Source organism: Kitasatospora sp. NPDC005751 (genome assembly GCF_040630835.1).
Classification (GTDB): Bacteria; Actinomycetota; Actinomycetes; order Streptomycetales; family Streptomycetaceae; genus Kitasatospora.
In genome coordinates, this window is sequence record NZ_JBEXYC010000016.1 from 57,003 (window position 1) to 144,357 (window position 87,355).

Genomic DNA, 87,355 nt, shown 5'->3' on the forward strand with positions numbered 1-87,355 from the left:
CCTTCACCACCGGCGCGAACGTCAAGAACGTCACGCTGTTCGTGCACGGCTGGTACGGCCAGAGCGCCTACCTCGCGGACGACATCACGCTGAGCGGCCCCGGCGGCACCTCCACGCCGAGCCCGACCGCGACGCCCACCGCCACGCCGACCGCCACCGCGTCGCCCACGGCCACCGCGACGCCGACCGCGACCGCCACCCCGACGGCGACCGCCACCCCGACCGCCACGCCGACGCCCACGGCGACCGCGACCACCACCGCCCCGCCGGTCACCGGCCTGCCGAAGCACGTGGTCACCGGCTACTGGCACAACTTCGACAACGGCGCGACCGTCCAGAAGCTGAGCGACGTCCAGAGCGCCTACGACATCATCGCGGTCTCCTTCGCCGACGCCGTGCCGACCAGGGGCGGGGCGATCAGCTTCACCCTCGACCCGGGGCTCGCCAAGGCCCTCGGCGGCTACACCGACGCGCAGTTCCGCGCCGACCTGAAGGCCAAGCAGGCGGCCGGCAAGAAGGTCGTCCTCTCGATCGGCGGCCAGAACGGCGCGATCAGCGTGGGTGACGCCGCCGCGGCGGCCGCGTTCACCGACAGCGCCTACGCGATCATCAAGGACTACGGCTTCGACGGCATCGACGTCGACCTGGAGAACGGCGTCAACCCGACCTACCTCGGGAACGCGCTGCACAGCCTGCAGGCCAAGGTCGGCTCGAACTTCATCCTGACGATGGCCCCGGAGACCATCGGGATGTACAGCACCGCCGGTGCCTACTTCCAGCTGGCGCTGAACACCAAGGACATCCTGACCGTCGTCAACACCCAGTTCTACAACTCGGGCGGCATGAACGGCTGCGACGGCAAGGTCTACAACCAGGGCACCATCGACTTCATCACCGCGCAGGTCTGCACCCAGATCCAGGGCGGCCTGCGGCCCGACCAGGTCGGCATCGGCGTCCCGGCCTCCAGCAAGGCGGCCGGCGGCGGCTACGTCTCGCCGACCGTGGTGAACAACGCGCTGGACTGCCTGGCCACCGGCAAGAACTGCGGCAGCTTCGTCCCGCCGGCCAAGTGGCCCACCATCCGCGGCGCGATGACCTGGTCCACCAACTGGGACGCCAACAACGGGAACGCCTTCTCCAACGCGGTCGGCCCGTTCGTCCACCAGATGCCGTAACTCCCCCCGGCGCGCCGCTCCTTGAGGGTGGGGCTCGCGCGCCGACGGCGGGGCCCGTCGTACCGGACCGGTACGGCGGGCCCCGCTCGTCCCCCCTCCTCCTACTGCAGCAGGACCGCCGCCAGGGTGCCGAGCAGCAGGAACGGGCCCATCGGCAGCTCCAGCCCGCGCACCGGCCGCCGCCGCGCCAGGGCCGCCACCGCCCGGACCACCGCCCAGAGCCCGGCCAGCACCGAGGCCGCGAAGAGCCCGGTGAACGCGGCCGACCAGCCGTACCGGCCGAGCAGCGCGCCCAGGCCGAGCGCCAGCACGGTGTCCCCCGGGCCCATCAGACCGATCCAGCCGGGCAGTTCGAACAGCGCGGCGGCGGCGAGCGCCACCAGCAGACAGCGCAGCAGCACACCCGGACTGCCGGCCGCCAGCTCCACCACCACCAGCAGCGCGGCCAGGCCGGCCGCCAGCGCCCAGCTCAGCGGGTACGGCAGCCGCCGCACCCGGGCGTCGGTGAAGCCGAGCACCACGCCCGGGCCGGCCGCCCAGAGCAGCAGCACCGCGTCGGCCGGGTGCGCCGCCGCCACCGCGGCCGCCGCCACCGCGACGGTCACCGCCTCCACCTGCCAGGCCCCCGGCCCCAGCCGCTCCCGACAGCCCGGGCAGCGCCCGCCGGGCGGCAGACCGCGCAACCGCCGCTCGCACGCCGGGCACCGGGTGCGCCACGGCCCGCCCTCCGGCACGGCGTAACGCACCACCAGACCCCGCAGCGCGGGCGCCACCAGCAGGCCGCCCAGCACCGCCCCGAGCACGGCCGCGATCACGGCGCCCCCCTCTCGTCCACCGTCGGTCACTGTCCCCGGGCACCGGTACGGTTCCCCGGGAACCGCCCGGCACTCGCCGGCGTCCGACCTCGCGGCGCCACATCCGCATCCCGGCGCCGCACCGACCACATCATCCACGGGGAACCACTGTGACCAACACTCAGAAGGCGCTGCGCGCCGCCGTCCCGCTCGCCGCGCTGGCGCTGCTGCTGACCGCCTGCGGGCCGGAGAACGAGGACCCGGCCGCGGGCGCGGCGGGCGCCGCGGGCGCGAGCGCCGCCGCCACCACCGCGCCGGGCGCCACCGGGGCCCCGTCGGCCACCGGCGGCTCCGCCGGCACCGGCGGTACGGCCGGCACGGCGGGCGCCGGCGGCAACACGCCGAACGCCGTCCCGTCCGCCGCCACCAGCGGGAACCCGATCGGCGGCGCCGGCGGCGGCGCCGGCAGCGGGAAGATCGGCTACGACAACCCGCTGGCGACCACCGCCACCGGCAGCTACCTGGGCAAGACCAAGGCCGACGTCACCCCGGTCTCGGTGGTCAAGGGCACCGCGGCCGAGGTCGCGCCGTACAACTTCAAGCCGGCCGAGCTCGACGGCAAGACGCCGTACTACGTGACCGTCTCGTTCACCAACCGCACCGGTGGCCCGCTCACCGACGAGTACTTCATGATGCGGTTCAAGGTGAAGTCGGACACCGCCGCCACCGGCGGGGTGCTGCCCGCGCCGACCGTCCTGAAGTCGATCCCGCAGTGCGACTCCGGCAAGAAGCCCGGCACCCTGGCGGACGGCCAGACCCAGCAGCAGTGTGCGGTCTATCTCGTTCCGACCAACACCCCGCCGAAGTTCCTCGTCTTCGGCAGCGTTCTGGACACCGAGCCCCTGATCTGGAAGGCCGGCTGACAGCTCCGCCTGCCGTTCGAAGGGGGCCCTTGAGGGCGGTCCGGCGCGTGTCCCCGCACACGCGCCGGACCGGCCCGGGATACCCCTAAAGTAGGCAGGCATGCAGGTCATCCAGTCCAGCAAGCTCGCCAACGTCTGCTACGACATCCGCGGCCCGGTGCTCGACGAGGCGATGCGGCTGGAGGAGCAGGGCCACCGCATCCTGAAGCTCAACACCGGCAACCCCGCCGTGTTCGGCTTCGACGCGCCCCCGGAGATCCTCCAGGACATCCTGCGCAACCTCTCCTCCGCGCACGGGTACGGCGACTCCAAGGGCCTGCTCGCCGCCCGCCGGGCCGTGGTGATGCACTACGAGGAGCGCGGGCTGCACGGCCTCACCGTCGAGGACGTCTTCCTCGGCAACGGCGTCTCCGAGCTGATCCAGCTGGCGATGACCGCCCTGCTCGACGACGGCGACGAGGTGCTCGTCCCGGCGCCGGACTACCCGCTCTGGACGGCCTCCGTCTCGCTGGCCGGCGGCACCGCCGTGCACTACCGCTGCGACGAGCAGTCCGAGTGGTACCCGGACCTCGCCGACATCGAGGCCAAGGTCACCGACCGGACCAGGGCGATCGTGGTGATCAACCCGAACAACCCGACCGGCGCGGTCTACCCGCGCGAGGTCCTGGAGGGCCTGGTCGAGATCGCCCGCCGGCACAAGCTGGTGGTCTACGCGGACGAGATCTACGACAAGATCCTCTACGACGACGCCGAGCACGTCCCGCTGGCCACGCTGGCCCCCGACCTGTTCTGCGTCACCTTCAACGGGCTCTCCAAGGCGTACCGGGTGGCGGGCTTCCGCTCCGGCTGGATGGTGCTCTCCGGCGACCGGCAACGCGCCCGCAGCTACATCGAGGGCCTGACCGTGCTCGCCTCGATGCGCCTGTGCGCCAACATGCCGGCCCAGCACGCGGTGGCCGCGGCGCTCGGCGGCCGACAGTCGATCAAGGACCTGGTGCTGCCCGGCGGCCGGCTGCTGGAGTCCCGGGACGCCGCGTACCGGCTGCTCAACGAGATCCCGGGGGTCAGCTGCGTCAAGCCGAAGGGCGCGCTCTACGCGTTCCCCCGGCTGGACCCGAAGGTCTACAAGATCAAGGACGACGCCCAGATGGTGCTGGACCTGCTGCGCGCCGAACGCATCCTGCTGGTCCAGGGGACCGGCTTCAACTGGCCCGAGCCGGACCACTTCCGCCTGGTCACGCTGCCCCGGGCGGAGGAGATCACCGACGCCGTCACCCGGATCGGCGACTTCCTCGGCGGCTACACCCAGCCGTAGCGGGCCCGGACGGTCAGGCCGTCGCGGTCAGGTCCGGTCCGGCTGGCCGTCGCGGTCCGTCTGGCCGTCGCGGTCCGGTCCGGTCCGGTCCGGTCCGGTCCGGTCCGGAAAAGCTACGGCCGGAGTCCCGGTCCGGACGATCTCCTTGGTCGGGGAAAGATCGTCCGCGGGACTCCGGCCGTCCTGTCGCTCGGTGGGTGCGCGATTCGTGCCACGCACCCACCACTACTCGCCGGGCTGAGGCTCAGGCTCAGCCGAGGCGGGCGACCAGGTCTCGGTACTCGTCCCACAGCTCGGTGGGCGTGTGGGAGCCGAAGAGCTCCAGGTGGGCCGGGACGAGCGCGGCCTCCTGACGCCAGATGTCGGCGTCCACGGTGAACAGCAGCTCCCGGTCGGCCTCGGAGAGGTCCAGGCCGTCCAGGTCGAAGCCCTCGACGGTCGGCAGCACGCCGATCGGGGTCTCGACGCCCTCGCCGGTGCCCTGCAGGCGCTCGACGATCCACTTCAGCACGCGGCTGTTCTCGCCGTAGCCGGGCCAGACGAACGAGCCCTCGCTGTTCTTGCGGAACCAGTTCACGTAGTAGATCTTCGGCAGCTTGGCGGCGTCCGCCTGGGCGCCGACCTTCAGCCAGTGGGCGAAGTAGTCGCCCATGTTGTAGCCGCAGAACGGCAGCATCGCGAACGGGTCGCGGCGCAGCTCGCCGACGGTGCCCTCGGCGGCGGCGGTCTTCTCGGAGGCGATGTTCGCGCCCAGGAAGACGCCGTGCTGCCAGTCGAAGGACTCCGTCACCAGCGGGACGGCGGTGGCGCGGCGGCCGCCGAACAGGATCGCCGAGATCGGCACGCCCGCCGGGTCCTCCCACTCGGGGGCGATGGTCGGGCACTGCGCGGCCGGGACGGCGAACCGGGCGTTGGGGTGGGCGGCCGGGGTGCCGGACTCCGGCGTCCAGTCGTTGCCGCGCCAGTCGGTGAGGTGCGCCGGGGGCTCCTCGGTCAGGCCCTCCCACCAGACGTCGCCGTCGTCGGTCAGCGCGACGTTGGTGTAGACGGTGTTGCCCCAGAGGGTCTCGATGGCGTTGGCGTTGGTGTCGACGCCGGTGCCGGGCGCGACGCCGAAGAAGCCGGCCTCGGGGTTGATGGCGTAGAGCCGGCCGTCGGCGCCGAAGCGCATCCAGGCGATGTCGTCGCCGATCGTCTCGACCTTCCAGCCCGGGATGGTGGGCTGGAGCATGGCGAGGTTGGTCTTGCCGCAGGCGGAGGGGAAGGCCGCCGCGACGTACGTGGCCTCGCCGGTCGGCGGGGTGAGCTTGAGGACGAGCATGTGCTCGGCCAGCCAGCCCTCGTCACGCGCCATCGTGGAGGCGATCCGCAGCGCGTAGCACTTCTTGCCGAGCAGGGCGTTGCCGCCGTAGCCGGAGCCGAAGGACCAGATCTCGCGGGTCTCCGGGAAGTGCGAGATGTACTTGGTGCTGTTGCACGGCCAGGCGACGTCCGCCTCGCCCTCGGCGAGCGGCGCGCCGACGGTGTGCACGGCCTTGACGAACTCGCCGTCCTCGCCCAGCTGGTCGATCACGGCCTGGCCCATGCGGGTCATCACGCGCATCGACACGGCGACGTAGGCGGAGTCGGTGATCTCGACGCCGTACGCGGCCAGCGGGGAGCCGACCGGGCCCATCGAGAAGGGCACGACGTACATCGTGCGCCCCTTCATCGAGCCGCGGAAGAGACCGTTCTCGCCCTGGAAGACCTCCCGCATCTCGGCGGGGGCCTTCCAGTTGTTGGTCGGACCGGCGTCCTTCTCCTGCTCGGAGCAGATGTAGGTGCGGTCCTCGACGCGCGCCACGTCCGTGGGGTCCGAGGCGGCGTAGTAGGAGTTGGGGCGCTTCTTCTCGTCGAGCTTCCTGAAGGTGCCCTGAGCGACCAGCAGGTCCGCGAGGCGCTGGTACTCCTCCTCGGACCCGTCACACCACTCGATGCGGGCCGGCTGGGTGAGCTCGGCGATCTCGCTCACCCAGGCCAGCAGGCGCTTGTGACGGGTGGGCGCGGATGCGCTGAGAGCGAGGTTCTCGTACGACACGATCGCTCCGTTTCACGCCATCTCGGCACGGAGACGGCGTAGCGGGGGTTTGAGGGTGCTTGCAGCGTAGCTCCGGCCTCAAGCCCCGAACACGGCGCAACGGTGAAATTGACTCATCTTTTACTACATTCAGTCTGGTTACTTGTTGGTAATCCGGCTCCTTCGGCCGACCCGAGCCCGACCCGACCGACCCCCGAACACTCCAAAACGTCCAAGTAGTGATGAGGACCACTTCCTACGCGTCAGTAACCTACGGAGCCGTAGGTAGCAGGTAGCATGCTGCCCATGACTGCTGAGCTCCTGGAGAGCACGGAGCGCGTGGAGATCAAGCCGAGTTGGCGCGGCTGGCTGCACGCCGGGATGTTCCCCGCCACGGTGGCCGCCGGGATCGTGCTGATCTGCCTGGCCGACTCCACGCCCGCCAAGATCGCCTGCGCGATCTACTCGGTCAGCGCCTGGCTGCTGTTCGGGGTCAGCGCGGTCTACCACCGCTTCACCTGGGGGCCGCGCGGCGACGCCGTGCTGCGCCGCCTCGACCACGCGAACATCTTCTTGATCATCGCGGCCACCTACACCCCGTTCACCATCCTGCTGCTGGACGGCGCCGCGCAGCAGGTGCTGCTCTGGGCGGTCTGGGGCGGTGCGCTGGCGGGGATAGCGTTCCGGGTGTTCTGGGTGGGCGCGCCGCGCTGGCTGTACACGCCGGTGTACATCGCGCTGGGCTGGGCCGCCGCCTTCTTCCTGCCGGACTTCCTGCGCACCGGCGGGGTCGCGGTGCTGGTGCTGATGATCGTCGGCGGGGTGCTCTACAGCGTCGGCGGCGTGGTGTACGGGCTCAAGCGGCCCAACCCCTCACCGCGCTGGTTCGGCTTCCACGAGGTGTTCCACGCCTTCACCCTCGGAGCCTTCATCGTGCAGTACGTCGGGGTCTCACTGGTGGCGTACAGCGCGACCCGCTGAACCCGGCGCCCCACGACGGGCGGTCGGCCGGTCCAGTGACCGGGCGGCCGCCCGTTCCGCTGTCCACTCCGGACCCGGCCGGCCCGGCCGGCGGTCCCCGCGCTCGTGCGCCGCGCCGTCGTGCCCCGGGCGCTCGTACGCCGGGCGCTCGTACGCCGGGCGCTCGCCCGCCGGACGCTCCCGTGCGGCGCGCTCGCGGGCCGCGCGGTCGTGACCCGGAAGCTCGGCGGCCGAGTGGTCGTGGCCCGCGAGCCCGGGGGCCCGACGTTCCGGCGCCGGGAACCCGCGCACCGGGTACTCGCGGCCGGGGTACTCGGGGATCAGCTGCTCACGCACCCCGTACGGACGGGAGCCGGCCTGCCGCGCGTCCAGCGCCTCACGCGCCCGGCGGCAGCGCTCGCAGTGCGCCGGGTCCGGCCGGCCGCGCCCCGGGCGGTGCCGGCGCGCCGGACGGCGCTCACGCGGCCCGGCCTGCTGGTGCAGCTGCTGCCAGCGCCGGCCGACGTACACCATGAGCAGCAGCACCTCGACCCCGGCGACCCCCAGCACCAGGACGGCACCGTTGATCAGGTAGGCCGCGACCACGGCCAGCGCGGACCCCACCACCACCGCCGCACCCCAGATCTGGGCGCTCGACTCCCTGCCGGCCATTCGACTCCCCTTCCTGCGCCGGGCACGTGGTCGGCTCCTGCCGCCCCACCCCTTCTCGCTCTCGGCACGCTTCGGCCAGCACTGACCGATTGCCACATCCTATCTACCGTCAGTCACCCGAAGCCGCCCCGGGGCGGCGAACGCCAGATCAACGTTGCGTCAATTCCTTGTGCGGGAAGCACACTTCCAGGACACGTCACGCTGGGTCACGACTACTCGCGGTGGCGCGCTACATTGACGGCCACCCTCTTTTGGAAGTTACTGTCATTTGACAGTCACTTCCCCGAAGGCTCCGGAGGCCGCCGTGACCCCTCCCGCCGTACCCGCCCCGCCCGCTCCGCCCGGCCCCGATCCGCGGCGCTGGCTGGCGCTGGTCGCCGTCGCGCTGAGCGTCCTGGTCATCAGCTTCGACATGACGATCCTCAACGTGGCCCTGCCGACCCTGGCCTCCCAGCTGCGGGCCACCACCGGCCAGCAGCAGTGGATCGTCGACTCCTACACGGTGGTCTTCGCCGCCGCGATGCTCCCGGCCGGCCTGCTCGGGGACCGCTTCGGCCGCCGCCGCACCCTCACCACCGGCCTCGCACTGTTCGGCCTCGCCTCCGCGGTCGGCATGCTCGCCGACAGCCCCGGCACCCTGGTCGCCGCCCGTGCGGCGATGGGTCTGGCCGGCGCCCTGGTGATGCCGATGTCCCTGGCGGTGATCCCCGGTCTGTTCCCGGCCGGCGAGCAGCGCCGCGCCACCGCGATCCTCTCCGCCGCGCTCGCCGCCGGCACCCCGCTCGGCCCGCTGATCGGCGGCTTCCTGCTGCAGCACTTCTGGTGGGGCGCGATCTTCGTGATCAACGTCCCGCTGACGGTGATCGGCATCGTCGCCTGCGTCCTGCTGCTGCCGGAGACCCGCAACCCCGCCGCGCCCCGGATCGACGTGCTCGCCACCGTCCTCGGCGCGGGCGGTCTGGCCGCACTGACCTACGGCATCATCGAGGGCCCCGAACGCGGCTGGGCCGACCCGCTGGTGATCGGCATGATCGGCGGCTCGCTGGTCGCCCTCACCGTCCTGGTGCTGCGCAGCCGCCACCAGCACGCCCCGATGCTCGACCTCACCCTGCTCGCGGACCCGACCTTCCGCTGGGCCGCGGGGGCCGCGACGCTGGTCTCCCTGGTGCTCTTCGGCGCCTTCTTCGTCCTGCCGCTGTACTTCCAGAGCGTGCTGGGCGCGGACGCCTTCGGCACCGGTCTGCGGCTGATGCCGATGATGGTCGGGCTGATGGTGGCCGCCAAGCTCAGCGAGGGGCTGGTCGCCCGGATCGGCCCCCGGTCGGTGATCGCCCTCGGGCTCACCTCGCTGGCCGCCGCCCTGCTGCTCGGCAGCCGCACCTCCGTCTTGGACGGCTACGGCCTGGCGGCCGTCTGGCTCACCCTGCTCGGCCTGGGCATGGGCCTCTCGCTGATCACCGCCCAGGCCTCCGCCCTGCTCACCCTGCCGCCGGCCCGGGCCGGGGTCGGCTCCGGCCTGATGCAGACGCTGCGCCAGGTCGGCGGCGCGATCGGGGTCGCCGTCTTCGGCAGCATGCTGGCCGACTCCTACCGCGGTGCGCTGGACACCGCCGCGCTCCCGGCCGAGGCCGCGCACCGGGCCGGGCAGTCGGTGGTCGCGGCCGACGCGGTGGCCGCCGCCTCCGGGGACGGCGCCCTGACCGTCTCCGCCCACGCCGCCTACGTGCACGGGATGACGCTCGTCCTGCTCGTCTCCGGGATGATCGCCCTGCTCTCGGCGGTGCTGGTCGCCCTGCGGATGCCGACCGCCGAACCGCGCCCGGGCACCGGCGCCGGTCCCGCCCCGGAGACCACCGCCGTCCCCGCCGCCGATCACGGATAATCGAAGGTATGAGCGCAACGCGGCCGACCACGGCGCCCCCGGCAGACCCGGCCCACTCGGTCCGGGCGATGCTGGAGGCGCCGCTGTCGCTGCGCGAACGGAAGAAGCTGAGGACCCGCCGGACGATCCGCCGCGAGGCGTACCGGCTGATGGCCGCGCAGGGCTACGAGAACACCACCGTGGAGCAGATCGCGGCCGCGGCCGAGGTCTCGCAGTCCACCTTCTTCCGGTACTTCGCCACCAAGGAGGACCTCGTCCTCACCGACGAGTACGACCCGGCGATCGTCAGCGCGCTGCTCGCCCGCCCCGCTGACGAACCGTTTCTCCGCTCCTGCCGCGAAGCCATCGTCGGCCTGATCCGCGAACTGATCCAGGACGAACGCGACGAGCTGCTCACCCGCCTGCGGCTGATCCACGACGTCCCCGCGCTGCGCGCCAGGATGCGCGAGAACGCCAACGACCCGCAGCGCCTCTACCTCGCCGTCCTGACCCGGCGCCGGGGCGTCGAGGAACCGACCTTCGAGATGCGGGTCACCGCGGCCGCCCTGGGGGCGGCGACCGGCGAGACCGTCCTGCGGTGGGCCGAGAGCAACGGCGAGCTGGACATCGCCGACCTGGTCGACCACACCTTCGCCGTGCTGGAGCGCGGCTTCACCGACCTCTAGGGCCGCACCGGCGAAGCCGCGACGGGGCCCGGCCGCCGAGCCGGACCCCGCCGCTCACCCGGTGGACGCGCTCTCCGGCGGACTCGTCGTCCGGTGGACCCGCTATCCGGCGGACCCGCCATCCGGTGGACCCGCTAGCCGCGCCGGGCGCCCGCCCGTCGCCGCAGGGCGAGGCCCGCGCCCACCAGCACGGTGGCCCCCAGGGCCGCCGCCGCCGTGACGGCCGGCAGCGTGCCGCCGTCCGCCGCGGCCGCCCCCTGCCCGCTGGCGTCCGGCTGGTAGCCGCCGCCCTTGCCGGCCCGGTCGTACGCCGAGCCGGGCAGTTTGTCCCCGTACCGCTGGTGGACCAGCCGCTGGTAGGCCGCCAGGCTCACCCCGGACCCGCCCACCGAACGCCGCGCCTCGTCGTCCAGCGGCAGCACCCGGCCGTCCCGCAGCACGTACCAGGCGTTGAGCTGCGGTTCGCGGAACGCCGTCCCGCCACCGCCGGCCGCCGCCCGCGCCGCGTAGTCGGTCTCGTCGCCGCCCGAGGCGATGTTGACCACCCGCCAGCCGTCGCCCTGTTTGGCCGTCCAGACCGAGGCCACCTGGCCGTCCGCCGAGACGGCCTTGCTGGCGGTGTACTCGGCCGTCGCGACCGGTGCGCCCGGGGCGCCGGCCACGAAGCCGGCGTCCAGGGTGTAGACCGGCACGGTGTCGCCCGAGAGGCTCGGCGCGGCCGCGCTCGCCGCCCGCGCCTCCTCGGCCGCGCCGATGGTGAGCTGCTGGGTCGGCGGGACGCCCTTGCGGGCGAAGAAGTGGCCCAACCGGTCCAGGACGGCCGGGTCCTGGACCGCGCCCCGGGCCTGCGCGAGGTCGGCGGCGGTGACCGGGGCGGGGGTGCCCGCGGGGCCGTCCGCGGCGGTGTCCGCCTGGGCGGCCGGGGTGACGGCCAGGCCGAGGCCGGCGGCGAGCAGGACGGCGACGGCCGCGTTACGGATGCTGGTCATGGCCGCCCTCACGCGCCGATCCGGTACAGGGAATGGGTCCAGGAGAACGTGCCGTTGGACACGTAGTAGGTGAAGTCCGCCCAGTTGTAGCGGGTGTTGGAGGGCCACGGGTCGCCCCAGTACACCCAGTTGCTGCCGGTGTCGTAGCCGTAGACCACGTGCATGTGGCCACCGCCGGAGCTCCACTGGATCCGGGTCTCGATCGGCCGGTTGGCGTTCACCTCGGTCTGCACCGTGCTGTAGCGCAGGTACCCGGTGACGTACGAGCCGGGGTTGATGCCGATTCGGCTGAGACCGTTCTGCACGTCGCCCAGCGTGGCCTGGCTGTTGGGGCAGCTGGAGTTGGACGAGCGGCCGAACGCCGCGTTGCAGAACTGGTTCTGGCTGTAGTCGTACCCGAACCAGGTGGCGATGGTGTTGCCGCTCGCCGCCCAGCACCAGTTGGTCTGCTGTTGCTGCTGCATGGTGATGTTGAGCTTCTTGAACGTGCCGGCCAGATCGGCCGTACTGCCCGGCGCCGCGGCCGGACGAACCTGGGCGGACGCACCGGTGGGGGCCGGCGCGGCCGAGGCGGGGCTGGTCGCCGCGACGCTGAGCGCCGGGCCGAGCACGCCCAGCGCGAGCGCCGCGACGGCGCGGCGCGGACGTATCCGTGGAACTGGCATGGGGGAGTTTCTCCTTGCACGACAGAGGAGTGGGGGTTCCGTCTGGGTGCGGTCCGGATCGCGCCACCGAGCATCGCCCCGTTGACAGAAGCAGGTCAACGGCCTTCACAGCACGCGGAACGCGGTGTGAACGGCCCGGCCCAGGTGTGAACGCCGCCCCGGAAACGCCCGCGCGGCAGGCCCGGACCGGTGACAAACGGCCTTCCACATGTGAATATTCACGACCAGCCGGTGTCCGCCCTGCCCGCCCACCGAGGAGGCCGCCATGCAGCGGAGCGACCAGGCCGACCTCGCCACCGCGCTGCGCACCGGCCCGTTCCACGTGGCCCTGCGCACCGCCATCGCCGCCCGGGGCCTCGCCCTGCACCGGATCCGCCGGCACCTCGCCCTGCGCGGCATCGACATCGGGGTCACCAGCCTCAGCTACTGGCAGCAGGGCCGCCGCCGGCCCGACCGGCCCGAATCGCTGCGCGCGGTCCGGGCCCTGGAGGAGGTGCTGGAACTCCCCGAGCACTCCCTCACCCGGCTGCTCGGCCCCCGCCGGGCCACCCCCGCCGAGCAGGCCGGCCCGCCCGTGCGCCCCTACCGGGACCTCATCTCCCCGGCCGCCGCCGTCGACGACCTGCTCGCCGAGCTCTCCGGCCCGCGCGACACCGGGCTGCACACCATCACCCACATCGAGCGGATCCGGATCGGCGCCGACCGCCAACTGCTGCGCCGGGACTCCCAGCACGCGCTGCGCGCCCACCGCGAAGGCATCGACCGCTACCTGGCCATCTACCAGGGGGACCCGGGCTGCGACATCGCCCGGGTCGGCGTGCGCGCCGAGGAGAACTGCCGCCCCGGCCGGATCCGCCGCGACCAGGCCCATCACCTGCTGGTCGCCGAGCTCCTCCTCGACCGCCGCCTCCGGGCCGGCGACACCCACCTGCTGGGCTACGGCTTCGACGCCAGCCCGTCACCCACGCCCGGCTGCGAGTACGTCCGAGGCTTCAACTCCGGCGCCGGCCAGTACGTCCTTCAGGTCACCTTCCACCCCGCCGCCCTGCCCGTCCGCTGCCACCGCTTCGCCCTCCGCTCCCCCGGCGAGAAGCCTTACGAGACGGAGGAGTTGACCCTCGACGGCCACCACTGCGTGCACCTGGTGGCGACGGCTCTCCAGCCCTGCCTGCTCGGCGTCCGGTGGGACTGGGAGTAGCCCGCCCCCGCGCCGTGGACGGGCCGCCCGCCGGTCACGCCCGGACGCCGAACCGTCGGACAGGGACGCCCGTCGCTCAACCCCGGAAGCCGACCGTCAGGCAGTCCTCCACCGGGCGGTAGCCGAGCTGCCGGTAGATCGAGTTGCTGGTCGGGTCGGCCAGATCGGTGAACAGCAGCACCTCGGCCGCCCCCTGCGCGAGCGCGTGCGCCGAGGCCGCCGCGGTGACGCCGCTCGCGTAGCCGCGGCCGCGCCGCTCGGGCGGGGTGTAGACCGGCCCGATCCGCGACATGCCGGCGATCACCGGGCTGTTCCCGGCCATCGCGACCGGGGCGCCGCCGTCCTCCCAGACGTGGAGCAGCCCGGCGGCGATCCGGTCGTCCACCGTGTCCCGGGCGTTGGGGAGTTCGATGGCGGCCTCGGCCCCGAAGGCCCCGTACCAGTCGACCAGCAGCTCGCGGTCGGCCGGAGCGCAGACCCGGGGGCGGCCGGCCGGCGGGCGCGGCGGGCCGGTCAGCCCGTCGAGCCGGTAGAGCCGCTGACGGGAGCGCGCGCACGCGGTGGCGCCGGTCGCGGCCTGCCAGGCGGCGGCGAACGCGTGGACCGCCGACTCGCCACCGGAGACCGCCGTGACGTCGGTGAAGTCCGGCCCCGCCGCGGCCAGTTCGACGGCGAGCTCGGCCGCCGCCCGGTCTGGCATCACACCGAGGCGCGGCTCGAACGGCGGGGTCCGCAGGAACGCGCCCTCGACCGGGCCGCGCGGCTCACGGCTCCACCACCCGAAGACCGGCGTCTGCGGGCCGAAGGCGTGCGGCCCGCGCCCGACCAGCCGGTCGCTCACGGTGAGCAGGACGGTGTTCTCGGCCGGGCGGGCGCGGAGGAAGCCGCCCGCCCGCGCGAGGAAGTCGTCCAGGGACGTGGTCAGGGTCCAGGTCATGGGCGATTCTCGCCCGGCCGCCCGGCCGGGCACAACTGGATTCAGCTCGCCGGGTCGTCCAACTCCACCAGGAAGCCCAGTCGTTCGGCCAGCACCGCCGGGTCGGTGGTCGGTGCGTCGCAGGCGAAGTGCCGGCAGATGTACGCGGCGGGTGCGCCGCCCACCAGCGGCCGGTCCGCCAGCAGCGGCACCTCGTCGGCGTCCGGCGCGCCGACCGCGACCACCGCGCCGGGCGCGGTGCCCAGCAGCGCCGCCCGGTGCAGCGCGGCCGTCGCCGGATCCCCGGCCGATCCGACCACGGCCACCTCGCGCGGGCCGTCCACCAGCGCCTCGGCCACCGCCAGGCCCCAGCCGATGAACCGGGGCGCCCGGCCGGCCAGTGCCCCGACGATGCCGAGCGCCCGCTCGGCGGCCGTGCGGTGGCGCGCCGACCCGGTGTAGGCGGCGTAGGTCAGCAGCGCGCCGGCCGCGGCCGTCCAGCCGGACGGGGTGGCGTTGTCCGTCGGGTCCTGGGGCCGCCGGATCAGCTCCTCGGCGTCGTCGGCGGTGTCGTACAGCGCGCCGGACGCCTCGTCGGCGAAGTGCTTGAGCACGGTGTCCAGCAGCCCGCCGGCCAGCTCCAGCCACTCGGCCTCGCCGGTGACGGCGTACAGCGCGAGGAAGCCCTCGGCGGTGTCCGCGTAGTCCTCCAGGACGCCCGCGTGAGCACCGGCCCGGCCGTCCCGGGAGGTGCGCAGCAGCCGGCCGTCCGGCGTGAGGTGGACCGCCAGCAGCAGGTCGGCGGCGCGTTCGGCGGCCTCGACCAGGTCGGGCCGCTCCAGCAGCGCGCCGGTCTCGGCGAGCGCGGCGACGGCCAGCCCGTTCCAGGCGGCGACCACCTTGTCGTCCCGGGCGGGCGCCGGCCGCTCGGCCCGCGCCGCGAAGAGCCTCGCCCGGATCCGCTCGGCCGCCTCGGCGTCCGGCGGGTCGGCCGGCAGCTGCAGCACCGAGGAGCCGTGCTCGAACGTCCCCGTCGCGGTCACCTCGTAGAGCTCCGCCGCGAGGGCCGCGTCCGCCTCCCCCAGCACCTCGGCGAGCTGCCCCGGCGTCCAGGCGTAGTACGCGCCCTCGACCGAGGCGCCGCTCCCGTCCAGGCTGTCGGCGTCCAGCGCCGAGGCGAACGCCCCTTCGGGGGTGCGCAGTTCACGCAGCAGGAAGTCGGCCGTGGAGAGCGCCACCCGGCGGGCGAGCGGGGAGCCGGTGGCCCGCCACAGGTGCAGGTACGCGCGGAGCAGCAGCGCGTTGTCGTACAGCATCTTCTCGAAGTGCGGGACGACCCAGTCGGCGTCCACCGTGTACCGGGCGAAGCCGCCGCCGAGCTGGTCGTGGATGCCGCCGCGGGCCATCGCCGCGGCGGTCCGGACGGCCATCTCCAGCGCGGCCGCCGAGCCGGTCCGGGCGTGGTGGCGCAGCAGGAACTCGATCACCATGGCCGGCGGGAACTTGGGCGCCCCGCCGAAGCCGCCGCGCCGGGCGTCGAAGTCCCGGCCGAGCGCGACCAGCGCCTCGTGCAGCTCGGCCTCCCCCGGCGGCCGGTGGACCCCGCTGCCGACCCCGTACACCGAGGCCCGCTCGGCCAGGTCGGCCCGGATCCGGGCGGCGACCTCGCCGACCTCCTCGCGCCGGTCCCGCCAGGCCGCGTCGACGCCCTCCAGGACCTGCCGGAAGGACGGCATCCCGTGCCGGGGCTCCGGCGGGAAGTACGTCCCGAAGTAGAACGGGTCCTTGTCGGGCGTGAGGAAGACCGTCATCGGCCAGCCGCCCTGCCCGGTGGCCGCCTGCACCGCCTCCATGTAGACCGCGTCGACGTCCGGCCGCTCCTCGCGGTCGACCTTCACCGCGACGAACCGCTCGTTGGCGTACGCGGCCAGCGCCTCGTCCTCGAAGGATTCGTGGGCCATCACGTGGCACCAGTGGCAGGCCGCGTACCCGACCGACAGCAGCACCGGCACGCCGCGCCGCTCCGCCTCCGCGAACGCCTCGGGGCCCCAGGGCCACCAGTCGACCGGGTTGTCGGCGTGCTGCAGCAGATAGGGCGAGGTCGCACCGGCGAGACGGTTCGGCATGCCCCCATCCTCGCGCATCCGCGCGCGGACGGGGGCGGAGCCTCACTCCTTCGGAGCCTCCGGCTCCTCGACGAAGTCGACCCGGGCCTGAGCGACCTCGACCTGCGAGGTAGGCCCGCTGGGCTCGCCCATCCGGACAAGCTTGCCCAGCTGCACCCCAAACGCGGTCTTCCTGATCGCTTACTCGGGGGCCTCGGACGGCTAGTGCAAGCACGACCCGTCCGGTTTCGCCTCGCTCACAAAGGAGCCCTCACCGCCCGGCAGTACTGTCGGGCGCAAGCGTGCTCGATACGGGCGGTCGAATCATCCGCGCGGAGGAAGAGCACGAACTCACAGCCCCCGACCATTCCGTTCTCCCTCGCCAGCACCCTCAGACTGGAGAGCTGGGCCGCACTCGTCGCCCTCTTGAGTACGATCGGCGTCGGGTGACCAGCTATGGAGAACGTCCTGGCCATGGGAGCTTGCCGCATTCCGAGCTGCCACGTAAGCCAGCTGCTGACGACGACGCCACTGCCGCGGAGGATGTCCTTGTCCACCGTGAGCCGAATCCCGAAGACGTTGCCGGCGGGATCGGCGGCCATTGTCGCCGGCCGCGCCGGCTCGCTCTCCTCGATAGGGGCTGCCCCGCGCGCGACAAGGTCGATCAGCCCGCCTTCCGTCATGCCTACCCTATCGTCCAGCAGACACTGCTGGAGACGCCAGCGCGTCACGGGGTACCGCTCGCCGACCTTCACGAAAAGGGCTTCCTTTGGCAAAGGCCCCAGTTCAGTCAGTGTGGCAACGAATGCCTCGACGGCGTTCGGGTAGGAAGTATCGTTCAAATGAGGCCATTCAGCGAGCGCCCACTTCCCCTCCAGTCGGAGCTGCACGAACCTCTCGTCCCGCCTGAGCGCCTCGGTGACGGCGGGCTTCCGCCTGATCCCAGTCGGTTCGAGCAAGTCCTCAGCCCGACAGGGCTCGCCATTCGCCAACAGGTAGAGGTAGGCCGCGTCCCTGCCGCGGGCGCGACGACGCAGCCAGGATCCCTCAACGCCAGGCACAAGAGGGCTCTTCGGGTGTCCAAGCAGGTCCAGCAAGGGAACATTGGGCGGCATGCCGGCCGACGCGAAAGTCACCGCTACGTCCTCCCCACGCAGCGGCGCCTCCTGCACGCCAACTCGCAGCAGAACCTCCAGGGCGCTCGGGTCGCGCGTCCACCAGCCATGCAGACGACCAGCCCAAGTCAACGGAGGCTCAGCTCCAACGGCTTGGGCAAGAAGCCCCGCACCGACGTGTTCCCGTACGCCCAGCACTGCGGCCACCTCGGACCCGCTTACCGCCGGACTCACGGTGAGCGCCATCAGGTCATCGCGCCAGCGGTCGACGAAGCCGTCGGCGTAGCCGCAGAGTTGGTCCTGCGCCTTCAGGAGCAACTGACGAACCCTTTCGCGGCTCATCTCATGCTGCTGCCCGATACTCAAGAGCGTTTCTCCACTCACACGGTCCTCAACCATGCGACGCGACCGGGAAGGGAGAGCATGCCACGCGGCGCTAAGCCAATCGTCGTTATCCCTCGTCAGCGCATAGCTCTCTTCAGCCATCGGTGACATGCGCGCTGATCAGGCCGAGCCGCTTCGCGATCCGCTCGTTGGTCGTCTTCTGCTCCGGGGTGATCTTCCGAACGAAGGAGTCCACCGTGCAGATGACCCAGGGCAGCGCATCACCATCGGCCTGCGCCGCGATAGCCGCCCACGCGAGGTGCTTGAAGTCGCGCATCGGGGCCCAGGCGAAACACCGCTCCGTCTCCTCGTCGTCCTCGCGGCGAATCGTGACGCAAAGCGGCTTAATGGCGAGGGTCGCGAGATCGACCATCCAGCCGGGACCGAGAGCCCGGACGACGAGCTCGCTGACCGGGGTGGAGGGCTTGGCCACGAGCGGGGCCCACTTACCAACCCCGTAGGTGGCCCGGACGTATTCCTTCATGGGCCTATCCTTGAGCCACGGCCGGATCTTCTCCGGCTTCCCGATAAACGGCAGAAGCCTTCCTCCGACCGCCGGGTCGGACGTCCACGCCACATAGTGACGGGTACGTTCGGCGTCCGGCAAGTAGATCCAGTTGAGATCGGCCATCCGCTTGTAGAGAAGGCGCACGACATCCTCTTCAAGGTCTGCGGGGATCGCGTACTTGGTCATTCGATTCCAGTCGTCAGAGGGAACTGAAGGCGGACCTCGTCCGCCTTGGTCTCAAGGTCAGCCGCGTCCTGGATCCAGTGGTCCATCAGGGACCCAACGGTCTCGTCGCTGAACTGGATACGAGAGGCGTGCGGCATTCGTACGCGCAGGTGCTCGCTCTCCTGGGCCTCCTGTGCCTCCAGCGATCGCCGGAGCTCCAGGGTCGCCGCCACCCTGCGGATATCGGTCACGAAGTCGAGAACCCTCAGGGCGTCCTTGCCGGGACTAAGTCGAAGCCCACGCCCGAGCTGCTGAACGAAGATCCGCCGGCTGTGCGTGACCCGCAGGAACGCGATGAGGTTGACGTCCGGAACATCGACACCCTCGTTGAAGACGTCGACACACGTGATCACTGGTACCCGCCCTAGCCGGAACTCGTTGAGCAGGATCTGGCGTCGCTGCCGCGGAAGCGCGCTGTGGAGGAAGGACGCGTTGGACCACGCCGAGTCGGACGCAGCGAACAACCGGGCCATGTGTTCGGCGTGTTCGATGGTCTGGCAGAAGACGATGGCCCTCGGCTCAACCGTGGTTCGCCACGCCTCGCGGAAGTGCTCGATGATCTCCTCGTCGCGCTGCGGAAGGAACAAGGACTTGTTGAGGTCCTTGATCGACTGGCCGTGCACGCTAGCGTCCCTGACCACGTTCCAGTCGACGTTGTCGACGTACAGCCGGTAGTCGACAGCGGACAGGTAGCCGGCGGCCATGCCTTCCGCGATACCCATCTTGAAACTCGGATACCCGAAGCGAGAGGTGATGTCAAACTTGTCGCCGCGCCAGGGCGTCGCCGTCACGCCGAACTGCTCGGCATCCCCACACAGATTGAGCAATTCCGCAAACCTGCCGGTCTCGGCCACATGGTGGGTCTCGTCGATCATGATCAGGTCGGGTCGGTAGCCCACACGTGCGGCGCCCAGAACGGATTCGACAGTTCCGACGACTACTCCGTCCAGGGTTTCCGGTCGACTTTCCCCTGTGAGCAGGCGTGTGGGAACGGACTTAGGGATGTGACGCCACATCGCCTTCTCAAGCTGCGCGACGAGTTCCTTCATGTGCGCGACTACGAGAATCCTGGCGTTCGGACTGACCCTGAGGTGGCGGCTGATAATCTCCCCGCCCACCACCGTCTTGCCGAGACCCGTCGCGAGGACGAGCAGGGCGGTGCCGTTCGCGTCAAGGTCTCGGATCACCGCGTCCGCCGCCTCAGCCTGATAGGGGCGCAGCGCGTACTTCGCGGGAACCGTCTCGGGCATCTGGTCTCCGATGGATCCCAAAGTCGCGCCGTGCCAGAGGCTGATCGGCACGCCGACACCGTTGAGCGCTACGCGGCGCGCCGCTGCTACGGCGTTGATGTCGGTGTTGGTCACCAGGACGGCCTTGTCGGCGCGGTAGCGCGCATGAGCCCGCTCCAAGTCATCCACGCCGCTGCGGTCGACCTTCCCACCCGCCTTCCACTTGCATTGAAAGACCCACTGCTCTCGCCCACGTACGGCCAGAAGGTCTGCGCCATGGTCGCCTGCTCCATCAATGACACGCACGTCGTTGAAGCCAAGGTGCCAGAGGGCCCGCTCTACGGCGTGGGTGAGACCTGCGGGCCCTCCCTTCAGCAGCTCCTCCGCCGTGAGAAAGACGGCGCTCACTTCTCCTCCGCGAGATCGTCAGCCAGCAGGCGGATGCTCAGCCTCGTGCGCAGCAGCTGATTCGGGAAACTGGCCCCCGCGAAGGTCGCCTGAGTGGCTACGTCGGAGAGGTAGCCGACCGTGCGAGCCAGGCTGAGTCGCCGCGCGGAAGCGGAGGCGACGCCCTCGTAGACTCCCTGGAAGACACGATTGTCCATGAACGCTGACGGCAGTGACTCGACGAGACGGACGAGGAACAGCGCGGGCACGTGGAGCAGGAACTCGCCGCTCGTACCGAGGTCAGCCGTACGAGTCACCTTGCCATTGGCGATCATGGCGTGCTCTGTCGCGGTGAGTTCGTCCGGCGAAAGGTAGTGATACGCCTTCTCGGCCTCGCCCGTGCGGTCCAGCTCCGACGCCATCCGGTGGCGGATCTCGGCCAGGAGTTCCTGCGCCTCGGCGCTGATCATCTGCGCGTCCAGAGCGGTGGCGGGCAGCGACTCCGCCCGGATCGCGGCGATCAGTTCGGAATGGCTCCACTCCGTCTCCGCCCGCACCTTGAGCAGCACCGCGATCTCCGCGAGCAGCAGGTCCGCAGGGTCCGCACCGAACTTCTGGAAGATCGGGTGGCCGAGGTCGAGGAACGCTACGAGGCTGTTGCCGGCGCGCTGGTCGAGCAGGACCGGCGTGGGATGCAGGTTCTCGCCCGTCAAGCTTCCCACCGTCAACTGACGCGTCTCGACCTCGACGAATCCGATACGAGGGTGGCCGAAAGAGCGGCTCAGCGTCGGGTAGGTGGTCGAGTTCTCCATGTAGCGCGTGACGCGTTCCTGTCTGGTCTCCGGACGCTGCTCCAAGGCCGAAGCGGCGGAAGTGGACGGGCCTCCCTCCTTCGGCGACGGCGCCCCAGCGCCGAACTTCGATTCGTCCGCACCGTCCACTGGAGCGCTGGGCTCGCCGGTGTCCGCCCCGCTGAAGCCGAGCGCTTCCATCACCGCCGCCTCGTCAGGCCTCCCTGGGGTAGCGGCAGCGGCCTTGGTGTTCTTGCCCCTGCTCTTGGCCGCCTCGTGGTCCTCGACCGCCTGCCACCAGCGCTCGTCGCTCTCGTAATCGGGGTTGCCCCGATGAAACTCCTGCCCCCACCGACGGGTGTCGTCGTGGATCGGCTTACGTCCGTCACCCGGGACCAGATACCGAAGGCCAGCGTCATTACGACGGAATCCCTTGAAGAGAAGTGCGAGCGGGCTGGTGTTCTCCTCATACTCGAGGTTCGCCGCGCGCTGGGGCAGCAGGGGCGCGACTCCCCTCACGATCTCGACTGCCGAGCGCCAGCTACGGTCGCCGTACTCGAACGCGTCCTTCTGATAGGTGACCGGGACGTGGTCGAGGTGGATCTCCCCGATGATGCGGCCGCCCTGGTGAGCGAGGTCCACCGGATACTCCGGCTCCTCGTTGCCCACCGCGCCATCCGGGTTGCGCCATGTGAAGAGCTGCTTGTCCCAGCGGAGGATCTTGCGACCGTTGCGCAGGAAGTCGATCCCGTAGTCATGCTTGTGCATGTACCGCTGGATGCCGAGCCACCCGTGCACCCGGCGCTCGCGGATGGTGAGCCGATCGCTCCCGCAGTCCTCACACGTGTCCCGATCAGTGAGCTGCCACTGCCCGCAGTCGCCGCAGGCGAGACCGTTCTCCAGCTTCTGATCGATCTTGATATAGGCAGGGATCCGCTCTTTGTTGTTGTAGAGGACCGAGCGGTCGTCGCCCCAACGGCAATGCCGCACGGGCTTCACCTGGAAGCCACCGACCCACAGCTCGAACGGACGGTTCAGGAACATCCAGGAGTAGACCTGTCCCAAGATGTTGCGCAGGGCCGAGCCGTTCTTGTTCAGCCACCGAGCGCGCGTGGGGTGCAGGCGGCTGATAACGATACGGGTGCCGTGCTCGTTGGGGTCGGTCTTCGGCTCTGTGATGTCCTCCGCCTCGAAGTCGTCTCCGATACGGTCCAGGTCAATCTCCACGCCGATCCACTCGGTGTCGCCCTGCCGCGTGGTCAAGACGCGCGTGCACTTCCCGAGCCGGGCCGTTGAGACGTTGAACCCCATGCCGAAGAGGCCGAGCTTGTCGTGCATGTCGTTGCCCGACCAGCCGGCCCGCACGGCCCGCTCAAGGCGGTCATACGTCATGCCGCGCCCTGTGTCGGTGATCACGAGCTGACCCTGAGCCGAGTCGGGGAGTTCGACGCTGACGCGATACCCGCCCGCCCAGGGAGCTCCGGACCGATGGATCTCCGTGAAGTCGTCAAAGGCGTTGTCGATCAGCTCCGCAATGCACTGCCACTCGTCGAACTCGATCTCACCCAGCATGCGCAGCACTCTCGCGGAAGGAGTGATCTTCATGGCTTACGGACCCCCTGTCATCGTGTCGCGTAGGCACACCGAAGAGAGCCCTACCGCGGGCGACGTTTCGGCGCGCGGCTCACGGAGAGCCGTACGCGTGAGGAAGAGAGTAGCGGGCATCACCGACATCGTGCGCCAAGTTGCTCGCCACTGAGCTCACTTGACTGGGCAAAGGGCACGACTTGCGGCGCGATCAACGATCTCCGGGGTCAAGGGATGTCGTCATCGTCCTGAAGAGCAACGCCGCGAACAGCCGCGGCGACCCGACCCGCCGCTCGCACAGGATCTTCGTGCTCCCAGATTCTGATGGTTCGCCATCCGGCATCCGCCAGAAACTGATCGGTCTGGGCGTCCCTTGCGCGGTTCCCGTCGATCTTTGCCTGCCAGAAGTCGCTGTTCGTGTACGCGGGACGACAGTGCTCAGGGCAGCCATGCCAGAAACAACCGTCAATGAAGACTGCGACCCGAGCCCGACTGAAGACCAGGTCGGCGGTCCGCCGCATGCCGGGAAGTGGCCGGGCGGACACCCGGTAGCGCAAGCCCTCTCGGTGCACTAGGGAGCGGATCCGCAGTTCCGGCACCGTGTCTCGGCCCCGGTTCCCGCGCATCACCGATCGTGTGGCGGATGACGACGCCCACGACCCTTCGGGGACAGGGCGCTTCCCGGCCATGTCCCGATCCTTGGCGATCTTCCATGCCTGCTCAAGATTCGCCGCTCGCGTCGGGTGCTCGACCTCGCCGACATAGAGAGCCGGCGACCGGCCACACTCCGACCAGCGGAGATAGGCCCGGATGCGGCGGGTGCTGGGCAACACCTTCAACGTGATCGAGCCCAGCGCGTACCCCCCGTCCTTGCGCTTGACGTAGCGCTCCTCGCGACCACCTGCGGCGCGATCCTGCTCCGCGATGATCGCCTTTCTGGTCCGTCCCTGACGGCCTCGCCATGCCCTCTCGGGCGGAGGCTTGTCCTTCCAGCCCTCTCGCTGGGCGGCGGTGGCGTGGTTCACGAGCGCTGCTCCGCGTCGTCGAGGGCCTTCGCGACGGCGCTGGTGAAGACCTCACCCAATTTCACTGGAACCGCGTTGCCCAGCTGCCGCATGCGCTCACCGCGAGGGCCAGCCATGCTCCACCGATCGCCGAATGTCATGACCCTGGCAGCCTCGCGCACGGTCATGTACCGGTACTCGGGACGCATCAGGCCGGTGTTCTCGTCGCGCACCTGTTTGTCGAGTTGCATGACCGACTCGCCGCCGGGCACACCGTGCACTCCGGCTTTGACGGTCTTGGCCGGTCGGTCGAGTTCGTTGGGCGTGTGCCCGTCGTAGATCCTGGCTCCGGGCCATCCGACGTGGTCAGGGAAGTCACCTTGCTCCGTCGTCTTGTCCAGCATGAGAGTGTTGATCTCCGGGAGGCCCAAGATCGCGTCTCGAAGGGTGAGCCAAGGCTGGAGCTCGTCGTCTCCGCTCTCGAGGGTCAACTGCTCGTTCTTGTATCGCGACGTCACCAGGTCGATGACCCGCTTCGGAATTCTGGCGCCCGCCTCCTCGTGGCGGTTCCAGTAGGTGCCCTCGAGAATCGACCGCGCGAGGGCCACGTGGGAGTGAGTGCGCGCGACAGCCCGCTTGACCAGCTCGGGGTCCACATCCAGATCAGCGCGGAACGCCAAGAGGATCACACGGTTGCGGATCTGTGGGACCCCATAGTTCGCCGCGTTGACATCGTGCTGAGTCACCTCGTAGGTCTCAGCGGGGTTTGTGTCCCTCGCCATGAGCCGCTCCCTCAATACACGATCATGCTCCTGCCACGTGGCGCCCTCCCGGCGCTTCACGAACGGTAGGGCTAGCTCGCGCTTGATGTACTGGAAGTACGGGTTGAAGGACGGTCGGGTAAGGCCTCGTACGTTCTCGCAGATCACAGCCTTGGGACGGATCTCTCGGACCGCCCGAAACATCTCGGGGAACATGTTGCGCTCGTCCTCATCGCCCCTGGCGACACCACCAAGGCTGAAGGGCTGGCACGGAGGGCCTCCCGACAGGAGGTCCACTCCACGCTCCTGCAGGAACCTCATGTCCAGCTTTCGGACGTCTCCTGTGACCAGGGGTGGGTAGTGCGGCCTCTCCCCGGGTCCGGCGATCCAGGCCCCCTCAGCCCGTTGCTTGTCGATCACGTCCAGCCACTTAGCCAACACCTCTGAGTCGACACCCTCGGGAAAGGCTTCGAAGCGGTTGGCTTCCAGCGTCTGGCACGCCCTCTTCGCGAACTCGTTCAGCAGCAGGTGCCGGAACCCGGTGTTCGTGCTGGCCTGAACCAGACCGCCTCCGCCCGCGAAGAGCTCTACCGACGTCCGTTCCATTATCCACTCCTAGCAGTTCAGCGCAGCTAAAACCATACCGCGGAGTAGCGACAGTGCTTATCCATCCCCAGAAGAAGCGCCTGTGATGTCGTGATTCCACACCGCTACCACCGACAACGATCGCGAGTAGGGCCACGTGCGCCACCGGCGACATCGGGGGTCCCGCGAGAGCCGCCGTTCCCCGCCGGTGCCCCACCCTCAGCACCACATAGGCGTCTAGGGGCCAACTAGGGCCTGTGTGATGTTGTGATCAATCTTCGGGTTCTGCCCCACTTCGGGGCAGAATCCGGTAGGACTATTGGATGTGACGCGCAGGCAACTCACTGACGAGCAACGGAACTTGACCGAGCCCTATCTGCCAGTCGGCAGGTTCGGGCCGTAACCCGAGCGGCTCCGCGACCAGTTCGAGGGGGTGATCTGGCGGTTCCGTTCCAGCGCCCAGTGGCGGGAGATGCCTGACGAGTTCGGCCCCTGGTCGACGGTCTTCGGCCGGTTCCGGGTCTGGCGGGACGCCGGCGTGTTCAGCGGCCTACTCGAAGGCCTGATCGCCGAGGCCGCCCGCGAAGGGAGGACGGACCTGTCGCTGGTCAGCGTCGACTCCACGACCGTCCACCACGACGCGGCCGGGGTGCTCGTCGACGAGGAGATCATGCAGGCTCTGGAGGAAGCCGCGCGCGAGCAGGACAAGGCCCGACAAAAAGGGGCGAGCCGCCGGAACAGAACGGACAGGACGAGCGCAAGCGAGTCCGACGGCGACGCAAGCTCCGCCTGACCCAGGCCCTCCTCGGCCGGTCACGGGGCGGGTTGACCAGCAAGGTCCATCTCGCTGCCGGCCGCCGGTGCCGTCCGCTGGCGCTCGTCCTGACCGCGGGGCAGGCCGGCGACAGCCCGCAGTTCGTCCCCGTCCTCGCCAAAGTGCGCGTACGCCTGCCCCTCGGGCGGCCCCGTACCCGGCCTGGCGCGGTCGCCGCGGATAAGGCCTACTCGTCCCGCGCCAACCGCGCCTACCTGCGAAACGCCGCATCAAGGCTGTCATCCCGGAGAAGAAGGACCAAGTCACTAACCGCAAGAAGAAGGGCAGCAGGGGCGGTCGACCCGTCGACCATGACACCGAGCTCTACAAAGAGCGGAACACAGTCGAGCGCCTGATCAACAAACTCAAGGCCTGGCGAGGCATCGCCACCCGCTTCGACAAGACGCCCGAGAGCTACCTCGCAGGCCTTCACCTCCGCGCCTCGATGATCTGGATAGACGACCTCGTGCGCCCACCCAACTGATCACAACATCACTCAGGTCCTAGCGGTGGATCTGGCCGAGCGCTGAGCGCCAGCGCGAGGCGGGTGCGAACGCCCGTCAGCTCGGAGCAGTCCGTGCGATCCACCGCTCCAGCTGCGGCCGCTTGAGCATGAGCGGGTCGAGCTGGCAGACGCCGAACAGGACGACGGGCAAGGACGCTTCCGTCACAGTCCGATCGAGCCTCAGTCGGGCGAGCGTGGTCGCCACCGCTCTCGCCCGGCGAATCACCTCGGGCTCGGCCTGGGAGCGCCAGCGCGCTGACTCCCGAACGAGCCGCTCGCGCTCGCCCTGCAACCCGCCTTGTCCGGCCAGCAGTCCAGCTGCAGGAGGCCCGCAACGCCCGAAACCGAACACTCTGCTAGGGAAGGTCGGCATGGTCGGAAGCGACCACCTGGCGCAGCGGAAAGACTGATCTGGCGCGTCTGAAGTGAATACTCTCCGGCTGCGAGTGGGAACCAGGCAGCCGTGTGAATCCCCTGACCGCAGAGTGGCTTCGGGAGGCAGCTGGGCCACACGGGCACAAGTACGCGATCGACGCTCCTCGTTGCCGCGCTCGCGCTCCGTGCTCCGGCCCCCCACCGGGACGACTGGTCGAAGCTCTGCGGGAAGCGCGTGATCGTCAGAGAGGTGCAAGCATCGCCGACTACTCGGTTTGTGAGTTCACTGGCACCAGTGGCAGGCCGCGTACCCGACCGACAGCAGCACCGGCACGCCGCGCCGCTCCGCCTCCGCGAACGCCTCGGGGCCCCAGGGCCACCAGTCGACCGGGTTGTCGGCGTGCTGCAGCAGATAGGGCGAGGTCGCACCGGCGAGACGATTCACGCCGCCACCCTACTCATGGCAGGCGACGGGACAGCTGTCGAAACGGCGGCCCGGTGCGCCCGAGTGCCGGCGGTGCGGTCCGGCGGTGGTCGAGCGTCCTGGTCGCGAAGGCCCGGGACGCGGGGGCTGCCCGGGGACGGCTGCTCGGCGTCCGGCCGCTGCCGCAGCTGATCCGACGCGCACCCGTCGGGTGTTCGCCCCGTCGATCCGGGGCGGGAGGCGGCGTTGAACCGGCGCGCCGCCCCGGGCCGTTGAGTCGAGGCGGACGGCGGGGGCGATGCGGTGACAGGAGGCAATGGCGTGACGGGCGACCACACGGTCATCGAACGGGTGCGGCGGCTGGAACGGGAGGCGGACTGGGACCTCGCCCCGGTGTACGGGCCCGTCTCGCCGCCACAGGAGCCCGAGCGGCGCCGGCCGCTGGGCGCCACGGGCACGGTGGCCGTGCTCCCGGAGGCCGCTCCCCTCGCCGCCCCGCCCCAGCCGGCGGCACAGCCCGCCGTGCCGGGGGTCGGCGCGCCCGTCGCCCGGCGGGGCCTGCGCGGGATCGGCCTCGGCGCCGGGCTCGGCCTGGGCCGGGTCGATCGGGAACGGCTGGAGGCCGTCGTCCGCACCCCGCTGCACCGCTCCTACCGGATCGCGGTCGTCGGCCTCAAGGGCGGTGTGGGCAAGACCTCCGTGACGCTGGCGCTCGGCTCCGTGCTCGCCGAGACGCGGTCCGACAAGGTGATCGCCGTCGACGCCAATCCGGATACCGGCACCCTGAGCGGGCGGGTTCACCGGGAGACCACGGCCACCGTCCAGGACCTGCTGGTCGCCGCTCCCTCGATCACCGGCTACATGGACATCCGCCGCTTCACCTCGCTGACCCCCAGCGGTCTGGAGGTGCTGGGCAACGACCCGGACCCGGCGGTCGCCACCGCCTTCGGCGGCGAGGACTACCAGCGGCTGGTCGACCTGCTCGCCCGCCAGTACCCGATCGTCCTCAGTGACTGCGGCACCGGCCTGCTGCACGGCGCCACGCGCGCCGTGCTCGACCTCGCCGACCAGTTGGTCATCGCCGCCACCGCCAGCCTCGACGGCGCGAGCGGCGCCGACGCCACCCTGGAGTGGCTGCACGCGAACGGTTACGGGCCGCTGGCGCGGCGCAGCGTGACCGTGGTCTCCGGTGTCCGCGGCACGGGCCGGGTGGTGAAGGCGGAGCACCTGGTGGCGCATTTCGAGAGCCTCTGCCGGGCCGCCGTCGTCCTGCCCTTCGACGAGCACCTGGCCCTCGGCGGGACGTTCGAGCCCGCGAAGCTCCGCCACCGGACCCGCCGCGCCCACCTCGAACTCGCCGCCGCGGTCGCCGAGGGGATGAGCCACCCGGGCGCCGCCCTTCCCGCCGGCTAGGGCCTGGGAGGGCCCGTCAGGCCTGCCAGCGCCCGGGGCGCCAGGCGCGGCGGCGGCCGGCCGCGCAGACCAGTGCGGTGCCGGTGACCAGGGCGACGCCGGCGAGGACGGCGCCCGCCGTCACCACCGCCTGGTGCCCGGCGGTGTCCGGCGACGGCGGCCGGAGTGCGGCGACGGTCGGGGCCGGGCGGGGCGACGGCGGGACGGCGGCCGGCGCCGGGGCGCCGACGGCGGCCGCCGGGTCGACCGTGCCGTAGCCCACGCGGGGGTCCGGCAGGGCGGTGCCCGGGTGGTAGGCGGTGGACGTCAGACGGTCCTTCAGCCCGGCCGGCCCGAGGTCGGGCCGGTAGCCGAGGACCAGGGCGGCGGTGCCGGCCACCACGGCGGCGGCGAAGCTGGGCCCCGAGCCGGTGAAGTAGCCCTTGCCGCCGGGCCCGACGCTCATCATGGCGCCCCCCGGGGCCACCAGGTCGATCCGCCCGGCCCCGCCGCCCGGGGCACCGGAACCGCCGGAAGTGCCGGAGGTGCCGGAGGTGCCCGAGCCGACCCCGCCCGACCCGCCGGAGTCCGTACCGCCGCCGTTCGGGGCGCCGTTCGGGGCCAGGTCGGACACCGTCAGGACCTCCGCGGGGGCCGGGGCGGACCCGGACCCGGACCCGCTGCCCTGGTCGGGCCCGGCCGGGGCGACCACCAGCGCCCCCTTGCCGCCTGCGTAGCGGACCGCGCCGGCGAGGTCCTCGTCGCCCGCCGCGACGGGCAGGGCCAGCGCGATCACCCGGGCGCCCCCGTCGGCCGCGTCGCGGATGCCCTTGGCCAGCAGGGCGGCGGTGGTGTTCCCGGCGTCATCGGTCACGGCCACGGCCAGGACGCGCGCCTCGGGGGCGATGCCCGCGAAGCCGACGCCGTCGCGCCGGCCGGCCGCGATCAGTCCGGCGAGGAACGTGCCGTGGCCGACGCAGTCGCGGGTGGAGGCGCCCTCGCCGTACTCGCGCGGCCCCGGCACCAGGCGCCCGCCCAGGACGCCGGAGGCCGGGTCCACTCCGGAGCCGACGACGGCGACGGTCACCCCGGCGCCGCGGCCGAGCTGCCAGGCGGTCTCGGGACGCAGGAAGGCCTGCGCCCACGGCATCCGGTCGGTGTCCTTGTCGGAGGGCTTCACGCAGCCGTCCGCGCGGCCCGCGCTCCGGCTCTGCCCGATCACGGGCAGCGACCCCGGCTCGGCGCCGCCGGAGGAGGGCTGTCCCGTACGGGCCGTACCCGCCGCGGCGGGAGTGCCGGGGACCGGGGCGCCGGGGACCGGGGCACCGGGTGCGGCGCCGGCCGGGCCGGCCTGCGCCAGCAGGATGCCGAGGCACAGCACAGCGCACACCGCCGGACCGGCCCCCGTCCGCCGCACCCCCGCAGCCGGTCGGATCCGCGCGGCGCGGCGCGTACGGGAGCGAGCGCCGGTCATACAGCCCTCGCCCGCGCCGGCACGGGGATGTCCTGCGGCAGCAGCAGGCTCAGCTCCGAGACGTCGCCGATGTCGAGCCGGGCCAGGCGCCCGGCCTGCCGGGTCACCATCGCCTCCAGCGTCTGCCGGGCGAAGCGGCCGTTGCCGAAGTTGCGGTCGCGCGGGACGGTTTCGCACAGCTGCGCCAGGGCGGCGAGGGTCTCGGGCGCGCAGACGTAGCCGGCCTGCTCGGCCTGCAGCCGGACGATGGTGACGAGTTCGTCCGCGCTGTAGTGGTCGAAGGCGATCTGCTGGGAGAAGCGGGAGGCCAGGCCGGGGTTGGAGGCGAGGAAGCCCTCCATCTCCTCCTGGTAGCCGGCGACGATCACCACGACCTCGTCGCGGTGGTCCTCCATCAGCTTCATCAGGGTGTCCACCGCCTCCTGGCCGAAGTCCCCGCCGGCCCCGTTGCGGGGCGTCAGGGTGTAGGCCTCGTCGATGAACAGCACGCCGCCGCGCGCGCGTTCGAAGGCGTCGCGGGTGAGCTGGGCGGTGTGGCCGATGTAGCGGCCGACCAGGTCGGCGCGGGCGGTCTCGATCAGCTGACCGCCGGGCAGCACGCCGAGTTCGGCGAGGAGCTCGCCGTACAGGCGGGCGACGGTGGTCTTGCCGGTACCGGGCGGCCCGGCGAAGACCAGGTGGTGGCTGATCTTCGCGGTGGGCAGGCCGGCCTCCTCCCGGCGGCGCACCTGGGTGATGAGGTTGACCAGGTTCTCGACCTGCTCCTTGGCGGCGGCCAGGCCGACCATCGAGCGCAGCTGTTCCAGCAGTTCGGTGCCCCTGCCGCCGTCGGCGCCCGCCGCGCCGGCCTCCGCCCGGGCCGCGGCGGCGGCCTCCGCGCCGAGGTCCTCGGGCAGCAGCAGCGGCAGGTCCGCGTCGGTGACTTCGGCGAGCTCGGCCAGCCGGGACGCCTGGCGGTCCACCATCTCCTCGAACACCTTGCGGGCGGCGCGGCCGTTGCCGAAGTCGGCGCCCTTGGGCATCCGCGTGAAGTGCGTCCCGAGCGCGTCCACGGTGACGGCGTCGAGTTCGTAGCCGTGCGCGGTGGCGGACCGCTCGACGATGGTGACCAGTTCCTCGGGCGAGTAGTTGCGGAAGTCCACGGTGCGGCTGAAACGGGAAGCCAGGCCCGGGTTGGAGGCGAGGAAGTCGCGCATCTCGTCCGAGTACCCGGCGACGATCACCACCACGTCGTCGCGGTGGTCCTCCATCAGCTTGACCAGGGTGTCGATCGCCTCCCGGCCGAAGTCCGGTCCGGTGCCGCCGGAACCGGCGGACAGCGTGTACGCCTCGTCGACGAACAGCACGCCGCCGAGCGCGGACTGGAAGACCTCGGTGGTCTTGATCGCCGTGCCGCCGATGATCGAGGCGACCAGGTCGGCGCGGGCCACCTCGACCAGGTGGCCGCTGGGCAGCACGCCGAGCTCGGCGAGGATGGCGCCGTAGAGACGGGCGACGGTGGTCTTGCCGGTACCGGGCGGCCCGGCGAAGACCAGGTGGCGGCCCATCGGCAGAGCCGGCATGCCGGCCTGTTCCCGGCGCCGGGCCAGCTTGTTGAGGTTGACCAGGGTGGCCACCTGGTCCTTGACGCCCTCCAGACCGACCAGCGCCTGCAGCGCGGCCTGCGGTCCCTCCGGCTCGGGCGGCGGCGGGGCGGCGGCCGAGTGCCGCGCCGGGTCGGTGGCGTCGTCGCGGTCCCCGGCGCCGGTGCCGTCCTGCGCGCCGGCCGGCCGGACCGCCGCGGGGCCGTCCTCGGCGCCGGCGCTCGCGCTGCCGTGGCTGTCGGCGCGGCCGTTGTCCCGGCTGGTGAGGTCCTGTACCGCCAGCCGGCTGCCGGCCCTGGTCTGGCGCAGCCCCGAGCCGCGGTTGCCGGCGACGGTGCACCCGGTGACCCGGACCGGTTCCTCGGAGTCCACCCGCAGGCCGTCGCCGGCGTTGTCGGTCAGTTCGCAGCCGTTCAGCGCGGCCCGGCTGCCCGCCGCCGTCAGCACGCCGTGGCCGCGGTTGCCGTGCACCCGGGCGCGGACCATGGTGAGTTCGCCGCCGTCCTCGACCAGCACGCCGTCGCCGGTCCATTCGGCGATGTCGCAGTCGCGCAGGGAGGCGACGCCGCCGGGGCCGACCTCGACCCCGGCCACCGCGGCGGCCCGGCCGGGGCCGGCTGCCGGGGCGCCGCCGCGCACCGTGGAGCCGCCGACCTGGGTGTTGCCGCCGTCGGCGACCCGCAGTGCGGCCCGCCCGGTGGCGGACAGCACGCACGACTCCAGCCGTCCGCGTCCTTCCCGGAACACCTCGACGCCGTGGCCGCGCACCTCCGCGATGTCCAGGCGGCGCAGCAGCGGGTTGGCGCCGTCGCGGACGCTCACCCCGGCCCCGGCCGCGCCGCGCACCTCCAGCCGGTCGAACTCGGCGGCGCTCTCGCCGGTCAGCTCCACTCCCGCCCCGGCGCTGTCGGCGACCGCGGTGCGGGTCAGGGCGGGGCTGGAGGACTCGTCCACCAGGATCCCGGCTAGCTCCGAGGCGGCCACCTCGCACTCCTCGAAGCGGCCGCGGGAGCGGCCGGTGACGTGGATGCCGTGGCCCTTGGTGCGCACCGTGCGGCAGCGCCGCAGCAGCGGGTCGGTGCCGCCGGCCAGCACCACGCCGTGGCCGCGGGTCGAGCTGACGGTGCAGTCCTCCAGCACCACCTGGGCGGCGGAGCTGACGTAGACGCCGATCGAGGTGTCCAGGACGGTGGTGCGCAGCACCCGGGTGGAGCTGTTCTCCTCCAGGGCTATGCCGGGCTTGTCGGTGGCGGAGATCTCGCAGTCCTCGATCGAGCCGCGGCCCTCGCCGTTGACGCACACGCCGTTGCCGCGGGCGTCGCGCATGACGCAGCCGCGGACGACGGGGTTGGCGCGTTCGCCGATCACCACGGCGGAGCTGCCGAGGTGTTCGATCACGCAGTCCTCGATGACGCTGGTGCCGGTCGAGGTCTCGACGATGCCGGCCCCGGCGGGGTTGACGACGCGGCAGCCGCGCATCGCCAGCGAGCCCTGCTGGCGGGCCAGCACGGCCGTCCAGGAGTTGCCCGCCACCTCGCAGTCCTGGAGGGCGGCCTGGCCGCGCGGGACGTCGACGGTGGGCAGTTCCTCGTCCTGGCCCTGGAGGACCAGGCCGGTGAGCTGGACGGCCTCGGCGACCACCTGCACCACCGCGCCGCGCCGGGGTGAGATGCGCACGCTGCCGCGGGCCTCCTCGGCGGTGATGGTCACCATCTTGGTGATCACCAGGTTCTCCTCGTAACGGCCCGGGCGGACGCTGATGACCGCTCCGCTGCGGGCCGCCTCCAGGGCGGCGCCGATCGTGCGGTAACCGCCGCCGCTCGGCTCCGCGCAGACCGTCAGCACATGGCGGCTCATCGGGCGTTCTCCTCCGTCGTTCGTGGGGCGGTGACGCTGGTCGGGCGGTGGTGCGGGCGGTGGTGCGGGCGGCGGTCGCTGGGCTGCCGGTGGTGCGGGCCGCGGGTCAGCCGGTGCAGTTGGCCCTGACGGCGGAGGCGGCGTGGTGGGCGTAGGTCTGGGTGCCGCCCTTCCAGTCGTTGCCGCGGCTGTGGAGCACCACGGCGATCCTTCCGCCGCTGAGCGGGAAGGTGCCCGCGGAGACCCACTGGCCCCGGTGGGCGACCTGGTTCACCTCGAAGGACCTGTCCTGCACGGTGTAGTAGGTCGGGGCGCCGCCGACCGCCTTGATGTCCCCGTCGGGCACGAAGACCGACAGGTTGCAGGTGCCGGTGGTGACCGGGCCGGTGGTGAAGGTCCACACCACCGAGTTGCTCTTGTCGTCGTTCGCGTCGCCGGACATCGGCACCGAGCTGAAGCCGCCGCCGCAGCCGTCGCCGGTGTAGCCGCCGGAGTTGCGACGCCAGCCTTCCTGGCCCTTGTCGTACCAGCCGTTCAGCTGCATGGAGGTGGACCCGCCGCAGCCGGGGCCCGCGACAGCGTAGTAGGTCGGCGGCGGGGGCGGGGGCGGCGGGGCCGCCTGCTGGGTGGGCTTGGCCGGGGGCACGGCGGGCTGCTCGGCGGCGGGCGGCTGGGGCTGCGGCGTGCCGGCGGCCTGTCCGGTGGTCTGGGCGGTGCTCTGCCCGGCGCCCTGGGCGGGTGCGGGGGCGCTCGCCGCGGTGCCGGTGGCGGGACGACCGGTGGGCCGTGCGCTCGGGCCCGGGTCGGGTGCCTGGACGGCGTCGGGCAGGGCGGCGGCCCCGGCGGCGGCGGGGACCACGCCGTCCCCGGGTGCCGGGCCGTCGGCCGGCGGGCCGGGCTGCGGGGGCTGGTCGCCGGGCGGGTTACCGGGCGGGTTTCCGGGCGCGTCGGGGCCCGGCACGTAGCCGTCGCCGCCGCCGTCCGGCTGGGAGTACCCGGCGGGCGGCGGGCCGTCGGCGCCGGGGGTGTGGGGGCCGTCCCCGCCGAACCCGGAGAGGGCCAGCGGCACCCCGACCAGCACGAGGCCGGCGATCACCGCGGCGGCCACCATCGACTTGGGGAGGCGGCGTTGGCCGCCCTCCTCCTCGGCCGCTCCCGCCGGTGCGGGCACGGCGCTCACCCCGGCGCGGGACTGCCCGGGCGCCGCGGCGCCGCTCTCCCCGACCGGGGGCATCGCCCCGGCGGCGCCCACAGCGGCGGGCGCCCGCCGCGCGGGCCCGGCCGCGGCCTCCGCCGGCTGCCCGGCCTCCTCGGCCGGCTCGGGCACCGCCCATGCCACGGCGGGCAGTTGGACGCCCCCGCCCGACGGCTGACTCTCACGTCCGTTGCGCACCTTGCCCACCCGGGCCTCCCTGGCTCTCGACAACGACACCCGACAGGGACGGCCCGTCCCGGCCTCATCGGCCGCCCGACACAGCCGTCCCTTAGGAACTCACGGACGGCGGGGCACGCGGGGTTCAGTCGGTGTCCAGGCGCCAGGCCGGCTCGGCCGGCTGCGGCGGGTGGAGGACGAAGTCGGCCGCCCGCTCCAGGGTCGCCGCGTCCGGCCGGGGCCGTGCGTCGCCCCGCTCGCGCAGGTGAGCCAGCAGCCCGGGTTCGGGAGCGATGTCGTACTCCTCCAGGTAGTAGGTGACGGTGTCGGTCCAGATCCACTCGCCGTCGGTGCGGTAGTTCAGCGGGACGGCGCCCTGCCGGGAGGTGTCGAAGATGTCGTCCATGAGCATCGGCGTCATCAACACCTCCGCGCCGGCCCGCAGGTACCCGGCCAGCGCGGCCCGTTCCGTCGCGTCCTCGACCACCGCGCGGTCCGAGAACCCCGGCCCGGTCACCGGGTCGACCATGTCGAACACCGCCGCCAGCCGGAACTCCCCGACGTCCTCGTGCTCCTGCTGCTGATCCATGTCCTGCTCCCTCGCTTGTCGGCCCCGCCCCCCCGGGTGCCCCCACCCGGGGCAACGGCGCCCGGAGCGGGCGGTGTTCACCGGGTGGGGCGCGGAGCCGGTCAGCTGCTGCCCTTGATGGCCGGCCGCGGGTTGCGCTTGAACCAGAGCGGGAGGGCGGCTCGCAGTTCGGGGGTGAGCTTCCACGCCAGGAAGCCGCTCTTCATGTGCTTGTCGAGTTGCGTGACGAAGTCGTCCTCCGGACCGGTGTAGTCCTCGACGAACTTCATCACCCTCTCCGCCGATTTCGGCCTGACCGCTCCGTCGATCACGTTCAGGGCCTCGGCCTCCGCCGCCCGCCGTGCCGCGGCCGCCTCCTCGACCGCCCTGTCCGCGAGCCTCTGGTTCCAGGCGGACTCGCCGTCCTTCGAAGGGAAGTACTTGAAGGCGATGTCCTTCCCCTTGGGCAGGTACGCACTGGTGGAGTTGAGCCTGGACGTCTGCTTCCAGCCGTACTCGATGGTGCCCGGCACCTCCTTGCCACCCCTCGTGTACGTGCGCTCCTGGTCCGAGGACGTCGACTTCTGCTTGGCGGCGATCGTGTACCCCACGTAGGTGCTGACCTTCGGGAACGCCTCCCGGAAGTCCTTGACGACCTCCTTGCAGCTCGCGCACGTGCCTCGGGAGGAGAGCACGGTGAGCACACCCTCGGGCTGGGGAGGCAGTTGGGCACCGGGCCGCAGGGCGGCCTTCTCCGGCGGCTTGCCGGAAGACGGCACCGGCGCGAAGCCCCAGTCCTTCATCTGCTGGTAGGCCTTCGCCAGCCCCTTCACCTCGGCGTCGTAGCGCTGCGTCCTCAGGCCGTTCTCGTCCGCCCAGCGGGTGGCGGCCTGGAGCGACCGGCTGCCGTTGATGGACTCGTCCTTGCCGTTGGTGACGGCCTCCGTGGTCTGCCAGCTCTTGTCGCCCTTCAACTCCAGGCCGATGACGGCGTAGGTCTTGGTCACGTCGGTGCCGGCGAAGAGCGGAGCGAGGAGGGAGTCATCCAGAACCGCCCTCGCCACCTCCACGGTGTCGGGGTCCGGCTTCACGACGGTGTCCTCGGCGGTGTCCTCGGCCCTGTCCTTGCCCTTCCCCTCCGTCGCCTCCTCCGGCTTCACCTCCCCCTGGGCGTCGGCCGACGCCCGCTTGCCCGACAGCGCCATTTCGACCAGGTCGGACGTGAGGGCGTCGGTGCTCTTGGATTCGGTGCTCTTCGATTCGGTGCTCTTGGCGTCGGCGTCCCCGAAGACCTGTGCGCCGTCCACCGGAGTCGAACCTTGGCGCTTCCACCCGTCGATCTGCTGCCTGGTCGCCCCGTCGATCAGAGCAGCGGACTCGGTGTCCAGCCGGCCTTCGCGGTCCGGGGCGCCGAAGAACTCCCACGGCGCCCGGTGCGTCAGCGGTGCGCCATGCCCGGGCATGGCGAGCACCGCCTGCCAGTCCTGCAACCTGACCGCACGGTCGGGGAAGAGCAGCGGATCGATCACCCGGCTCTCTCCCGCCGTCTCGACCAGCACCGCGACGTGGTGGTTCCACTCGTGGTCCGGGTGGAGCCGCCCGTGCTCGGCAGCGGGATAGGCCCAGACCTTGGCGAGGTGCTGGCGGCCGATCCCCGGGTCTGCCTCGGTGATGAGCTCGGACAGGGCGTGGGCCCGGAATTCGCAGTTCTGGGCAAGGTTTCCGCCTTCGGGGTTGTAGCGGCTCATCACGTCGGTGTGGAGCGCCTGGAACCGGTCGGCGGAGGGCAGTGCGACGGTCTGCTGGGCCAGGGCATCGCGGCGGTCGGTCAGGTCTTGGCGCCGGTTCTCCGTTTCGTCGTTCAGCAGCCCCAGCAGCGCGTCGGCTGCCCGCACCGAGTGCACCAGGCCGACGTTCTGGATGGCCGTCAGCACATCGCGTTCGGCCCTGATCCGGGTGAAGACCGCATCCGGGGCGTTGCCGACCTCGGCCCTCCCCCACAAGGCCGCGAGCTGGTCGGAACGCCTGCCTACCACCCGCAGGAGGTCGCGGTAGTCCTCCGCCGAATCGGCGAGCTCACTGCCGGTGTCGTCGTCCGACACCATCTCCTCGTCCGTATCGGGACGATCGTTCGGGCGGATGCGCTTGCCCGAACTCGGGCCCTCGCCCGGGTCCGAGCCCGAGCCCGAGTCCGAACTCGAGTCCGAGTCCACGAGCCCGCCCTTGCGCCGGCGTCCGGAGAACGCCACCGCGTCGCTGTGCGACGCCAACCGGTCGCCGTTCGGCGCGGAGCGGTCCGGAATCACGGTGTAGCCCTCGGGCGCCGGCGTCGAGCGCGGCGGGAGGGTTCCGTTCACCGGCAGGTGGGCGCCGACGGTGCGCACCACGGGCGGGGCGTCGGGGGACGCGCCGCGCGGGGCCGTCAGGCTCACCCAGCCGCCACCCTCCACCAGGACGGGACGGCCGGCACTGTCGAAGGCGACCTGCCGGGCGACCACCAGCGCCCCGGGGCCGTGCGGGTCGCTGCGGAACGGCCCCGAGACCGGGGGCGCGAACCAGGCCAGGCCGCTGGGGGCGTAGACCTCCAGGTCCAGGCCGGGCAGGCGCAGGCGCAGCTCCCGCAGCACGCCGGCGGCGAACGACGTCTCGCCCTCGCGGGCCGAGGAGCAGGCCACCAGCTGCACCGGCTTGTTCCCGTCCCAGGCCCGCTGTTCGTACAACGAGGCGAGCAGGTCGGCGACTTCGCCCTCGGTGACCCGGGTGTTCTGCCAGCGCGGCACGCCGTCGGGGCCGGTGTGCATCGCCACGGTGAGGAAGCGTTCGTCGGCGGGGAAGCGGTCCAGCGTCCCGGCCATCCGCCGGCGGGCCTGCTCGCCGACCGCCGGGTCGTCCAGCCGGTAGGCGCCCGAGGCCTCGTGGTGGACCAGCGCCTCGCGCAGCTCGCCGCGGCGGCCGGTGACCGGCGGGTCCGCGGCCGGCGTGTGCTCGGGGCCAGGACCGAAGTGCCCGGCGTCGGGCACCGTCGTCAGCGCGGCCTCCGGGTGCGCGGAATCCTGCGACGCCACCTGGTCGGGTGCCGGGCGCTCGCTCCAGGGGCCGGGTCCGAACTCGGCGGGGCCCTCGTAGAGGTCCGGCGCGCTGAGCTCGATCACCCGGTTGACCTCGGCCGGGTCGTCCGTGGGGCTGACGCCGAAGCTCAGCAGGCGCGGCGCGCCGTGCTCGTCCGTGCGGCCGGTGGCGACGGCGACGTGGTCGCCCCGACCGAAGACGACGATGTCGCCCGCACGCGGGAGCGGCGTGTGCGGATCGTTCGCGTCGTAGGTGGTCCTGGTGTGCGGCAGCAGGCCGGCGATCAGGTTGGCCGTCCATTGGGGGCCCGTCAGGTCGGCCGCGTAGAGGTCGTGGATCCGGTCCCAGTTGATCAGCCCGGCCGTGTGGGCGGTGAGCAGGACGGACTCCCAGCAGTTGAGCGTGGTGTCCTGCGCGAACGGCGGCGGCTGATCCGCCGGGCCTTCCAGCGCCCAGTCCGCGAAGGCGGTGCGCTCCAGGTCGAGGGCGCCCGAGGCACGCCAGTCCAGGACGACCCCGCGCTCGGACAGGCCGTGCATGGCCTGCGCCAGCTGCCGGCCGCCCTCCGCGGCGGGCAGGTCGAAGCAGCCGGCCAGGTGGTCCGCGCGCAGCGTCAGGAGGGCGTCCAGGACGGGCGGTGGCAGTGCGCCGCCGTCGGCCGGGTGGTCGAGGGCGCCGCGGTCGGTGCCGGCGAGCAGGTCCAGGTCGTGCAGCCTGCGGCCCACCGCGGTCACGTCCGCGCGGTGGTTGGCACCGCCGGGGCCGACACTGGCGGAGAGCGTCAGGCCGAGCGCGCCGGCGTGCTCGGGTACCAGCGGCGAGGCGAGGTGTTCGGCCGTGGCCCGGACGAGCGGCTCGACGGTCGCCGGGGGCACCGGCAGCCTGAGCGGTGGGGCGTTGCGGTTCCTGGCCCGGGCCTCGATACGGCGCTGCAACGGCTCCGCGTCCTGCCGGACCTGTTCGGCCCGGTCCGGTGCCACGGCGCCGAGGTCCTCCAGTCGGCGGGTCAGTGCCAGGACGTCGGCCGGGCGGTTGTTGTTCCGTCCTTCGTCCCCGACGAACGAGCCGGAGGCCATCCGCAGGCCCGTCCGGGTGGCGGGGACGTCCCGGTTCGCGGCGGGGGGCAGGACGGCAGGTGGGTGGACGGCGGGCGGCTGGACGGCGGGCGGCAGCGGCGGGGCCTGCTCGGAAACCTGCGGCGTCTGCTCGGGAACCGGCGGAGCCTGAGCGGGCCGGCGCACCGCCGTCGTCGCGCCGGCGTTCCCGCCGGCCGGGGGTTCGGGCTGGCCGACGAGCTGCTCGGCCGTGCTGTGGACCTGGTCGTCGCCGCTGGTGGTCAGGCCGGTGCCGGCGCCCGGGTGCGGCTGCGGGGCCGGGGCGGGCGCGGCGGTGGGGACCAGGACGTCCTGCGGGCGGTTGCGCTCCGGCATGGTGCCGGCCGGGCGCAGTTCCACCGTGAAGGTGTGGCCCTTCTTGGCCGCGAACGCGCGGAGCTTGTCGGCGATCTCCTCGGCCCGCTCCCGGGTGGGCAGTTGCTGGTCGCGCCGGGGGACGGGGGTGTCGCTCGGCCGCTGGTGGCTGATGACGACGTGGCGCAGGTCGCGCCAGGACAGCGGGCCGTGGATCTGCGTCTCGAAGTAGCTGTTGGTGTCCATGCCTTCGGTGAGCATCCGCGCGCCGAAGTCCGGGTCGTGCCGGAAACCGGTCGCCTCGCCGAAGACCCGTTCGACCATCGCCGGTTCGCCCCACAGCAGCAGCGGCAGCAGGTGGGAGTCGGAGGTCACCGACAGGGCGCCCTTCTCGCGCGCCGTCCAGGAGTCGTTGGGGGTGTGGGTGACGCGGCCCCGGATGTCGTCGGACCAGTGCAGCGCGAACGCGCCGTAGCGGCGTGCCACGCCGAACGGCTGCAGGTCGGAGACCAGCGCCCCGTACTTGGGCAGCAGGCCGCGGTCGTCCTTCGCGGGCTTGAACCGGCTGTCGTCGCTGCCGGTGTCCTGGTAGAGGTGGCGGGTGTCGTGGCTGCGGCGCAGAGCGGGCGCGTAGCCGAAGTGCTCCTCGACGCCGCCGCGGCGCGAGGGGACGACCGCGGCCTGCGAGGCGCCGGTCTCCCAGGCGTTGCGGAACAGCCCCTGCTTGTCGGCCATCAGCTTGTCCAGCAGGGTCTTCGACTTCGATCCCCACCCGCCCAAGCCGCGGCCGGACGCGCCGAAGGTGGTCTGGCGGTTGGCGTTGAGCGGTTGGTCGAAGTGGAAGTTGGTGGCGATGTACATGGTGTCGCGCATGTGGTTCTCGACGTCGGTGATCAGCCGGTCGACCGCCTCGGGTGTGTCCCGGGGGTACTTCGCCGCCCACCGCCACTCGCCGGTGGGCGCGGTCAGCCGCTCGGTGAGCAGGGCGCGGTCGCGCTGCTCGAAGGCCATCGCCTTGCGTTCGACCATGACCAGGGCGGCCGCCTGGACCGGGTGCAGGGCGGTCCAGTCGACTCGGGCGCCGGTGAGGCGGTCCAGGAGCGCCGACTCGTGTGCCCCATCCTCCAGTGGGTGCTTCTGCGGCTCCCGCAGGTGCGCCACCAGTGCCAGGTCCCGCGCGCTGGGGACCATCCGCTGCTTGGACTCGGCGTCCAGGGCGTGGCGGTCGAGTTCGGCCTGGAGTTCGCGGACCTCCAGCTCCAGCGTGTCCAGCTGCCGGCGCCGGTGGTCCTCCTGCCAGGTCCCCGGGGTCGGCGTCTGGGTCCGCAGCCCTGCGATCTCCTCCTCGCGTACCCGCGCGGCGGCGGCGAGGTCGCTCCCGTCGTGGTCGAGGAAGGTCGTGAAGGCGGACCGGAGCCTCTCCTGCGTCCGGTCGATCTCCCGTTGCAGCTGCCGGCGTTCGGGGCTGCCCTCGGGCAGGTCGGCGAGCCGCCGGCGCAGGTCGCCCAGCTGCTCCCGCTCGGCACCGGCCCGGAACGGGTCCACGGCGTCCGGGCCGGGCATCCGCATCGGGACGTCGGACGGGTGGTCCGTCAGGCGCATCGGCCCGCCGTCGAGCGGCGGCCGGGCGTTCCCGTCCTGGGCGGCCGGCGCGGTGCTCCCGCCGTGTTCCGCCAGGACGGTGATCTCGTCGTGGGCGTCGATGACGGTGCGGACGGTGGGGGTGTTCTCGTCGGTCCCGTGCGCGGCGGTGGTCTCGGTGACGGTGCGGTGAGCGGCCGTGCCCGGGTCGCCGCCGGTGTCCTTGCCGGTGGGGTGGACGGTGACGAACCCGGGGCGGTCCTGGCCGGGTCGGCGCAGCTGGACCAGCCTGGCGCTGCCGTCGGCCTCCTTGGCGACGTAGGTCTTGCCGGTCGTCGCGTGCACGGTGCGCCCGGTGGCGTCGGCGATCAGCCCCAGGTTCACGCGGGACAGGCCCGCCTCGCACGCCAGCAGCACGACCGGCGACTCCTCCGCCCGGGCGGACAGGCTCGCCCGGCGGTTCAGCATGCCGCCGAAGTCCCGGTACGAGACGGACTTGTAGCCCTCCGTGCCGGCCGGCGTGCGCACGGCGACCTTCAACCAGTTCCCGGCGCCGTGCAGGTTGGCGAAGTACGGCTTGCTCTTCGGATCCCACGGCACCTGGACGTCCGCGTCGTCGCCGTCGCGCTCGCCGGGCTTGTTCTCGCCCCGATGGACGGCCGCCCAGTCGAAGCCTCCGTCGGGGCGGACGGCCCGCTGCGGCGCGAAGTCCGGGTTGGCGACCTGGTTCTCGGCAGCCGTCCGCTCCGAGGGGAAGTTCAGGTGCGTCTCCCGGCGCAGGCCGAAATCCTCCCCGGTGTGGAAGGAACGCCCCACGTTGACGCCGTCCTCGCCGACGATCGCGTGGGTCACCAGTTCGCCCTCGGTGAAGGGCTGATGCCGGTCGGAGCCGTGGTCGAGGACGCTCGGTGCGTCCTGCGTCTCGAACTCCCCGTCGAAATCGAACCAGTCGTACGGGAGGTCGATCGACTCGAAGCTGGGGTTCGTGGCCAGTTTCTGCTCGCGAAGGCTCCCGCTCACGTCGCCGATGGTCGCGGCGCGGTAGACCAGCGGGTCCCGCCTGTAGGGTTCGCCTCCGTCGGGCGGCGTGTCTTCGCTGGAACGCCAGAGGAGCGAGACGGATTCGTCCTGGTGGCTGATCGTCACCTCCAGGAACTGTCCGCTCAACGCCTCGTGCGGGTGCTCGATCCGGACGGTCTTCTGGAGGCCGTCCGCCGACCACGACTCCGTGATGCGGTGGTGGGGCTTGAGGTCCAAGGGGTAGGCGGCCCGCAGCGAGGACTCGCTGAAGAACCGGGTGAACGCCTGGAACGCGTCCGGCATCGACATGTCGCTGGACCAGTTCTCGACCTCGGTCCGGATGTCGTCGACCGAGAGGGGTTCGGCGTCCGCCGAGATGACGTGGAAGCGGCCGTCCTCCTCCCGCGCGATCACCGTCAGGCGGCTGGGTCCGAGCGTCACCTCGGACTGCTTCTCATTCACCGGCTCCGGGTCATCGGCCCTGGAGTGGCCCGGCGGGAACGACAGCGCCAGCATGGGATGGGACTGCGGCACGTGGATCTCGAACAGTGCGTAGTTGTCGGCGCCGCCCCCGTTCGACATCCAGTCCTGGACGAACTCCCGGTCGAAGGAGGTGGACGACGGCAGCAGCTCGGTGAAGACGTCCCGTTCGCGGCCCTGGGGGTCCATCCGCACCGCCCGGTACAGACGCAGGGCTCCCCCCGCCTCCTGCGCCCCAGCCGGGGGGATCGCCTGCGCGTGGTCGAGGAACCTCTGGACGTCTCCGAGCAGGGCCTCGTACCGCTCCCCCTCACGGATCCGGAGCATGCCCTGGTCGTCGCGCTTGCTCGTGAACGCGCCGTTCTTGATCCGCCCCATGAACTCGCGGAGCGCCGGGTTTTGGGCTGCGGCGCCGAGGTGGCGCCTGGCCAGGTCCACCGCGGCCTGGTCGGCAGAGGCCGGCGGCGCGGCGGCCGGCTGCCGGAGGCTGCCGGCGGAACCGGTGTCGCCCTCCCGGGTCGGCTGCTCGGCGTCGGAGGGGTGCTCATCGGCGGCCGGGGAGTCGGGCGCCGGGACATGGGGCGCCAGGTCGTCGAGTGACCAGTCCCCCACCAGGTGCTCGTCCGGGAAGCGTCCCTCCGGCGCCACCTCACTGCGCAGGTGCTGCTCGGTCAGCGGTGCGAGGAAGCGGTAGCGGTGGTAGGTGTCGCTGTAGGTGAGGTCCGTCCTGGTGAGGTTCGGATCCGCGCGCTCCTCGGGGGTGAGGCTCTCCGAGAACAAGCGGGAACCGGTCATGATCTCGTGGAAGGTGTGGTCGTCCGACTCCACCATCCAGCCGAGCAGCCCCAGCCTCAACAGCTCGAAGTCGACGGGCTCGGCCTTCATCTTGTCGAGGGCCGCTCTGCCCTCCTTCGTCCTGGCGAGCTCCTTGACGGCCTGGAGCATCCCGAAGGCCGTGCCGGAGGTGCCGCTGACGACCAGTCCCCCGCTGTCGTGGGCGTCCTGCTGGAACTTGGAACCGAGCTTGTAGTGGAAGCTCTTGGCACCCGGCTGCCAGCCGAGCCGGCCCTCCTTGTCCACGGCGCTGTACCACTCGCCCCGGCCCAGCGGCGGGTTGACGTCGAGGGGGTTGCGGTCGGTTTCGAGGATGCTCCTGGCCCGGCGCTCCGCCGCCTTCTGCGCGTCCTCGACGGTCTTCTTGCGGTTCCAGTCCCCGATCTGCTGGCTCCGGAGTCCGGCGTGGCTCTCCCGGATGCTGTCGATGACGGGCCCGTACGGCTCGTCGGTGCGGAACGATCCGAATGGTGCCTCCTGCTCGGACTCGCCGACGGGCCCCTTCAGCAGTTCCCCGTAGACCTTCTTGATCTCCGCGGTCAACGGGTTGACGACCTCGGCACCGATGTCGTGGCGGTCCGCCCGTTCCCGCGTCAGCTGCTCCGGTCGCGGCAGCTGCCGCTGTCGGACGAGCTTGGCGAAGTGGTTGGAGGTGTAGCCGTTGTAGAGCAGGGCCATGCGCTCCCGGAGGTTGCCGCGGTCGACGACCTCCTGCAGCAGGTGCCGGTCGGTACCGACCATGCCGGTCGTGCCCGTGCTCCTGGAGCCGAACTTGACCTTGTCCTTGTCGCCGGTGGTCATGGCCCAGGCCAGGTCCACGACCTTCTTGACCTCGCGCTGGACGTCCTCGCGCTGGAGCAGGTGAGTGGCCAGCCGCCGCTCGAAGGCCTCGGCGTGCTCGCGGTAGGCGATGCGCCTGAGGTCCCCGGGCGAGGCGGGCGGGGCGGCGTCCAGGACGGCGTTCATCGGGACCGGATCCGGCTCGCGGACGGGGCCGGGCATGTCCTGGCTCCGCGGGTGCTGGGCCGCCTTGTCCTGGTGCGCCTTGATCAGGTAGCCGTCGAACTCCGGGACGAAGTCCTCGGTCCGGTAGTGGTTCCAGAGCGCTTCGCCCTCCTTCACCTTCAGACCGGCGATTCGCAGGCCGCTCTGCTTGTCCGCGGGCTGCGTCCCTTCCCGGAGGAGGCCGTCGTAGAAGCGGGGGTGGAACTTGAACTGCGTCCCGTCGGTGAGGAAGTCGTACTTCGCCAGCGTCTGCGGAACTTCCTTGTCCGTCCAGTTCTGGGTGATGTTCTCCACCTTCAGGCCCGTGGCCCCGCGGGAGAGGGCGAACTCCATGACCACCGGCAGGTTGGAGAGGGTGTCGCTGTAGGCGGCGGCGTGACCGAAGTCGTGGCCGGTGTAGAGCCCGGGCCCCAGCTGGGACCACCCCTCCTTGTTCTTGACCGCGCCGATCTTGCCCTGGATCAGGTACCCCCGCAGCGTCACGGCATCGGTCACCCGGAAGACCGGCTGCCCGGGCTCCATGGTGACGACGACCATGTCCGGCTTGACGCGGCCGGCCAGCTCCTTCGCCACCTGCGGGTCGACGGGACGGGTGGTCTCCACCGCCACCGGCGCCCGGGTGTCGGGGCGCAGCGCCGAGTAGTGCGCGGCCAGGCCCTCGCCGGGATCGCGGTAGACGTGCACCTCGCGGCCCTGCACGTCGGAGTTGTACGCGGCGCGGGTGTTCCCCTGGTGGACCACGAGGTGGATGCCGAGGGCGTGGGCGATGATGACCGGCGCCTGGTCGTAGAAGGAGGTGTTCCACAGGGACCGGTTGCGCAGCCCCATGTCGTACAGGTCGCTCATGCGCAGGTTCCCGAGCTGGTCGGCGGAGAGCGTCGACGGCTCGTCCCCGGGGTTGCGGCGCACCTGCCAGGTCCGGGTCCGCTCGTCGGGTTCCAGACGGTCCTGGGGCCGCTGGCCGGTGTTGTCGGCGTTGTGGCGCAGCACGGCGCCGGCGTCACTGCGGAACCACTGCGACGCCAGCTCGCGCAGCCCGTCGACGGTGAGGTCGCCGTGCTGCCAGCCGGCCAGCTCACGGGCGCCGGCGAGGACGGCGTGGAGCAGGCAGTCACCGTCGCCCGGCACATCGACGACGTGGTACAGCCGGCCCCCGTCCAGCACGTTCACGCGTGATTCGTGCACCGGGGCGGGAGCGTTCGGCGCCCTGCTGGTGGCGACTTCGCCGGCGCGGGTGGCGCTGCCGGTCGGGGTCAGCGCGCCGGAGCCCTCGGTCTCCGGGTGCCGCTGCGTCAGCGGCGCTTCGACCGTCTCCGGGTGCCGCTGCGTCGGTGGCGCGTCCACCGTCTCCGGGCGGGGGCGCTCCTGCCCGAGCGGCAGGTCACGCAGGACCGGGCCCGAGCGCAGGACGTCCTCGATCCGCTCCAGGTGCCGGGGCAGCACCGTGAAGTCGTCCCGGTGGGCCGAGGTGCCCATCACACCGTTCTCGCCCGCCCACCGGTCGCGGCGGCGCAGTGCGAACGCGTCGCCCGGCTTCGCCGCCGGTTCGACGTACTCGTCCGGCAGGCCTAGGTAGTGCAGCGCCTCGTGCAGCAGCACACCGGGCGGGCTCTCGTCGGACCAGGTGAACTGGTCGCTGCGTTCGCGACCGGGAACCACGGTGACCGTCTGGTGCGCGCCGGCCGCGTCCGGCGTGCCGTCCACCCGCAGGTGCACCTGGTCCCCGCCGGGCAGGCGGAATCGCTCGTTGAAGCGTTCGTCGACCACCGACCGGACCCGGTCGAGCATCCGGGTGGCCTCGTGCGCGGGCAGCGGGCGGCCGTCCGGCCCCTGCAGGTGCAGGTTCAGCGTGAACTCGGTGACCCAGTGCCCGGGACGGACCTCGAAGCGCCGCGCGTCGTAGCTGATCGTGGTGTCGGCGCCGTGCAGCCCGCCCAGGCTCAACTGCCGGGCCTCGTACTGCTCGCGCACCCCGGGCCCGGCGATGGCGCCCGGCCCCCCCTGACCGCGCACCAGGGGGTCGAAACGCACCGTCTCCATCCGCGCGGGCGGCGCCGACGTGCGGATGTCGGCCCAGGACGAGGCGGGCAGCACCGTGCCCGCGCCCTCCGGCGGCGCGACCGGCCCCGGCTCCCGCACCGGCGGGGGTACGGCGACGGGCCCGGCCGGCGCCTGGGCGGGCTGGTGCACCGCCGTCGCCGCCCCGGAGTTCCCGCCGGCCGGGGGCTCCGGCTGGCCGAGGAGCTGTTCGACCGCGCTGCGGAACTGGTCGTTGGCGTCGGCGCTCAGGGACTCGCGCCAGGCGTCCAGGTACTCGCGCACCTCGCCGGTCGGGTTGTCCAGGTCGTGCACGAACGCGGCCAGCTCCGCGGTGTTCCCGGTGGCGAGCGCCGCGGAGGCCTCACCGATCCGGTGGCCGCCCTGTGACTGGGTGCCGTTCGGTGCCAGCGTCCAGGGGCGGGTCTCGCCGCCCGGGCGGGCCGAGATGCCGGGGGTGGCGAGGGTGAGGATCTCCTGCCACGTGTTGGCGCCCTCGGTGACGACCAGGGTCGAGTAGCGCTCGAACAGTTCCATCACCGCCGGCTCCACGCGTCCCAGCCGCAGCTGGTGGGCGCCGCGGTCGTCGGACGGCGCGTCGGAGAGGCCCCGGAGGCCGGCCAGCAGCTCCGCGGGGTCCTGTCGCTCGTTCGGCCCGGCTCCCAGCAGGACCACGACCGACGGACGGGGCGGGCCAGGGACATCCCGCAGCGCGGCTTCCATCCGGGCGGCCATGTCCCGGTGGCGGACCGTGCCGTCGATGGAGTCTCCGTAGTAGGCGGTGGCCAGCCGGATCTCGCTGTTCTGGGCGCGCCGCAGGAGGTCGGCGACCAGGTCCGGAACCGGGTCGTCGGCGCCGGTGGCCGCCGGCCAGTGGTCGCGGACGTGGCCCGGGAGGTCCTCCGGGACGGGCTGCGGGCGGAAGGGGTAGGTGACAGTGGCGCCCTGGTCGTGCCACAGCTCCGCCAGGACGTCGTCCCCGCGGCGGATCTGCCGGGGGTGGCTGTCCCACAGGAAGGGCTGCAGGACCAGGACGTCCGGATCCTGCTCCCCGGTCATCTCCCGCAGGGACGAGGTCAGGTTCTGCTCGAAGTAGCCGGCCGTGTCCCCGCCGTGCGGAGCGTCCAGGGCGGCGAAGACGGTCAGCGTCCGGCCCTGCCCGGAGGACTGGGCGCCGGCCGTCAGGACGTCGGAGGTCAGGTGCTGGTCGGGACTGATCGGCCGGTCGCGGTTGTCCTCCCTCGTGACGGAGTCCCGGAAGTCCTGCTGGATCTGCGGATTGTCGCCCAGGTACCGGCTGCGCACGGGTGCGCTCGGCCTGCTGGAGTCCAGCCAGGCCCCCTCGGGCCTCGCCCCGCTCCAGGCGAAGTACTTCCAGTACGTCTCCACGTCGGCGGCGATCCGCCGCGCGACCGGGTTGTACGCGACGTCCAGCGGCGCTCCCGCCGGGTGTGCGGTCACCCGCATCCCCTGGTGGACGCCCGTCCACGGACTGTGGAACAGCTCGTAGGAGCGCCGCGGGTGCGCCAGGTCGGCCGAACGGCCGAGCCGTTCGGCGTAGAACGGCGCCTTGCCGCGCGCGAACGTCAGGTGGACCTCGCCGGAATAGCCCATCCTGGCCAGGCCTTCCAGCACTCGCAGGAAGGCGACCTGGTGGCCGCTGCCGGGTGAGCCCGGGTCGACCAGGCTGATCCGCGGGTAGCGCTCGCTCAGTTGATGCCCGAGTGCGGCGTCGGCCGGGGACACGGTCGGCGTCCCACCGGTGTGCGGCGGCAGTGCGGCGAGGTGCTGTTCGTCCTCGGCGCGGTGCTGCTCCCGGATCTCCTGGACCGGCCCGTGCGAGGGCACCGGCACGAACGGCACGGCGACGGGCTGCCCCGCGCCACCCGGCGCGGGAGGCGCCAACGGGCCACCGGGCGGCGGCGGGGGCGGCGGGGGCGGCGGACCGCCCTGGGCCGGGGGTGCCAACGGACCGCCCGGCGGCGGCGGGGGCGGCGGACCGCCCTGGGCCGGGGGTGCCAACGGACCGCCCGGCGGCGGGGGCGGCGGAGGCGGCGGGGCCTGCGCGGGCGTGCGCTGCGCCACCGGGTAGACGGCGTCCTCGGTGGCCTGACGCTCCTTCCCGGCCGGCACCTGGTGTACCGGCTCCTGCACCTCACGGCGGGACCCGGTGCCCTCGTGGTCCTGCCCGGTCGTCAGGAGCGTCGGGCGTGCCCGTTCCTGCGACGGCCCGGCGGTCGCGGGCCCCCCGTCCTCGGGTGCGGGGGCGTGAGGGCGGCGGTCGCCCTGCTCGGCGAGCTCGTGACCCTCGGGCCGGACCTCGTCCCGCTTCGTGCCCGAGGACGGCTCCCGGACGCTGTCCCGGGGACGGACGAGGGGGCCGGACGGGGTGAGCGGCCCGGGTACGGGGGTCGGCTCGGGCTTCGGCTCGGGCTTCGGCTCGGGCTTGGTCTCGGGCTTGGTCTCGGGCTTGGTCTCGGCCTCGGGCTTCGTCTCCGCCTCGGGCTTCGTCTCCGCCTCGGGCTTGGTCTCCGCCTCGGGCCTGGGCTCGGGCCGTTCCTCGGACGGGCGGCGGCCGAAGACGTTCTCGTTGGCCGCTTCGTGGCCGCGCCAGTGCTCGCCGTTCAGGTCCTCCGGACCCCAGTGGTCCTTGTAGGCGTCGAAGAACTCGCCGCCGTAGCGGGTCTTCAGCTCCTGGACGGTCTCGTCCGACACCTTGCGGCTCTCGGCGAGGCGGTCGTAGCCGGCGGCGGCGTGCTCGCGGGCGGGGAGTACGGCGCGTTCGAAGGCGACGTGCCGGTCCAGGCCCTCCGTCAGCCGCTCCCGTTCGAGGCGCCACTGCTCCAGCCGCTCGGGCAGGCCGGCCTTGTGGTCGGCGTCCGCGTCGCGCAGCAGGGAGCGGAAGTTCTCCTCGAACGCGGCGCGGATCCGCTCGGTGTAGCCCTCGCGCACGCGCCGGGCCGCGGCGGAGGCCGGCGGTTCGGAGCGGTCGGTGCGGCTGCCGCGCGCCGGCCGTCCCAGGGCCGTCTCGACGGAGGCGGCCGTCGCCGTCCCGTGGCCGCTGCCGTCGGCGGTGTCGGGGCCGCCCAGGTCGTGCGGGACCTTGGTGCGGGCGGTGTCCTCGGCGGCGCGCAGCGCCTCCTCGCGGGCGCCGTGCAGGGCCAGCAGGCGGTTGATCTCGGCCGGGTCGGTCAGCCGGTCGAGTTCCTCCTTGAGCCGGGCCGGGTCGCGATCGGCGGCGGTGTGCTCGGTGACCGCGCGGTCGGTGAGGCGGGCGAGCTGGGCGCGGGCGGCGGCCACCGCGCCTTCGGACGGGCCGGCGGCCAGGCCCAGTGCGCTCAGCGCCTCGGCGCCGAACTGCTCGGGGGCACTGGTCTTCCAGGCCCCGGCCGCGTCCTTCACCGCGTCGATGGAGCGGTTCAGCACGGTCTCGCGGACCGCCTGGACGGTGAAGTCGTGGGACAGGCCGCCGCGGTGGCTCTCGAAGACGTCCCGGAAGTCGGCCTCGAGCCTGTCCTTTCCCCTGCGGGTGGGGTCGGAGGGAACGAGGTCGTCGCCGTTCTCGTCCTCGATCGTCAGGAACGTGTCCTCGTCCCGGCGGCCGGTGCCCGGCCCGTTCTCGTCGGCGTCCAGGGCCGTCCGCTCCTGGTGGCGGCCGTGGACCTCGGCGAGCCGCTCGCGCATGGCCTCGGCGACCTGGTCGCGGGCCTCCTCCGACACCCGGGCGTCCTTCGGCACGCCGAGCGCGTCCAGCAGCGCGCGGTCCGACTCGGAGAGGTTCTCCCGCTTCCAGTCGGCGTGGGCGTCCTCCACCGCCCGCTCGATGCGCGCGGTCTGCGTGGCGCGGGCCTGCCGGACCTCCAGGTCCCCGGCGGCCCGGCGCAGCCGGTGTTCCAGCGCCCGGGTGGCCAGGGCGTTGCGTTCGGGGGTGAGATCGGCGCGGGTGGCGTACAGCTGGGAGATGTCGCGTTCGGCGTCGGAGCGGAAGCGCTCGGAGACCTCCCGGCGGATCTCCGCACTCGGGTGGTCGCCACCGGTGGCCGCCGGGTCGAGGCCGCGCTCGGTCAGCAGGTGGTCGAAGCGGGTGACGGCGATCCGCAGGGCGAGTTCGCGGGCGCCGGCCAGCTCCAGGCGGTCGGCGGCGCCGGCGAGGATCTCCTCCCGCTCGTGCGGGCGGGCCTCGATGTCGCTCTGCACGTCGGCGGCGGTGCGTCGCCACGCCTCGGTGCCCGGGCCGGTCAGGGCGCGCAGTTCCCGGGGCAGCTCGGCGTGGCCCTCGATGAGGTGTTCCTCGACCTCGCTGTGCAGGGCTTCCTTCGCCTCGGCCTCGGCGAGCACGGTGTCGTGCCGCTCGGCGAGCTCCTGCTGCTTGTCCTGCCAGGCCGTGCGCCGCTCGTCGCCGACGGGCACCTTGGCGTGCTCGGGTGCGTCGACCCGGTGGTAGGCGTGGCCGGAGGGCGTGTGGGTGGTGATGGGGACGGGCGGGCCGTCGGGGTCGTGCGGGTCGGTGGGACCGTCGGGCCTGGGAGCGCGGGGCGGGGTGGCGGGCGGCACCGGCCCGTTCGGGGCGGGGCGGTTCGGGTCCGCGACCGGCACGTCCGGGGTCCTGGGCTCCGGGCCCTTGGGGTCCGGGGTCTTGGGGTCCGGGGTCTTCGAGCCCTCGGCTGGTACGTCCGGGCGGTTCGGGTCGAGGCGGCCGGGCGGGGTCGGCGCGGTGGCGTCGCCGGGGCCGTCGGTGCTGGTGCGCAGGGGCGGCGGCACCGGGGCCGTGCTCCGGTCACCGTTCGCGGGCGACTGCGGTTGCGGCTGCGGGCCGTTGTCCGTCCCCGCTCGTCCGCCCGCTCCCCCGGGGCCGCCCGTCGCGTTCCTGGGCTCGCTCAGGGGCGGTTCGGCGTGCTCGTCGACGACCGTGGTGCGGCGCGCCGGGTCGGGCGCGGGCGCCTGCGGCTGGGGCTTCGTGCTGCCCTGGTTGTTGGCGTCCGCGGACGCCGTCGCGGTCCTGCCGCGCTCCCCGGCGCCGGCGTTCTCGGGCCTGGGGCTTTCGGGCCTCGGGGTCTCGGGGCTCTCGGGCCCGCCACCCGTTCGGGTCCTGGGCGCGGGTGAGGGAGCGGCGCCGTCCCGGTGGCCGGGGGCTGCCGGGGACGCGGAGGACGAACCGGGCGCGCCCGTCCGGCCGTCGCCCCGGGACTGCGTCTCGACCGGTCGCGCGGGGGCCTTCGGGTCCCACCCGCCGTCGACCGAGGAGGTGTGGCTGGTCTTGCCCTTGGGGTCGGCGAGGACGCCCTCGCCGTTCTCCGCGGGGTGGTGGCTCCCGGACCCGAGGACGGACGGCAGCGAGCCGGCGCCCGACTTGAGCGAGGCACCGTCGCCGCCCGACAGCCGCGTCCCGGCGATCTGGTCGATGTGCCCGGGCCGGGGCACCGGGAGCGGCGCCGAGTACCCGCCCATGTTGCTGATCACCGAGAGGAAGGTCAGCGGGTGGAGGTATCCGTAGTTGTCACCGCTCTCCGGGGTGACGCGCGAGCTCTCCAGGCCGCGGACGAAGTCCGCGTACCGCAGGGTCAGCGGCGAGGCCAGCCCCATGATCATGTGCCGCATGCCGCCCATCATGAAGCCGCCGACGAAGCTCATCCCGCTGGCTTGCCACTCGCCGTTGTAGATCGTGTTGTAGATGCCCTCGGTGAGGTACTGGTTGATGCCCGACTCGATCTGGCTGCCCAGCACGTGCCCGAGGTAGAACATCTTGTTCATCTTGTTGACGCCGCCCGCGAGTTCGGGAATCTTCTCGACCAGCAGCTTGAGTTCGGGCGTGAGCGCGACCTTGCCGGCGTCCTTGGCGAGGTTCTCCAGGGTTTCCTTCAGCGCTTCCTGACTGCTCTCCTTCATCACCGTCTTGAGCGAGTGCTGGGCGAACTGCTTCCCGACGTGCTCGCCCATCTCCCGGGCGAGCTTCTTGCCCAGTTCCTGCCCGAGTTCCTTCTCGAAGAGCTCCCCGAGCTGGCGCACGAACTTCTCGCCGGTCGCGGCGCCCACCTTGCGCCCGGCCTTGAAGCCCTTGGACAGGTACTGGGCGTTCTCCTTCAGCAGCGTGCTGATGCCCCGGGCGAACCGCTCGGCCGCCTCGTTCCCGAGCAGGTGGCCCAGGCCCTGACCGGCCTCCTTGCCCGCGCCCTTGAGGGCACCGGCCGCCGCACCCTCGCCCAGCTCCTTGCCGATCCCCTTGAGGGCACCGGCCGCCGCACCCTCGCCCAGCTCCTTGCCGATCCCCTTGAGGACTCCGGCCGCCGCTCCCTCGCCGAGTTCCTTGCCCGCCCCCTTGAGGGCTCCCCCGGCCAGCCCCTTGATCACATCGTTGAGGGCGCTCTGCACGAACAGCTTGGCCAGGCGGGGGCCGAGCAGCTTGCCCAGGCCCAGGCCCAGCAGGTTCAGCGGCCCGCCGATCGCACCGCTGAGAGCGCCGAAGATCGCCGCCTGCTTGGTGAGCTCCGTGTCCCACTCGTGCCGGTCACCGCGCTTGAACTGGATGCCCTGGATGATCGAGTCCAGGATCAGGCCGCCGACGATGCCGCCGAAGGCGTGCAGGGCGATCAGCTGCGCGAGCTTCTTCAGCAGCTGGATCAGGAACTGCCTCGTCAGGATCTTCTTCCACTCCAGCGCCACCAGGGAGGCACCGCCGGTGAAGATGGACCAGGCGATGGCGAAGGCGATCTCGATGATCAGCTGGACGAGCTGGCCGATCGCCATCCACTTGGTGTACTCGACGGTGTTGGCGACCTTGCCGGCCAGTTCGGCCAGCTGGGTGCAGAGACCGGCGGCGTTGCGCAGGGGGTCGGCGGCCGGGTCCGAGCTGGTGAACCGTCCCCACTCCTTCTTGAAGGCCTCGGCGGCCTCGCCCTCGATCCTCGTGTTGCAGGTCTGGATCGCCGCGAGGATGTACTCGCTCAGCTTCGGCAGGTCCTGGGCCAGCGCGAGGTAGTCGTCCCGGACGTCCCGCAGCAGCCCCTCGTCGCTCTCCGGCCAGGGCATGCCGGTGATGATGTGGAAGAACTTCGCCACACCCGGGGAGACGTGGATCGACGAGTGGGGCATGGCGCAGGGCCTCCGGGGGCGGGACTGGCGGTACTGAGGTGCGGGGCGGGCGGGCTGACTCAGGCCCTAGCGGCGGCCGTTCACACCATGCCGGCGCCGTGTTCGTCGGTGGCGTCGAAGAGATCGGCGGTGCCCTGGCCGTGCGCGGACATCGCCTTCAGCTTGTTGCGGATCTGCGACGTCAGGCTGTACAGGTCGGCCGTGGGCTTGTCGATCTTCTCGTGGTACTGCTTGCCGATCTCGTCGCCGCCGCCGGCCTTGACGTTCTTCTGGTTGATGTCCTCCATCTCCGTGTTGATCTTCTCGACCAGGGCCGCCACGACGTCGAAGTTGGCGAACGCCGCTTTGAGGCCCTCCTCCTTGCGCAGCGTCTTAGCCATTGAATTCCTCCTGGTTGCGGGAAGGCTTGACCGTCCGGTCGGCGCCCGGGCGCATCGCGGTGAGCGGGGCCAGCAGCGCGTCCAGGTCCAGTCCGCCGCCGATCCCGAACAGGCCCTCCTCGTCGCCGCGCTCACCGGTGAAGTCCATCCGCAGCGTCTCGCCGACACCCTCGAAGCTGCGCATCTCGGCGGTGATCTGGTCACCCATCCGGGCCTTGGCCTCGTTGAGCACGTCCTTCAGCACGGTGCTCAGCTGGGCCGGGGCCATGGACTGGTAGGCGGTGGTGTGGAAGCTCAACGCGAGCAGCTCGCCCTGGGGGCCGACCTTCGCGGTGACCATCCGGTCCTTGCTGGTCGCCGAGGCGGTCATCGCCTGCATCTTGCGCGTCGACTCGGCCAGCCTCTCCTTCTGCTCCTCCAACGAGGCCATGGCCTGGTTCAGTTGGTCCTCGAACGAGTGCGACATACCTTCTCCGTTTCCTTGTCCAGGGGCGGTGTCCCTCCTGGGACGCCGCCCCTTCCTGCCGGTGCGCCGGGCGCTCAGCGGCCGATCACACCGTCGACCGCGCCGGTCTCGGTGCCCCAGACCTCTTCGTCCTCGGCCAGCCAGGTGGTGCGCTGACGGTCCTTCTCGCCTTGGCCCGCTCCCATGCCGCCGCCCATGCCGCCCATCGGCGGCATCATCGGCATTCCGCCGCCGCTGGTGGACACCGACCGGCCGCGCATCGCGGCCTGCTCCTCGGCAGCCATCGCGGCGGCCTTCTGTGTCGCGGCCTTCTCCGCGGCCGCGGCCTCGGCGGCCGCCACGGCTGCCGTCTTGCCGCCCGGAGCCAGCCCGCCGCTGTTCTCGATGGCCTGCGGACTCAGCCCGCCGCCGGAGCTGACCAGCCGGGGCATCGAGCCGCCGCCGGACGAGAGGCCGCCCGACGAGAGGCCGGTTCCCCCGGCGCCGCCGAAGAGGCCGGCGTAGGATCCGAGGCCGCCGGAGGCGGAGGCCGAGCTCCCGCCGGAGCCGTAGTCGCCGAAGGAGGAGCCGAGGTCCAGATTCCAGTCGGACCCGGTGGACGGCGGACGGATGCCGCCACCACCACCGGTCCCACCCCCGCTGCTGCCGCTGCCGACCATCGCGTCGATGGCGTGCTGCCGGTCGGTGTAGCGCTGGGAGATGTCGGAGATCGGACGACCGGTCGAGTCGAGCAGCGTGCCGTCGCCGGCGATGGATCCGCCCTTGGGCAGCACCACCGGGTTGCCGTCGCGGTCCAGCACCTCCTTGTCGTCGGGCCCGATGACCGTCCCGTCGTCGCGGACCTTCGAGCCCTTGGGCACCTTGGCGTTCTGCCCGTAGATGCCACCGCCGGTGCCCGGCGGAACGTCCGAACCCGGGGGGACGACGACGGGCTTGCCGTCCTTGCCGGTCACCTTCTGACCGTTGGCGTCGTACACCTGGCCGTCCTTGCCGATGTAGCCGCCCGGGGGCAGCATCACCGGCTTCTTGTCGGCGCCCAGGACGGGCTTGTGGTCCTTGTCGAGGATCGGCGTGCCGGCGCCGTCGCCCCCGAGGCCGGCGCCACCGCCGCCACCGCCACCGCCGCCGGGGCTGATGACGGGGGGCGGCGGCGGAAGGTGGGTGTTGTTGCCGCCGCCCTTGCCGTCGCCGCCGCCACCTCCGCCGGCACCACCGCCCAGGTCGGACTCGTCACCGGCACCGCCGCCCGCTCCTCCGCCCGCTCCTCCGCCCGCTCCGCCGCCGCCGCCGTCACCCGTCCCCGGGCCGGGCGGCGCCGCGGTGGGCAGGTCCAGGTGCACGTTGCTGTAGGCGAAGGGGAAGTTGGCGTCCAGCTTGGAGTAGGCCGTCTCCAGCGCTCGCATCGGATCGGCCTCCGCGACCTGCCGTTCGTCGACGACGTGGATGACGCGCCTCTTGTCGAGCTGCCTCTCGACGTTGGCCAGCCAGATGTTCTTCGCGCTGATCTCCAGCTGGTCGTAGAAGCCCTGCTCCCGGGGGTCGCCGAGGGGGGTGCTGATCGACTTTATGGAGTGCATGTCAGGGTTGAGTTCCGGCACGACGCCCGTCAGGGCCTGCGACAGGGCCTGGTAGATGGCGTGGGAGGGCCATACGTTCCCGCCGGCGTACCACTGGTAGTGGGCGTCCCGGAGGCCGCCGATGGTGTGTCCGATCTGGTCGGCCGCCGCGTAGAGGTCGGCCTCGTACGGGGTCTTGTCCAGTTGGAGGCGAATGGTCTCCATCTCCAGCGCGTACCGCTTGAGCAGGATCTTGAACTCACCGGCCGCGTCGCCCTGCCAGTCGCTGTCCGACCCGTTGATCTTCTCCGCCCAGCCCTGCACCCGCGGGTACCAGGTGCTCAGCCACGTGCGCACATTCGCGATGCCCTGCGCGGCGTACCGCAGGCTGGCGGGGTTGACCGTGTCGTTGCCGGCGCCACCGGGGCCCAGCGGGGCGAAGATGTCCTCGTGCTGGTGGATGAACTGGGACAGCGGCTTGTCGCGGTCGTTGCCCCAGTCCTTGTAGTTGACGCTCAGCGTGATCCGGAAGTGGTGGTTGACGTTGCTGTGCGTGTAGTTCCACGCCCACCAGACGTCGGGGGAGCCCATCCCCGAGACCCCGCCCTGAGTCGTCGAGCCGTTGTAGAACTTGCTGTTGTCAAAGGCCATCTTGTCGATCGGGCTGAGCCAGGGCTTGTCCTTCGAGGGGCCGGCGACCTGCTCCCTGGTGACGATCTTGGCGGAGCGCTGGGCCTCTGACGCGAAGAAGCCCAGCACGTCCTCCCACTTCGGATCCGGCATGGGGTGTCCATCTCTCCGTAGGTGTGCGGGGCGCTCAGCCCGGGTTCGGCCCGCCGGCCTTGGGAGCGGTGGCGGTCGACACCTTGGTGAGGACCTCCATCATCTCGGCGGCCGTCATGGCCTCCTCGTGGGCGGCGTCCATGAGCGTCAGCGCCAGCCGGATCCTCAGCTGAGCTTCGGTCATCTGGACGCCGAGGGTCTTGAGGTCAGTGGCCACGCCCGTCGCCAGGTTCTTGAAGTCGGTCTTGATCTTGCCTGCGACGGGCATCACCTGGTCCGAGCCGTGGCCCACCAGCAGGGAGGTGAAGTCCCCACCGCCGTCCCCGCCGAAGGACAGCATCGTCTTGAAACCGGGGTCGTCCTTGAGGACCTTCAGGTAGTTGCCGAGCTGAGTGTCAGCGAAGTACTTGAGGTCGTCGCTCTGGACGCTGAGCGTGTGCCCGTAGTCGGGCTCCGGCGGCGTCGCCATCAGCCGACGCCCCCCGCGGCACGCTTGTCGGCGTCGCGCAGCAGGCCGTGCATGACGCGCAGGACGTCGGCGCCCTGGATGATGTCGTCGTTCATGGCGCTGTTCTGGTTGGCGAGCGCCTGGTAGAAGGCGTTGGCGGCGGTGGCGAGGTCACCGCTGAGCTGGGCCTCGGCGGCCTTGATGGCGGCCATGCAGTCGTCCATCGCGGCGTGCATGCCCTGGCCGGCCTGGGTCAGGGCGTTGGCGGCCTCATCGATGTTGGCGTGGTTGAGCAGGATGCTGGCCATGGGGGTCCTCTCGGTCGGGTCGTCGGGTGGCCTGAAGGGGGCCGGGGTCAGCGGGGGTTGAGGCCGTTCAGGACTTCGTCGGAGGCGCCGCCCCAGCCGCCGCCGGCCGCCAGGGCCTCGTCGTGGGCGGTGTTGACCTGCGTGTGGCCGGCGGCGAAGCTGCCGTGGAAGGACTGGTACGCGCTCTTGAGCTGCTGGTAGCGGTTCTGCCAGTCCGCGATCTTCTCCTGGTACTTGGAGCTGCACGCGGCCTGGAAGTGCTGCTGGATCTCTCCGTTGACGTCCTGGACCTGCGTCGCGGCGCGCATCATCGTGTCGATGTGGCCCTCCAGGGTCGCCAGGACGCTCCGGACGACCGCGTCGTCCGTCTTCAGGTTGAGTGCCGCCACGGGGGTTCCTTCCTCCGGGCCCGGCTTCGGTTGCCGGGCTCACTCGACTCAACGGAACTGCGGGGGGCGGCGGTTCACCGCAGGCAGGTGGGGCCGGCCGGGCTCGGTGCGGCGGCGGCGCCGGTGAGCGCGGCCGGGTCGAGGCTGGGGCCGGTGGGCAGCAGGGTCAGCAGCGCCTCGGGCAGGCCCGGGGGGGCGACCTCGCCGTAGCCGAGCTGTTTGGCGACCTCGGGCGAGGGCAGCGGGTACTTCACCCCGGTGTCGGTGACCAGGTAGAGGGTGGTGCCGGTGCCGGCGGTGGACAGCGCGCGCACCAGGGCGCCGCCGCCGGGGCGCACCGCGATGGTGTCGGCGGTGGCGCAGGCCGCCTCGACGCCGGGCTGGGCGGCGGGGGCGGGGCCCTGGAGGGCGGTGTCGTCGAGGAGGGTGACGGCGGTGGTGGGCGCGGGGTCGCCCGGGCGCAGCTCGGCGCAGACGTCGCGGCCCTGGGGGGCGGTCAGGAGCTCGGGCGGGGTGGTGGGCAGGGCGGTGGTGGGGGTGGCGGCCGTCGCGGGGGGCGCGCTGTGGGCGGCGAGGTCGGCGGGGCGCAGGGCGGCGGGGGTGACGGCGGCGCCCTGGTAGGCGATCTGCTGGGTGCGGGAGTCGTTGCGCAGCAGTTCGAAGGCCATCGTGGTGAGCGGGGTGAGTCCGGCGGAGGTGAGCAGGTAGGGGTCGCCACCGGGGCCGGTGAAGAGTTGTCCGATGCGGGTGGGGCGGGTGGCGAGGTCGGGGCCGGGGGTGCCGCGCTGGTCGATGTCGGGGGCAGCGAGGTCGGGGCCGGCGGGCAGGGCGTTGAGGAAGGCCTGGGGGACGGGCTGGGCGGTGGCGGTGCTCTGGCCGAGGGCCAGGCGGGCGCCGTTGTGGGTGTCCAGGCGCAGCCGGCGGCCGTGCCACAGCAGGTGGGTGGTGCCGTCGGGGGCGGTGACCAGGAGGGCCTGGTTGTCGGTGAGGGCGGTGCCGCGGGTGGTGGGGTCGATGGCGACGGCCAGTTGGGGCCGGCGGGCGCCGGAGGGGCCGGGGCGCAGGGCGGCGCAGGCGAGCCAGGGGGCGGTGGCGAGGCGGTCGGGTGCGGGCAGGCCGTCGGGGGCGCCGAGGATGCCGAGCGGGGTGCCGCGGGGGGTGCCGGCCAGGGAACGGACGCTGACCTGGTCGACGGTGAGCTGCTCGCCGGCGATCAGGCGGGCGGTCGTCTCGTTGAGCAGGGGGTGGAGGGTGCCGTCGAGGTAGAGGTAGCGGGCTCCGCTTTCCTTGACCAGGACGAGGGTGCCCGGTTTCTTCCAGCCGGTGGCGCCACCGGGGACGAGGACGCCGTAGACGGCGGCGATCAGGCAGGCGAGGACGGCGATGACGATGCCGGTGACGATGCCGCGGGAGGTGCGCCCGGTGGGGGCGTCGGGGGCGTCGGGTTCGCCGCGGAGCATGCCGGTGGCGAGGCGGCCCATCACGAACAGGTGGGCCTGCACCTGGTCGCGCTTCGACTGCATGGCGTGGTTCTCCTCGGTGGCGGGGCGTGGGGTTGCTCGCGTGGGCGGGGGCCGGGCGTGGGGTGTGCCGCCGGTGCGGGTTCAGCCGGCGATGGCGCGTAGTGCCTGGTAGGCGCCGGCGGCGGAGAGGGCGAGCGGGAGCACGGTGATGGCGGCGAGGGTGTGCAGCAGGTCGGCGGCGCGGCCCCAGTAGGGCAGTAGGCGTCGGCCCGGGACGGTCCACGAGACGGCGGCCAGGACGGCGCCGGTGGCGAGCAGGGCGGCGAGCAGGACCAGACGGGCGGACGGGGACTGGCCGACGGCGAGGTGGGCGGTGAGCACGGCGGGGCCCAGGGCGCCGGGGACGAGGACGGCCAGGCGCTGGGGGATGGCGCCGATGCCGCGGGCGTGCAGCAGGAGCAGCAGGGACAGCGCGCAGGTCAGGGCGGTGGGGGCCCAGCCGTCCTGACCGGCGAGGGCGGTCAGGCACCCGGCGAGGACGGGGGCGAGGGCGAGGTGGAAGGCCGTCAGGAAGCCGTCGGCGACGACGCTGCGGGAGCGGACGGAGGCGGCGGGGACGGCCTCGATGCCTTCCTGGAGTTCCTCGGCGTTGCGGGGCAGGGCGGGCAGGCGCAGCCCGGACAGGCGGAAGCAGAGGCCGGGCAGGAAGCCGGCGGTGGCGACCGGGAGGACGGCGAGGACGGCGGCGGTGGCGGGTGCGGTCAGTCCGGTGAGCAGCAGGGCGCCGGTGGCGGTGACGTGCAGGGCGAACAGGACCAGGCCGAGGAAGAGCGGGGCGGAGCAGCCGACGGCGGCCATGGCGAGGACGGCTGCTCCGGCGCCGGCGCAGCCGCCGGCGAGGAGTCGGGCTCCGGTGGCGGAGGGTCCGGTGTCGGTGGTGAGGAGGGCGCCGGCCAGGGCGAGGTAGGGCACGGCGGTGGCGCCGAGGGCGGTGCCGGCGGCGGCGTCGCCGACGGCCCGGGAGGCGCTGAGGGCGCCCAGGAGCAGGAACAGGCCGGTGATGGCGGCCGCGCCGGCGCGCAGCTGCGGCGGGCCGGGCAGGAGGAGGAGTGCGATGCCGCCGGCCAGGGCGGTGACGGCCAGGACGAGGGCGGTGTGGTGGGTGAGCGCCGGGCGCCAGGTGTCGGGGCGTTCGCGCATGCCGGTGGCGACGCCGTCGGCGAGGTCGTCGTAGTGGACTTCGGGCAGGGCGTCGCGGCGTGGGCGCAGGTAGAGGTCCTCGCCGTCGCGCAGGTCGAGGGCGTCGGCGCCGAGTTCCTCGTCCAGGGGCGGGTGGCCGAGGCGTTGGAGGACCCAGCCGTCGTGTTCGAGGCCTTGCTCGTCGAGACCCGGTTCGGCGGGGTCGAGGTCGGCGTGGGCGAGGACGGCGGGCAGCAGGTCGGCCAGGGGGATGTCGGCGGGGACGGCGAGTTCGAACACCGCCCGGGGGGCGTGGAACCTCAGTCGGCACAGTGCGGCGACGGCGGCCCCGTTGGCACTCCCGTTCACGGTTCTCCCTCGTGGTCCGCGGCCCCGGCCGGGCCGGGGGGCCTGGGAGCGGGGCCGGCTCGGCGGTGGCTGGTCCTCGGAAGAGGGCGCGGCCGCCTGGGGCTGTCCGGGGGTGGCGGGTCGGGCGGCCACTCCCCGCCCGGTGGCACGGATGGCGGGGGGTGGTTGGTTCACCGCGGGCGGGAGCGGGCCGGGCGGGGTGAACCGGGGGCGGGGTGGTGGCCGTGGTCCGGGTGGACGGTGTGCGTCCCGGGCGACGGCGCACGGTGCGGGCCGTCCCCTGGTGCGAGGAGCGCTTTCGTTGAGTGTGGTGCTGGTCGACCGTCCGCCGCGGCGTCCCGGTCCGGCGATGCCCGACGGCGAGATCCAGTTGCAGGAGCCGCCGGTCCTGCCGGAGTCGCAGAGCGGCATGTCGAGCGTGATCTCGATGGCGCCGATGGCGCTGAGTTCGCTGTCGATGGTGTTCGTGTTCCTGCGCCCGGGTGAGGGCGGCGGGGTGCTCGGCTACGTGGCGATGGGCATGATGGGCCTGTCGGCGGTGGGCATGCTGGTGACGCAGCTGATCCGCGGTTCCAGCGACCGCAAGCGGGAGCTGCGGGCCGAGCGGCGGGACTACCTGCGGTACCTGTCACAGATGCGCAGGCAGGTGCGCGGGCACACCGTGCGTCAGCAGGAGGCGGCGGCCTGGCGGCACCCGGCGCCGGGGGCGGTGGCGTCGCTGATCCGCACCTCGCGGCTGTGGGAGCGGCGCGGCACGCACCCGGACTTCGGTGACGTGCGGGTCGGGGTGGGGCACCAGCGGCTGGCGGTGCGGCTGGCGCCGCTGTCGACCAAGCCGGTGGAGGACCTGGAGCCGTTGTGCGCGCACGCGCTGCGGCGGTTCATCCACGCCTACGGCACGGTCGCGGACCAGCCGATCGCGGTGTACGTGCGCGGGTACGCCCAGGTGCTGCTGCGCGGTGACGACCGGGCGGCGGCGCAGGCACTGGCGCGGGCGATGCTGGCGCAGCTGGCGCTGTTCCACGCGCCGGACGAGCTGCGGATCGCGGTGGTGGCGGACGCGGAGCACCGGGAGCAGTGGGAGTGGGCGAAGTGGCTGCCGCACGCGCTGCACCCGGTGGACACCGACGCGCTGGGGCCGGTGCGGCTGGTGGCGGGGTCGGTCGCGGAGCTGGAGCAGGTCATGGGCGAGGAGTTCGCGGCGCGCGGGCCGTGGGAGCCGGAGGCGCAGCCGGGCCGGGACGAGCCGTTCACGGTGATCGTGCTGGACGGTGCACCGGCCGGTCCCGGCAGCCGGGCGGCGCTGGCGGGGTGGCGCAACGCGGTGCTGCTGGACCTGGGTGAGGCGCTGGAGTGGAAGCCACTGCGGCACCGGCTGCGGCTGCGGATCGAGGAGGGCCGGCTGGCGATGGTCGGCGCGGACCGCAACCACCGTGACGAGGTGACCGAGCTGGGGCGGCCCGACGCGTTGTCGTTGCCGGCGGCGCGGCGGCTGGCCGCGCTGATGGCGCCCTACCGGCTCGGGGACCAGCTGGAGGCCGGGGAGCCGTTGGCGGGTGATTTCGACCTGGCGTCGCTGCTGGGCATCCGGAACCTGCACCGGCACGACGTGGCGCAGAACTGGGCGCGGCGCGGGATCGCCGACCGGTTGCGGGTGCCGCTGGGCATCGCCGCGGACGGCACGCCGGTGGAGCTGGACATCAAGGAGTCGGCGCAGGGCGGCATGGGCCCGCACGGGATGCTGATCGGGGCCACCGGGTCGGGCAAGTCGGAGCTGCTGCGCACGCTGGTGCTGGCGTTGGCCCTGACGCACTCCTCGGAGGTGCTGAACTTCGTGCTGGTCGACTTCAAGGGCGGCGCGACGTTCCTGGGTCTGGACCGGCTGCCGCACACCTCGGCGGTGATCACCAACCTGGCCGACGAGGCGGCGCTGGTGGACCGGATGCGCGACGCGCTGCACGGGGAGCTGGTGCGCCGCCAGGAGCTGCTGCGGGCGGCGGGCAACTACAGTTCGCTGCTGGACTACGAGACCGCGCGGGCGGGCGGGGCCGATCTGGAGCCGCTGCCGACGCTGTTCGTCGTGGTCGACGAGTTCAGTGAACTGCTGGCCGCGCACCGCGACTTCATGGATCTGTTCGTCATGATCGGCCGCCTGGGCCGCTCGCTGGGCGTGCACCTGCTGCTGGCCTCGCAGCGTCTGGACGAGGGCCGGATGCACGCGCTGGAGTCGCACCTGTCGTACCGGGTCGGACTGCGGACGTTCTCGGCGATGGAGAGCCGGGGCGTGCTGGGGGTACCGGACGCCTACCACCTGCCCTCCCAGCCCGGCAACGGTTTCCTGCGCAGCGACATCGCCACCCTGACCCGGTTCAAGGCCGCGTACGTCTCCGGCCCCTACCGGGCGCCGCGCCCCGCGGCCGCGCGCCAGCAGGCTGCGGCCGGGCAGGTCGCCGTCTACGGCACCGGGTACGTGGCGCCGCGTCAGCCCGTCGCGGTGCCGGAGGAGCCGCAGGTGGAGGAGGCGCAGGACGGTGGCACCTTGCTCGCCATCGCGGCCGACAAGCTGCTGGACGCGGGACCGCCGGCGCACCAGGTGTGGCTGCCGCCGCTGGGGGTGCCGCCCACCCTGGACGAGCTGCTGCCGCCGCTGGCGCCGCACCCGGAGTACGGGCTGACCACCGAGGGCGGTACGGGCCGCGGCACCCTGAGCGTTCCGGTCGGCGTCGTCGACCGGCCCTTCCACCAGGTGCGCGACCTGCTCACCGCCGACCTCTCGGGGGCCGACGGCCATGTGGGGATCGCGGGTGGTCCGCAGAGCGGCAAGTCCACCCTGCTGCGGGCCCTGATGACGGCGCTCGCCCTCACCCACACCCCGCGCGAAGTGCAGTTCTACTGCCTGGACTTCGGCGGCGGCACGCTCTCCGCGCTGCGCGGTCTGCCGCACGTGGGCGGGGTCACCGGTCGGCACGACCCCGAGCGGGTGGTGCGCACGGTCGCGGAGGTCAACGCGATCCTCGCGCGGCGCGAGCAGCGCTTCGCCGAGCTCGGCATCGACTCGGTGGCGGCCTTCCGCCGGATGCTGGCGGCAGGTCAGCTGCCGCAAGAGGCGCACGGCGACGTCTTCCTGGTGATCGACGGCTGGAACACCGTGCGCCAGGAGTTCCCCGACCTCGCGCCGGCGCTGACCCTGATCGCCCAGCGCGGCCTCAACTACGGCATCCACCTGATCGTGGGCACCACCCGCTGGGGCGAGGTCACCGGCGCGCTGCGCGACCTGCTGGGCACCCGGTTCGAGCTGCGGCTCGGTGATCCCGTCGACTCCGCGATCGGCATGCGGGTCGCCGCGACGGTCCCCAAGCTCCCCGGCCGGGGTCTGACCGCCGAGGAACTGCACTTCCTCACCGCGCTGCCCCGGATGGACGGCACCGGCAGCACCGACGACCTCGGCGACGGGGTGGCGGACCTGGTCGACGCCGTGGCGGAGCACTGGACGGGGGCGCGCGCGCCCGAGGTCCGGATGCTGCCGCTGCAGCTGCCCGCCTCCGCGCTGCCCGCCCCCGAGGGCCGACTGCGCGTCCCGCTGGGGCTCCAGGACGTCTCGATGGACACGCTGTGGCACGACTTCGAGGAGACGCCGCACCTGGTGGTGGTCGGTGACAGCGAGTCGGGCAAGACGAACCTCCTGAAACTGGTGGCGGCCGGCATCACCAGCGCCTACCGCCCCGACCAGGCGCGGATCATGCTGGTCGACTACCGCCGGGTGCTGCAGGGCGCGGTACCGCAGGAGTACCGGCTCGGGCACGCGGTCGCCGTGGACGCGCTGCGTCAGATCGTCGACGGCGCGGCGCGGGCGATGGCCAACCGGCTGCCCGGCGTGGACATCCCGCCGGAACGGCTGCGGCTGCGGGACTGGTGGGAGGGCCCGGAGCTGTTCATCCTGGTCGACGACTACGAGCTGGTGGCCGGCTCCCCCGGCGGGATGTCCGCCCACCCGTTCGCACCGCTGCTGGACTACCTGGCGCAGGGTGTCGAGCTGGGCCTGCACCTGATCGTGGCGCGCAGCGCCAACGGCATCGGACGGGCCTCCTCGGACCAGCTCCTGCGCAAGCTGGAGGAGGTCAACACCCCGGCGGTGCTGCTGTCCTGCCCGCCGAGCGAGGGCTTCCTGTTCGGCAACACCAAGCCCCGCGCCCTCCCGCCCGGGCGGGCCCTGCACATCACCCGGCGCCGCACGGTGCAGGTGCAGACCGCCGCCGTCGACGAGGACGCAGGGGCGCAGCAGTGAGCGCCGCGCCGGTGCGGCGCTGGCTGACCCGTCACCGCGACGCCCCGGCCCCCGCGGTGCTGCACGAGGCGGGTCCGCACTTCGTCATCGCACCCGGCGCGGCGCACGGGGCCGCGCACGGGGCCGCGGCGGCGCCAGCGCTGCCCGCCGAACTCGCTGCCGCGCTCGCCGCACTGCCGCCCGTGGTCGGGACCGTGACGGTGCTGGCGGCGGCCGCCGACGCGCAGCCCGTCCTGCTCGCGAGCCTGGCGGAGCTGGCGCGCACCGCGGCCGTCCGGCGGGCCGGGATCCTGGTCCTGGCGGCCTCCGGCCTGGCCACCGCCCAGCCGGACGGCAGACGGCCCGCCCAGCGGATCGCCGAACTGGCCGCCACCGGCATCGTCGCCCCGGACGGCGTCGTCACCCTGCGGCCCGACGGGACCCTGCTGGCCGACGGGGCCGGGCCGGGATCGCCGGCTTCCTGGTGGCTGTTCACTCCGGCCGGCCCGGCCCGCCGGCTCGGGCCGGTGTGGCCGCTGCCGGAGACGGCGGACGTGACGGCCGCCCGGGCGTGGGCGGCAGACCCGGCGGAGCCTCGGACACCGCGGCCCGGGAGCGCCGGGCCGGCCCCTCGGGCGGCGTCCGCCCCCGCCGTACCGGCAGCCGGCACACCCGTACCGGCCGCGACGGCCCCTCAGGCACCTCCGCCTGCCCCGGCGCCGATGGCGGGCGCCGAGCGCGACCCGCTCGGCGGGGGCCCGCTGATGACCGAGCTGCCGGGCGGCTACTGGCTCCACGGCGAGTCCGCCCCCGATGTCCGTTCCGGCCCGTTGGACCTCGCCACGGCGGCGCCGGGCACCCTGGTCCTGGTCGTCGGCCACCCCGGCGCGCCCCTGCCCGCGGCCGCCGGGGTCGCCGAACGGCTGGCCCGGGTCCGGCCCGCTCCGGCCGAGCTGCTGGTGAGCGCGCCCTGGGCGGCCACCGCGGCGCTGGTCGCGCTGACCGCCGCCCTCGCGGCCGAGCTGGGCCGCGACGTCCGGGCCGCCGTCGGCCTGCCGATGCGCACCGCGGACGGCTGCTCCGCCCGCGTCCTGGCCGCCGACGGCACGCCCGGCTGGGAGCCGTGGCTGACCGAGCTGACCGCCTCACCCGGGCGGGGCCGCGTGGTCGCCTCCGCCTGGCGCCCCCTGCCCGACGGCACCCTGCCCGACGGCCCCGCGCTCTACCCCGCGCCGGTGGCGGGCTGGCGCCTGGAGGCGGTGCCGGCCGGCCTGTGGCTGCGCCCCGACGACCCGCCGCCGGACCACGGCCCGCGGCTGCTCGACCCCGGGCCGGACCGCCCCCTGCTCATCGTCGGCTCGGCCGACCGGACGGTGCCGGCGGAGGTGCTCGCTGTGGTGGACGGCCTGCTGACGGCCCTCACCGTCCCGGGCGCGGCGGTACCGGGACTGCTCCTGAACGGCCCCACCCGCGCGCCCGCCCCCTTGACCGCGCCCACGGCCGCACCCGCGACCGAACCCGCCACCGGTGCCGGCCTCCCGGCCCCGCCGGTGCCGACCGCCACGTCCACCGGCCCCTCCCCCGCACCCGACCCCGCCGGGCAGGGCCCGGACGGCACGGACGCCACCGGCCCGGAGGCCGGACCGGCGCTCGTGCCCGCGGAGACGGGCCCGGAGTCCACCGGCTCCCCCGGGCCGGACACCGAACCCACCGTCATCCTGCCCACCACCACCGACCACGCCGCCGAGCCCACGACCGCACCGGGCGGCGCGGGCGACGGCGACGACGAGGACACGGCCGAGGTCCCCGCCGTGCCCCGGCTCATCGCGCCGGACGGCGCCTTCAGCTCGGGGCGGCCGTCCACCGCTGCCGAACGGGCCGCCTTCCGGGCCCTGCTCGGCCCGCACTTCCACCGCTACGCCAGCCAGGCCGAGCAGGTCGCCCTGCGGCTGCCGGCGCTGCGTTCACAGCCCCGCGACGCCCTGAAGGACGACCTCGCGGCCGTGTACCTGCACCACGCCGACACCGGGATCCCCGCGTCCCGCGCCGAGTTGGTGGCCGCGGCGCGCCGGCCCGGCGGACCGGGACCGCTGGAGCTGTACCTGGCGTGCCTGGGTTCCGGGCTGCGCCGGCTGCCCAACCACCGGGGCGCCGTGCTGCTGGGCTCGGACGCGGGCGAGGAGGTGCTGCGCCTCTACGTGCGGGGGGCGCTGCTGACGGAGCCCGCTCCGGTCGTCGGGACTCCGGAGGCCGACCTCGCCCCGGGGACGTCGACGGAGTTCCTCGTCTGGTCGGCCACCGGCCGCCGGACGTCCGTGATCGCCGACGACGGCGACCCGGAGGTGGTCTTCCCGCCCGGCTCGCGCTTCCGTGTCCTGGACGTCCTGCCCGGCGGCGAGGACCGCCCGGTCCGGGTGCTGCTGCGCGAGGCGGCCCCCGGCCCTGCCGCGACCGGCCCCGCCGCGGACGCGGCGGCCGAGGAGCACGACGCGCAGGCCCGGACCCGGCTGCTGGCGTGGCAGGACCGCCGCGAGCTGCTGCCGCCCGCGCGGCTGCGCCCGCCGGCCCGCCCGGAGCGGCTCCGTCTGACGCCGGGAGTCGCCGCCGGGTGAGGCACGCGGGGCGGCAGTCGCGTCCGCGAGACGGTTCGGCATGCCCCCGTCCTCGCGCATCGCGCGCGTGGAGGGGGCGGCCCTCACTCCTTCGGAGCCTCCGGCTCCTCGACGAAGTCGACGCGCTTGAACTGCTTGTTCATCGACTTGACCAGGAACCAGGTGGCCACGCCGAGGGCGGCGAAGACGACGAAGCCCAGCAGTCCGGGGGTCACCTTGGTCTCGTCGAGGGCGAGCTCGGCGGCGAGGTGGGTGAGGTTCACGGGGGCACTCATATCTCTATGGTGGCCCGGCTCACGGGGAGCCGGGCCATCGGGGGGTGGTTCAGTCGCGCGTGTCGGTGGCCTCGGCGGCCAGGGTGGGGGTGCGCAGGCCGGCGAACAGGTCGTCCTCCGGCAGGTCGACGTCGATCAGGGTCCGGGCCAGCTCGTAGTCCTCGGTCGGCCAGACCTCGCGCTGGACCTCCAGCGGGACGCGGAACCACGGCCCGTCCGGGTCGATCTGGGTGGCGTGCGCGATCAGCGCGCGGTCCCTGGTCTCGAACCAGTCGTCGCAGCGGACCCGGGTGGTGATCTCGCGCTCCTTGCGGCCGCTCTTCTCCCAGCCCTCGATCCACTCGCCGTACGGCGACTCGTGGCCGTGCTCGGTGAGGTACGCGTGCAGCTCGCGGATCCGGCCCATCGGGAAGCCGTGGTTGTAGTAGACCTTCAGCGGCTGCCAGGGCTCACCGGACTCCGGGTAGGCGTCCGGGTCACCGGCGGCGTCGAAGGCCAGCATGGTGATCTTGTGGGTCATGATGTGGTCCGGGTGCGGGTAGCCGCCGTTCTCGTCGTAGGTCGTGATGACCTGCGGCTTGAACTCGCGGATCAGCCGGACCAGCGGCTCGGCCGCCTCCGCGACGTCCTTCAGGGCGAAGCACCCCTCGGGCAGCGGGGGCAGCGGGTCGCCCTCGGGCAGGCCCGAGTCGACGAAGCCCAGCCAGGCCTGCCGGACCCCGAGGATCCGGCGCGCCTCGTCCATCTCCTTGCGCCGGACCTCGTGGATGTTCTCCTCGATCTCCGGCTTGCCCTGCAGCTTCGGATTGAGGACCGACCCGCGTTCCCCCCCGGTGCAGGTGGCCACCAGCACATCCACCCCCTGGTCGACGTACATGGCCATGGTGGCAGCGCCCTTGCTGGACTCGTCGTCCGGGTGGGCGTGCACCGCCATCAGTCGCAACTGCTCAGTCAACGCGTGCGTTCCTTCCACAATGTCTGGGCCTTCCGCGAAGTCCGGTCTGCCCACCGTCCGAGCCGCTCGGTTCGGGCCGCGTCACCGCGGGCCCGCCGCCGGGAGCGCCGCGGCAGGACCTCACCACGCCGCCGGCACGACGCCGACACGGCCGAGCAGCGCCCCCGCCGGACCGGCCGCGGGCGTGCCCCTCCTATAGTGACGGACTGGAGGAGCGTCGCATTCCCCCGGCACCACCGCGGGGGGTACCTCCCGGAGAGGACTGAGCCCGATGAGCGCAGGCACCACCACCCCGCAGCTGCCCGAGGGGCGCTACGGCCGGCGCGGCGACCGCGAGTCCGACCGCCGCCTCAAGGTGGCGGGTGCGGTCTGCGGCGTGCTGGGGCTGGGCCTGGTGGCCTGGCTGGGCGGCTCGTACCTGATCCGCGAGACCACCATCAACGGCAGCGTCCCCTCCTTCCAGGCCGTCTCGGACACCGAGGTGCAGCTGCACCTCGCGGTGCGCAAGAGCGACGGCACGGCGGGCAGCTGCACCGTCCGCTCGCAGGGCGAGAACGGCGCGGTGGTCGGGGTGGCCGACTTCCCCGTACCGGCCGCCGGCGGCGACTACGACGCCGTGGTCAGCCTGCGGACCACCGCCCGCGGCACCACCGCCGAGCTGCTGGGATGCACGCCGGCGAAGTAGCGGCCGTCGATCGCGACCCGCCCGGGCGCATATTCGATCGGAAGAGCGGGAATCCGTCAGGATGTCCCGCACACCGGTCCTGTACATCTCGGCGCAATGCTGTCGTCAATGACGCGCCGGCGACTCTCCCGCTTGTCGGCCGGAGTTGTTAGGCTCGTGGTTTCGCCCCTTCCGCACCGAGAGGTACGGGAGCGGGCGTTGCTTTGTAGTTACGACCGATATCTCCACCGCCACCCTGCTGACGACTCACACCCTCAGCACAGCCCCAGCACCTACGAGGAGCACCCGTGACCCAGACCAGCGAGAACGTGACCTGGCTCACTCAGTCCGGCTACGACCAGCTCAAGGCCGAGCTGGAGCATCTGAGCGGCCCCTGGCGCATCGAGATCGCCCAGAAGATCGAGGCGGCGCGCGAGGAGGGTGACCTCAAGGAGAACGCCGGTTACCACGCGGCCAAGGAGGAGCAGGGCAAGTACGAGCTGCGGATCCGCCAGCTCACCCAGCTCCTGGAGCGTGCCAAGGTCGGCGAGGCCCCCGCGGACTCCGGCGTGGTGGCCCCCGGCATGGTCGTCACGGTCGCCTTCGACGGCGACGAGGACGACACCATGACCTTCCTGCTCGGCTCGCGCGAGATGGCCGGCAGCGACGACCTCGACGTGTACTCCCCGCAGTCGCCGCTGGGCCGCGCCATCGACGGCAAGAAGGTCGGCGACGAGGCGACGTACGAGCTGCCGAACGGCAAGGCCGCCTCGGTCACCGTCACCGACGCCAAGCCGCACAACGGCTGATCCCCCGCACCTGACGCCGAGGGCGGCCGTGGACCTCGTCCACGGCCGCCCTCGCGGCATCCCGGCGGCCGGCCGCCGGACCGGGCTCAGCCCGAGGCCGAGCGGTACTTGCGCACCGACAGCCAGGAGAAGACGGCGGTGATCAGCACCGACCAGAGCACCGACATCAGCTCCGCGTGCTGCATCGGCCAGGCGCTGTCCACCGGCCCGACCTGGTTGCCGAACAGGTTGCGGCAGGCCTGCACGGTGGCGCTGAACGGGTTCCAGTAGGCGATCCCCTGCAACCAGCCCGGCATCGAGCTGATCGGCACGAAGGCGTTGGAGATGAAGGTCAGCGGGAAGAGCCAGATCAGCCCGGCCGAGGTGGCCGCCTCGGGACTGCGGACCGAGAGGCCGATCAGCGCGCCGATCCAGGAGAACGCGTAGCCGAGCAGGAGCAGCAGCCCGAACGCGGCGAGCGCCTTCGGCACCCCCTCGTGGATCCGCCAGCCGACCAGCAGCGCCACCACCGCCAGCACCACCAAGGTGAAGGCGGTCTGGCAGAGGTCGGCCAGGGTCCGGCCGACCAGCACCGCCGAGCGGGCCATCGGCAGCGAGCGGAAGCGGTCGACCAGCCCCTTGGTCATGTCCTCCGCGATGCCGGCGGAGGCACCGGCCGTCGCGAAGGTGACCGTCTGGGCGAAGATGCCGGCCATCAGGAACTGGATGTACGAGTCGGAGCTGGCCTGCGTCCCGGGGATCTGGATCGCCCCGCCCATGACGTAGGAGAACAGCAGCACGAACATCACAGGCTGCATCAGTCCGAAGACCACGATCTCGGGGATCCGGGTCATCCGGCGCAGGTTGCGCCGGGCGACCACCCAGGAGTCGTGCAGGGTGGCCGCCGCGCCCCGGCGCTGCTTGGGTACCGCCCCGCCGATGGCGTGCTCGGTGGCAGTGGTCATCTCACCGTTCCTTTCCAGCGGGGACGGCCTGCTGGTCCGGGTCCTGGCCGTCCCCGCCTGCCCGGCCCCCGCCGTGCCCGCCGTGCCCCTTGCCCCGGCCCTTGCCGGCGGCGCCGCCCTCCTCGTCCTCGGCCGCCGTGACGTGGCCGGTGAGCGAGAGGAAGACGTCGTCCAGGGTCGGGCGGCGCAGGCCGATGTCGTCGATCTCGATGGAGCGGGCGTCCAGCTCGCGGATGGCGTCGGCGAGCACTCGCGCGCCGCCACTGACCGGCACGGTGATCCGGCGGGTGTTCTTCTCCACCGCCGGATCGCCCTTGGCGTACTCGGACAGCGCCTCGACGGCTTCGGCGACGAGGTCGGCGCGGTGCACCACGACCTCGATCCGCTCGCCGCCGATCTGCGCCTTGAGCTGGTCGGCGGTGCCGCGGGCGATCACCCGGCCGTGGTCGACCACGGCGATGTCGTGGGCGAGGCGGTCCGCCTCCTCCAGGTACTGGGTGGTGAGCAACAGGGTGGTGCCCTGCTCGACCAGGGTCTCGATGACCTCCCAGAGGGCCAGCCGGTTGCGCGGGTCGAGTCCGGTGGTCGGCTCGTCCAGGAACATCACCGGCGGCCGGACGACCAGCGCGGCGGCCAGGTCGAGCCGGCGCCGCATGCCGCCGGAGTAGGTCTTGGCGGTGCGGTCCCTGGCCTCGGAGAGGTTGAACCACTCCAGCAGCTCCAGCGCCCGGGCCTTCGCCGCCCGGCCGGTCATCTGGTACAGCTCGCCGACCATCTGCAGGTTCTCGAACCCGGTGAGGTACTCGTCGACGGCGGCGTACTGGCCGGAGAGGCCGATCAGGCTGCGCACCTGGTTGGGGTGTTTGAGGACGTCGACCCCGGCGACCACCGCACGGCCGGAATCGGGCCGGAGCAGGGTGGTGAGGACGCGCACGGTGGTGGTCTTGCCGGCTCCGTTCGGGCCGAGCAGCCCCAGCACCGTGCCCTCGGGGACGTCGAGGCTGACGCCGTCCAGGGCTCGTACGTCACCGAAGGTCTTCACCAGGTTCTCGGCTTGGATGGCTGGCGCCATGGCCTGCCTCATCTCCTCGGGCGATAGGGGCGCTGTCGCTTGGGCGAATTCCAGTGGTCTGTCCCACTCTGCCCCGAATGCGGGCAGGCGGGCGACTCGGTCCTCGCCGGGCGGGCGACTCGGCCGTCGCTCCGAGGGGCCGGAAGCGCCCGGCGCCGGGCGCGCTCGCTCAGTGCGAGACGACGTACCCGGCTTCGCGCAGCTCCCCGACCACCACCGCGCAGTGCTCGGGCCCCTTGGTCTCCAGATGGAGGTCCACCTCGACCTCGGTCAGCCCGAGCTGCGGGTCGATCCGCACGTGCGCCACGTCCAGCACGTTCGCGTCCACCCGGGTGAGCACCCCGAGCAGGTCCGCCAGCGCGCCCGGCCGGTCCGCCAGCCGCACCCGCAGCGACAGGTAGCGCCCGGCCGCCGCCAGGCCGTGCCGCAGCACCCGCTGCATCAGCTGCGGGTCGATGTTGCCGCCCGAGAGCACCGCCACCACCGGGCCCTCGAAGGACTCCGGCTGTTCCAGCAGGGCCGCCACCGGGCTCGCCCCGGCCGGTTCCACCACCAGCTTCAGCCGCTCCAGGCCGAGCAGCAGGGCCCGCGAGAGGGAGTCCTCGGAGACCGTCCGCACACCGTCCGCCAGGGCGTTGATCACCTCGAACGGGATGTCCCCGGGCCGGCCGACCATGATCCCGTCCGCCATGGTGGCGTAGCGCTCCAGCGTCACCGGCCTACCCGCCGCCAGCGAGGGCGGGTACGCGGCCGCGGCGGCCGCCTGCACCCCGATCACCCGCACGTCCGGGCGGATCGGCTTCACCGCCGCCGCGATCCCGGCCAGCAGCCCGCCGCCACCCACCCCGACCAGGATGGTGCGCACCTCCGGGCACTGCTCCAGGATCTCCAGGCCGACGGTGGCCTGCCCGGTGACCACGTCCCAGTGGTCGAAGGGGTGGATGAAGACCGCGCCGGTCGCCTCCGAGTAGCGCTGCGCGGCCCGCAGCGCCTCGTCCACCGTGGCACCGGACAGCCGGACCTCGGCGCCGTACTCGCGGGTCGCCGCGACCTTGGGCAGCGGCGCGGCCACCGGCATGAAGACCGTCGAGCGGACCCCGAGCAGCGCGGCCGCCAGCGCCACGCCCTGGGCGTGGTTCCCGGCGCTCGCCGCGACCACCCCGCCGGCCCGCTGCACCGGCGAGAGCCCCGCGATCCGCACGTACGCCCCGCGCAGCTTGAACGAACCGGTGCGCTGGAGGTTCTCGCACTTCAGGTGGACCGGCGCGCCGATCAGCGCGGACAGGTGCCGGCTGCCCTCCATCGGTGTCACCCGGGCGACCCCGGCGAGCATCTTCTGGGCGCCGCGGACATCGTCGATGGTGATCGGCCAGCTGTGCATGGCGCCAGCCTACGGCGGCCGGGAGTGCCAACCCGGGATGTCGGCACTGTTCCCGGGCCCGCCCGGCCCGCGTACGCTGCTGGTCCTGAGCCTCCCTCACCGCACGACGATCGTGAGCCGCGATGACGACGACCTCGCCCCAGGCCACCGACCGCACCGACCCCCTGCACGCCCAACTCCAGTACCAGCTGGCGGTGTTCGCCCGGCGCATGGAACAGGTCCGCAGCTCCGACGGGGTGGGCGTACTGGACCGGGCCGCCTATCTGCTGCTCGACCGGCTGGAGCGGCACGGACCCGCCAACGTCAAGGCCCTGGCCGACGCCCTGGGCGTCGACTCCTCCACCGTCACCCGGCAGGTCGCCCCGCTGGTCGCGGCCGGGCTGGTCGGCCGGGTCCAGGACCCGGCCGACCGCCGTGCCGTACGGCTCGCACTCTCCCCGATCGGTGCCCGTCGGCTGGCCGAAGTCCGTGCCGGGCGGGCCGAGTTGGCCCGCCGGCTGGTGGCCGACTGGGCGCCCGAGGAACAGCGCGCGTTCTGCGCCCTGCTGGCCCGCTTCAACCACTCCATGGAGTCGTACACGGCGGGCCGGCAGGGCGGCTAGGCACCGTCAGCCGAGGGCCTGCTGGAGGTCGGCCAGCAGGTCGTCGATCGACTCGATGCCGACCGAGACGCGCACCAGGTCGGCGGGCACCTCCAGGGCCGAACCGGCCACCGAGGCGTGGGTCATCCGGCCCGGGTGCTCGATCAGCGACTCGACGCCGCCCAGCGACTCGCCGAGGGTGAAGAGCTGCGTGCGGTTGCAGACCTCGACCGCCGCCTCCTCGCCGCCGTTGACGCGGAACGAGACCATGCCGCCGAACGCCTTCATCTGCTTGGCGGCGATGTCGTGGCCGGGGTGCTCGGGCAGGCCCGGGTAGAGCACCTGGCTCACCTTGGGGTGGCCCGCCAGCAGCTCGGCGACCTTCTCCGCGTTCGAGCTGTGCCGGTCCATCCGGACGCCGAGCGTCTTGATGCCGCGCAGCACCAGCCACGCGTCGAACGGACCGGAGACGGCGCCCATCGCGTTCTGGTGGTAGGCGACCTCCTCGCCGAGGCCCGCCTCGGCCAGCACCAGCGCACCGCCGACGACGTCCGAGTGGCCGCCCATGTACTTGGTGGTGGAGTGCACGACGGCGTCCGCGCCGAGCGCGATCGGCTGCTGCAGGTACGGGCTGGCGAAGGTGTTGTCGACCACCAGGAGCGCGCCGGCGCCGTGCGCGACCTCGGCGAGCGCGGTCAGGTCGGTGATGCCCAGCAGCGGGTTGGACGGGGTCTCCACCCAGACCGCGCGGGTGTTGGGGCGCAGCGCCTCGCGGACGGTCGCCAGGTCCTGGAAGTTCGCGACGGAGAACTCGACGCCCCAGCGGGTCAGGACCTTGGCGAAGAGCCGGAAGGTGCCGCCGTAGGCGTCGTTGGGGATCACGATGTGGTCGCCCGGCTTGAGGATGGTGCGCAGCAGGGTGTCCTCGGCGGCCAGGCCGGAGGCGAAGGCCAGGCCGCGGGAGCCGCCCTCCAGTGCCGCGAGGCACTCCTCCAGCGCGGTCCGGGTCGGGTTGGCGCTACGGCTGTACTCGTAGCCGCCCCGGAGGCCGCCCACCCCGTCCTGCTTGTAGGTGGACACCTGGTAGATCGGCGTGACGACGGCCCCGGTCTGGGGGTCTGCTTCCTGACCCGCGTGGATGGCGAGGGTCTCGAAGCCCTGGGGAAGCTGGTGCTCGGTCATGACAACGAGCGTAGTGGGCGAATGCCGGGGCGCCTCCCGGAAGGGTCGCCGCCGTCCGGAAAGCGCCGGGGCTGCCCGGAATCCGGCGGCGGCCGTGAGCGTTGAAAGCTGCACAACGGTTCCCGACCCAGCTGGAGCAGGCCGTGCTGTTCAACCGCGACAAGACCTCGCTCGTCCCCGCCGACCAGGCGCTGCCCGGCCGGGAGACGCCGGGCTTCACCCTGCGCGAGCCGCACACCGTGCTCGGCAACCCGCTCACCGGCCCGTACCCGGCCGGGCTGGAGGTGGCCGACTTCGGGCTGGGCTGCTTCTGGGGCGCCGAGCGCACGTTCTGGCGGCTGCCCGGCGTCTGGACGACCCTGGTCGGCTACCAGGGCGGCCACACCCCCAACCCCACGTACGAGGAGGTGTGCAGCGGCCGGACGGGGCACACCGAGGCGGTCCGGGTGGTCTTCGACCCGGCGGTCGTCTCGTACGAGCGGCTGCTGAAGACCTTCTGGGAGGCGCACGACCCGACCCAGGGCAACCGGCAGGGCAATGACGTCGGCACCCAGTACCGGTCCGCCGTCTACACCCACTCCCCGGCCCAGGCCGCGACGGTGGCCGCGAGCCGCGAGGCGTTCCAGCCGGCGCTGACGGCGATCGGCCTGGGGCCGATCACCACCGAGATCGCCCCGGCGGGCCCGTTCTACCCGGCCGAGCCGTACCACCAGCAGTACCTGTCCGACGCCAAGAACCCGAACGGCTACTGCGGCCTCGGCGGCACCGGCGCCAGCTGCCCGATCGGCGTGGCCCGCACCGGCGACTGACCCGCCCGGCGCCGGGCCTCAGGCCCGGCGGACTTCGTGCTGGAAGCAGCCGAACTCCACGGCGCGGACGTGCACCACGGCCACCTCGGGGTCGGCGAGCAGCTCCGCGGCGGCCGCCTCGGCGGTGTCGGGGGTGACGGGCACCCCGCCCAGGATGTGGCCGTGCCGGTCGTAGGCCCGTAGCACCCGCGCGCCCAGGTGGTACCCGGCCGGCCAGGCCGGGCCCGCTCCGGCGCAGGCGTGGTCGTGCAGGAAGACCGGGCCGACCTCGTCGTACGGGCCCGGGTCGGCGCCGGTCTCGGCGGCCCAGCGGCGCAGCGGCGCGTAGCCGACCAGCGCGATCCGGTCGCCGGGCAGCGCCCGGGTGAGGCAGCAGCGCAGCGGGGCACCGCCGGTCCGGTCCACCGACCGGACCGGCGGGCGCCCCGCGTCGTCGCGTTCCAGCAGGGCGAGGTGGACGGCCGGCTCGATCGGGCGGACGGCCGGGGCGGGTGCGGTGGGATCGCTCATGCCGCCCAGCCTGCCGCCCGGACCGCCCGGTGTCCGGCGGGTTTCGGCCGTCGCGTTCGACGGCCCCGGACCGCCCCGCGGCGCCCGCGGCGGCCCGCCCGGGGCCTCAGACCGCGCTGCCGGCCTTCCAGGCGGCCCAGCCCAGGTTCCAGCCGTTCAGGCCGTTGGAGGGCTCGACGGTCTTGTCGCCGGAGTTCACGACCTCGACGACGTCGCCGATCATCGAGCTCTTGTAGAACTTGTAGCCGTCCAGGCCCTGGTCCTGGCCGCCCTTGGCGTCCTTCAGGCCGACGCAGCCGTGGCTGGTGTTCTGGCTGCCGAAGATCGACGCCGGGGACCAGTAGTTGCCGTGGATGAAGGTGCCGGAGGTGGTCAGGCGCTGGGCGTGCGGCACGTCGGCGATGTCGTACTCGCTGCCGAGGCCGACGGTCTGCGAGTTCATCCGGGTCTGCTGGTACTGCTCCGAGATGACCATCTTGCCGCCCCAGGTGCGGTACTCCGGCGAGCCGCCGGAGATCGGGTAGACGGCGCTGACCTGGCCGTCGGTGGTGACGGTGAGCTTCTTGGCGGCGAGGTCGGCAACGCTGGTCTGTGCGCGGCCGATGGTGAAGCGGACGTCCTTGGACTGGGTGCCGTAGACGCCCTTGGCGGCCTGGACGTCCTTGAGCCGGAGCCGCACGGTGACCTTGGTGCCCTTGGCCCAGTACTCCTGCGGCCGGAAGTCCAGGCGGGTGCTGGAGAACCAGTGCCCGACGATCTCGACGCCGGGCTCGGCTGTCACGGTGATCGCCTGCTGGACGGCCTTGCGGTCGGTCACCGGCTTGCTGAAGTTGATCGAGACCGGCATGCCGACGCCGACGACCGAGCCGTCCTCGGGGGTGAAGTAGCCGACGAAGGTGTTGGCCGGGGTGGCCGTGGTGAAGACGGCGTTGGCGTCCGCCTCCAGCTTGTCCTTGTCGGTGGCCGAGGCGGTGACGGTGTACTTGGTCCCGCTGGCGGGCGCGGCGGCGGACGTCCAGCCGGTGCCGTCCGAGGAGAGCTCCCCGGTCAGCGCCTTGCCGGTCGAGTCGGTGACCTTGACAGAGCCGAGAGTGCCGCCCGTGACGGTGACCCGGACCGGCTCACTGAAGCTGGCGGCGGTGGAGCCGTCGGCGGGGGTGACGGTGATGACGGCCACGGAGGTCTTCGGCGCGCTGCTCGCGCTCGCGGGGCCGCTGCCCGTGGCGCCGCCGCCCGAGGATCCGCTGCCCTGGCCGGCGGCGCTCCCGCCGTCGCCCTTGCTGTCGTTGCACGCCGCCAGCAGCAGGACCGGCGCGCCGATCAGACCCGCCAGCACACCGCGCCGGCTCCAGTTCCCGCCGGCCGCCCGACCCTGCCCGTCCCGTGCCGTCACGTCGCCTTCTCCCTGCTGATCATCCCGGGCATTACGGATAGAGAAACGCAATCCGCCCTTTCACGGTTCCATCACCGACGAGTGGCGATCGTATGAGACTACTCAACTTCCTGCCAAATATGGACAAAATGCCCGGTCTGCGAAAGCAGACCGGGCACTCGCGGGCCGTGACGAAAGTCGGTGAGGACTACTCGGCGGGCTCGTCCACCGTGTACTCGTCCCAGCCCTCCCCCTCGGCGTCGAACTCGGTCTGCGCGGACTCCCAGGTCGCCGAGGCGAGCTCGACGCCCGGGACGTCGCCGAGCAGGGCGACCGGGTCGATGAAGTGCGCGAGCGAACCCGACGGGTCCACCTCGATGGCCTCGACGGACTGGGCGCGCTCCTCGTCGTCGAGGTACTCGTCGTCCGTCACCTGCTGCAGGGCCGCCGCCTTGAGCGCCCCCTCGTCGGTGATCTCGGCGATGAGCTCGATGCTGAGCCGGACGTAGCGCGGTTCGTCCTGGCCGGTCGTGTCAGTGCTGGTCATGCGTGCGAGCGTACGGGAAACCGCTCCGGCCCGAAGGCACGCCGGGTCCGAGGGACGGGGGGCGGCGGTTCCCGACCGGGGCGCCCGCGGGCACGGAACGGGCGGACGCACGGAACGGGCGGACGCACGGGAAGGGCCGGCCCCTCCGAGGAGGGACCGGCCCTGCCGTCTCCGCCGGGGCTCCCCCACCCGGGAGCCGCGGAGACGCGCCGAAACGGCGCGGTGACGACCGCGGGAGCCGCCGCACCCTGATGACCGGCCGGAGCCGGACAGGGGCGGGACGACGACGCCCCCCGCGGTGGGCCCCTCCGCGCCCGCAACCGGGCACGAAGGGCAGGACACGGCCGGCCGGGTCAGGGCCGTCCGACGTGTCCGGAGACGACCACGACCACCGGGGAGCCGCTCCCGGACGGTTGTCGTCGCCTCGTTCGGCGTCTTGCCGTTGACCTCAACGATGCCCGACGCGTGTTAAGCGCGTGCTGCGCGCAGGTGACGCCGGTGTACCACTTCGCCCCCGGACGAGCCCTCAGCCGCCTGGGCGGGCGGCCTCGATGAGCCGCCGTCAGTGCGAGCTGCGGGCGGCCAGGAAGCCCAGCAGGTCCTGGCGGGTGACGATGCCCTGCGGCTTGCCCTCCACCAGCACCACGGCCGCGTCGGCCTTCTCCAGCACCGTCATCAGGTTGGTGACGGTCTCGCCCGAACCGACCACGGGCAGCGGCTTGGACATCACCTTGTCCAGTGTGTCGTCCAGCTGGATCTCGTTCGCGAAGACGCCCTCCAGGAGCAGCTTCTCGGCGACCGAGCCGATCACCTCACCGGCCATGATGTCGGGGTGGCCGGCCCCCGGGGAGACCACCGGCATCTGCGAGACGCCGTACTCGCGCAGCACCCGGACCGCCTCGGCGACGGTCTCGTTGGGGTGCATGTGGACGAACTGCGGGATGCCCTCGTGCTCGATGGCGTCCTTGCGGGCCAGCACCTCGGCGATGTGCGCCTCGTCGGTGGCCGAGGGCAGGAAGCCGTAGTCGGCCATCCAGTCGTCGTTGAAGATCTTCGACAGGTAGCCGCGGCCGCCGTCCGGCAGCAGCACCACCACGACGTCGTCCGGGCCCAGCCGCTCGGCCACCTCCAGCGCGGCCACCACGGCCATCCCGCAGGAGCCGCCGACCAGCAGGCCCTCCTCCTTGGCCAGCCGGCGGGTCATCTGGAACGAGTCCTTGTCGGACACGGCGACGATCTCGTCCGCGACGCCACGGTCGTAGGCGGTCGGCCAGAAGTCCTCACCGACCCCCTCGACCAGGTACGGCCGGCCGGTGCCGCCCGAGTAGACCGAACCCTCCGGGTCGGCGCCGACGACCTTGACCTTGCCGCCGGAGACCTCCTTCAGGTAGTTGCCGGTGCCGGAGATGGTGCCGCCGGTGCCGACGCCGGCCACGAAGTGGGTGATCCGCCCCTCGGTCTGCTCCCACAGCTCCGGACCGGTGGAGTGGTAGTGCGAGGCCGGGTTGTCCGGGTTGGAGTACTGGTCCGGCTTCCAGGCGTTCGGCGTCTCCCGGACCAGCCGGTCCGAGACGTTGTAGTAGGAGTCCGGGTGCTCCGGGGCGACGGCGGTCGGACAGACGACCACCTCGGCGCCGTACGCGCGCAGCGTGTTGATCTTGTCGGTGGACACCTTGTCCGGACAGACGAAGATGCACTTGTAGCCCTTCTGCTGGGCCACGATCGCCAGGCCGACACCGGTGTTGCCGGAGGTCGGCTCCACGATCGTGCCGCCGGGCTTCAGCGCGCCCGAGGCCTCGGCGGCCTCGATCATGCGCATCGCGATCCGGTCCTTCACGGAACCGCCGGGGTTGAAGTACTCGACCTTCGCCAGCACTGTCGCGCTGATGCCGTCGGTGACCTTGTTGAGCTTGACCAAGGGCGTATTGCCGACCAGGTCGATGATCGAGTTGTGGTACCGCACGGGGGTCCTCCCGGTCTGTGGGCATGCGAGTGCTTTCGGTACTGCAAAGCCTAGGCCGTGCCACCGGCCCCGGCCCTCCCCTGCGTCGCACCTGCGCCCCGCCCCCACGCGGCCCCCTTCCGGACCGCCGCCCGACCGCCGCCCGCGCGGTGCGCCCACGGATGGCCCAGTCCCGTCGATAGCGCACGGCCGAGGACGGGTAGGAGGTGTACAGGCAACGCGAGTGGCGGCTCCGACTGGGGGCGGCACGAGGACGCGAAGGGGGCACCGGATGCCAGGGGCACAGGAGTCGCGGGCCCGGGTGGCCCGCCGCATCGCCACCGCGGCGGCTTACGGCGGCGGCGGGCTCGGCCTGCTGGGCGTCGGCCTGGTCGGCGTGCTGCTGACCGAGAGCAAGCTGGCCGTGCAGGCCATCGGCGTCCTGGAGGGCGACCCGCCCCGGGCCGACGGCGTCTACGGCGAGGCCTTCGCCGACGCCGGCAGCACCGGCCAGGCGCCCCTGGTGCTCGCCTTCCTCGGCGACTCCACCGCCGCCGGCCTCGGGGTGCTGCGCGCCCGCGACACCCCGGGCGCGCTGCTGGCCGCCGGCCTGGCGTCGGTGGCCGAGCGGCCGGTCCGGTTGGTCAACGTGGCCCGCTCCGGCGGACGCTCCGCCGACCTCTCCGGCCAGCTGGAGCTCGCCCTGCCGCACCGCCCCGACATCGCCGTGATCATGGTGGGCGCCAACGACGTGACCCGGCACAGCCCGGCCCAGCTCGCGGTGCGCCACCTCGGCGAGGCGGTCGCCGCGCTGCGCGCCAACGGCTGCGAGGTGGTGGTCGGCACCTGCCCGGACCTCGGCACCATCAAGCCGGTCCGGCCGCCGCTGCGCTGGGTGGCCCGGCGGGTCAGCCGGCAGCTGGCGGCGGCGCAGACCATCGCCGTGGTGGAGGCCGGCGGCCGGACGGTCTCGCTGGGCTCACTGCTCGGGCCGGAGTTCGCGGCCCGGCCGGAGATGTTCGCCGCCGACCGCTACCACCCGTCGGCCCAGGGGTACGCGACGGCCGCGATGGCCGTGCTGCCCTCGCTCTGCGCGGTGCTGGGCCTCTGGCCCGAGGACGAGCGGCCGGCCGGAGCCGTGCCGGGCGAGACGGTGCTGCCGGTGGCGGTGGCCGCGGCCGCCGCGGCGGGCCGCTCCGGCACCGAGGTGGCCGCCGTCGGCGCGGAGGGCGCGGGCCGGCGCTGGGCCCTGCTGCGCCACCGGCTGCGAGTCGGCCTGCCGGGCACCTGGGCCGCCGAGGGGCCCGCCGGGCGGTCGGCCCCGGCCGCCGGGCCCGACCGCGGGAACACGTCGGCCAGCTCACACGCCGGGGCGGGTGACGCCTGATCTACCAGACGGTAACTTTCCTCCCGGGCGTCCCCCGCGCACCCGGTCGTTCCCGTCGGACCGCCACCCGGACACCCCACCGCCCGAAGGTCACTCAGCGAGGAGCCCGTCATGCCCGAAGCCGTCATCGTCAGCGCCACCCGTTCGCCGATCGGCCGGGCTTTCAAGGGCTCCCTCAAGGACGTCCGCCCCGACGACCTGACCGCCCACATCATCGCCACCGCCCTCGCCAAGGTCCCCCAGCTCGACCCCCGCGACATCGACGACCTGATGCTCGGCTGCGGCCTGCCCGGCGGCGAGCAGGGCCACAACCTCGCCCGGATCGTCGCCGTCCAGATGGGCATGGACTACCTCCCCGGCACCACCGTCACCCGGTACTGCTCCTCCTCGCTGCAGACCACCCGGATGGCACTGCACGCCATCAAGGCCGGCGAGGGCGACGTCTTCATCTCCGCCGGCGTCGAGACCGTCTCGCGCAGCGTCAACGGCACCTCCGACGGCATGCCCGGCACCATGAACCCGCTCTTCGACGACGCCCAGGCCCGTACCGCCCAGCGCGCCGAGCAGGGCGGTGGGGAGTGGCACGACCCCCGTGAGGACGGCCTCGTCCCCGACGCCTACATCGCGATGGGCCAGACCGCCGAGAACCTCGCCGCCCTCAAGGGCGTCACCCGCGCCGACCAGGACGCCTTCGGCGTCCGCTCCCAGAACCTCGCCGAGGCCGCCATCAAGTCCGGCTTCTGGGAGCGCGAGATCACCCCCGTCACCCTCCCCGACGGCACCGTCGTCTCCACCGACGACGGCCCCCGCGCCGGCGTCACCCTCGAAGCCGTCTCCGGCCTCAAGCCCGTCTTCCGCCCCGACGGCACCGTGACCGCCGGTAACTGCTGCCCCCTCAACGACGGCGCCGCCGCCCTCGTCATCATGTCCGACACCAAGGCCCGCGAACTCGGCATCACCCCCCTCGCCCGCGTCGTCTCCACCGGCGTCAGCGCCCTCTCCCCCGAGATCATGGGCTACGGCCCCGTCGAGGCCTCCAAGCAGGCACTGCGCCGGGCCGGCCTCACCATCGGCGACATCGACCTCGTCGAGATCAACGAGGCCTTCGCCGCCCAGGTCATCCCCTCCTACCGGGACCTGGGCGTCGACCTCGACCGCCTGAACGTCAACGGCGGCGCCATCGCCGTCGGCCACCCCTTCGGCATGACCGGCGCCCGCATCACCACCACCCTGATCAACTCCCTCCAGTGGCACGACAAGCAGTTCGGCCTGGAGACCATGTGCGTCGGTGGCGGCCAGGGCATGGCGATGGTCGTCGAGCGACTCAGCTGAACCCCCTGGCGTCAACCCCGAAGGGTCCAGACCACCCATTTGGAGTGACGCACAGTAATTGAGGGCCGGATCACACCGCGAGGTCGATCCGGCCCTCTTTTCTTTCGAATCGGGCCCGGAAATCGACAGTGCGGAGCGGATCAACTCCGCTGCGTAGAACGGTGTTACCTAACAATTTGGGGACAAGAGCGAAAGTCCCGGGCAAATTAGACATTCGCCACTGCGGTAACAGCCCCGTATGGGGCAGTGTGGAGAGGTAACCCCGTTCCACTCCTCCCTAGGAGTACGTTCCGTGAGCGCCGTCTACACCCTCCTCCTGCTGATACTGATCGCCGTGACGACCGCCGTGCTGGTCCACCTCCGCGGGCTCTCCCGCCGGCTGGACGCCCGGGCCGCGGCCACCGCCACGCCCGCACCGGTCGACGAGGCCGCGATCCGCCGCGCCGTCGCCGAGGCACTCGCCGCCGACCGCGAGCGGGAGATCACCGAGGCCCGCGCCTTCTGGGCCGAGCAGGAGGCCCGCGCGGCCGAGGACGCGCCACTGTTCGACTCCCCCTTCGCCGGCGTGCTCGGCTCCACCGACGAGTGGCCGCTCTTCTTCCCCCGGCCGACCGGTCCGCAGGAGGCCGCCGACAACGCGGGCACCATGGACCCGGAGTTCGGTGAGGCGCTGCGGTCGGCGCTGGAGGACCTGATCAACGAGGGCGGCGCCGCGCCCGACGCGCCCGGGACCGACGGCGGCGCCCCGCTGCGCCCGGGGCACCCCGCGGGGGTCCCGGTCGCCGAGGGCGGCGGCGACGCCCGGGCCCGCCGCGAGGCCGACCTGCTGGCCACCGGCCTGGAGGCCGGACTGCTGGACGCCGAGCCGATGGTCGAGGAGGCGCCCGCGCCCGCCCCCGACCCGCGCCGCCACCCCTCGCACCCGGACTTCGTGCCCAGCCAGGCGCCGTCCCGCGAGTGGACCGACACCCGGCTGGCCACCCTCGCCGAGGAGGGCGTGGCGCTGACGGACGTCCGCCCGGGCCCGCTCGGCACGCTGGACGTGTACGCCTTCGCCGACGGCACCACGCTCTGCGTCGCCCCCGGCGACCGGGAGGCCGCGTACCGGCTGATCGACGCCGTCCGGGCCGGCGAGGACGTCCGGCTGCTCGGGGGCTCGCGGTTCTCCGGCTCGTACTCGCTGACCTTCTCCACCGACGACGACGCCGTCTACGTGCTCGCCGACCGGGTGGTCGCCAGCATCTGACACCACGCGCGCGGACGCGGCCGCGACAGCCGCGGCCGACGTTCACCCGAGGGCCGACCGGATCAAGGGGTTACCGATCCGGTCGGCCCTCGGCGTTCCCGTCCGCCGTTTCCCGCCGGCGGCCCGCAGCGGCCGCCCACCGGGCCCTCGTACCGGGCCCTCGTACCAGGCCCTCGTACCGGGCCGCCGCTCCGGCCATCCGCCGGGCCGCTTCCGCCGGGCCCGGGCTCAGCCGCAGAGCGCGGCCGTGGCGGCCACCTCGGCCAGGGCCCGGGCGAGCACCACCGGGGCCGCCGCGGGCCCGCCCAGCGGCTCCGGGAGCGGCACCAGCGCCTGGGCCGGCAGGGCCGTCAGGGCCGCCGCCAGGTCGTGCCCGGCGACGGCCAGCTGGTCGCCGGCCGCGAAGGCACCGGCGTCCGGGAACTCGCGCGGCGGCACGGCCGGCCCGCCGGCGCCGTCCGCCGCCCCCTCGGCGGCCTGCGCCGCCGCCGCCAGCCGGCCGGCCAGCGCCAGCGCGGCGGCGGCCCGGGAGGGGTGGCCGGGGACGGCTCCCAGCAGCCGGCTCTGCGGCATCGAGCGGAAACGGTCCGCCAGGGCGTCGACGGCTTCGGCGAGGGAGGCTGCTTCAGGCATGGCGCGAGCCTAGACGAAAGCCGCCGGGCCCCGGAGCGGAAGGCTCCGGGGCCCGGCGGCAGTGCGCGGGGGGCGCGGTGATCAGTCGTCGCCGCGCAGGATCGCGATCAGCCGCAGCATCTCGATGTAGATCCAGACCAGCGACAGGGTGAGCCCGAAGGCGGCCCGCCAGGACTCCTTCTGCGGGGCGCCCTGGGCGATGGCCTGCTCGATGGCCGCGAAGTCCAGCGAGAGGAAGAACGCGCCGAGGCCGATGCCGACCAGGCCCACCACGATGCCCAGCGGGCCGGAGCGCAGCCCCATCTCCGCACCGAACATCGACGCGACCGCGTTGACCAGCAGCAGGAGCACGAAGCCCATGGCGATCGCGATGCCGATCCGCGTGTAGCGCGGGGTGACCCGGATCCGGCCGGTCTTGTAGGCGATCAGCATCGCCGCGAAGACCGCCGCCGTGCCCAGTACCGCCTGGATCGCGATGCCCGGCAGGGCGGCGTTGAGCGCCTTGGTGACGGCACCGAGCGCGAAGCCCTCCAGGCCCGCGTAGAGCAGGATCAGCGGCGGGCTGACACTGCGCTTGAACGAGATCACCAGGCCGACCACGAAGGCGATCAGCGAGGCGCCGATGGCCAGGCCGAAGTTCCGGTCCGGCAGCGCGAACCAGGCCAGGGCGCCGAAGGCGACCAGGGTGAGCAACGTCATGGCGGTGCGTGCGACGACGTCGTCGAGCGTCATCCGCCCGGTGTCCAGCGGGCCGGCGGACGGCGCGCCGTACATCTCGACCAGCTGCTCGTCGGTCAGCGGACCCTGGCCCTGCGGCTGCTGGGCGTAGGGGTTGTTGCCGTACGGGTTGCCGCCGTACGGGCTGCTCGGGCCGGTGGGGCCTGCGGCGTACGGGTTCCCGGCCGGCGGGGCCTGCGTGGTACCGAAACCCGCGTAGCCGGGCTCGCGGGTGAAGGACCCCTCCCGCGAGAAGACCGGGTTGCTGCTTCTCATTGCTCATTCCCTCCGTGGCGGCACTGCACCGCCCGCACCACAAGGGTAATGGGTTGGCAAAAGAATAGGGATACGCCGCAAGGAGGATCCGGGGAGCGGCGCCCGGCGGGGACGCCCGGTGGCGTCCCCGCGGGTCGAGCGGTGCCCGGAGCCGGACTCGAACCGGCACGGCCTCACGGCCAAGCAGTTTTAAGCTGCCCGTGTCTGCGTTCCACCATCCGGGCCTTCAAGGACCTGCCCTGCCGACAGTCGGAGGTGGTGCTCCGTCCCCGTGCGGGCCATCCCCGAGCCTAGTCGCCCGCCTCCCCCTTTCGCATGTTCCCAGCCAGGGAAGTTGTCATGTTTCCTTGCCATCTGACGAACAGTTCGTGATTTGGCCAATCCGAGCGTGCTATCCGGCCAGCGGGATCAGGTAAGGGTTGACGTCATACCCGAGGATGAGGGCTTTCTCCGGACGTACGCCCAGCGGTGGTCAGGCCAACCGTCCGGCGGAGCGACGAGAAGCCGTGACCACGTGGCCGAGCATGGAGATACCGCCGAACCCCTGCGCGGACCGGCCCTCCGGAGCCGTCCCGCACCCCCGGCGCCGTCCGCAGCCCGACCCCAAGGAGCACCCCGTGACCACGTCGACCGCAACCGCCGTCCGTACCGGCCGGGCGGCCGCCCGCGCCACCGGCCTCAACAAGGTCTACGGGGACGGGGAGACCCGCGTCGTCGCGCTCGAC

The 87,355-nt window shown here is 72.8% G+C and carries 57 protein-coding genes, 1 tRNA gene and 3 pseudogenes (1 of these 61 running past the window's edge); 21 read left to right on the forward strand and 40 right to left on the reverse strand.

Translation table 11 applies throughout. The annotated features are described in order from the left end of the window. A protein-coding gene (locus tag ABZ497_RS17550; RefSeq protein WP_359806048.1) for a glycosyl hydrolase family 18 protein crosses the window boundary here: on the forward strand, positions 1–1,175 show its 3' portion. It extends 430 nt beyond the left edge of the window; 1,175 of the gene's 1,605 nt are visible here — the last part of the coding sequence; its start codon lies off the left edge, out of view; the stop codon is at positions 1,173–1,175. A 101-nt stretch (positions 1,176–1,276) separates the two neighbouring features. Here the strand turns inward: ABZ497_RS17550 and ABZ497_RS17555 are convergent, their stop codons facing one another. Beyond that, entirely contained in the window at positions 1,277–1,990 is a 714-nt protein-coding gene (locus tag ABZ497_RS17555; RefSeq protein WP_359806050.1) for a prepilin peptidase, read from the reverse strand. Positions 1,991–2,139: 149 nt separating this feature from the next. Between ABZ497_RS17555 and ABZ497_RS17560 the strand changes: the two genes are divergently transcribed. Both ABZ497_RS17560 and ABZ497_RS17565 read left to right on the forward strand, forming a co-directional pair. Next, on the forward strand, positions 2,140–2,892 hold the full coding sequence (locus ABZ497_RS17560; protein WP_359806053.1) for a hypothetical protein: 753 nt from the start codon (positions 2,140–2,142) through the stop codon (positions 2,890–2,892). Between the two features lie 100 nt (positions 2,893–2,992). Beyond that, complete coding sequence (locus ABZ497_RS17565) at positions 2,993–4,207, forward strand: pyridoxal phosphate-dependent aminotransferase (protein ID WP_329489394.1); 1,215 nt, start codon at positions 2,993–2,995, stop codon at positions 4,205–4,207. 250 nt (positions 4,208–4,457) lie between these two features. On the opposite strand, the gene ABZ497_RS17570 is transcribed toward ABZ497_RS17565, so the two are convergent. After that, positions 4,458–6,284 (reverse strand): phosphoenolpyruvate carboxykinase (GTP), encoded by a 1,827-nt coding sequence (locus tag ABZ497_RS17570; protein WP_329489393.1) that lies wholly within the window; start codon positions 6,282–6,284, stop codon positions 4,458–4,460. Positions 6,285–6,560: 276 nt separating this feature from the next. Here ABZ497_RS17570 and ABZ497_RS17575 point away from each other — a divergent pair, with 276 nt between their 5' ends. Next, positions 6,561–7,244, forward strand: a complete 684-nt coding sequence (locus ABZ497_RS17575; RefSeq protein WP_359806056.1) for a hemolysin III family protein — start codon at positions 6,561–6,563, stop codon at positions 7,242–7,244. On the opposite strand, the gene ABZ497_RS17580 is transcribed toward ABZ497_RS17575, so the two are convergent. Then, entirely contained in the window at positions 7,215–7,895 is a 681-nt protein-coding gene (locus ABZ497_RS17580) for a hypothetical protein (protein ID WP_359806059.1), read from the reverse strand. The two genes, ABZ497_RS17575 and ABZ497_RS17580, sit on opposite strands and share 30 nt — an antisense overlap. 304 nt (positions 7,896–8,199) lie before the next feature. Here ABZ497_RS17580 and ABZ497_RS17585 point away from each other — a divergent pair, with 304 nt between their 5' ends. Together ABZ497_RS17585 and ABZ497_RS17590 are read left to right on the forward strand one after the other, a co-directional pair. Then, positions 8,200–9,777, forward strand: coding sequence for an MFS transporter (locus ABZ497_RS17585; protein ID WP_359806062.1), 1,578 nt, complete (start codon positions 8,200–8,202; stop codon positions 9,775–9,777). Between the two features lie 8 nt (positions 9,778–9,785). Further along, positions 9,786–10,442, forward strand: a complete 657-nt coding sequence (locus ABZ497_RS17590; RefSeq protein WP_329489389.1) for a TetR family transcriptional regulator — start codon at positions 9,786–9,788, stop codon at positions 10,440–10,442. 134 nt (positions 10,443–10,576) lie between these two features. On the opposite strand, the gene ABZ497_RS17595 is transcribed toward ABZ497_RS17590, so the two are convergent. Together ABZ497_RS17595 and ABZ497_RS17600 are read right to left on the reverse strand one after the other, a co-directional pair. Beyond that, positions 10,577–11,431, reverse strand: coding sequence for a hypothetical protein (locus ABZ497_RS17595; protein WP_359806065.1), 855 nt, complete (start codon positions 11,429–11,431; stop codon positions 10,577–10,579). Between the two features lie 8 nt (positions 11,432–11,439). Next, positions 11,440–12,096 carry a papain-like cysteine protease family protein gene (locus tag ABZ497_RS17600; protein WP_329489387.1) on the reverse strand — a complete coding sequence of 219 codons (657 nt, stop codon included), beginning with the start codon at positions 12,094–12,096 and terminating at the stop codon, positions 11,440–11,442. A 265-nt stretch (positions 12,097–12,361) separates the two neighbouring features. On the opposite strand from ABZ497_RS17600, the gene ABZ497_RS17605 reads away from it, so the two are divergent. After that, entirely contained in the window at positions 12,362–13,294 is a 933-nt protein-coding gene (locus ABZ497_RS17605) for a hypothetical protein (RefSeq protein WP_359806068.1), read from the forward strand. Positions 13,295–13,370: 76 nt separating this feature from the next. Here ABZ497_RS17605 and ABZ497_RS17610 read toward each other — a convergent pair whose 3' ends face one another. The 8 genes from ABZ497_RS17610 to ABZ497_RS17645 all read right to left on the reverse strand — a co-directional run bounded on the left by ABZ497_RS17610 (position 13,371) and on the right by ABZ497_RS17645 (position 24,912). Beyond that, entirely contained in the window at positions 13,371–14,231 is an 861-nt protein-coding gene (locus ABZ497_RS17610; RefSeq protein ID WP_359806071.1) for a GNAT family N-acetyltransferase, read from the reverse strand. A 41-nt stretch (positions 14,232–14,272) separates the two neighbouring features. Then, positions 14,273–16,336: a thioredoxin domain-containing protein gene (locus ABZ497_RS17615; RefSeq protein WP_359806074.1), complete on the reverse strand. Its 2,064-nt coding sequence runs from the start codon at positions 16,334–16,336 to the stop codon at positions 14,273–14,275. Between the two features lie 236 nt (positions 16,337–16,572). Further along, positions 16,573–17,829, reverse strand: coding sequence for an RNA polymerase subunit sigma-70 (locus tag ABZ497_RS17620; protein WP_359806076.1), 1,257 nt, complete (start codon positions 17,827–17,829; stop codon positions 16,573–16,575). Positions 17,830–17,908: 79 nt separating this feature from the next. Then, positions 17,909–18,508, reverse strand: coding sequence for a hypothetical protein (locus tag ABZ497_RS17625; protein WP_359806079.1), 600 nt, complete (start codon positions 18,506–18,508; stop codon positions 17,909–17,911). Beyond that, positions 18,505–20,184 carry a DEAD/DEAH box helicase family protein gene (locus ABZ497_RS17630; RefSeq protein WP_359806081.1) on the reverse strand — a complete coding sequence of 560 codons (1,680 nt, stop codon included), beginning with the start codon at positions 20,182–20,184 and terminating at the stop codon, positions 18,505–18,507. The genes ABZ497_RS17625 and ABZ497_RS17630 overlap by 4 nt, the downstream gene beginning before the upstream one ends. Then, a complete protein-coding gene (locus ABZ497_RS17635; protein ID WP_359806084.1) occupies positions 20,181–22,526 on the reverse strand; it encodes an ATP-binding protein in 2,346 nt (781 codons plus the stop codon). The genes ABZ497_RS17630 and ABZ497_RS17635 overlap by 4 nt, the downstream gene beginning before the upstream one ends. Positions 22,527–22,768: 242 nt before the next feature. Then, positions 22,769–23,566 carry a very short patch repair endonuclease gene (locus ABZ497_RS17640; protein WP_359806087.1) on the reverse strand — a complete coding sequence of 266 codons (798 nt, stop codon included), beginning with the start codon at positions 23,564–23,566 and terminating at the stop codon, positions 22,769–22,771. Next, a complete protein-coding gene (locus ABZ497_RS17645; protein ID WP_359806090.1) occupies positions 23,563–24,912 on the reverse strand; it encodes a DNA cytosine methyltransferase in 1,350 nt (449 codons plus the stop codon). The genes ABZ497_RS17640 and ABZ497_RS17645 overlap by 4 nt, the downstream gene beginning before the upstream one ends. A gap of 451 nt (positions 24,913–25,363) precedes the next feature. Between ABZ497_RS17645 and ABZ497_RS17650 the strand changes: the two genes are divergently transcribed. The 3 genes and pseudogenes from ABZ497_RS17650 to ABZ497_RS17660 form a co-directional block, all read left to right on the forward strand. Continuing rightward, positions 25,364–25,684, forward strand: coding sequence for a hypothetical protein (locus ABZ497_RS17650; RefSeq protein ID WP_359806093.1), 321 nt, complete (start codon positions 25,364–25,366; stop codon positions 25,682–25,684). A gap of 32 nt (positions 25,685–25,716) precedes the next feature. Further along, on the forward strand, positions 25,717–26,061 hold the full coding sequence (locus ABZ497_RS17655) for a transposase (protein WP_359806096.1): 345 nt from the start codon (positions 25,717–25,719) through the stop codon (positions 26,059–26,061). A gap of 548 nt (positions 26,062–26,609) precedes the next feature. Further along, positions 26,610–26,838: pseudogene (locus ABZ497_RS17660) on the forward strand (DNA-binding protein); the annotation flags it as partial. A gap of 36 nt (positions 26,839–26,874) precedes the next feature. On the opposite strand, the pseudogene ABZ497_RS17665 reads toward ABZ497_RS17660, so the two are convergent. After that, positions 26,875–27,030: pseudogene (locus ABZ497_RS17665) on the reverse strand (DUF255 domain-containing protein); the annotation flags it as partial. Positions 27,031–27,330: 300 nt separating this feature from the next. Between ABZ497_RS17665 and ABZ497_RS17670 the strand changes: the two are divergent. Further along, positions 27,331–28,422, forward strand: a complete 1,092-nt coding sequence (locus ABZ497_RS17670) for a MinD/ParA family protein (RefSeq protein ID WP_359806099.1) — start codon at positions 27,331–27,333, stop codon at positions 28,420–28,422. Between the two features lie 16 nt (positions 28,423–28,438). On the opposite strand, the gene ABZ497_RS17675 is transcribed toward ABZ497_RS17670, so the two are convergent. The 13 genes from ABZ497_RS17675 to eccD form a co-directional block, all read right to left on the reverse strand. Next, complete coding sequence (locus ABZ497_RS17675) at positions 28,439–29,791, reverse strand: S8 family serine peptidase (RefSeq protein ID WP_359806102.1); 1,353 nt, start codon at positions 29,789–29,791, stop codon at positions 28,439–28,441. Positions 29,792–29,871: 80 nt separating this feature from the next. After that, positions 29,872–33,315 carry a right-handed parallel beta-helix repeat-containing protein gene (locus tag ABZ497_RS17680; protein WP_359806104.1) on the reverse strand — a complete coding sequence of 1,148 codons (3,444 nt, stop codon included), beginning with the start codon at positions 33,313–33,315 and terminating at the stop codon, positions 29,872–29,874. 106 nt (positions 33,316–33,421) lie between these two features. Beyond that, positions 33,422–34,708 carry a hypothetical protein gene (locus ABZ497_RS17685; protein WP_359806105.1) on the reverse strand — a complete coding sequence of 429 codons (1,287 nt, stop codon included), beginning with the start codon at positions 34,706–34,708 and terminating at the stop codon, positions 33,422–33,424. Positions 34,709–34,832: 124 nt separating this feature from the next. Next, positions 34,833–35,276, reverse strand: a complete 444-nt coding sequence (locus ABZ497_RS17690; RefSeq protein WP_359806107.1) for a hypothetical protein — start codon at positions 35,274–35,276, stop codon at positions 34,833–34,835. Positions 35,277–35,377: 101 nt separating this feature from the next. Beyond that, on the reverse strand, positions 35,378–53,779 hold the full coding sequence (locus ABZ497_RS17695) for a protein-glutamine glutaminase family protein (protein WP_359806110.1): 18,402 nt from the start codon (positions 53,777–53,779) through the stop codon (positions 35,378–35,380). Positions 53,780–53,859: 80 nt separating this feature from the next. Beyond that, positions 53,860–54,159 (reverse strand): hypothetical protein, encoded by a 300-nt coding sequence (locus tag ABZ497_RS17700; protein ID WP_329489377.1) that lies wholly within the window; start codon positions 54,157–54,159, stop codon positions 53,860–53,862. Beyond that, positions 54,152–54,625, reverse strand: coding sequence for a YbaB/EbfC family nucleoid-associated protein (locus ABZ497_RS17705; protein WP_329489376.1), 474 nt, complete (start codon positions 54,623–54,625; stop codon positions 54,152–54,154). The genes ABZ497_RS17700 and ABZ497_RS17705 overlap by 8 nt, the downstream gene beginning before the upstream one ends. A 74-nt stretch (positions 54,626–54,699) precedes the next feature. Then, positions 54,700–56,964: a hypothetical protein gene (locus ABZ497_RS17710; protein WP_359806113.1), complete on the reverse strand. Its 2,265-nt coding sequence runs from the start codon at positions 56,962–56,964 to the stop codon at positions 54,700–54,702. A gap of 34 nt (positions 56,965–56,998) precedes the next feature. Continuing rightward, complete coding sequence (locus ABZ497_RS17715) at positions 56,999–57,433, reverse strand: hypothetical protein (protein ID WP_329489374.1); 435 nt, start codon at positions 57,431–57,433, stop codon at positions 56,999–57,001. Beyond that, positions 57,433–57,720 (reverse strand): hypothetical protein, encoded by a 288-nt coding sequence (locus tag ABZ497_RS17720; RefSeq protein WP_359806116.1) that lies wholly within the window; start codon positions 57,718–57,720, stop codon positions 57,433–57,435. The genes ABZ497_RS17715 and ABZ497_RS17720 overlap by 1 nt, the downstream gene beginning before the upstream one ends. Positions 57,721–57,767: 47 nt before the next feature. Then, entirely contained in the window at positions 57,768–58,109 is a 342-nt protein-coding gene (locus tag ABZ497_RS17725) for a hypothetical protein (protein ID WP_359806119.1), read from the reverse strand. A 74-nt stretch (positions 58,110–58,183) separates the two neighbouring features. Next, entirely contained in the window at positions 58,184–59,632 is a 1,449-nt protein-coding gene (gene eccB, locus ABZ497_RS17730; RefSeq protein WP_352289896.1) for a type VII secretion protein EccB, read from the reverse strand. Between the two features lie 81 nt (positions 59,633–59,713). After that, positions 59,714–61,120 carry a type VII secretion integral membrane protein EccD gene (gene eccD, locus ABZ497_RS17735; protein ID WP_359806122.1) on the reverse strand — a complete coding sequence of 469 codons (1,407 nt, stop codon included), beginning with the start codon at positions 61,118–61,120 and terminating at the stop codon, positions 59,714–59,716. 349 nt (positions 61,121–61,469) lie between these two features. Between eccD and eccCa the strand changes: the two genes are divergently transcribed. Both eccCa and ABZ497_RS17745 read left to right on the forward strand, forming a co-directional pair. Beyond that, positions 61,470–65,405, forward strand: coding sequence for a type VII secretion protein EccCa (gene eccCa, locus ABZ497_RS17740; RefSeq protein ID WP_359806158.1), 3,936 nt, complete (start codon positions 61,470–61,472; stop codon positions 65,403–65,405). After that, positions 65,402–67,996: a hypothetical protein gene (locus tag ABZ497_RS17745; protein WP_359806125.1), complete on the forward strand. Its 2,595-nt coding sequence runs from the start codon at positions 65,402–65,404 to the stop codon at positions 67,994–67,996. The genes eccCa and ABZ497_RS17745 overlap by 4 nt, the downstream gene beginning before the upstream one ends. Positions 67,997–68,079: 83 nt before the next feature. Here ABZ497_RS17745 and ABZ497_RS17750 read toward each other — a convergent pair whose 3' ends face one another. Beyond that, on the reverse strand, positions 68,080–68,271 hold the full coding sequence (locus tag ABZ497_RS17750) for a hypothetical protein (RefSeq protein WP_329489368.1): 192 nt from the start codon (positions 68,269–68,271) through the stop codon (positions 68,080–68,082). Positions 68,272–68,320: 49 nt separating this feature from the next. Next, positions 68,321–69,226 (reverse strand): mycothiol conjugate amidase Mca, encoded by a 906-nt coding sequence (mca, locus tag ABZ497_RS17755; RefSeq protein WP_329489367.1) that lies wholly within the window; start codon positions 69,224–69,226, stop codon positions 68,321–68,323. 271 nt (positions 69,227–69,497) lie between these two features. Here mca and ABZ497_RS17760 point away from each other — a divergent pair, with 271 nt between their 5' ends. Beyond that, positions 69,498–69,911, forward strand: coding sequence for a DUF4307 domain-containing protein (locus ABZ497_RS17760; RefSeq protein WP_352289884.1), 414 nt, complete (start codon positions 69,498–69,500; stop codon positions 69,909–69,911). Positions 69,912–70,198: 287 nt separating this feature from the next. Beyond that, positions 70,199–70,699, forward strand: a complete 501-nt coding sequence (gene greA / locus ABZ497_RS17765) for a transcription elongation factor GreA (RefSeq protein ID WP_329489364.1) — start codon at positions 70,199–70,201, stop codon at positions 70,697–70,699. An 86-nt stretch (positions 70,700–70,785) separates the two neighbouring features. Here the strand turns inward: greA and ABZ497_RS17770 are convergent, their stop codons facing one another. The 3 genes from ABZ497_RS17770 to ilvA all read right to left on the reverse strand — a co-directional run bounded on the left by ABZ497_RS17770 (position 70,786) and on the right by ilvA (position 74,096). Then, positions 70,786–71,643: an ABC transporter permease gene (locus ABZ497_RS17770; protein ID WP_329489363.1), complete on the reverse strand. Its 858-nt coding sequence runs from the start codon at positions 71,641–71,643 to the stop codon at positions 70,786–70,788. 1 nt (position 71,644) lies between these two features. Beyond that, the gene (locus ABZ497_RS17775; protein WP_329489362.1) at positions 71,645–72,715 is read right to left on the reverse strand and encodes an ATP-binding cassette domain-containing protein; all 1,071 of its coding nucleotides are present in this window, start codon (positions 72,713–72,715) and stop codon (positions 71,645–71,647) included. Between the two features lie 169 nt (positions 72,716–72,884). Continuing rightward, complete coding sequence (gene ilvA, locus ABZ497_RS17780) at positions 72,885–74,096, reverse strand: threonine ammonia-lyase (protein ID WP_359806131.1); 1,212 nt, start codon at positions 74,094–74,096, stop codon at positions 72,885–72,887. A gap of 122 nt (positions 74,097–74,218) precedes the next feature. Between ilvA and ABZ497_RS17785 the strand changes: the two genes are divergently transcribed. Beyond that, entirely contained in the window at positions 74,219–74,698 is a 480-nt protein-coding gene (locus ABZ497_RS17785) for a MarR family transcriptional regulator (RefSeq protein WP_359806133.1), read from the forward strand. 6 nt (positions 74,699–74,704) lie between these two features. Here ABZ497_RS17785 and ABZ497_RS17790 read toward each other — a convergent pair whose 3' ends face one another. Next, complete coding sequence (locus ABZ497_RS17790) at positions 74,705–75,859, reverse strand: cystathionine gamma-synthase (RefSeq protein ID WP_329489359.1); 1,155 nt, start codon at positions 75,857–75,859, stop codon at positions 74,705–74,707. A gap of 143 nt (positions 75,860–76,002) precedes the next feature. On the opposite strand from ABZ497_RS17790, the gene msrA reads away from it, so the two are divergent. After that, positions 76,003–76,668 carry a peptide-methionine (S)-S-oxide reductase MsrA gene (gene msrA, locus ABZ497_RS17795; protein WP_359806160.1) on the forward strand — a complete coding sequence of 222 codons (666 nt, stop codon included), beginning with the start codon at positions 76,003–76,005 and terminating at the stop codon, positions 76,666–76,668. A gap of 18 nt (positions 76,669–76,686) precedes the next feature. On the opposite strand, the gene ABZ497_RS17800 is transcribed toward msrA, so the two are convergent. The 4 genes from ABZ497_RS17800 to ABZ497_RS17815 form a co-directional block, all read right to left on the reverse strand. Beyond that, complete coding sequence (locus tag ABZ497_RS17800) at positions 76,687–77,178, reverse strand: DUF1203 domain-containing protein (protein ID WP_329489358.1); 492 nt, start codon at positions 77,176–77,178, stop codon at positions 76,687–76,689. 106 nt (positions 77,179–77,284) lie between these two features. After that, positions 77,285–78,571, reverse strand: a complete 1,287-nt coding sequence (locus tag ABZ497_RS17805; protein ID WP_359806136.1) for an Ig-like domain-containing protein — start codon at positions 78,569–78,571, stop codon at positions 77,285–77,287. A gap of 187 nt (positions 78,572–78,758) precedes the next feature. Beyond that, a complete protein-coding gene (locus ABZ497_RS17810) occupies positions 78,759–79,097 on the reverse strand; it encodes a hypothetical protein (protein WP_359806138.1) in 339 nt (112 codons plus the stop codon). Positions 79,098–79,659: 562 nt separating this feature from the next. Beyond that, positions 79,660–81,060, reverse strand: coding sequence for a cystathionine beta-synthase (locus ABZ497_RS17815; protein WP_329489355.1), 1,401 nt, complete (start codon positions 81,058–81,060; stop codon positions 79,660–79,662). Between the two features lie 271 nt (positions 81,061–81,331). Between ABZ497_RS17815 and ABZ497_RS17820 the strand changes: the two genes are divergently transcribed. The 3 genes from ABZ497_RS17820 (at position 81,332) to ABZ497_RS17830 (ending at position 85,004) form a co-directional block, all read left to right on the forward strand. Then, positions 81,332–82,426, forward strand: a complete 1,095-nt coding sequence (locus ABZ497_RS17820; RefSeq protein WP_359806141.1) for an SGNH/GDSL hydrolase family protein — start codon at positions 81,332–81,334, stop codon at positions 82,424–82,426. Positions 82,427–82,537: 111 nt separating this feature from the next. Further along, a complete protein-coding gene (locus tag ABZ497_RS17825; RefSeq protein WP_359806144.1) occupies positions 82,538–83,758 on the forward strand; it encodes an acetyl-CoA C-acetyltransferase in 1,221 nt (406 codons plus the stop codon). A 292-nt stretch (positions 83,759–84,050) separates the two neighbouring features. After that, the gene (locus tag ABZ497_RS17830; RefSeq protein WP_359806147.1) at positions 84,051–85,004 is read left to right on the forward strand and encodes a hypothetical protein; all 954 of its coding nucleotides are present in this window, start codon (positions 84,051–84,053) and stop codon (positions 85,002–85,004) included. Positions 85,005–85,232: 228 nt separating this feature from the next. Here the strand turns inward: ABZ497_RS17830 and ABZ497_RS17835 are convergent, their stop codons facing one another. The 3 genes from ABZ497_RS17835 to ABZ497_RS17845 all read right to left on the reverse strand — a co-directional run bounded on the left by ABZ497_RS17835 (position 85,233) and on the right by ABZ497_RS17845 (position 86,854). Continuing rightward, positions 85,233–85,637, reverse strand: a complete 405-nt coding sequence (locus ABZ497_RS17835) for a hypothetical protein (protein WP_359806149.1) — start codon at positions 85,635–85,637, stop codon at positions 85,233–85,235. A gap of 81 nt (positions 85,638–85,718) precedes the next feature. Further along, complete coding sequence (locus tag ABZ497_RS17840; protein ID WP_359806152.1) at positions 85,719–86,630, reverse strand: Bax inhibitor-1/YccA family protein; 912 nt, start codon at positions 86,628–86,630, stop codon at positions 85,719–85,721. A 142-nt stretch (positions 86,631–86,772) separates the two neighbouring features. Beyond that, a tRNA-Leu gene (locus ABZ497_RS17845) sits at positions 86,773–86,854 on the reverse strand. A 393-nt stretch (positions 86,855–87,247) separates the two neighbouring features. Between ABZ497_RS17845 and ABZ497_RS17850 the strand changes: the two are divergent. Continuing rightward, positions 87,248–87,355: pseudogene (locus tag ABZ497_RS17850) on the forward strand (ABC transporter ATP-binding protein); the annotation flags it as partial.

Excerpts from the sequence above, each read along its gene's own strand:
- ABZ497_RS17565 (WP_329489394.1), top strand. The coding sequence starts at position 2,993 with ATGCAGGTCATCCAGTCCAGCAAGCTCGCCAACGTCTGCTACGACATC.
- ABZ497_RS17575 (WP_359806056.1), top strand. The coding sequence starts at position 6,561 with ATGCTGCCCATGACTGCTGAGCTCCTGGAGAGCACGGAGCGCGTGGAG.
- ABZ497_RS17580 (WP_359806059.1), bottom strand. The coding sequence starts at position 7,895 with ATGGCCGGCAGGGAGTCGAGCGCCCAGATCTGGGGTGCGGCGGTGGTG.
- ABZ497_RS17590 (WP_329489389.1), top strand. The coding sequence starts at position 9,786 with ATGAGCGCAACGCGGCCGACCACGGCGCCCCCGGCAGACCCGGCCCAC.
- ABZ497_RS17595 (WP_359806065.1), bottom strand. The coding sequence starts at position 11,431 with ATGACCAGCATCCGTAACGCGGCCGTCGCCGTCCTGCTCGCCGCCGGC.
- ABZ497_RS17600 (WP_329489387.1), bottom strand. The coding sequence starts at position 12,096 with ATGCCAGTTCCACGGATACGTCCGCGCCGCGCCGTCGCGGCGCTCGCG.
- ABZ497_RS17605 (WP_359806068.1), top strand. The coding sequence starts at position 12,362 with ATGCAGCGGAGCGACCAGGCCGACCTCGCCACCGCGCTGCGCACCGGC.
- ABZ497_RS17610 (WP_359806071.1), bottom strand. The coding sequence starts at position 14,231 with ATGACCTGGACCCTGACCACGTCCCTGGACGACTTCCTCGCGCGGGCG.
- ABZ497_RS17615 (WP_359806074.1), bottom strand. The coding sequence starts at position 16,336 with ATGCCGAACCGTCTCGCCGGTGCGACCTCGCCCTATCTGCTGCAGCAC.
- ABZ497_RS17620 (WP_359806076.1), bottom strand. The coding sequence starts at position 17,829 with ATGGTTGAGGACCGTGTGAGTGGAGAAACGCTCTTGAGTATCGGGCAG.
- ABZ497_RS17625 (WP_359806079.1), bottom strand. The coding sequence starts at position 18,508 with ATGACCAAGTACGCGATCCCCGCAGACCTTGAAGAGGATGTCGTGCGC.
- ABZ497_RS17635 (WP_359806084.1), bottom strand. The coding sequence starts at position 22,526 with ATGCTGGGTGAGATCGAGTTCGACGAGTGGCAGTGCATTGCGGAGCTG.
- ABZ497_RS17645 (WP_359806090.1), bottom strand. The coding sequence starts at position 24,912 with ATGGAACGGACGTCGGTAGAGCTCTTCGCGGGCGGAGGCGGTCTGGTT.
- ABZ497_RS17650 (WP_359806093.1), top strand. The coding sequence starts at position 25,364 with ATGCCTGACGAGTTCGGCCCCTGGTCGACGGTCTTCGGCCGGTTCCGG.
- ABZ497_RS17680 (WP_359806104.1), bottom strand. The coding sequence starts at position 33,315 with ATGAGCCGCCATGTGCTGACGGTCTGCGCGGAGCCGAGCGGCGGCGGT.
- ABZ497_RS17690 (WP_359806107.1), bottom strand. The coding sequence starts at position 35,276 with ATGGATCAGCAGCAGGAGCACGAGGACGTCGGGGAGTTCCGGCTGGCG.
- ABZ497_RS17695 (WP_359806110.1), bottom strand. The coding sequence starts at position 53,779 with ATGCCCCACTCGTCGATCCACGTCTCCCCGGGTGTGGCGAAGTTCTTC.
- ABZ497_RS17700 (WP_329489377.1), bottom strand. The coding sequence starts at position 54,159 with ATGGCTAAGACGCTGCGCAAGGAGGAGGGCCTCAAAGCGGCGTTCGCC.
- ABZ497_RS17705 (WP_329489376.1), bottom strand. The coding sequence starts at position 54,625 with ATGTCGCACTCGTTCGAGGACCAACTGAACCAGGCCATGGCCTCGTTG.
- ABZ497_RS17710 (WP_359806113.1), bottom strand. The coding sequence starts at position 56,964 with ATGCCGGATCCGAAGTGGGAGGACGTGCTGGGCTTCTTCGCGTCAGAG.
- ABZ497_RS17715 (WP_329489374.1), bottom strand. The coding sequence starts at position 57,433 with ATGGCGACGCCGCCGGAGCCCGACTACGGGCACACGCTCAGCGTCCAG.
- ABZ497_RS17720 (WP_359806116.1), bottom strand. The coding sequence starts at position 57,720 with ATGGCCAGCATCCTGCTCAACCACGCCAACATCGATGAGGCCGCCAAC.
- eccB (WP_352289896.1), bottom strand. The coding sequence starts at position 59,632 with ATGCAGTCGAAGCGCGACCAGGTGCAGGCCCACCTGTTCGTGATGGGC.
- eccCa (WP_359806158.1), top strand. The coding sequence starts at position 61,470 with ATGCCCGACGGCGAGATCCAGTTGCAGGAGCCGCCGGTCCTGCCGGAG.
- ABZ497_RS17750 (WP_329489368.1), bottom strand. The coding sequence starts at position 68,271 with ATGAGTGCCCCCGTGAACCTCACCCACCTCGCCGCCGAGCTCGCCCTC.
- ABZ497_RS17760 (WP_352289884.1), top strand. The coding sequence starts at position 69,498 with ATGAGCGCAGGCACCACCACCCCGCAGCTGCCCGAGGGGCGCTACGGC.
- ABZ497_RS17770 (WP_329489363.1), bottom strand. The coding sequence starts at position 71,643 with ATGACCACTGCCACCGAGCACGCCATCGGCGGGGCGGTACCCAAGCAG.
- ABZ497_RS17775 (WP_329489362.1), bottom strand. The coding sequence starts at position 72,715 with ATGGCGCCAGCCATCCAAGCCGAGAACCTGGTGAAGACCTTCGGTGAC.
- ilvA (WP_359806131.1), bottom strand. The coding sequence starts at position 74,096 with ATGCACAGCTGGCCGATCACCATCGACGATGTCCGCGGCGCCCAGAAG.
- ABZ497_RS17785 (WP_359806133.1), top strand. The coding sequence starts at position 74,219 with ATGACGACGACCTCGCCCCAGGCCACCGACCGCACCGACCCCCTGCAC.
- ABZ497_RS17790 (WP_329489359.1), bottom strand. The coding sequence starts at position 75,859 with ATGACCGAGCACCAGCTTCCCCAGGGCTTCGAGACCCTCGCCATCCAC.
- ABZ497_RS17800 (WP_329489358.1), bottom strand. The coding sequence starts at position 77,178 with ATGAGCGATCCCACCGCACCCGCCCCGGCCGTCCGCCCGATCGAGCCG.
- ABZ497_RS17810 (WP_359806138.1), bottom strand. The coding sequence starts at position 79,097 with ATGACCAGCACTGACACGACCGGCCAGGACGAACCGCGCTACGTCCGG.
- ABZ497_RS17820 (WP_359806141.1), top strand. The coding sequence starts at position 81,332 with ATGCCAGGGGCACAGGAGTCGCGGGCCCGGGTGGCCCGCCGCATCGCC.
- ABZ497_RS17825 (WP_359806144.1), top strand. The coding sequence starts at position 82,538 with ATGCCCGAAGCCGTCATCGTCAGCGCCACCCGTTCGCCGATCGGCCGG.
- ABZ497_RS17835 (WP_359806149.1), bottom strand. The coding sequence starts at position 85,637 with ATGCCTGAAGCAGCCTCCCTCGCCGAAGCCGTCGACGCCCTGGCGGAC.
- ABZ497_RS17840 (WP_359806152.1), bottom strand. The coding sequence starts at position 86,630 with ATGAGAAGCAGCAACCCGGTCTTCTCGCGGGAGGGGTCCTTCACCCGC.